The sequence below is a fragment of the Catenulispora sp. MAP12-49 genome, from assembly GCF_041262705.1.
In the GTDB taxonomy this organism is placed as follows: Bacteria; Actinomycetota; Actinomycetes; order Streptomycetales; family Catenulisporaceae; genus Catenulispora.
In genome coordinates this window covers 1-93,309 of the sequence record NZ_JBGCCP010000039.1, presented here as the reverse complement: position 1 = coordinate 93,309, position 93,309 = coordinate 1, and the positions used below count along the sequence as shown (strand labels likewise).

General features: G+C 71.2%; 81 protein-coding genes and 1 pseudogene. 28 read left to right on the top strand and 54 right to left on the bottom strand.

Translation table 11 applies throughout. The features are described from left to right. The first annotated feature begins 355 nt into the window (after positions 1 to 355). Positions 356 to 1,078 carry a tetratricopeptide repeat protein gene (locus tag ABIA35_RS41660; protein WP_370346893.1) on the top strand — a complete coding sequence of 241 codons (723 nt, stop codon included), beginning with the start codon at positions 356 to 358 and terminating at the stop codon, positions 1,076 to 1,078. A 211-nt stretch (positions 1,079 to 1,289) separates the two neighbouring features. On the opposite strand, the gene ABIA35_RS41655 is transcribed toward ABIA35_RS41660, so the two are convergent. Further along, entirely contained in the window at positions 1,290 to 4,304 is a 3,015-nt protein-coding gene (locus ABIA35_RS41655) for a hypothetical protein (RefSeq protein WP_370361610.1), read from the bottom strand. Between the two features lie 94 nt (positions 4,305 to 4,398). Next, entirely contained in the window at positions 4,399 to 5,922 is a 1,524-nt protein-coding gene (locus ABIA35_RS41650) for an FAD-dependent monooxygenase (protein ID WP_370361612.1), read from the bottom strand. A gap of 69 nt (positions 5,923 to 5,991) precedes the next feature. Here ABIA35_RS41650 and ABIA35_RS41645 point away from each other — a divergent pair, with 69 nt between their 5' ends. Both ABIA35_RS41645 and ABIA35_RS41640 read left to right on the top strand, forming a co-directional pair. Continuing rightward, complete coding sequence (locus ABIA35_RS41645) at positions 5,992 to 6,633, top strand: TetR family transcriptional regulator (protein ID WP_370346897.1); 642 nt, start codon at positions 5,992 to 5,994, stop codon at positions 6,631 to 6,633. A 238-nt stretch (positions 6,634 to 6,871) separates the two neighbouring features. Then, positions 6,872 to 7,510: a hypothetical protein gene (locus ABIA35_RS41640; RefSeq protein WP_370361609.1), complete on the top strand. Its 639-nt coding sequence runs from the start codon at positions 6,872 to 6,874 to the stop codon at positions 7,508 to 7,510. A gap of 57 nt (positions 7,511 to 7,567) precedes the next feature. Here the strand turns inward: ABIA35_RS41640 and ABIA35_RS41635 are convergent, their stop codons facing one another. Next, entirely contained in the window at positions 7,568 to 8,326 is a 759-nt protein-coding gene (locus tag ABIA35_RS41635) for a siderophore-interacting protein (protein WP_370346901.1), read from the bottom strand. A 151-nt stretch (positions 8,327 to 8,477) separates the two neighbouring features. On the opposite strand from ABIA35_RS41635, the gene ABIA35_RS41630 reads away from it, so the two are divergent. Beyond that, positions 8,478 to 9,641 carry a glycoside hydrolase family 105 protein gene (locus tag ABIA35_RS41630; RefSeq protein ID WP_370361608.1) on the top strand — a complete coding sequence of 388 codons (1,164 nt, stop codon included), beginning with the start codon at positions 8,478 to 8,480 and terminating at the stop codon, positions 9,639 to 9,641. Further along, positions 9,641 to 11,170, top strand: a complete 1,530-nt coding sequence (locus ABIA35_RS41625) for a glycoside hydrolase family 28 protein (protein WP_370361607.1) — start codon at positions 9,641 to 9,643, stop codon at positions 11,168 to 11,170. The genes ABIA35_RS41630 and ABIA35_RS41625 overlap by 1 nt, the downstream gene beginning before the upstream one ends. Positions 11,171 to 12,382: 1,212 nt before the next feature. Here ABIA35_RS41625 and ABIA35_RS41620 read toward each other — a convergent pair. The 7 genes from ABIA35_RS41620 to ABIA35_RS41590 are packed head-to-tail and all read right to left on the bottom strand — an operon-like array spanning position 12,383 to position 19,339. After that, entirely contained in the window at positions 12,383 to 13,753 is a 1,371-nt protein-coding gene (locus tag ABIA35_RS41620) for an alkaline phosphatase family protein (RefSeq protein WP_370361606.1), read from the bottom strand. Continuing rightward, positions 13,750 to 14,919 carry a metabolite traffic protein EboE gene (gene eboE, locus ABIA35_RS41615; RefSeq protein WP_370361605.1) on the bottom strand — a complete coding sequence of 390 codons (1,170 nt, stop codon included), beginning with the start codon at positions 14,917 to 14,919 and terminating at the stop codon, positions 13,750 to 13,752. The genes ABIA35_RS41620 and eboE overlap by 4 nt, the downstream gene beginning before the upstream one ends. A gap of 2 nt (positions 14,920 to 14,921) precedes the next feature. Then, entirely contained in the window at positions 14,922 to 15,782 is an 861-nt protein-coding gene (locus ABIA35_RS41610; protein ID WP_370361603.1) for a TatD family hydrolase, read from the bottom strand. Further along, the gene (locus ABIA35_RS41605) at positions 15,782 to 16,414 is read right to left on the bottom strand and encodes an EboA domain-containing protein (protein WP_370361602.1); all 633 of its coding nucleotides are present in this window, start codon (positions 16,412 to 16,414) and stop codon (positions 15,782 to 15,784) included. The genes ABIA35_RS41610 and ABIA35_RS41605 overlap by 1 nt, the downstream gene beginning before the upstream one ends. Next, complete coding sequence (locus ABIA35_RS41600; RefSeq protein ID WP_370361601.1) at positions 16,411 to 17,253, bottom strand: sugar phosphate isomerase/epimerase family protein; 843 nt, start codon at positions 17,251 to 17,253, stop codon at positions 16,411 to 16,413. Before ABIA35_RS41600 ends, ABIA35_RS41605 begins: the two co-directional genes overlap by 4 nt. Further along, positions 17,250 to 18,146, bottom strand: coding sequence for an SCO3242 family prenyltransferase (locus ABIA35_RS41595; RefSeq protein WP_370361600.1), 897 nt, complete (start codon positions 18,144 to 18,146; stop codon positions 17,250 to 17,252). Before ABIA35_RS41595 ends, ABIA35_RS41600 begins: the two co-directional genes overlap by 4 nt. Continuing rightward, positions 18,146 to 19,339, bottom strand: coding sequence for an inositol-3-phosphate synthase (locus ABIA35_RS41590; protein WP_370361599.1), 1,194 nt, complete (start codon positions 19,337 to 19,339; stop codon positions 18,146 to 18,148). Before ABIA35_RS41590 ends, ABIA35_RS41595 begins: the two co-directional genes overlap by 1 nt. Positions 19,340 to 19,594: 255 nt before the next feature. On the opposite strand from ABIA35_RS41590, the gene ABIA35_RS41585 reads away from it, so the two are divergent. Beyond that, positions 19,595 to 22,186, top strand: a complete 2,592-nt coding sequence (locus tag ABIA35_RS41585; protein ID WP_370361598.1) for a PQQ-dependent sugar dehydrogenase — start codon at positions 19,595 to 19,597, stop codon at positions 22,184 to 22,186. A gap of 204 nt (positions 22,187 to 22,390) precedes the next feature. Beyond that, positions 22,391 to 22,921: an RICIN domain-containing protein gene (locus ABIA35_RS41580; RefSeq protein ID WP_370361597.1), complete on the top strand. Its 531-nt coding sequence runs from the start codon at positions 22,391 to 22,393 to the stop codon at positions 22,919 to 22,921. 65 nt (positions 22,922 to 22,986) lie between these two features. Here the strand turns inward: ABIA35_RS41580 and ABIA35_RS41575 are convergent, their stop codons facing one another. After that, the gene (locus tag ABIA35_RS41575) at positions 22,987 to 23,802 is read right to left on the bottom strand and encodes an IclR family transcriptional regulator (protein ID WP_370361596.1); all 816 of its coding nucleotides are present in this window, start codon (positions 23,800 to 23,802) and stop codon (positions 22,987 to 22,989) included. Between the two features lie 171 nt (positions 23,803 to 23,973). Here ABIA35_RS41575 and ABIA35_RS41570 point away from each other — a divergent pair, with 171 nt between their 5' ends. Continuing rightward, on the top strand, positions 23,974 to 25,071 hold the full coding sequence (locus tag ABIA35_RS41570; protein WP_370361595.1) for a helix-turn-helix domain-containing protein: 1,098 nt from the start codon (positions 23,974 to 23,976) through the stop codon (positions 25,069 to 25,071). On the opposite strand, the gene coaD is transcribed toward ABIA35_RS41570, so the two are convergent. Next, positions 25,046 to 25,459: a pantetheine-phosphate adenylyltransferase gene (coaD, locus tag ABIA35_RS41565; RefSeq protein WP_370346930.1), complete on the bottom strand. Its 414-nt coding sequence runs from the start codon at positions 25,457 to 25,459 to the stop codon at positions 25,046 to 25,048. The genes ABIA35_RS41570 and coaD overlap by 26 nt on opposite strands. A 154-nt stretch (positions 25,460 to 25,613) precedes the next feature. Between coaD and ABIA35_RS41560 the strand changes: the two genes are divergently transcribed. Next, on the top strand, positions 25,614 to 25,856 hold the full coding sequence (locus tag ABIA35_RS41560) for a hypothetical protein (protein WP_370361594.1): 243 nt from the start codon (positions 25,614 to 25,616) through the stop codon (positions 25,854 to 25,856). On the opposite strand, the gene ABIA35_RS41555 is transcribed toward ABIA35_RS41560, so the two are convergent. The 5 genes from ABIA35_RS41555 to ABIA35_RS41535 form a co-directional block, all read right to left on the bottom strand. Then, positions 25,846 to 25,974: a hypothetical protein gene (locus tag ABIA35_RS41555; RefSeq protein WP_370361593.1), complete on the bottom strand. Its 129-nt coding sequence runs from the start codon at positions 25,972 to 25,974 to the stop codon at positions 25,846 to 25,848. The genes ABIA35_RS41560 and ABIA35_RS41555 overlap by 11 nt on opposite strands. Before the next feature lie 69 nt (positions 25,975 to 26,043). Beyond that, positions 26,044 to 26,466 (bottom strand): peptidoglycan-binding protein, encoded by a 423-nt coding sequence (locus tag ABIA35_RS41550; RefSeq protein ID WP_370346934.1) that lies wholly within the window; start codon positions 26,464 to 26,466, stop codon positions 26,044 to 26,046. A 170-nt stretch (positions 26,467 to 26,636) separates the two neighbouring features. Further along, complete coding sequence (locus tag ABIA35_RS41545) at positions 26,637 to 27,803, bottom strand: hypothetical protein (protein ID WP_370361592.1); 1,167 nt, start codon at positions 27,801 to 27,803, stop codon at positions 26,637 to 26,639. 99 nt (positions 27,804 to 27,902) lie between these two features. Further along, on the bottom strand, positions 27,903 to 28,388 hold the full coding sequence (locus ABIA35_RS41540) for a heme-degrading domain-containing protein (RefSeq protein WP_370361591.1): 486 nt from the start codon (positions 28,386 to 28,388) through the stop codon (positions 27,903 to 27,905). Positions 28,389 to 28,507: 119 nt separating this feature from the next. Further along, positions 28,508 to 29,932, bottom strand: coding sequence for an ATP-binding protein (locus ABIA35_RS41535; protein ID WP_370346941.1), 1,425 nt, complete (start codon positions 29,930 to 29,932; stop codon positions 28,508 to 28,510). Positions 29,933 to 30,148: 216 nt separating this feature from the next. On the opposite strand from ABIA35_RS41535, the gene ABIA35_RS41530 reads away from it, so the two are divergent. Together ABIA35_RS41530 and ABIA35_RS41525 are read left to right on the top strand one after the other, a co-directional pair. Then, positions 30,149 to 31,270, top strand: coding sequence for a glycosyltransferase (locus tag ABIA35_RS41530; protein WP_370361590.1), 1,122 nt, complete (start codon positions 30,149 to 30,151; stop codon positions 31,268 to 31,270). 64 nt (positions 31,271 to 31,334) lie between these two features. Next, entirely contained in the window at positions 31,335 to 32,462 is a 1,128-nt protein-coding gene (locus tag ABIA35_RS41525) for a Vms1/Ankzf1 family peptidyl-tRNA hydrolase (protein ID WP_370361589.1), read from the top strand. Positions 32,463 to 32,563: 101 nt separating this feature from the next. Here ABIA35_RS41525 and ABIA35_RS41520 read toward each other — a convergent pair whose 3' ends face one another. The 3 genes from ABIA35_RS41520 to ABIA35_RS41510 form a co-directional block, all read right to left on the bottom strand. Continuing rightward, positions 32,564 to 34,000: a glycosyl hydrolase family 57 gene (locus tag ABIA35_RS41520; protein ID WP_370361587.1), complete on the bottom strand. Its 1,437-nt coding sequence runs from the start codon at positions 33,998 to 34,000 to the stop codon at positions 32,564 to 32,566. Between the two features lie 34 nt (positions 34,001 to 34,034). Further along, positions 34,035 to 35,507 carry a glycogen synthase gene (locus ABIA35_RS41515; protein WP_370361586.1) on the bottom strand — a complete coding sequence of 491 codons (1,473 nt, stop codon included), beginning with the start codon at positions 35,505 to 35,507 and terminating at the stop codon, positions 34,035 to 34,037. A gap of 148 nt (positions 35,508 to 35,655) precedes the next feature. Further along, on the bottom strand, positions 35,656 to 36,276 hold the full coding sequence (locus tag ABIA35_RS41510; protein WP_370361585.1) for an endonuclease: 621 nt from the start codon (positions 36,274 to 36,276) through the stop codon (positions 35,656 to 35,658). A gap of 152 nt (positions 36,277 to 36,428) precedes the next feature. Between ABIA35_RS41510 and ABIA35_RS41505 the strand changes: the two genes are divergently transcribed. Together ABIA35_RS41505 and ABIA35_RS41500 are read left to right on the top strand one after the other, a co-directional pair. After that, positions 36,429 to 36,839 (top strand): DUF2795 domain-containing protein, encoded by a 411-nt coding sequence (locus tag ABIA35_RS41505; protein WP_370361583.1) that lies wholly within the window; start codon positions 36,429 to 36,431, stop codon positions 36,837 to 36,839. Positions 36,840 to 37,013: 174 nt separating this feature from the next. After that, positions 37,014 to 37,445 carry a DoxX family protein gene (locus ABIA35_RS41500; RefSeq protein ID WP_370361582.1) on the top strand — a complete coding sequence of 144 codons (432 nt, stop codon included), beginning with the start codon at positions 37,014 to 37,016 and terminating at the stop codon, positions 37,443 to 37,445. Here the strand turns inward: ABIA35_RS41500 and ABIA35_RS41495 are convergent. After that, positions 37,406 to 37,735 carry a DUF2867 domain-containing protein gene (locus ABIA35_RS41495; protein WP_370361581.1) on the bottom strand — a complete coding sequence of 110 codons (330 nt, stop codon included), beginning with the start codon at positions 37,733 to 37,735 and terminating at the stop codon, positions 37,406 to 37,408. The genes ABIA35_RS41500 and ABIA35_RS41495 overlap by 40 nt on opposite strands. Before the next feature lie 239 nt (positions 37,736 to 37,974). Here ABIA35_RS41495 and ABIA35_RS41490 point away from each other — a divergent pair, with 239 nt between their 5' ends. Continuing rightward, complete coding sequence (locus tag ABIA35_RS41490) at positions 37,975 to 38,643, top strand: TetR/AcrR family transcriptional regulator (protein ID WP_370361580.1); 669 nt, start codon at positions 37,975 to 37,977, stop codon at positions 38,641 to 38,643. Here ABIA35_RS41490 and ABIA35_RS41485 read toward each other — a convergent pair. From ABIA35_RS41485 to ABIA35_RS41430, 12 genes are all read right to left on the bottom strand, one after another. After that, positions 38,576 to 39,550 carry a GlxA family transcriptional regulator gene (locus ABIA35_RS41485; protein ID WP_370361579.1) on the bottom strand — a complete coding sequence of 325 codons (975 nt, stop codon included), beginning with the start codon at positions 39,548 to 39,550 and terminating at the stop codon, positions 38,576 to 38,578. The genes ABIA35_RS41490 and ABIA35_RS41485 overlap by 68 nt on opposite strands. A gap of 53 nt (positions 39,551 to 39,603) precedes the next feature. Beyond that, complete coding sequence (locus ABIA35_RS41480; RefSeq protein WP_370361577.1) at positions 39,604 to 40,866, bottom strand: MFS transporter; 1,263 nt, start codon at positions 40,864 to 40,866, stop codon at positions 39,604 to 39,606. Between the two features lie 89 nt (positions 40,867 to 40,955). After that, entirely contained in the window at positions 40,956 to 41,477 is a 522-nt protein-coding gene (locus tag ABIA35_RS41475; RefSeq protein ID WP_370361576.1) for a hypothetical protein, read from the bottom strand. Positions 41,478 to 41,572: 95 nt separating this feature from the next. Further along, on the bottom strand, positions 41,573 to 42,406 hold the full coding sequence (locus tag ABIA35_RS41470; protein WP_370361575.1) for an RCC1 domain-containing protein: 834 nt from the start codon (positions 42,404 to 42,406) through the stop codon (positions 41,573 to 41,575). Continuing rightward, positions 42,403 to 42,939 (bottom strand): putative immunity protein, encoded by a 537-nt coding sequence (locus ABIA35_RS41465; RefSeq protein WP_370346968.1) that lies wholly within the window; start codon positions 42,937 to 42,939, stop codon positions 42,403 to 42,405. The genes ABIA35_RS41470 and ABIA35_RS41465 overlap by 4 nt, the downstream gene beginning before the upstream one ends. A gap of 18 nt (positions 42,940 to 42,957) precedes the next feature. Next, positions 42,958 to 44,208: a serine hydrolase domain-containing protein gene (locus tag ABIA35_RS41460; RefSeq protein WP_370361574.1), complete on the bottom strand. Its 1,251-nt coding sequence runs from the start codon at positions 44,206 to 44,208 to the stop codon at positions 42,958 to 42,960. Positions 44,209 to 44,300: 92 nt separating this feature from the next. Continuing rightward, positions 44,301 to 45,113 carry an ABC transporter ATP-binding protein gene (locus tag ABIA35_RS41455; RefSeq protein ID WP_370346973.1) on the bottom strand — a complete coding sequence of 271 codons (813 nt, stop codon included), beginning with the start codon at positions 45,111 to 45,113 and terminating at the stop codon, positions 44,301 to 44,303. Beyond that, the gene (locus ABIA35_RS41450; RefSeq protein WP_370346975.1) at positions 45,110 to 46,096 is read right to left on the bottom strand and encodes an ABC transporter ATP-binding protein; all 987 of its coding nucleotides are present in this window, start codon (positions 46,094 to 46,096) and stop codon (positions 45,110 to 45,112) included. Before ABIA35_RS41450 ends, ABIA35_RS41455 begins: the two co-directional genes overlap by 4 nt. Next, entirely contained in the window at positions 46,083 to 47,024 is a 942-nt protein-coding gene (locus ABIA35_RS41445) for an ABC transporter permease (RefSeq protein ID WP_370346977.1), read from the bottom strand. Before ABIA35_RS41445 ends, ABIA35_RS41450 begins: the two co-directional genes overlap by 14 nt. After that, positions 47,021 to 47,971 (bottom strand): ABC transporter permease, encoded by a 951-nt coding sequence (locus ABIA35_RS41440; RefSeq protein ID WP_370346979.1) that lies wholly within the window; start codon positions 47,969 to 47,971, stop codon positions 47,021 to 47,023. Before ABIA35_RS41440 ends, ABIA35_RS41445 begins: the two co-directional genes overlap by 4 nt. After that, complete coding sequence (locus tag ABIA35_RS41435; RefSeq protein WP_370361572.1) at positions 47,968 to 49,656, bottom strand: ABC transporter substrate-binding protein; 1,689 nt, start codon at positions 49,654 to 49,656, stop codon at positions 47,968 to 47,970. Before ABIA35_RS41435 ends, ABIA35_RS41440 begins: the two co-directional genes overlap by 4 nt. Positions 49,657 to 49,696: 40 nt before the next feature. Further along, a complete protein-coding gene (locus ABIA35_RS41430) occupies positions 49,697 to 51,370 on the bottom strand; it encodes an amidohydrolase (RefSeq protein WP_370361571.1) in 1,674 nt (557 codons plus the stop codon). Positions 51,371 to 51,541: 171 nt separating this feature from the next. Here ABIA35_RS41430 and ABIA35_RS41425 point away from each other — a divergent pair, with 171 nt between their 5' ends. Then, positions 51,542 to 52,282 (top strand): TetR/AcrR family transcriptional regulator, encoded by a 741-nt coding sequence (locus ABIA35_RS41425; protein ID WP_370361570.1) that lies wholly within the window; start codon positions 51,542 to 51,544, stop codon positions 52,280 to 52,282. An 877-nt stretch (positions 52,283 to 53,159) separates the two neighbouring features. On the opposite strand, the gene ABIA35_RS41420 is transcribed toward ABIA35_RS41425, so the two are convergent. Continuing rightward, positions 53,160 to 53,966 carry an SAM-dependent methyltransferase gene (locus tag ABIA35_RS41420; protein ID WP_370361569.1) on the bottom strand — a complete coding sequence of 269 codons (807 nt, stop codon included), beginning with the start codon at positions 53,964 to 53,966 and terminating at the stop codon, positions 53,160 to 53,162. A 307-nt stretch (positions 53,967 to 54,273) separates the two neighbouring features. Between ABIA35_RS41420 and ABIA35_RS41415 the strand changes: the two genes are divergently transcribed. Further along, entirely contained in the window at positions 54,274 to 55,179 is a 906-nt protein-coding gene (locus ABIA35_RS41415) for a PAC2 family protein (RefSeq protein WP_370347295.1), read from the top strand. An 82-nt stretch (positions 55,180 to 55,261) separates the two neighbouring features. Here ABIA35_RS41415 and ABIA35_RS41410 read toward each other — a convergent pair whose 3' ends face one another. After that, positions 55,262 to 56,134: a winged helix-turn-helix transcriptional regulator gene (locus ABIA35_RS41410; protein ID WP_370347293.1), complete on the bottom strand. Its 873-nt coding sequence runs from the start codon at positions 56,132 to 56,134 to the stop codon at positions 55,262 to 55,264. 85 nt (positions 56,135 to 56,219) lie between these two features. On the opposite strand from ABIA35_RS41410, the gene ABIA35_RS41405 reads away from it, so the two are divergent. Continuing rightward, positions 56,220 to 57,578, top strand: coding sequence for an MFS transporter (locus ABIA35_RS41405; protein WP_370361567.1), 1,359 nt, complete (start codon positions 56,220 to 56,222; stop codon positions 57,576 to 57,578). Positions 57,579 to 57,700: 122 nt separating this feature from the next. Here the strand turns inward: ABIA35_RS41405 and mshC are convergent, their stop codons facing one another. The 5 genes from mshC to ABIA35_RS41380 all read right to left on the bottom strand — a co-directional run bounded on the left by mshC (position 57,701) and on the right by ABIA35_RS41380 (position 62,472). Beyond that, complete coding sequence (gene mshC, locus ABIA35_RS41400; protein ID WP_370361565.1) at positions 57,701 to 59,032, bottom strand: cysteine--1-D-myo-inosityl 2-amino-2-deoxy-alpha-D-glucopyranoside ligase; 1,332 nt, start codon at positions 59,030 to 59,032, stop codon at positions 57,701 to 57,703. Positions 59,033 to 59,206: 174 nt separating this feature from the next. Then, complete coding sequence (locus ABIA35_RS41395; RefSeq protein WP_370347289.1) at positions 59,207 to 60,118, bottom strand: GNAT family N-acetyltransferase; 912 nt, start codon at positions 60,116 to 60,118, stop codon at positions 59,207 to 59,209. 151 nt (positions 60,119 to 60,269) lie between these two features. Beyond that, complete coding sequence (locus ABIA35_RS41390; protein WP_370347287.1) at positions 60,270 to 61,133, bottom strand: SCO1664 family protein; 864 nt, start codon at positions 61,131 to 61,133, stop codon at positions 60,270 to 60,272. After that, positions 61,130 to 61,696: a DUF3090 domain-containing protein gene (locus ABIA35_RS41385; RefSeq protein WP_370347285.1), complete on the bottom strand. Its 567-nt coding sequence runs from the start codon at positions 61,694 to 61,696 to the stop codon at positions 61,130 to 61,132. The genes ABIA35_RS41390 and ABIA35_RS41385 overlap by 4 nt, the downstream gene beginning before the upstream one ends. A gap of 65 nt (positions 61,697 to 61,761) precedes the next feature. Then, complete coding sequence (locus ABIA35_RS41380) at positions 61,762 to 62,472, bottom strand: histidine phosphatase family protein (RefSeq protein WP_370347283.1); 711 nt, start codon at positions 62,470 to 62,472, stop codon at positions 61,762 to 61,764. A gap of 115 nt (positions 62,473 to 62,587) precedes the next feature. Between ABIA35_RS41380 and ABIA35_RS41375 the strand changes: the two genes are divergently transcribed. From ABIA35_RS41375 to ABIA35_RS41360, 4 genes are all read left to right on the top strand, one after another. After that, positions 62,588 to 63,568: a magnesium and cobalt transport protein CorA gene (locus ABIA35_RS41375; protein WP_370347281.1), complete on the top strand. Its 981-nt coding sequence runs from the start codon at positions 62,588 to 62,590 to the stop codon at positions 63,566 to 63,568. Beyond that, complete coding sequence (locus ABIA35_RS41370) at positions 63,565 to 64,749, top strand: methyltransferase (RefSeq protein ID WP_370361611.1); 1,185 nt, start codon at positions 63,565 to 63,567, stop codon at positions 64,747 to 64,749. Before ABIA35_RS41375 ends, ABIA35_RS41370 begins: the two co-directional genes overlap by 4 nt. A 75-nt stretch (positions 64,750 to 64,824) precedes the next feature. Next, positions 64,825 to 65,403: a hypothetical protein gene (locus tag ABIA35_RS41365; RefSeq protein WP_370361563.1), complete on the top strand. Its 579-nt coding sequence runs from the start codon at positions 64,825 to 64,827 to the stop codon at positions 65,401 to 65,403. Then, complete coding sequence (locus tag ABIA35_RS41360) at positions 65,387 to 66,247, top strand: alpha/beta fold hydrolase (RefSeq protein WP_370361562.1); 861 nt, start codon at positions 65,387 to 65,389, stop codon at positions 66,245 to 66,247. Before ABIA35_RS41365 ends, ABIA35_RS41360 begins: the two co-directional genes overlap by 17 nt. A gap of 77 nt (positions 66,248 to 66,324) precedes the next feature. Here the strand turns inward: ABIA35_RS41360 and ABIA35_RS41355 are convergent, their stop codons facing one another. The 8 genes from ABIA35_RS41355 to ABIA35_RS41320 all read right to left on the bottom strand — a co-directional run bounded on the left by ABIA35_RS41355 (position 66,325) and on the right by ABIA35_RS41320 (position 75,641). Continuing rightward, on the bottom strand, positions 66,325 to 67,128 hold the full coding sequence (locus tag ABIA35_RS41355) for a metallophosphoesterase (protein ID WP_370347273.1): 804 nt from the start codon (positions 67,126 to 67,128) through the stop codon (positions 66,325 to 66,327). A 47-nt stretch (positions 67,129 to 67,175) separates the two neighbouring features. Next, positions 67,176 to 67,931, bottom strand: a complete 756-nt coding sequence (locus ABIA35_RS41350; RefSeq protein ID WP_370347271.1) for an HAD family hydrolase — start codon at positions 67,929 to 67,931, stop codon at positions 67,176 to 67,178. Positions 67,932 to 68,020: 89 nt separating this feature from the next. Then, entirely contained in the window at positions 68,021 to 68,647 is a 627-nt protein-coding gene (locus tag ABIA35_RS41345; RefSeq protein ID WP_370361561.1) for an NUDIX domain-containing protein, read from the bottom strand. A gap of 186 nt (positions 68,648 to 68,833) precedes the next feature. After that, the gene (locus ABIA35_RS41340; protein WP_370361560.1) at positions 68,834 to 70,543 is read right to left on the bottom strand and encodes a CTP synthase; all 1,710 of its coding nucleotides are present in this window, start codon (positions 70,541 to 70,543) and stop codon (positions 68,834 to 68,836) included. A 183-nt stretch (positions 70,544 to 70,726) separates the two neighbouring features. Then, positions 70,727 to 71,749: a glycosyltransferase family 4 protein gene (locus tag ABIA35_RS41335; RefSeq protein WP_370361559.1), complete on the bottom strand. Its 1,023-nt coding sequence runs from the start codon at positions 71,747 to 71,749 to the stop codon at positions 70,727 to 70,729. After that, the gene (gene murJ / locus ABIA35_RS41330) at positions 71,746 to 73,578 is read right to left on the bottom strand and encodes a murein biosynthesis integral membrane protein MurJ (protein ID WP_370347263.1); all 1,833 of its coding nucleotides are present in this window, start codon (positions 73,576 to 73,578) and stop codon (positions 71,746 to 71,748) included. Before murJ ends, ABIA35_RS41335 begins: the two co-directional genes overlap by 4 nt. Before the next feature lies 1 nt (position 73,579). Next, positions 73,580 to 74,488, bottom strand: a complete 909-nt coding sequence (locus ABIA35_RS41325) for a hypothetical protein (protein ID WP_370361558.1) — start codon at positions 74,486 to 74,488, stop codon at positions 73,580 to 73,582. Positions 74,489 to 74,645: 157 nt separating this feature from the next. Beyond that, positions 74,646 to 75,641: a copper transporter gene (locus ABIA35_RS41320; RefSeq protein ID WP_370347259.1), complete on the bottom strand. Its 996-nt coding sequence runs from the start codon at positions 75,639 to 75,641 to the stop codon at positions 74,646 to 74,648. Positions 75,642 to 75,996: 355 nt separating this feature from the next. Between ABIA35_RS41320 and ABIA35_RS41315 the strand changes: the two genes are divergently transcribed. Continuing rightward, on the top strand, positions 75,997 to 76,518 hold the full coding sequence (locus ABIA35_RS41315; RefSeq protein WP_370347257.1) for an RNA polymerase sigma factor: 522 nt from the start codon (positions 75,997 to 75,999) through the stop codon (positions 76,516 to 76,518). Next, on the top strand, positions 76,511 to 77,611 hold the full coding sequence (locus ABIA35_RS41310; RefSeq protein WP_370361557.1) for a hypothetical protein: 1,101 nt from the start codon (positions 76,511 to 76,513) through the stop codon (positions 77,609 to 77,611). Before ABIA35_RS41315 ends, ABIA35_RS41310 begins: the two co-directional genes overlap by 8 nt. Before the next feature lie 96 nt (positions 77,612 to 77,707). Here the strand turns inward: ABIA35_RS41310 and ABIA35_RS41305 are convergent, their stop codons facing one another. Both ABIA35_RS41305 and ABIA35_RS41300 read right to left on the bottom strand, forming a co-directional pair. Further along, a complete protein-coding gene (locus ABIA35_RS41305; RefSeq protein WP_370361556.1) occupies positions 77,708 to 80,287 on the bottom strand; it encodes a DUF5127 domain-containing protein in 2,580 nt (859 codons plus the stop codon). 280 nt (positions 80,288 to 80,567) lie between these two features. Next, positions 80,568 to 81,596, bottom strand: coding sequence for a LacI family DNA-binding transcriptional regulator (locus ABIA35_RS41300; protein WP_370347251.1), 1,029 nt, complete (start codon positions 81,594 to 81,596; stop codon positions 80,568 to 80,570). Positions 81,597 to 81,776: 180 nt separating this feature from the next. Here ABIA35_RS41300 and ABIA35_RS41295 point away from each other — a divergent pair, with 180 nt between their 5' ends. Next, a complete protein-coding gene (locus ABIA35_RS41295; protein ID WP_370347249.1) occupies positions 81,777 to 81,980 on the top strand; it encodes a hypothetical protein in 204 nt (67 codons plus the stop codon). Between the two features lie 34 nt (positions 81,981 to 82,014). Here ABIA35_RS41295 and ABIA35_RS41290 read toward each other — a convergent pair whose 3' ends face one another. Further along, complete coding sequence (locus ABIA35_RS41290; RefSeq protein WP_370347247.1) at positions 82,015 to 82,779, bottom strand: hypothetical protein; 765 nt, start codon at positions 82,777 to 82,779, stop codon at positions 82,015 to 82,017. A 163-nt stretch (positions 82,780 to 82,942) separates the two neighbouring features. Between ABIA35_RS41290 and ABIA35_RS41285 the strand changes: the two genes are divergently transcribed. After that, positions 82,943 to 83,314, top strand: a complete 372-nt coding sequence (locus tag ABIA35_RS41285) for a hypothetical protein (protein ID WP_370361555.1) — start codon at positions 82,943 to 82,945, stop codon at positions 83,312 to 83,314. Positions 83,315 to 83,358: 44 nt separating this feature from the next. On the opposite strand, the gene ABIA35_RS41280 is transcribed toward ABIA35_RS41285, so the two are convergent. Together ABIA35_RS41280 and ABIA35_RS41275 are read right to left on the bottom strand one after the other, a co-directional pair. Further along, entirely contained in the window at positions 83,359 to 84,588 is a 1,230-nt protein-coding gene (locus ABIA35_RS41280) for a type IV secretory system conjugative DNA transfer family protein (protein ID WP_370361554.1), read from the bottom strand. Positions 84,589 to 84,593: 5 nt separating this feature from the next. Continuing rightward, on the bottom strand, positions 84,594 to 84,881 hold the full coding sequence (locus ABIA35_RS41275; protein WP_370347241.1) for a DUF2610 domain-containing protein: 288 nt from the start codon (positions 84,879 to 84,881) through the stop codon (positions 84,594 to 84,596). Between the two features lie 125 nt (positions 84,882 to 85,006). Here ABIA35_RS41275 and ABIA35_RS41270 point away from each other — a divergent pair, with 125 nt between their 5' ends. Continuing rightward, complete coding sequence (locus tag ABIA35_RS41270; protein WP_370361553.1) at positions 85,007 to 86,203, top strand: type IV secretory system conjugative DNA transfer family protein; 1,197 nt, start codon at positions 85,007 to 85,009, stop codon at positions 86,201 to 86,203. A gap of 10 nt (positions 86,204 to 86,213) precedes the next feature. Here ABIA35_RS41270 and ABIA35_RS41265 read toward each other — a convergent pair whose 3' ends face one another. Next, complete coding sequence (locus tag ABIA35_RS41265; RefSeq protein ID WP_370361552.1) at positions 86,214 to 91,994, bottom strand: hypothetical protein; 5,781 nt, start codon at positions 91,992 to 91,994, stop codon at positions 86,214 to 86,216. 3 nt (positions 91,995 to 91,997) lie between these two features. On the opposite strand from ABIA35_RS41265, the gene ABIA35_RS41260 reads away from it, so the two are divergent. Both ABIA35_RS41260 and ABIA35_RS41255 read left to right on the top strand, forming a co-directional pair. Further along, entirely contained in the window at positions 91,998 to 92,516 is a 519-nt protein-coding gene (locus ABIA35_RS41260; RefSeq protein ID WP_370347236.1) for a hypothetical protein, read from the top strand. Between the two features lie 165 nt (positions 92,517 to 92,681). Beyond that, positions 92,682 to 93,309, top strand: a pseudogene (locus ABIA35_RS41255) (hypothetical protein); the annotation flags it as partial.

Below are 93,309 nucleotides of genomic sequence, written 5' to 3'. Positions count from 1 at the left end.
GACGAAGGCGACCACAAGCAGCGTCCGCCGGCAGCCAGCGCGACCCCCACTCCCCGGAGCGAGGCCGCTCGCCGCGCAGGCGCCGCCGGAGGCGCTCTTGACTGTCGCTCTTGCTCTTGACCGTCGCAGTAGAGCCAACCACCTACCCACACCACCACCGCCCCACGAAACCAGCACCACCACCGACCCGCGCCACCAACGGATCCCGCCAACCATGCGCGAAGCCGTCAAGAAACGCCTGTGCCTGTCAACCCACAAACAAACCGCAACCAGCCACACCCACCCACACATAAACCAGAGGCGCCCCCAAAAACTGTGTCCCCCCTCCAGAACCCGCCTCCGATAGCCTGAGCCGATGGGGACTAGTGGGACAGCAGAAAAACTCCTCGCCGCCGGCACCGAATCGCTGATGGCGGCCTCCTTCGCCCTCGGCGACTTCGACGAGGCTCAGGAGACGCTGGAGCGGGCACGGCAGCAGGCCGTGACCGACGACGACCGGCGGGCCGAAGCGGCGGCGCTGGACAAGCTCGCGATGGTGCTGCACTACCGCGCGTTGGAGAACAACCGCGACACCTCGAACGCCGAAGCCGAGGAGGCCCTGTTCCGCCGGGCACTGGCGATCCAGAGGGAGATCGGCGACCAGGCGGGGGCGGCCGAGTCGCTGTTCGGCATCGGACTGGTCCACCAGGTCCTGCTCCACGACTGGGACACGGCCATGCCCTACTACCGCGAGGCACTGCCGCTCGCGGATCAGCATGCTGACGCCTACGTGCGCTCGGAGTGCTACCGGCACCTGGGCTTCTACCACTTCGCCGAGAAGCACGACGCCGACACCGCCCTGGAGAACCTGCACATCTCGCTGCGCCTCCGCGAGGAGTGGGGCGACCCGCGCTCGGTCGCCGGCGGCACCCTGGCCATCGGCCAGATCGAGATGCTCGCCGGACGCTACGAAGACGCCATCGGCCACCTGCGCACAGCCGTGGAGCAAATGGAACGCGCCGGCGTCGGCGGACGCAACGCCGGACAGGCCGCCGAGTGGCTGCGGCGCGCCGAGGCGGGCGAGCCGGTGCCGGACTGAGGACAAGGCTGGGGCTGGGGCCGAAGCTGAGAAACCTGCCCGCGCGCACCGCCTGCCGGACCTGGCAGATCGGGTGAACCAGCGCGCGCAAAACCGCCGGGACCGCATGCCGCTCGGCACCGGCAAAACCGCCCCGGGTCAGCCACAACCCGGAGCGGTCCGCCACTACCTCAGGGCCCTCAGGACCTCAGCGCGTCAGGACATCAGGGCCCTACAACCCCCGCAGCCCATCGGGCGTCCCCACCCCGGTCGGCCCGTCGTACCCGGGCCCCGCGGTGCACAGGTAGTCGCCGCCGCAGTCCCAGTCGGCGTTCGACCCGCTGGTGACATCGAAGAAGTCCGCGGCATGCGCATAGATGTTCTGCGCGCTCGTCATCGCCGCCGGGTTGCCGGCCAGCGCGATCATCGCGGCGATGATCGGCGAGGAGGCGCTCGTCCCGCCGAAGACGCCCCAGCCGCCCTCGACGTATACCGCAAGGCCGGTCGCCGGGTCCGCGACCGCCGAGACGTCGGCGACCGTGCGGTCGGGGCAGTGCGTGTCGTGCTGCCAGGCCGGCTTCGCGATGTAGGCCGAGCAGCCCGAGCCCGCGCCCTTCCATGCCGTCTCGCTCCAGCCGCGCGGGGCGGTCGCGGACTTGGCGAGGCTGGTTCCGCCGACGGCGATCACCGTGCTCAGGGAGGCCGGCCAGGCGCCCTCGATGAAGCCGGCGTCGCCGCTGGACACCGTCACCGCGACCCCCGGGTGCTGGAACGCGGAGTTCCAGGCCTGCTCCGGGGTGCTCTCGTCGCCGCCCCAGCTGTTGGAGACGGCCACGGCGCCCGAGCCCGTCGCGGTCTGCTCGGCGGTGCCGAGCGAGGAGGAGTCCGTCGTGTCCGACTCCACCAGCAGGATGTGGCACGCCGGGCACACCGCCGAGACCATGTCCAGGTCGAGCGAGACCTCCGGGTTCCAGTCGTCGTCGGCGTCGTGCGCGGGCAGCGGCGAGGTCTTGCCGTGCTCGTTGACCTTCTTGAAGCAGCCGTTCGCCGTGGTGCACGCCGGCAGCCCGTACGTGCTGCGATAGACGGCGAGATCGGACTCGGCCTGCGGGTCGTCGTGCGCGTCCACGATCGCCACCGTCCGACCCGCGCCGCCGGTGGCCGGCAGCTTGTAGGCCGACAGCAGAGCCGCGCGAGCGAACCCGTCGGGCAACGCAGCACCCTGAGCCAACGGCTTCACCGCCGACGCCAGCGCGAAGCACCGCACATGCCCGGACGCGGCGCTCGGGCAGACCGCGTGCACCCCGGCCGCTCCGCCACCCGATCCGCCGGCACCGGACCCGGATCCGGACCCGCTCACCGCGATCCCGCCCGGCGCGTTCACCAGCGCGGCATGGTGCACGGTCTCGTCGAGCGTGCTCCCGGCGGCATCGACGGCGCTGATGCGCAGCGCCAGGTAGCCGGCCTTCGTCCCGGCCGGCACCGCCCACGTCGCCGACACCTGTCGCCCGTCGCCGAGCGCGCTCGTCGTGGGCTGCCAGGTCTTGCCGTCGTCGTAGGACACCGAGACGCTCGCGCTCTTCACCGCACTCGCGGCCACACCGCTCTGATGCCGGAACGCGATGTCGACCGTCCCCGTCCCGACCGGCACCGAGTCGTGCCCGTCGGTGCCGAACCGCGCCTGCGCATAGAGAATCGGCACCGGCGTCGAGGCAGCGGCCTGCGCCGAGTCAAAGCCCCAGGAGATCTGCGTGTGCGTCGACAACGCCGTCGTGCCGCTGTCGTGCGTGGTGTCCAGCGAGTACACGTAGTGGTGCTTCGCGGCGGGCAGAGCCAGCGTGAACAGCTGCCCTTCCGTGCCGCCGCTGTAGATCTGCTTGCCGTCCTGCGTGATCGTCGTCGGCCCGTCGCTCCACTGCCCGACATCCCCGGAGCCGTCGGTGTCCATCTCGTCGACGCCGTTGAGCGTGTTCCCCTCACGGCACAGGAAACAGGGCCCGTCGTACGTCGAGGGCGCCGGCGTGATGACCGTCCCGCGCCATGTCACTGTCAGATGCGCACCGGCAGCGGGGACGAAGTCCCGCTCCAGCTCGCCGTCAAGCGAACCGTCGGCGCTGGCCGGCAGCATGAGGCCTTCGTAGGACGCCCCGGCGACCGCGGATATGTACTGCCGTCCCTGCGACGGCGCGTGCACGGTGAAGGCGGGCAGATCCGGGAAGGCCGGCCCCGACGAGCCAACCCGGTTCCACAAGTCGTTCATGGTCAGGTCCTGCTGCGGCAGATCCGTGGCGTAGGTCGAGTCCACGGTCGCCAGCGCACCGGCGGCGTACGTCTGCGAAGCAGGGACCTGATTATCGTTCGGGAAAGCCAGCAGATAGCTGCCGGACCCGGAGACCTGCCGGCCGAACACCGAGAAGTTCAGCACCCCGTACTTCGCCTTGGCCGCGCCGCCGACGTAGAACTTCGTCCCGGCCAGCGCCCCGACGTCCAGGAAGTCCTGATGCGCAGCCGTGCCCCGATCCCAGCCCGCGACAGCGGCCGAGAACGTGCTCGGCTGCGGCGTGGTGAACGCGACCTGCTGCGCGGTGCGGGCATCGAGGGAGACGGCAGCACCCGCGGACGGCACGGTGAGGTCCGTGACCGACAGCAGGTCCGTCTCTGTGGAGTTGTCGGCGGCATCGGTCTCGAAGGCGGCGACGGCCACGCTGTAGTGACCGGCCGGGACCTCGATGCGCGCGTCCCCGGCGTTCATGATCCCGTCCCAGTTCGCCTTCGCGGGATCGTCGGTGTTCACCGCGATCACCTCGGCGGCCGGGACGGGCTTGCCGGCGTGGTCCACGGCCGTGATGTGCAGCGAGGTCATCGGATAGAACGGCGTGACGGCCGCCGCGTGCGGACTCGCCGGTCCCATCTCGAAGGCGTCCAGCGAGGAGATCCTCCCGATCTGCGCCACCGGGACGACCGCGATCCGTCCGTCGACGTTCGATGTCACGGCGGCCGCGGAATGGCCGGGCGCCGGAAGGAAATCGGCCCGCGCGTCCGGCCCCGAGCCGGTGACCCGGACGTGGTCGCCGGTCGGCAGCGAATAGTCGTGTTCTGCGACCGGGGCCGCCGAGGACTGGGCGGCCAGGCTGCCGGCGCTGGCACTGGCACTGGCGCGGGCAGCGATCGGCGTCACGGCGACCGCGCCGCCGATCAGAGCCGCGGCCGCCAGGAGGCAGACTCGCCGTTGGGTGGGACGTCGCACTTCGGAATCCTCCAGACACCGACCGGAATCAGGCATCGAGGAATCTAGAAGCGAACCCGGGATCGAGTCAAGAAGCTTAACCAGATTTCGTCGCTCAGCCGTGCCGCGCGACGCCTTCGGCCAGCGGCGCCTTCGCCAGGCTGCCGGCGATCGCGGCGCGCAAGGCGTCAGCGACGTCCGCGGTGTCGTCCGTAGCCCAGGACACGTAGCCGTCGGGGCGGATCAGCAGGACGGCGGCACCAAGGTCTTCGGTACTCGCGGCGCGCACCAGCTCGACCCTCGGCGGCAGGGAGAACCCGTCGGGTACGGCGTCGGCCAGATCCAGCACGATGGCGTGTCCCGTGCGCTGAAGTGCTGACAGGTGAAGGGAATCCGCGCCCGTGTTGAGCTCGGCATCGACCATCCGCTCCCCCGTCAGCCGATGCTCCCCGGGCAGTTCGTAGCGCAGCGACAGCCCCGACATCAGGCCCGCGAGATGCCGGTTGGTGTCCGGCAGCCGCAGCAGGTCGATGAAGATGTCGCGCAGCGCGGCCACATCAGGGCTCGGATTCGGCTCGGCCAGGACGCGCTGCGCCGACGTGTGGTGCAGCACCCCGGCGCCGACCGGGTGGCGTTCGGCGTGGTAGCTGTCCAGCAGGCCTTCGGGCGCGCGGTCCTGCACGGTCGCGGCCAGCTTCCAGCCGAGGTTGAAGGCGTCCTGGATGCCGAGGTTCAGGCCCTGACCGCCGAGCGGCGGGTGGATGTGCGCGGCGTCCCCGGCGAACAGGACGCGGCCGAGGCGGTACTGCTCCAGCTGCCGGGTGGCGTCGGTGAACCGCGAGGCGTTCTGCACGGCGTCCAGGACCGTCCCGGGCCCGTACACGGCCTCCAGCGCCGCCTGGATCTCCTCGCGCGCGACCGGGGTGTCGCGCTCGTCCGGGCTCTGGAGCAGCGGCCCGAACGTGAAGCGGTAGCGGTCGCCGCCGACCGGGACCAGCATGGCCCAGTGGTCGTCGGTCTGACGCATCAGAGTACTGATGTGTCCGGCCTGTTTCGGCACCAGCGGCGAGACCGCCGAGAGGCTGATGTCGCTCAGCACCGCCGGACGCGTTCCGGGCCGGCCGGGGAACGGCAGGCCGAGCAGCTTGCGTACCGTACTGTGGCCGCCGTCGCAGGCCACCAGGTAGCGCGACCGCAGCCGCAGCGCGCCGGCCTGGACCGTCACGCCCTCGGAGTCCTGCTCGACCGCGAGGACCTCGCTGTCGCGCAGAACCCGCACACCGGTCTGGCGCGCACGCTCCTCCAGGACATCCTCGATCACCCATTGCGGCACCCCGATCGGGTACGGATGCCGCGTGGTCCAGACGGTCGCGTCCAACGGGACCGGCAGCGTCGCGAAGTGCCCGCCGACGGCCGCACGCGGGATCGCCTCGGGCTGCAAGGGGTCCAGGAGCCCGCGCTGCTCCAGGAGTTCGGCCGTACGCGGCTGGATCGCCCCGCCCTTGACCTGCTCGACCCGCCGGGCCAGCCGTTCGACGACGACGGTGTCCACCCCGGCCAGCGCCAGTTCCCCCGCCAGCGCCAGGCCCGTGGGCCCGGCTCCCACCACGACGACTTCGGTCTGTGTCGGCGACAGCATCTCGTTCATGCCGGAAAACTATACCCAGTGCAAAAGTAGACTGGGAGTACGCATTGCTAGAATGCCTCCATGGACGGCACGCCAGGCCTGCGCGAGCGCAAAAAACAGCGCACCCACGCGGCGATCTCGGACGCCGCGATCGCCCTGTTCCTCGAGCACGGCTTCGACGAGGTCTCGGTCGCGCGGGTCGCCGAGGCCGCCGAGGTCTCCAGGCGGACGTTGTTCGCCTACTTCCCGGCGAAGGAAGACCTGGTGGTGCACCGCCTGGCCGACCACGAGACGGAGGCCGGCCGCGTCGTGCGCGACCGGCCCGAGGGCACCGCCGCGCTGGCGGCGCTGCGCGAGCACTTCCTGCGGGGCCTGCGCGAGCGCGACCCGGTCACCGGCCTCAACGACCATCCCGCGGTGCGCAAGCTGTACCGCCTCATCCTGGACACCCCCTCGCTGGTCGCCAGGATGGAGCGGTTCAAGAACGGCGCCGAGCGCGAACTGGCGGCGGCCTTGCGGGAGAGCGCCGACGTGCCGGAACTGACAGCGCGGCTGGCGGCCGTGCAGATCGTCGCAGTGCAATGGGAACTGGCGAAGGACAACGCCGAGCGCCTGGCCCACGGCCAGGCGGCCGACCCGCGCTACCCCGGCGCGGTGGCCGACGCCGAGCTCGCGTTCACGCTGCTGGAGAACGGGCTTGGCCGGCTGACGGCTCGGGCGTAGGCCGCCGGCTACTCGTGCACGCCGCAGCCGGTGGGTTCCCGCTGCCGGCCGGGCAGGGAGGCCCGGGCGAACGCCTCCGCCGTGGCGGCCGCGAAATCCTCGTCCTTTGGTATGTGGTCCACACCCCTTGTACGCATCAGCGGCGCCTGCGATTGACAGGCCCGAAGGCGCCTTGCTGAAACAGATGTTCCCGTGATCTTCTTTGCGTTCCATCCACGCCGATTCGGGAGACACACGCGTGAACGATCAGATGCCGACGACGCCGACGACGCCGACAACACCGGCAACGCCGACGGCGCCGACGGCGCCGACGACCTACGCCTACGGCTTCTCAAGCCAGGCCGCCCCGCTCCCGCTGAAGCCGGGCCTGGCGCGCTGGCTGGTGGGCCTGGCGGCCGCCGGCATCGCCGCGCGGCTGCTGATCATCGCGGCCTGTGCGAACCGGATCTCGTTCGCCGACAACCTCTTGAACGGCGGCACCGGCACGCTCGACGACGCGAACCAGGCCGACCGGCTCGTGACCATATCCAGCGCGGTCTCGGCGGTGGCCTTCTTCGCGTTCCTGGGCGTGCTCATCGTGGTGAACAAGCGCGGCAAGAACGGCGACATGCTGTGCGCCGCGATCTCGAACAACTCGGCGGTGAAGCTGACCAGCCGCGTCTACCTGATCTCGGTCGTCGCCTCGGTGTTCCTGCGGAGCGCCTTCAAGCAGGACGACTCGGCCTCCCCGGACGACCAGATCCACACCATCATCCACGGGGACTGGGCGTCGATCGCCCTGAACGTGGTGGTGGTCGCGTTCCTGGTCGTCGTCATCACCGTGACGCGGCGCGAACTGGCGAACGCCAAGACGGCCGGCGCGGTGCCGGCCGTCTGAGCCCCTGAGCTTTCTGAACCTTCTGAATCATCCTGATTCGTCCGGGCCGTCCCGGCGCTACCCGACCGTGGTCTCCTCGCGCTCGGCGAGGTCGCGCTTCCACTGCCGGAAGCCCTCCTCGGTACGGCCCCGGCGCCAGTAGCCGGAGATCGAGGCCAGGTCGGCCGGGACGCCGCGCTCCTTGCGGATGTAGGGGCGCAGGTCGTGCATGACGGCTTGCGCCTCGCCGTGGATGAAGACGTGCACCAGCCCGTCGCGCCACGGCTCGGCCCGCACGGCCTCGGCCAGCGCCCGGCCGGGGTCGGCGGCGTCGCCGTGGATCCAGGTGAGCTCCACGCCCTCGGGGCGCGCGAAGTCGAGTTCGTCGGCGGGGCCGGAGACCTCGACGAAGACCCGCCCGACGGCGTCGCCCGGCAGCGCGGCGCAGGCCGCGGAGATGGCCGGGAGCGCCGAGAGGTCGCCGGCCAGCAGGTGCCAGTCGGCGTCGGCGCGCGGGGCGTAGGCCCCGCCCGGGCCCATCAGGCCGACGGCGTCGCCGGGCTTGGCGGCGGCGGCCCAGGGACCGGCCGCGCCCTCCTCGCCGTGGTACACGAAGTCGATCGCGATCGTCTCGGCCGCGGTGTCGACGGCGCGCACGGTGTAGGTGCGGACGGTCTCGCCGTCGGGGCCGCCGGGGATCCGCAGTTTGACGTAGGAATCGGTGAACTGGCTGGGCTCGAACGTCGTGAAGCCCGGGCCGCCCAGATGGACCCGGATCAGGTGGTCGTTCAGGCGTTCCGTGCGGCGCACGACGAACTGGTGAAGGGTGCGGGCCACTAAGGACACCTCCGTTGTTAGGTTTACCTAAGCTCCCACTTTAGAGGGTCGCGGCGGGACAAAACCAGTAAGGAACCTTGACAGGAAATCCCAGGGCCGATACATCGTATATCGTATGGCGATTCCGCCGACCCGACGGAAGGGTCCTGATATGCGAAGATCCACCATTCGAGTCCTGCGACAGTGCCTGCTCCTGCTGCTCGCGGCCGTCCTGGCCGCGGCGGGCAGCGTGCCGGCCCGGGCCGCGACCACCACCGACTGGTCGGTCGCGATGGTCAAGTCCACGATGCAGCGCTTCACCCCGGCCACCATCGGCGGCTGGTCCTACCCCGTGGGCCTGTACCTCTACGGCCAGTACGAGGTCTACCAACGCACCCACGATCCTTCGTATCTGGCATACCTGAAGGCGTGGGTGGACCGGTTCGTGGCCCCGGACGGGACCATCGACCAGAGCTTCGACAGCCTGGACAGCATGCTGGCCGGGCGGCTGCTGATCATCCTGCACCACGAGACCGGCCAGTCCCGGTACGCGACCGCGGCGGCCACCATCCGCAACCGGCTCACCACCTACCCGCGCACCTCCGACGGCGGGTTCTGGCACGCCGACACCGCTTCGCGGGCGCACCAGCTGTGGGACGACGGCCTGTACATGGTCGTGCCCTTCTTGGACGAGTACGGCAAGGAGTTCAACGATCCGAGCGCCCAAGCCGAGGCGGTCAAACAGATCACCGTCTACTCCAGCCACCTGCAACAGCCCGACGGCCTGCTCCAGCACGCCTATGACGAGTCCAAGAAGGCGAGCTGGGCCGATCCGGCCACCGGCCTGTCCCCGGAGCAGTGGTGCCGGGCCGACGGCTGGTACGGCATGGCGCTGGTGACCACCCTGGACGACGTCCCGGCCACCCAGCCGGGCCGCGCCACCCTGCTCAGCGACCTGACCAAGTTCGCCGCGGGCCTGCAGAAGTACCAGGACCCCGCGACCGGCCGCTGGTTCCAGGTCATCGACAAGCCCACCGGCGCCGGCAACTGGACCGAGACCTCGTGCTCGGCCATGAACGCCTACACGCTCTCCCGCGCTTCCCAACAGGGCTACATCGACGCGCACTACAGCGCCGTGGCCCTGAAGGCGTACCACGGCGTGCTCGCGAAGATCTCGCTGAGCAAGGGCCTGACGAACCTGACGACGATCTCGATCGGGACCAACGTCGGCGACTACGCGTACTACATCGGCCGCACCCAGGCCACGAACGACTTCCACGGCCTGGGCTCCTTTCTGATCATGAACGAGCAGCTCCGAGGAATGGGAGGAACCTGATGCGAATACGCATCCTCGCGTGCGCCGCGGCTCTGGCCCTGGGCCTGGCTGCCCCGGCCGCGCCGGCTTCGGCGGCTTCGGCGGCATCACCATCGCGATCGGCATCGACCACGCACTCCGCGCTCCCGGTCTTCAACGTGAAGTCCTACGGCGCGTCCGGCAACGGCACCCACAACGACACTCCCGCGATCAACAAGGCCATCGCGGCCGCCAACGCCGCGAGCGGCGGCGGCATCGTGGAGGTCCCCTCCGGCACGTTCCTGTCGGCGAACTCCATCCACATGCTCAGCAACGTCACGCTCCAGCTCGACTCCAACTCCACGATCCTCGGCTCGTCCGCCAAGACCTACGACGCGCCCGAGCCCAACCCGAACGACAAGTACCAGGACTTCGGCCACAGCCACTTCCACGACGCGATGATCTGGGGCGACCGCCTGACGAACATCGCCTTCACCGGCTCGGGCACCATCGACGGCGGCGGCCACCTGATCCCCGGCAACCCGGCGACCGGCCAGGCCGACAAGATCATCTCCCTGACCCGGTGCGACGGCCTGACCCTCAGCGGCATCACGCTGAGCCGCGGCGGCCACTTCGGGGCCCTGATCAACGGCTGCACCAACGTGGTCTCCGACCACCTCACCATCGCCACCGCCGGCAACCGCGACGGCTGGAACATCATCTCCACGACCAACGTGAAGATCACCAACATCAAGATCTCCTCCAACGACGACGCACTGGTCTTCAAGAGCGACTGGGCCCTGGGCCAGACGCTGCCCAGCGGCCACGTCACCGTGGACGGCGCGACACTGAACGCGCAGTGTTGCAACGCCCTGATGTTCGGCTCGGAGACCTGCGGGCCGTTCACCGACTACACCTTCGACCACATCGCCATCACCGGCGCCGGCAAATCCGGGCTGGGAATGGTGAGCATGGACGGCGCGGACATCTCCGACGTGCACTACTCCAACGTCACCATGTCCGGAGTCAGCTCGCCGATCATGGAGAAGATCGGGAACCGGCTGCGCTGCGGCGGATCGCCGACCCCGGGCCACATCTCCGACATCACCTTCACCAACGTGACCGGCACCGGCGCCAAGTCCCCGCAGTACAGCCCGACGCTGTGGGGCCTGGACGCCTCGCACCGCGTCACCGGCGTCACCTTCGACGCCGTGAACCTGACCGTGCCCGGCGGCAGCGGCCCGGTGAGCACCGCGGTGCCGAGCAACAGCTCGGACTACAACCCGAACAGCATCGGCACCCGCCCCGCCTACGGCTGGTACCTGCACAACGTGGACGGGATCCAGTTCACCGACAGCTCGGTCCGCATCAGCGCCGACGACGCCCGGCCCGCAGTGATCGTCAACTCGGCCGGCACGGTGAGCTTCAACGGATTCACCGCACAGCACGGCAGCAAGAGCCCGTACGATATCGGCTTCCAAACCGTATCCGGGTACTGCGTCGCCAACAGCCAGACCACGGCCGGCGGCAAGGTGAAGGTCTCCAGCACCGGCTCCACCTCGGCCTGCTGAGCCACCAGCACCACGACCACCACCACGAACACGGCCGTGGCCTCCGGCGGGAACCGCACGGGGGTCGCGGCCGTGACGCGCGGCCTTCGGCGCGCTTGCGACTCGTGTGGGTGGGTGCGTTCCTCGTGCGGGTGCGGGTGCGGGTGGGCTTACAGACTTTTTTACGGCTTCGCACATGGTTTGCGGGATCCGCAGCGGGGCGCGGGGCGATCGTGCGGCGTGGGTCGCGCTGGCGGCCCGGCGGTCGGGCGGTGGTCGGCTCTACGGCGGTCTTGCAGGGTGGAAAGTCAAGGTCAAGAGCACAGTCAAGAGCTACAGGCGCCTCCGGCGGCGCCTGTGCGGCGAGCGGCCTCGCTCCGGGGAGTGGGGGCCGCGCTGGCTGCCGGCGGTCGCTGCTTGTGGTCGCCTTCGTCCCGGATTCCCCGCCGCATCAGCGCCCGGAGGGAACCATCCCGGCCTGGGCGGTATCAAGCCGGATCACTGTTGCTGTAGTCCAGTATCAGCGGCTTGACACCGCCCAGTCCGGGATGGTTGTGCAAGCACCGCCGAAGCGACGGGGAATCCGGGACAAACCCACCTGTGGGAACGGTCCCCGCACCGTAGGCGCACCAGTCACGACCGCAGGGTGTACGTCCCGAAGTGGACCACGTCCACACCACAGAGGTTCTGTCCCGGGTTCCCCGTCGCTTCGGCGGGCTCTGCCAAGCAGACCGGGCCGGTGGTGTCCAGCCGCACGAGACCGGACCAAAGCAGCAGCGATCCGGCTGGACACCACCGGACCGGTCTGCTTCCCTCCGGGCGGCGAAGCGACGGGGAACCCGGGACAGAGGCGACCACAAGCAGCGTCCGCCTCCTGACAGCGCGGCCCCCCACTCCCCGGAGCGAGGCCGCTCGCCGCGCAGGCGCCGCCGGAGGCGCCTGTAGCTCTTGACTGTGCTCTTGACCTTGACTTTCGCTCTTGACCTTGACTTTCCACCCTGCAAGACCGCCGTAGAGCCGACCACCGCCCGACCGCCGGGCCGCCAGCGCGACCCACGCCGCACGATCGCCCCGCGCCCCGCTGCGGATCCCGCAAACCATGTGCGAAGCCGTCAGAAAACGCCTGTGGCCTGTCAACCCACGAACAAACCGCACCACACACCACCACACAGCACCGCACCACACCCCCAGCGCCCAGCGCCCACCCCCCAGCGCCCCCTCAAGCATCGCGCTTCACCTCGGCGAAGCCAACCCCAGCATCAGCCCCTTCACATCGGTCGCGGCGACCTTCTCCCGGGCGAACTCCGGCCGCGAGCACAGCAGCACCGGACCGTCGTCCGCGCTGTCCGGCAGGCGGCCGTGGGAGCCGCGCACCGCGGAGGCCTCCAGGCCCACGACGTCCATGCGGTAGCGCAGGCCGGCTTTCTTGCGGGCCAGGGCCTTCGCGGCGCGGATTCGGGCCGCTCTGGGGTCCGTGGGGTCGAAGAAGAGCTCCATGGGGTCGTAGCCGGGCTTGCGGTGGATCTCGACAGTGCGCGCGAAGTCCGGGGCGCGGTCGTCGTGCTGCCAGTAGTAGTAGGTGAACCAGGCGTCGGGCTCGGCGACGGCGACGAGGTCGCCGGCCCGGTCGTGGTCGATGGCCAGTCGCGCCTTGCCCTCGGCGTCGAGTACTTCGTCGACTCCGTCCAGCTCGGCGACGGCGGCGCGGGCCCGCGGTAGGTCGGCGGGATCGGCGACGTAGATGTGGGCGATCTGGTGGTCGGCGACCGCGAAGGCGCGCGAGGCCCACGGGTCCAGGTACTCCATGCCGTCCTGGGTGTGCGCCTCCAGCAGTCCGGCGGCGCGCAGGGCCCGGTTGACGTGCACCGGCTTGGCCGCCCGGGTGATGCCGTATTCGGAGACGCACAGCAGGTCGTCGCCGCGGGCCCGGCAGGCCTCGATCAGGGGTCTGAGAGTCATGTCGAGCTCGCCGGCGGCCGCGGCGGCTCGGGAGTCGTCAGGGCCGTAGCGCTGGAGGTCGTAGTCCAGGTGCGGCACATAGACCAGCAGGACGTCGGGGCGGTGGGCCGCCAGGATCCGGCCGGCCGCCGCGACGATCCAGCGTGTGGACTTGATCGAAGCTGTGGGGCCCCAGTAGTGGAACAGCGGGAAGGCACCCAGGCGCGAGGTCAGCTCGTCGTGCAGCTCCGGCGGCCGGGCGTAGAAATCAGGGTCCTTGCGTCCGTCGGCGCGGTAGACCGGCCGGGGCGTCACCGTCCAGTCGGTCGCGGCGCCCATCGCGTACCACCAGCACACGTTCGCCACCGTCGCCCCGGGCTGCCGGCGGCGCAGCGCGTTCCAGAACAGGTCGCCGCCGACGAGCCGGTTGTGCTGGCGCCACAGCAGCGGCTCGCCGAGGTCGCGGAAGTACCAGCCGTTGCCCACGATGCCGTGCTCGGCCGGATCGGCTCCGGTGAGCATGCCGGCCTGCGCCGTGCACGTGAGGGCCGGGAACGTGGGCGTCAGCTGCGCCTGGAAGCCGGTGTCGGCCACGGATCCGATCGTCGGGGTGTGCCGGAGCAGCCTCGGCGTCAGGCCGACGATGTCGAGGACCACCAGCGTCACGGCGCCACCTCCAGGCCGGCCCGCACGAGTTCGGTGTGGGCCCAGCGCATCTCGGCGGCGATCCCGAGGGCCAGTTCCGAGACGTCGCGCGGGCGTTGGCCTTCGGGGAGCACCTGCCAGGTGTACGTCTCGACCTCCACGTGGTCGGTCACGGCGGCCCCGCCGGCGAACAGCTCTGTCAGGGTCCTGACCAAGGTGGCGTGGGTTCCGGCCAGCGGCGGCGCGACGTCGGCGTGCAGCGGGATGTGGAAGTGCACCCGCCATGGCGCGGCTCCGGACAGGAAACCGCCGTTCAGGGCCTCATTGAGGTCGTCGGTCCCGTACAGGGCGCCGGTCGCCGCTTCGCGGGTCTGGTGCAGGTAGCGCGGCTCGACGAAACGGGACAGCGCACTGCGCGTGGCCGGATCAGAGGGCTGAGGTGCCTCCAGCGCGGCCGATGCCTGAAGCTTGACCACCGGGATCCCGGCATCGGCGAGCATCTTCACCGCCAGCGCGGGTTCCTCGTGGGCCACAGCCAGATGCGCGGTGTCCAGACACACGCCGAAGCGCGCGGGGTCGAGCCCGGCAAGCTCCTCGATCGCCTGCTCCGTCCGCTCGATGACACACCCCGGTTCGGGCTCGAAGCCGACGCGGATCACGGCGCCGGTCCGGGCTTCCAGGTCCGCGAGGTGGTCGCCGACCAGGTCGATGTGCCGCCGGGCCGTGTCCCGCGCCGTGTCCGGCCAGGGATCGCGCCAGCCCAGAGGCAGCGTCGAGATCGAGCCGCGGACGGCGTCGGAGGGCAGCAGACCGGCCAGGACTGTGGCCAGGTCCATCGTGTACTCGGCACGTCGGGGGTCGGACCAGTCGGGGTCGTAGACGCGGTATTTCACCGCCGCGTCGCCGAACCCTGCGTAGGGGAAGCCGTTGAGCGTCACGACTTCCAGGCCGCGTGCCGACAGCTCGGCGGACAGCTGCTCCACCGCACGCGGGTCGGCGGCCAGCGCCGCGGCGACGTCGCGGGCCAGCCACAGGCCCAGGCCCAGCCGATCGGCGCCGAGCTGCTTGCGCACCGGTTCGGCGTAGATCGCGAGCTGGTACAGAACCCCGACGAGGTCCTCGACGGGATGGACGTTCGCGCAGTAGCCGAGGTGCACGACCGTGCCGTCGGCGTGACGAAGACGCATCGCTACTCCCCCGACTCGCCGCGCCGAACAGAACTGCCCTGGAAGCTCTCGGCGAGCGCCGGCGCCTGCTCGTCGAGTTCCAGCCGGCCGCTCTGTCCGTAGAACTCCACCGGGTTCTGCCACAACACCCGGTCCACGTCGGCGGCGTCGAACCCGGCCGCGAGCATCGCCTCGGCGGCGCGCAGCGTCTTGAGCGGGTCGCTGCGTCCCCAGTCGGCGGCGGAGTTCACCAGGATCCGCTCGGTCCCGTACTCGCGCAGGATCGCGACCATCCGGCGCTCGTCCATCTTGGTGTCCGGATAGATCGAGAAGCCGGCCCAGGACCCTGATTCGAGTACCGGCGCCACGGTCAGTTCATTGAGATGGTCCAGGAGCACGCGCCCCGGCGCCAGGCCCGACTCGCGCACGACGTCCAGGCTGCGCAGCGTCCCGGCGCGCTTGTCCCGGTGCGGGGTGTGGACCAGGACGGGCAGTTCATGGTGCCGGGCCTTCTCCAGCTGGATCGCGAACACCACGTCCTCGGCCGGGGTCATCGAGTCGTAGCCGACCTCGCCGACCGCGACCACCCGGTCCTTGGCCAGGTAGCGGTCCAGCACGTCGAGCACGTCCCGGCAGCGCGGATCGTTTGCCTCCTTAGGGTTCAGCGCCAGGGCGCAGTGGTGCCGCACGCCGAAACCCGCCGCGCGAAAGGGCTCCCACCCCAGCAGGCCGTCGAAGTAGTCGACGAAGCTGCCGACCGAGGTCCGCGGCTGGCCGAGCCAGAACGCGGGCTCCACGACGGCGCGGACGCCGGCCTCGGCCATCGCCTGGTAGTCGTCGGTGGTCCGGGAGGTCATGTGGATGTGCGGGTCGAATATGCGCATCAAAGGCTCCAGGGCTGAGGGAATCGGGCAAGGACCGGCCACACCTCGTCCGGGACGGGGCGCCCGGCCGCGACCCGCTCGGCGGCGAGGTCGCCGAGCATCCGGGCCAGCTCGGCGTCCGCCCGGTCCGCCAGCCCGGACACCGAGGCCAGCGGGATACCGCAGAACACGCATTTGAGGACCGCGTGCCGGTAGGCCGGTAGGCTCAGATGGCTTGCGGCGTAAGGGCCGAGGGCGGCGGTGATGAGTCTGGTGTCGTTGGTCCGCAACGCGTCCTCGACGATCGGCAGGGCGCGGTCGTCGAGATCGATACGGTCCAGGGCCAGCAGGACCGCGCGCTTCTCGTCGGCGTCGCCATCGGCGTAGAGGTTGAGAAGCCGATCGGGGTCCGGCCAGGGAAGGGAGGCCAGCAGCAGCACCCGCGCGGCGTCGTCGGTACGCCAGCCGTCATGCAGCGGCCTGCGGCCGCAGGCTCTGGCGGCCATGGGGAACAGCGTCCGCAGCTCGTCCTTGTCCCGGGCGGCCTTCTCGCGCGCGTTCGCGAGCCATGCGCAGGCGTGGTCCGGCGCGCCGGCCAGGAAGGCGGCTTCGAGATCGCGGCTCGCGAGCAGGTCTGTATCGGTGTAGGTCATGGCGAATCCGCGGCTTTCTTGAGGAACGTCAACGATTCGGAGGCCCCCCGGACGGCCGCGTGCGAGTGGCGCGGCAGCTCGACGGAGACCAGGCCCCGGTATCCGGACGCTGACAGCGCCTCCAACACCGGCGGGAAGTCGATCTCGCCCTGCCCGAACTCCAGGTGCTCGTGCACGCCTCGGCGCATGTCGTCGATCTGCACGTTCACCAGGTGGTCGGCGACGCGTGCGACGCACTCGGCGACGGGAAGCGGCTCCAGGCATCGGCAATGGCCGATGTCCAGCGTCACCCCGAACCCGTCCGGCCGGCCGAGGACGTCGCGCAGCTCCTCGAACCGGTCGAGGGTGTCCACGGCCATGCCCGGCTCGGGTTCGAAGCCGAGGACGACACCGGCGTCCTGGGCCGCAGCGAGCACAATGTGGCAACCCTGCGCCAGCCGGTCCAGAGCGACCGCGCGATCGCAGCCCTCTGCGGCGGTGCCGCTCCAGAACGACACGGCCTGCGCGTCGAGCTCGGCGGCGATGCGCACGGCGCGCGTCAGCAGATCGACGCGCAGCGCACGGCCCTCCGGCTCGGCGGACACCAGCGTCGGCTGGTGTTTGCGCCACGGATCGAGCAGGTAGCGCGCGCCGGTCTCGATGACGACGTCCAGTCCGAGGCGGTCCAGGATCCGGGCCAGCGCGTCGAGCCGCCGGGGCAGGTTGGCGGCATAGGGATCGAGGTGCTGGTGGTCCAACGTCAGGGCGACGCCGTCATAGCCGAGGTCGGCCAGGATCGCGAGCGCGTCTTCCAGGCGGTGGTCGGCGAAGCCGTTGGTGCCGTAGCCGAAGCGCGTCATGTCGGGGACACCTTGCGGGCCAGGCGGCGGGCGAGCGGTCCGGCCGCGGCGACCGGGAGCGCGGCGAGGGGTTCGCCGCGTCCGGCGATCAGCGAGGCCTGCAACGGCATCAGGCTGATGATCCCGGCGCCGACGGCTTCGCGGACCGTCTCGGCGCGGCCGTCCCGGGCGACGGCGGCCTGCGCCGTGCCGAAGCGCCAGGTGTACACGCCGGCGAGCGCGGCGGCCAGGGCGCGCTGGGGACACGCTACCGGTCGGGCTGCGGGGTGCCGGCCGCGACGCAGCACGGCCAGTGCGCCGCCGGCTGCACCGCTGCTCAGGGCCGCCGTGGTCGCGGCGACGCGGCGGGAGGCCCCGCTGACCTCGCTGCGGCTGAGCACGGTGACGGCCAGGGTGTGGACGCCGACGACGGCCGCCGCCGGGGTTGCCGACCGCATCGCGCCGACGCCGCCTCCGGTGCCCAGCAGGACGTCCAGGCCTCGGGCGGCGGCCATCGCGAGCGGACCGGCCGGACCGTCCTTCCAGGCCAGGTCGTATCCCCACACGACACCGGCCAGGGGAACGGCGACGATCAGGGTTCGTACTCCCCCGGACAGCGCCGCGATGCCGAGCCCGGCCGCCGTGAGGCCGCCGGCGAGCGCCAGGGCGGTCCCGGGGCGCACGCGGCCGGAGGGCAGCGGCCGCTCGGGGCGTTCGAAGACGTCGACGAACCGGTCGGCGTGGTCGTTGAGCGCCATGCCGGCCCAGTACAGGCACACCGAGGCGGCGGCCGTTCCGCAGGTGCGCGCGTCGATCCGGCGTCCGGCCGCGGCGGCTCCGGCCAGGACGTCGCCGGGCACGCTGAAGGCCGCGGGGGCGCGGATGAGTTCGATGAGGGCTCTGATGTCGGGCATCAGGGGCCTGTCACCGAGGCAGCCCAAGCGAGCAGCGTCTGGTACTGGCTCGCGAGGCGGTATTCGGGCTCGCCTTGCCCATCGGCCGCCACCGGGTCCTTGAAGAAGAACGCGGCGGGGGCGAACGCGCCCGCGCTGCCGGTCTCGTGAGCCCCGGCCAGCAGTCGCGCCAGGTCCAGGACCAGCGGCGCGGCCAGCGCCGAATCGCAGCCCTGCCACGTGACCTGCATGGTCATCCGGACCCCGAGGAAGCCCTCGAAGCCGACGTGGTCCCACGCGGTCTTCCAGCCGCCCTGCGCCGGGACGTTGTCGATGTGGGTGCGGCCCTCAACCGGGGCGCCGAGCATCCGGTCCAGTCCACGACGCTTCGAGATGGTCTTGCTCGCCGCGGCGCCGGCGTCGGCCAGGGTCGCGCCGTCGCCGCCGCCGAGAAGGTTGGTTCCGGACCAGGAACGGACCCGCAGGGCCCGCGAGGTGAGCATCGGGGCCAGCGCGGAGACGAGCAGGGTCTCGCCGGTCTTGGCATCGCTGCCGGCATAGGGGACGCCGACGGAGCGGGCCAGCTCGTCCAGTGCGGGAAGGCGCGCGCCGGTGGACGGGGTGAAGTCCACGTAGGGGCAGCCGGCGCGCAGGGCGGCGTAGGCGTATTCCGAGCTCGGGGGAAGACCTGCTTCGTCCCGGTCCAGAGCGGTCTCCAGATCGGCCAGCCGCCGATGGGCCGGGTGGTCCGGGTCCGGGATCGGCGGCTCGGTCGAGGCCACGTTGACGACCACGACCCGGCGCAGCCGCCGTTCGGCGCGGAACGCCTCGATGTCGGCGATCAGGCTGCTGATGCGCTGCCGCGCCGGTCGCGGGTCTCCGGCGCGCGGCAGCGCGGGCCGGATCGCGGCATCGGCGGCGCGCAGCTCGTCGGCCACGGCGCTCGGCAGCGCGGCGGGGATGACGCCGTCGGCGGCGAGTTCGGCGGCCTGTTTCAGGATGCTGACATCGCTGACGTCATGGCCGCCGAACACCAGGTCCGCGTAGTCGGGCAGCCGCGCGCCGGCGAACTCCGGCCCGGCCGTCACGCAGCCGACCGGCTCGACCAGCCCGGCGCATAAGGCGGCCGCTCCCACGATCGCGGTCACCGCGACCGATCCCCGGGCTCCCACCAGCCACACGCCGGTGGCCGGGACCTCGTCCGCACTCGTCATCGTCGTATGCCCTCCCGTCGATAGTTAGGTAAGTTTCCTAACTCGGTGGCACCGTAGCGCCGGCACCAGGAGGCGTCAACGCCCTGCGAACGCCACCGCGGAGCCATGGGACGGGATCGAATCAGACTCTTGACGCGTCGGACCGTATCTCATATATTTCCCACCGTTTCTAGTTAGTAATCTTTCCTAACTTGATCGAGGACCGGATCCGCCGGACACACCGAGTGAGGAGATCGGATCTTGAACAGAGCACGGATGAGAGGGCTCTTCCTGAGATCGGCGCTGGCCGCCGCCCTGGCGCTGCTCGGGGTGTACGCGGTCGGCGGGAACGCGTCCGCGACGCCGCCGAGCGGTTTCTCCGACACCGTCGTCGCCACCGTCACGCTGCCGGTCGGCCTGGGCTTCACCCCCGACGGCCGCATGCTGGTCACCACCAAGCCGGGGCAGCTGTACGCCTACAGCAAGACCGGCACCCAGACCCTGGCGCTGGACGGCTCCGGGTTCGTCTGCGCCAAGCAGCCCGGCCAGGACGAGCGCGGGATGCTCGGCATCGCCGTCGACCCGGCGTTCGCCGCGAACGACTACATCTACGTGTACTACTCCCACAGCACCAACGGCAGCTGCTTCAACCGGGTCTCGCGCTTCACCCTGGACGCCACGAACCACGTGGTGTCCGGCAGCGAGAAGGTGCTGATCGACGGCATCCAGGGCGACGGCTTCCACAACGGCGGCGACCTGGTCTTCGGCAAGGACGGCGACCTGTACGTCTCGGTCGGCGACGGGCACTGCCTGGAGGGCTGCGACCCCTCGAACCAGGCCGCCCAGGACCTGACCAAGCTCAACGGCAAGATCCTGCGGATCAAGCCCGACGGCTCGATCCCGGCCGGCAACCCGTTCAGCGGCACCGGCACGGCCCGGTGCGACGGCGGGCCGATCAGCTCCGGCAAGTGCCAGGAGATCTACGCCTACGGCTTCCGCAACCCCTTCCGGATCGCCGTGGACCCCAACGCCTCCGGGACCCGGATCTTCGTGAACGACGTCGGCGAGAACACCACCGAGGAGGTGGACCTGCTGAAGGCCGGCGGGAACTACGGCTGGCCGAACTGTGAGGGGCCCTGCAACCCGACGAACAAGGCCTACGTCGACCCGTACTACTCCTACGCCGACAACATGGGCGGCGGCCGCGGGTCGATCACCGGCGGCGCGTTCGTCCCGAACGGCGCGTGGAACCCGTCCTACAACGGCGACTACCTGTTCAGCGACTACGTGAAGAAGAACCAGTACCTGATCAACGCCACCGGCTCCAGCGGCACGGGCCTGAAGACCTTCTCGGCCGGGGCGACCGCGATCTCCATGGAGTTCGCACCGCAGAACCTCGGCGGCACCGGCACCCAGCAGGCGCTGTACTACACCGACCTGATCGGCGGCACCGTGCACAAGGTGACCTCCGGGACGACCACCCCCAACGCCTCCTTCACCACCGACGCGGCCACGGGCCTGGGCGCCTACTGCTCCACCCACGCCACGACCGCCGGCAAGCCGCCGTTCACCGTGTCCTTCGACGGCACGGCCAGCAGCGACCCCGACGGCCGCACGCTCACCTACGCCTGGGACTTCGGCGACGGCAGCAAGACGACCACCACCACGCCGACGACCACCCACACCTACACCACCGTCGGGAACTTCACCCCGAAGCTGACGGTCACCAACAGCGCCGGCGGCACCTCCGCGGCGGCGACCGGCACCGTCCGCACCGACGACGCGCTCCCGACCCTGACCATCGCCTCACCGACCCCGACCAGCACCTTCACCGTCGGCCAGACCTACACCCCGTCCGGATCGGCCCTCGACAGCACCGGCGCCGCCCTGCCGGCCTCGGACCTGACCTGGCAGGTCTGGCTGTTCCACATCAACCACGTGCACCCGGTGCTGGACCCGGTGGCCGGCAACGGGGCGACGTCGTTCGTGGCACCGCCGGCGGAACAGTTCTCCGCGATCAAGGGCAACAGCCGGCTGCTGGTGTGCCTGTCGGGCACCGACAGCCACGGCGTGACCCAGACGATCGAGCAGGACTTCAACCCGCAGCTGGTCCACATCAGCCTCGCCTCACAGGCCGCCGGCCTCAAGATCGGCATCGCGGAGGACGACGTCGACCCCAACGGCCAGGTCACCACCCCGGCGACCGTCACCTCCTGGGCGGGCTACCAACTGCACCTGGACGCCCCGAACCAGACTGACAGCTCGGGCACCACACAGACCTTCGCCTCCTGGTCCGACGGCGGCGCCCAGCAACACGCCGTGACCCCGACCGCGGACACGACCTACACCGCGACGTTCACCCCCAGCACCAGCACCTGCACCTCGGCGCAGCTGCTGGCGAACCCGGGCTTCGAATCCGGCGCGACCGGCTGGACGCAGAGCTCGACCCTGGGCTTCAGCCCCATCACCAAGGCCACCTCGGCGGAGCCGGCGCACGCGGGTTCGTACGTGGCCTGGTTCGACGGCAACGGGAGCAAGGACACTGACAGCATCACCCAGGCCGTCGCCATCCCGGCCGGCTGCACCGCCACGCTGGCCTACTACCTGCACGTGGACACCACCGAGAACACCACCACGGCCAAGCCGGACACCTTCACGGTCCAGGCCCTGAACAGCGCGGGCACGGTGCTCGGAACCGTCGGCACCTTCTCCAACCTGAACAAGGCCTCGGGCTACGCCCGGCACACGGCCGACCTGTCCGCCTACGCCGGCCAGAGCATCAAGCTGAAGTTCACCGGCAGCGAGACCGACGCCAACGGAGGCACGACCAACTTCGTCCTCGACGACACCTCGCTCACCACAGGCTGACGAACGCTTGACGACTGCCTGACGACCGCCTGACCACCGCCTGACCCTTGGCCTGCCCGCCGCGAGAACGGGCAGGCCAAGCCCGTTCGGCGCCGACCGCGTTCCGCTGACCGGAACGCGAGGCGACATCCCCCCGCCGCCGCGGCCAAGCTGGTCCTCGAAAGCAGCGCTTTCAACCCACTCACTGTCAATCAGGGGGAAAGAATGCGAAAGCTCAGCAAGCGGGCGGCCCTGTTCGCGTCCTCGGCGGTCCTGGCGATGCCCGGCGTGGCCATGGCCGGCACGGCGCACGCCGACGCCACCTCCACCGTGATCCGCATCTGGGGCTCCAGCCACTGCATGGACAACGCCACCGAGAACTTCGCGAAGGTCCAGATGTGGGACTGCACGAAACACGCCGAGCAGAACTGGTTCCCGGTGTTCAACGGCGACAACGGGAACCTGGCGGACTTCAGCTTCCGGAACAAGAACACCAACCTGTACCTCACCGCGCCCACCGGCGGAGGCGGGGGGACGGTCGTGATGTCCGGCTACACCGGGGACGCCACCCAGCAGTGGCTGCGCATCTACGACAACGACCCGTCCGACCAGACCGACGGCAGCTACCAGGTCTGGGAGAGCGCCGCCTCCCCCGGCTGGTGCCTGAACACCAACAGCGTGGGCAACGGCACCGCGCTGCGGCTGTGGCCCTGCGACATCACCGACCACTACCAGAAGTGGCACTTCGATAACTGACCAACCACCTGGGGGGAACACAGGCTCTGGCCCTCGGCGCACACGCCGGGGGCCAGAGCCCTTTCTCACACCCCGACCCGCCCGGCTCTCAGCGCCGCACTCGCGGCCTGTCCGGCATGGCTCAGGGCATCGGCCAAGCGGTCCAGGTTGTGCGCCGGGTCCGTGATCACGCATAGCGCGGCCGTCGGCGCCCACGGCCTTCCCGACGCACCCGCCGTACCCGCCGCAGCTGGCGCACCCGGCCCGCCGTGCAGCGGCACCGCCGCACAGCAGATCCCCGCCACGACCTCCTCCCGGTCGAAGGCGATGCCGCGCTCCCGGATCGCCGCAGCCTCCCGGCGCCAGGAGGGCGGGAGCGGTGCCTTCCCCGACGGATCCGCAGCGCGGCCTGCGAGATCGCCGCCGGACCCGCCCCGTCCCGGTTCCACCCCGGCGACCAGCGTCTTGCCCGAGGCCGTCAGCCAGGGCCACATCCCGCCGCTGTCCAGCGGGACCGCCAGGCCGTCGCGTCCCGGGACGCAGTCGACGATCATGTCGGCGCCGTCGCGCAGGACGTTGACCGTCACGGTCACCCCGGTCGCGACGGCGAGCCTGCGCATCGGCTCGCGCACCGCCGATCGCAGGGCCCGATAGGGCTGCCAGGAGTGCCCCAGCTGGAACACCCGCGCCCCGATCGAATAGCCGCCTCGGCTCCGCTCCACCGCGCCGAGGCTGCTCAGCTGTTCGAGCAGGCGGTGCGCCGTCGTCTTCGGGAGCCCGCACTCCGCGGCCAGGCGGGTCACGCCCGCCGCCCCGGTCTGCTCCAGCGCGCCGAGCAAGGCGAACGCGCTCTCCAACACGCCGCGTCCGCCTTGCTGGGGCGGGGACACGGGTTCGGTCATCGTAGAGGACATTTATCAAAGGTCTGCGATAGCGTCCGATCGGATGTTGCCGGGACTGCATACCGGAGTGGCCCGTACTGCACGGGTGAACCGTTCGCCGCGGCGGTCCGTTCTCACCAATCGGGGGGCCGCCGAACCGCGGCGGCCGGGGGACCAAGACGGGATGAGCGCATGCCACAGCGCTGGTCGACGATGGACGTGCCCAAAGCCGCGCAGTTCGCGCGCTGGCGGGAGCTGATCTGCGAGGCCTTCCTCGCCCTGACACCGGAATCGGACCTGCGCGACGGGTTCGCCGGGACGGTGGCCCAGCGCCAACTGTCCGAACTGAGCATCGCCCGCATCACCTCCCAGCGGCAGCAGGTGCGGCGCACGTCCCGGGACATCGACCGCTCGGCGTATCAGGGTTATTACATAAACCTGCAAGTGCGCGGCAGCAGCCTGATGACCCAGGACGGCCGCTCGACGGTGCTGCGTCCCGGCGACATCGCGATCGTCGACACCACGCAGCCCTTCGCCTTCGACTTCCGGGACGACTTCCAGCAGCTCTCCCTGTTCGCGCCGAAAGAGCTGCTGACACTCGGATCCGGCATGGCGGCCACCGGCACCGGCACCGACGCCGCCCCCGTCACCACCGCCACCCGCGTCGGCACCGCCGCCGGCCCTGGCGCCGCAGTCCGCCATGCTCTGCTCAGCCTCACCCACGGCGACCTCGCCGAGGACACCGCGGCCCGCCTGGCCGCCCACGCCTGCGGCATCCTGGCCATCGCCCTGGACCAGCGCACCGAACCGCACCCGTGGTCCACCCCGCTGCGCCAGGACCGCCTGCACGCCGCCGCCCTGGCCGACATCGACGAGCACCTCACCGACGCCGACCTGTCCGCGGCCGCCGTCGCCACCCGCCTGGGCGTCTCGGTCCGGCTGCTCTACGCGGTGTTCGCCGGCCGCCGGCACAGCTTCGCCGCCGAGGTGCGGCGCCGGCGCCTGGACCTCGCCTGGCGCGACCTCCAGGACCCGGTCCACGCGCACCTGTGCGTCATCGACGTGGCCGTGGCGGCCGGCTTCGCGGACGTCACCAGCTTCCACCGGGCCTTCCGCCGGGAGTACGGACGCACCCCGGCCCAGGTGCGCAAGGACGCGCTGGGCCTGGAGCAGCTCGGCCGCCCTGACCAGCCTGGCCGGATCGACCAGCCCAGCAGCCCTGACCAGCCCGGCCGGCTCGACCAGCTCAGCCAACTCGACCAGCTCAGCCGCCTTGACGCACCGCGGTGACCAGAGTCGAGGAGATGTGCGCCCGCTCCGGATCAGAGCCGATGAAGAGCGTCTCGACCCCGGCCAACTCGTGGTTCATGAGCGCCATCGGCACCTCGTGCTCCAGATCCCGGCCGTCGCGCACACCCCGGACCACGACGTCGATCCCGGCGCTGCGGCAGTAGTCGACCAGCAGGCCCCCGGCGTGGGCGTCGACGGTCACGTTCTCCAGGCCGACAGTGGCCGCGCGCAGACGCTCCAAACGCTCGGCCACGGGAAAGCGGCCGGCCTTGCCCGGGTTGACCATCGCGCAGACGACGACCTCGTCGAACAGGAGCGCGGCGCGGCGGATCACGTCCTGGTGCCCCTCGGTCACCGGGTCGAAGGATCCTGGGAGGAGAGCTCGCATGCTCGGCAGCGTAGACGGTCCTCAACGCGCGGCGCGTGACCTACGCCAGGCGAGTGAGGGGGTCCATGGCAACGGGGCGTCATCTGACTGATGCATCCACCGCGGCCCCTGCCGGAAAGTGGAACCGCACCGATGGATCCACGAAAGGCCCGCCATGACCACTCCCCCGCTGACGCCGGACTCCCGCACCGATCTGGCGCTGATCCTCGAGGCCGCGCCGTGGGCGCTGGCCGCGATGATCGGCACCGTGCGCGCCGAACGGCGGTGCTGGAGGCCGCCGGGCTGGTGCGGCGCGTCGGGGACTCGCTCGTCGTGGACCCGGTGCTGGACGTCGCCGACCCCGCGACCGCGCACAGTGCCGCCGCGGCACGTCTCAGCTCCCTGCGTCAGGCGGTGACCGCCGCGGCCGCCGAGCACACCACCGACGCCACAGACGGCACCGGCGGCTGGCTGGTCGCCGGCACCAACCCGGGCTCGGGCCGGTGCTGCTCGGCGCGCGGCGCGGTGCGGGGCATGGCGGCTGATACGGCGGCTGATGAATCGGCGTCGAGCCAGGTCCCGATCAGGTGCGTCCGGCTCAGTGCTCAGTTCTGGAATTCCAGGCACATCCAGGTCCGCGGCCCCACGACGCTGTCCGCCGGACCGCACGCGGGCTGGTACAGCTTGCTCTTCTGGAACGAGGTCACAGCGGACTGCGTCTGCGGCCCGAACTGGCCGTCGACGCCGATGTTGTAAGCGCTGTAGACCAGCAGCTTCTGCGCGAAGGCCACGCAGTCGCCGGTCGACCCGTACTGCACCTGCTCGGTCGGGATGACGATGGTGCCGCCGCCGGGGGTGGGCCAGGTCCGCTGGCCGTGCGACTCGCACAGTTGCTGCAGCTGGGGAAGGGACATGTTGCCGTAGCTGTTGGCGCTGGCCTGCTCGGCCGTGGCGAGGCCGGCGCCGGCGGCGAGCAGCGTGGCCGCCGCGGCGGTGCCGAGACGGGCCATGCGGGTGGAGCTCTTCATGGTCGTGCCTTTCATTCGCGGTTACTGGCGCGACTATGGCGGCGCGGGATAACACGGAGCTCATACCGGCCTAACAAGGCGGGCTGACGTCGGGCGTCTTCGCGCACACGAAAACGCGGCCCGCCACCGAGGTGGCGGCGAGCCGCGATCTGCTTGTCAGTGCTCGGGTTTTACCCGTTGGTGCTGAGGAAGGCCTGCGTATTGCCCAGCGCGAACAGCGTGCTCGACGGTGCTGCGGCGAGCTCGTTCAGCACCCCGCTCACGCCCGTCACGGCGACGTCGCTCCACGCGGTCCCGTCCCAGTGCTGGAAGGCCGGGACGGCGGTGCCGGGCTGGAACCCCAGGGCCCAGGCGTCCGTCGGCGACAGTGCCGCGACGCTGGACAGGCCTTGCGGCGTGGTGGTGCCGGCCGGCGCCGGGACCAGGCTCCAGGCGGTGCCGTCCCAGTGCTCGACGAGCTGGTTGTGCGGCGCGTGCCGGCCGAAGCCGGTGGTGCCGCCGACGGCCCAGACGTCGTGGGCCGAGGTGGCCGCCAGCGAGTCGACGGCGACGGTGTTGACGTCCTGGCCGTTGAGCACGGCCAGCGGCGGGGTCGGGACCACGCTCCAGGCCGAGCCGTCCCAGTGCTCGATGACGGCGGTCTGGACACCGGAGTTGGACGCGGCCCACACGTCGGAGGCGGAGTTGGCGACGACGGCGTTGTAGGAGGGGATGCTGTGCTGGATCCCCTGGGAGGTGTAGGTGTCGGGGTTGGGCACGATGCTCCACGCCGTGCCGTTGAAGTGCTCGATCAGGCCCACGAAGCCGCCGGCGCTGGAGTCGAAGTGCTCGCCGACCGCCCAGACGTTGGTGGCGGACACGGCGACGACCGCGTTCAGGGTCTCGGCGCTGCTGGTGGCCGAGGTGCCGCCGGGCACCCGGGTCCACTTGGTCCCGTTCCACTGCTCGATCAGCGCCGTGGTGGTCCCGGTGCTGGTCTGGCTGTAGCCGACGGCCCAGGCGGCGGACGGCGAGACGTCCGCGACGCCGTTCAGGACGTCGGCGTTGCCGGTCGGGCTGGGCGTCGGCGTGACCTGCCACGTGCTGCCGTTCCAGTGCTCGGCCAGCGTGGCGATGACCGTGTTCGCGTTCAGGTAGTTCACGCCGACGGCCCAGGCGTCAGAGGCCGATCTGGCCGACACCGCCATCAGGTTCACGGTGCCGGTGTTCACCGGCGGTATCGCGGTGAACGTCGTGCCGGCGCCCGCCGCCTGCGCCGTCGCGGGGCTGAAAACCAGCACCGCGGCGATGCCGAACCCCGCGACGGACGCTGCTAGGGCACCAAGCCTTCTCATCATGGGCGATCCTCCGATCGATCAGATGCTCCTGCGCCATCCCACGCGGACGGCGCCCTGGCGCATCCGACACGCTGCGGCGGCGGACCCGGTTCGGCGCGATCAGGCCGGCGGACGGCTTTGGCGGGAAAGCATGGTTCGCAGTGCTTCCACGACGAGCTTGTGGTCCTCGACCTGCGGCAGCCCGGAGACGGTGACGGTCCCGATGACGCCGGCGCCGGCCACGGCGATGGGGAACGCACCGCCATGCGCGGCGTAGGTCTCGCGCGGCAGGCCGGAGGACTCCTCGAAGGTGGTCCCGCGGTCGCGGTGGCGCTGGCCGATCAGCAGCGAGCTGTGGCCGAAACGCCGCACGACGTTGTTCTTGCGCTCGACCCAGGAGTCGTTGTCCGGACTGGTGCCGGGCCGCGCGTGGTGGAACAGCTGCTGGTCGCCCCGGCGGATGTCGACGGCGACCGGCAGGTCGCGCTCGCGGGCCAGCTCGACCAGCAGCGAGCCCAGGGTCCAGGCGTCGTCGTGGGTGAAGGCGCCGAAGACCAGTTCCTGTTCTTGGGCGAGCAGTTCCTCGCTCGTGATGGGTTCGCTCACGGGGCGAGTTAATCAACACTGTTGAGAAACAGTCAACCGGACCGGACCCGCAAACCGGCGCGATCCGGCGATCCGGCGATCCGGCGATCCGGCGATCCGGCGATCCAGCCCGCGGTCTTCTACGCCGTGGCGGCCGACGGCTCCAAGCGCGCCGGACTACCGGGCAGCCAGACGCTCAGCAGCGCGCCGCCGCCGGGCGCGCGGGCCGCGGAGACCTGGCCGCCGTGGTTGGTGGCGATGTGCTGCACGATGGCCAGGCCCAGGCCCGAGCCCGGCGTGGAGCGGGCCTCCGGCGAGCGGTAGAAGCGCTCGAAGACGTGCGAGAGGTCCTCCTCGGCGATGCCCGGGCCCTGGTCTGCCACCTGGAGCAGGCCGTCGGCCAGGGTCACCGTGACGGTGCCGGCCTCCGGAGAGAACTTCGTGGCGTTGTCGAGCAGGTTGGTCACCAGGCGCTCCAGGCCGGCGGCCTCGCCTTGCAGGTACCAGGGGTCCAGGCGCAGGTCGTAGGTCAGGCGGGGCGCGCGGCGCTGCACCCGTTCCGCGGCGCGTTCGACGACGTTGCGCAGGTCCAGCTGCTCGACCGTCTGCGAGGGGCGCCCGTCGCGGGAGAGCTCGACCAGGTCCGAGATGAGCATCGAGAGTTCGTCCATCTGCGCGCGCACGTCGTCGAGCAGGGCGACGCGCTCCTCGGCGGGCAGGCGGCTGTCGTCCGGCGCGGCCGAGACCTGGGCGAGCAGGTCGAGGTTGGTGCGGATGGAGGTGAGCGGGGTGCGCAGTTCGTGGCCGGCGTCGGCGACCAGGCGCTTCTGGTGCTCTTGCGAGCGCGCCAGCGCCTCGAGCATGGCGTTGAAGGCGCGGGTCAGCTGCGCGATCTCGTCGTCGCCGGTGACCGGCAGGTGCGTGAGGTCGCCGGTGCGCGCTATGTACTCGGTGGCCTGCGACAGTCTTGCGATCGGCCGCAGCGCGGCGCGTCCGATCGCCAGGCCCGCGAGGGCGGCCAGGGCGATGCCGAGCAGGCCGACCACGATCGAGATCGTGGCGATCGTGCTCAGGGCCGACTCGGTCTGGGCCAGCGAGATGGAGAACACGAGCGCCGAGGACTGGGTGCTGCCCGAGGGGTCGTCGACGTAGATGTTGGGCACGGCGTAGACGCGGTAGTCCACACCGTTGTAGTTCAGGGTGCGCAGCGACGGCCCGCTCTGCCGGTCGGCCACGGCGATCTCGGGCGCGCCGAAGGGGGCCCACACCTGGTAGGCGGCCAGGACCTGCCCCGGCTGGCCCTGCGCCCCCATGCGCTGGAGTTCGAGGTTCTGCGGCTCGTGCGCGGTGCCGTCGGCGTAGACCAGGGTCTCCTGGTAGCCGGAAGTAGCCAGCAGTGTCCTGGAGGCGTCCAGGTAGGCCGGGGTGAACATCTCCAGCGGCGCGGCGGTGAAGACGGTCGCGCGCTGCTTGAGCTGGCGGTCCATCCGGTTCATGATCGTCTTGCTGATCGCCAGATAGCTGACCAGCGCCCCCAGGGCCACCGACAGCCCGACCGCGGCCACGACCAGAAGGGTGATCCTGGATCTGAACGACCGCCGTGCGAGCCAACCGCCATCCCTGCGCATGCGCAGAGCCTGAGGGATCGCGCTGAGAGAGGGCTGAGATCCAGCCGTGAGGAGGATGAGGAGGGTGAGGAGGGTGAGGGGAGCACTGGGGCAAGGGGAGCAAGGGGTCGCTCATCCGTTTACATCACGGTCCGCTGGACATCCGCTTGTTCCGTGATCACTTTCGGAGTCCTGAGCACGGTCCCTCCCGCCCGGTGCGGCATCGCGACGTTCAGCGAAGCGCTGGTGCGGCACCTGAACGACGACCGTTCCCGATCGTCGGCCGAGCTGGTGCCGATCGCGAGCCACGCGCCGGCCGCCGCGCTGAACCGCTGCGACGTGGCCGTGGTCCAGCACGAGTACGGGATCTACGACGGGCCCGACGGCGAGGCGGTGCTGGACGTGCTCCAGCGGATACGCGTACCGATCGTGGTCGTCCTGCACACCGTGCTCACCACGCCGACCATCTGGCAGCGAACCCTGCTGAGCCGCATGTGCCACCTGGCCGACGCCGTCGTGGTGCTCTCCCAGACCGCGGCGACCCGGCTGATCGACGGCTACGGCGTCGACGGCCACCGGGTCACGGTGATCCCGCACGGGGCGGAGGCCGGCAACGCCAGCAGGCGGGTCGACAACCCCTCGCACCCGCTGCTGCTCACCTGGGGCCTGCTCGGGCCGGGCAAGGGCATCGAGTGGGTGATCGACGCGCTCGCCGAGGTCGGGGATCTGCCGAACGTGCCGCGCTATCTGGTCGCCGGACAGACGCATCCCCGGGTTCTGGCACGGCAGGGCGAGGCCTACCGCGACAGCTTGCGGGAACGTGCGGCGGCGCGCGGGGTCGCACACCTGCTGGAGTTCGACGCGGCCTACCGCAGCCGCCGGGACTTGGCCGCGCTGGTCGCCTCGGCCGACACCGTCGTCCTGCCCTACGACTCCTCCGAGCAGGTCGCCTCCGGCGTGCTGACCGAGGCGGTGGCGGCCCGGCGGCCGATCATCGCCACCCGCTTCCCGCACGCGGCGGAACTGCTGGCCGACGGTGCCGGACTCCTGGTGCCGCACGCCGATTCCCGGGCCGTCGGCGTGGCGATCCGCAGGGTCCTGACAGAGCCGGGGCTGGCCGAGTCGATGCGCTGGCGGGCCGCGCAGATCGCGCCGACGCTGGACTGGGCCGCGGTCGCCGACCGCTACCGGCTCCTGGGAACCCGGCTGACGTCCGCCCGCGCCCGGCGCCTGGAGCAGCCCGGACCGGCGGGGCACGGACGGCCGCGCATCGGACGGCGTACGACGGTCGGCTAGCCGGAGCGTGCAAGAGGCACAAGAGGCGGGTTTGACTTCTCATCCGGCGGCTAAAGGGCCCGCCATGACGACGATCACCGACAATCCTCTCGTCCACGACCTCTACCAGCTTCCGGCCCCGGTCCTGACGGCCTATCTGAACGCGCCGTCCCCCGGCCCCGGCGTCGACGACATGGATCTGCGGCTGCGCTCGCTCTTGGACGACCTGCGCGCCTCGGGCGCGTCGCCGGACGCGTTGGAGGCGCTGGCCAGCGTGTTGGGGACGCTGGAGCCCGGTCGGCCGCCGGCCGCGGCCTTCGTCGGCACCGACGGGCAGACGCGCATGTTCTCGCTGCCCGGCGCCGAGATCGGGGACCAGGCGCACTGCGCGGCGGTGCCGCGGGTGCTGCCGTTGTTGCACTGGCGGCAGCTGCATCCGGCGTTCGCGAGCGTCATGCTCGACCGGGCCGGGGCCGAGCTGGTGGTGCAGCCGGCCGGGGCCGCTCACGCGCTGCGGGCCGAGGTCGCAGGGCCCGACGACGTGATCGAGCGCAACGCCCCGGGCGGGACGTCGCAGTCCCGGTACCAGAACCGGGCCGAGGACTCCTGGCAGCACAACGCCGGGCGGGCCGCCGAGGTCGTCGCCGACGCCCTGGCCGCCGCCGAGGCCGACCTGCTGATCGTCGGCGGCGACGTGCGGGCCGAGCAGTACTTCCTGGACCAGCTGCCGGCGCGGGTGCGCTCCGGGGTCACGATCAAGACCATCCCCGGCGGCCGCAGCCGCGACGGCTCCCAGCACCGCCGCGAGGAAGAGGTCGAGGCGGTGGTGCACGAGTACGTGGACGAGGAGGCCGTGCGCACGCTGGCCCGGGTCCAGGACCGCTCGGGCCCCGGCGGGCTGGGCGTCCAGGGCCCGGCCGCGACGATCCACGCGCTGTCCCGGGCCCAGGTCGAGGTGCTGCTGCTGGCGCAGCCCGAACCCGGAGCCCGGCCCGAGCCCGGCACGGCCTGGTTCGGACCGCGGCCGACCGACATCTCCGAACACCGCGGCGGCGTGCTCGTCCCGGGCGGCAAGCCCAGCCACGCGCGCCTGGACGAGGTGCTGGCACGCGCGGCCGTGCTCTCCGACGCCGATATCCGCATCCTGCCCGCGGGGCTGCCGGACACGCCGCCGCACGGGGTCGGGGCGCTGTGCCGCTTCGCAGTGTCCTGAGGACCGGCCCGGGGCCAGGGCTCACTTCCCGGGGCGCGGGCTCAGTTCCCGGGGCCAGGGCTCACTTCCCGGGGCGCGGGCTCAGTTCCCGGGGCGCGGGCTCACCCGGCGTTGGCGGCCTCGAACGCCCGCCGTGCCAGTTCGGCGCCGAAGTCGGTCCACTCCCCCTGGCCCCAGTACCGGTAGCAGCTGGTCTCGCTGGCCAGCAGGTGGAACAGCGCGCGCCGGTAGCGGAGGTCGTCGGTGGGCACGTGCTCGGCGAGCATCCGGGTGTTGAACTCGGCGCTGGCGCGCTCCATGGGGATCAGGACGTTGTCGTAGCCGCGGACCCAGGACACGTCGGCGGTCCAGCTGCCGCCGTCCCGGCCGGCTTCGTCGTCCTGCTCGCGCCGCAGGGGCCGGATCGGCGGCAGCGTGTCGAGGTCGATTCCGAGGCCGCGCAAGGCTTGCAGGTACTCGGAGGCGGTGACGGCCGGCACGGCGCTGCCCGAGCTCTCGCGCATGACCTCCAGGAACTTGTCCGGGAACTCGTTCATCATCACGCCGCCGTTCTCCCCGTCGGCGATCTGCGTCACCAGCGGCGGGACCGACTGCCCCGCGAGGTCGCGCCGGGGCAGGGACTTGGCCTCGTAGTAGGGCTGCATCTGGGCGACGAGTTTGGTGTCACTGCCCTGGGTCTTGACGATCGCGGTGATGGAGGCGCTCTGGCCCCGGGAGTTCGTGCACACCAGCCGGCGGGGCACGTACGGATCCGCCAGCGTGCTCCCGTCGAGCTCCTCGACCGTGTGTTCCTGGACGAGCACCCATTCGTAGCCGCAGTCGAGCAGGGTCCGGACGAACTCGTACGCGACGTCGGGGTGGTTCGGGAGCGCCATCTCGGCCGGGGAGAAGCCGCGGACCCGGGTCAGCGCCTCGAGGCCGAACAGTCCGGCGAAGTGGTGCTGCCAGGCCTGCACGTGCAGCCGGAAGTCCTGCACCGGCGTGGACGGCGCGACCGCGTGGCCCCAGGTGCTGCCGAGCCATTCGACGGCTTCGCGGGCCCGCGGGTCGGTGGCCAGGTAGCGCAGGTCGTCGAGCACGCCGTCCAGGTGCATCTGGCGCAGGCCGTGCAGCAGGGTGCCGGAGTAGTCGAGCATCACCCGCGGCCGGCGGCCCTCGTCGAGCAGCTGCCTGACGAAGTCGGCCGTCCGGCGGTAGCACCAGGCGAAGACCGGGGCGTTGTGGTTGTCGCCGATGCTTTGGTGCTCCGTCATCCACGCCAGGTTGCCGATGAGCGGGGCCTCGGTGAGTGGGCCGTCGGCGGGGCGCAGCGGCTGGTGCATGTGCAGGGCGACGGCGAAGGCGGCGTCGATGCGCTCCAGGTCCGGCGGGTCGGCGAAGACCGGCCGGGACCGCGCCTCGGCGCGGATCCGGCGGATCAGGTCCTCGCTGCCGCTGAGGTTCGGGAGTCCGTCGACGTACTCAGGTATCTCGTTCTCAGCGATCTCGTTCTTGGGGCTCACGTTCTCAGCGATCTCGTTCTCGGCGATCTCGTTCATGCAGGGCCCTCCCGCGGCCTACTTGTGCCGCGTACTACTTGTGCCGGATGTGTTCATAGATGTCGAGGTAGCGGCTGCCGGGATGGTGCCAGGAGTGGTCGGCACGCATGCCGTTGAGCATCAGGGCCCGGAATTCCTGCGGGTAGTGGCTCCAGAGCCCGAAAGCCCTTTGCAGAGCACTGTCGATCGCCCGGTTGTCGGTGTGCTGGAACACGTATCCGTTGCGCCGCTCGGCGGGGTGCTCGGAGTGGTCCCGGTCGAAGACGGTGTCGCGCATCCCGCCGGTGGCGCGCACCACCGGCACGGTCCCGTAGCGCATCGCCATCAGCGGCACCAGGCCGCAGGGCTCGAACAAGCTCGGCACCACCAGCAGATCGGCCCCGGCCAGGACCAGGTGCGCCAGCTCCTCCTGGTAGGACAGCTCCAGGTGGCAGTCCTGGTTGTTGTTCAGGTGGTCCTTCAGGTGCTGGAAGTGGCCGTTGATGCCGTTGTGCTTCTGCTCCTGGCCCATGAGCACGAACTGGCCGCCGGCCGCCAGCGTCCGGAACAGCGCGTGGTGGACCAGGTGCATGCCCTTCTGCTCGTCGACCCGGCCGACGTAGGCGACCAGCGGGCTCCAGGACTTGCGCAGCATGAAGCGCTCCCGCAGCGCCTCCTTGTTCGCGTATTTGCGCTCGATGGTCGCGGCCGAGTACGGCGCCGGGATGTAGGGGTCGGTCTCGGGGTTCCACACGTCGTAGTCGACGCCGTTGAGGACGCCGCCGAACTTGTCCTGGTGCTCGTAGAGCGTGTGGCCCAGGCCGCCGGCGCTGTCGCCGTAGCGGGCCTCGGCGGCGTGGTTGTCCGAGACGGTGGTGACGAAGTTCGCGTACACCACGCCGCCCTTCATCGGGTTCACGGCGCCGTGGTGGATGTCGTCGCCGAGCCGGTCCCTGCCCAGGAAGTGCTCCACCCGGCCCAGCTGGGTGGCCCACAGCACCTCCGGGCCGGTCAGGCCCTGGTGGCAGAAGTTGTGGATCGTGTAGCACACGCGCTGGTCGCGCAGCACATGTGCGTACTGCTCGTACAGCAGGACCGGGAGCAGGCCGGTGTGCCAGTCGTGGCAGTGCACCACGTCGGGGCGCTTGCCCGAGGCCGCCAGGAACTCCAGTGCCGCCTTGCTGAAGAAGGCGTACCGCAGCGCGTCGTCGTCATATCCGTACATGCGTTCGCGGCCGAAGAAGTTGTCCGCCGAGTGCGGCTCGATGAAGAAGCACTTGCGGCCGTGGACGTGGCCGAACCACACGGTGCAGTGCACCCTCCCGCCGTACCAGGGCACCCACAGGTCGTGGTGGCTCGGCTGCAGATCCCAGACATCCTCGTGGCGCATCCCGGCGTACTTCGGCAGGACGATCTCCACGGCGTGGCCGCGGATCTCCAGTTCGTGGCTCAGACCGAACACCACGTCGCCCAGCCCGCCGGCCTTGGCCACTGGGGCGCACTCGGGTGCGACCATCACGACGTACACGCAAACCACCGTCCTGCATCACTGGGGATCCGCTCAATTTCTAAGCGGTCCTCGCGCGTCGCGCAGGATAAGCCCACCCAAAGGAGTGAGCACGAGCTCAGGGTAAGCAGGAACTCAGGGTAGGCAGGGACTCAGGGTAAGCAGCGACTCAGGCCGCGCGCACCAACGCCGCCGCCAGCCGCGGCAGGTCCTTCGGCGCCACCAACTCCGCCAGCTTCTCCGGGTCCTTCGGCAGGTCGTACTTCCCGGCGCCGTCCAGCGCCCGCCGGTCGAAGGAGGGCCGCAGCTCCGGCCAGATCCCCTGCGCCTCGCGGCAGAAGATCTCCGCGCCGACCGGACCGATGCCGGCGAACTCCTGGAGCAGCTCCCGGATCCGGTCCGGGTCGCCACCGGCTTCGCCGCGCAGGCGGCGCAGGTCGCCGCGCCAGCGGTCGTTGAGCAGGTCGGCGCTCTTGCCGAGCGCGGTGGCGGTGCTCTCGTCGTAGCGCTTGTAGTGGGCACGGCCGAGGGCTTCGACGATCTGGCCCCAGGACGCCTCCGCCATCGCCTTGGGGGTGCGCCAGCCGGCCCCGCGGAGCTCGCGGGCCGCGGCGACGGCGATCCCGGCGGTAATGCGCGCGGAGAGCAGGGTGGTGAGGACCAGGAGCTGGTACAGGGGGCTCGGCTTGTCCTTCAGCTCGATGCCCGCCTCGTGGGCGTACGTCTGGCCGCGCTCGTCGAGCAACTGCTCGGTCCGGTCCCGGAGGTGCTTCGAGGTCTTCTCGCTCATGGCCTGGTCAGGTGCCCCATTACTCCCTACATAAACGGTTATGCCTACCCCACATGGCAGCAGTCCGGACGCCATCGCGCCAAAGGGGCACATAGCGTGTCTCCTTGGTTACCGACGGCACCAAGCCGTCGGCCCGAGTCAGGGAGACATCCATGACCAAGTCGAAGAAGCAATTCGCCGGGGCCAAGCAGCAGCAGCAGGGCCCGAACGAGGAATTCGGCCGCACCATCGAGCTGGCCTTCGTCGACCACCCGTGGCCGGCCAGCCGCGCGGACGTGCTGGAGCACGCAAGCCGGCAGCGAACCTTCGCCAAGTCCGACTTCGCGCGGTTGAAACAGATCCCCCACCGCGACTACCACAGCGTCGCGGACCTGATGGACGCCACGCGCCAGACCAAGGCCTCGGTCGCCCAGGGCTCCGGCCCGGTGGCGACGGCCGAGCACAACCGGCGCGCCATGGGCGAGACCCGGGTGGACGCCTCCATGCACGAGCCGTCCATGCACGAGCCGTCCATGTCCGAGCCGTCCATGCGCTCGGAGCAGTACGACCAGCGGACCCACTAAGGCCGTTGAGCCCGCTGAACCCGTTGGATCACTGATCAACTGATCAACTGATCCGGTAGTGATTCGCCGGGCGGTCGGCGGTCCGGTCCGTTCAGGGCCGGACCGACCGGCCGCCCGGCTCTCCCGCATCAGGGTCTCCCGCATCAGGGTCTCTCGCGTCGAAGGGTGGTCATCATGATCAGACACGCGGCCCACCCGATGCTCGCCGCGATGTTCGTCGCGGCCGGCTACGGCACGCTCATGGATCCCGAGCGGGTCGCGGCGAAGGCCGAACCCGTGGTCGACGCAGTCTCGCGGCGAGTGCCGGGAGTGCCGCGGGACGCCGTTACGGCGGTGCGGCTGAACAGCGCCGTGCAGATCGTCGCGGGCACGCTGCTGAGCCTGGGCCTCATGCCGCGCATGAGCTCCGCGGCGCTGGCCGGCACGCTGGTGCCCACGACCGCCGCCGGGCACCCTTTCTGGAAGATCGAAGATCCCCAGGACCGCGCCCGGCAGCGCATCCAGTTCCTGAAGAACCTCGCGATGTTCGGCGGGCTGCTGTTGGCGGCGACCGAACCGCGGCGGCATCACCGCGGCGGAGTGCGTGCCGCTCTGGCGAGGAGATAAGGCAGCACGCGATGGTGGATCACCGCGGAGACCGCCCACAGCGGACGCGCGATCCGGCGGCGGTAGCGCACGACGGTCACCCAGACGATCCGGCCCTGTTCGACGGACACGATGTTGTTCGCCAGCATCAGCGGTGAGCGCTGCTCCAGGACGAGCCGCGTCGGGCCGGTCGAGGTGATGCGGGCGCCGAGCACCTGGCCGGGCCCCGGCTTCGCGGCGTCGAACAGGAGCGGGAAGCGCCAGCCGGCTTGGACCAGCACGCGAAGCGGGCGCGGCGCGTCTTCGAACACTGATCGCGCCCACTGCTCCGGCGATCGGGACGAGGCTTGCGGGGCGGGGATTTCGAAGGCTGAAGCGTAGTCGCATTCATGGGATGGCAGTTCGCTCGCCGCGCCCTCGTGCGGGACCTCGATGCGCCGGGCTTTCACGTCCGCGCCCTCCCTGCCCGTTGTTAGTTGACAGACGTCTACTAGCGGTCGATCCCGACGATAGACGCGCTATTCGACACACGTCAACTACGATGCCGTCCATGACCAGGCGGCGGCTCAGACCCGAGGAACGGCGCGAGGAGCTGCTGGATGTCGGCGCGGAGTTCTTCGCCGGGCAGCGCTACGACGACGTGCTCATGGAGGAGGTCGCGGCGCGCGCCGGGGTGTCTCGGGCGCTGCTGTACAAGTACTTCCCCGGCAAGCGCGAGCTGTTCGCCGCGATCTACCGGCGCGCGGCCGACCGCCTGCTCGAGGCCGCCCGGCTCGACCCGGACCTGCCGATGGCCGACGCCGTCTCGGCCGGCCTGGACGCGCACATCGACTACTTCGCCGCGCATCGGCTGACCGTGCTGACCGCGAACCGGACGCTGGCCGGCGATCCGCTGATCCAGGCGATCATCGACGACGAGCTCGCCGTGCTGCGGGGCCGGATGCTCGACGCCGCCGGGTTCGGCGGGCACGCCCGCGATGTGGCGTCGGCGGCGTTGCGCGCCTGGCTGGTGTTCGTGCGGGAGATGTGTGTCGAGTGGCTGGAGGGTCAGGCGATCGACCGGGACGAGGTGCGGGCGGTGTGTCTGCGGACGCTGGCCGCGGCCTTGGAATCCGTCCCTGTCGGCTCCGGGCCTGTCGGCCCCGGACCCGTCAGCCCGGCACAGCCGTCGCGAACCGCTGCCGGTAGCCGTACGGGCTCACATGCAGATGCCGGCTGAACGACCGGCGCAGCGTCTCGACCGTCCCGAAGCCGCACTGCCGCGCGATCTCCTCGATGCGCTCCTGGCTGCTCTCCAGCAGCATCCGGGCGCGTTCCAGCCGGATCGCCTCCACGTACACCGCCGGGGTGGAGCCGGTCTCGGCGGCGAAGACGCGGGCGAAGTTGCGCGGGCTCATCAAGGCCCGGGCGGCCAGGGCGGTGACCGACAGGTCGTGGTCGAGGTGGTCGGCGATGAAGTCCTGCAGCTGCCGGATGCCCGGCCGGGACGCGGCCTGCGCGGCCAGGCCGCGGCTGAACTGCGTCTGGCCGCCCGGGCGCCTGACGAACAGGACCAGTTCTCGGGCGACGTCCAGCGCGGCCTGCGCCCCCAGGTCCTCCTCGACCAGCGCGAGCGCCAGATCGATGCCGGCCGAGACGCCGGCGGAGGTGTAGACGTCGCCGTCGCGGACGTAGATCGGGTCGGGCAGCACGGTGACGTCCGGATACTCGCGGGCCAGGTCGTCGCACGCGGCCCAGTGCGTCGTCGCCTCGCGGCCGTCCAGGATGCCGGCGCGCGCCAGCAGGAACGCGCCGGTGCAGACCGAGGCGGTGCGGCTGGCCCGCTTGCTGGCGCTGCGCAGCCAGTCGATCAGTGCCTCGTCCACCGCGTCGCGCCGAGCTCCGGTGGCTCCGGCGACGATGAGGGTGTCGATGCGCCCGCGGAAGCGGTCGATGGTGGCGTGCGGCACGATCTGCACGCCGCTGGACGTCCTCACCACCGGCGCCGGCGCGACCACCTCGATCTCGTAGGCGCCGGAGCCGCGCCCGCGGCCGGCGAAGTCGAAGACGTCCGAGGGCCCGGTGACGTCCAGCGCCTGGACGCCGTCGAAGGCCACGATGACGACGCGGTGCGGCACGGTACCCATGGCTCCATGATGAACCGGCACGCCATCTGGCAGCAATCGCCCGTCCTCCATACTTACTGCCGCTCGCCGCGCGGCCTGGTCCGCCAGGCCTCCCCGGCCACCACGAGCGCCAGCGCGGCGATCGCCGCCCCGAAGATCTCGAACGTCGAGTCCAGCCCCAGCGGGCCGCTCAGGAGCCCGGCGGCGATCGCGGGCAGCGACAGGGCCCCGTAGGCGACGACGTAGAACGCCGACATCACCGCGGCCCGGTGCTCCGGCGGCACGGCCGCCGACAGCGAGCGCAGCCCGCCGAGGAAGGCGACGCCGAACCCGAACCCGGCGATCACACTGGCCACGACGAACAAGGCGGCCGAGCCGCTCGCCACGGCGGCCACGAGCAGCCCCATCCCGGCGGCCAGCGCCAGCGAGCCGTAGCTCGCGCCGGCCCACGGGGCGCCGCGTCCGAACAGCAGCTGGGAGACCGCGGCGGCGGCCGGCAGGCTGGAGACGACGAGCCCGGACAGCACCACCGAGTCGCTGTGCAGCAGACTGGCGCTCAGCTCGGGGCCGAGCGAGAGGTAGAGCCCGTTGAGCGACCAGGACGAGAGCACCGCCAGGGACGCCAGCAGGAACGCGCGCCGGCCCGCCGGCGGCACGCTCGGGCGCTGCGGGGTGAGCCGCAGGCGCGCGCCGGGACGCGGCGTCACCGGATCGTCCAGGCGCAGCGTGGCGATCGTGGCGACGACGATCAGGACGGCGAGCAGGACGTACGGCAGCACCCGCGGCGCCGGCAGGTACTGCACGAGCACCGAGGACGCGAAGATCCCGAGCCCGATCCCGCCCGCCGAGGTCACCCCGTTGGCCAGCCCCACCGCGATCGGGTCCCGCCGCGGATGCAGATCCAGCAGCGCCGCGCTGGCCGCGCTCAGGGCCAGCCCGGTGGCCAGGCCCTGCAGTCCGCGGGCGGCGAACAGCCACCCGACCGAGGAGGCCGGCATGTACACGATCGTGGAGACCAGGATCCCGCCCAGCGCGGCCAGCAGCACCGGGCGCCGCCCGATCTCGTCCGACACCCGCCCGGCCACCAGCAGCGCCGCGAGCACCCCGAAGGCGTAGGTCGCGTAGACGATCGTCAGCGTCACCGCGGAGAAGCCCCACAGCTTGCTGTAGGTGCCGTACAGCGGCGAGGGGATGCCGGAGGCGAACATCGCCAGGCCGACGATCCCGGCCGCCGTCAGGTAGGCCGGGCGCGGCGCGAGCGGACGGCGCAGGTAGCCGGGACGGTGGCCGAGGTCGAGGCGGTCGGGGCGTTCGGCCGCCAACTCGATGGAAGTCATGCGTTCATGGTCGGCCGCGGACGCCGATGGCAGCAATGACAGATGGCGGACGATTTCTGCCAACTATGGCGGCGGCGAGAAGACCCCGCTCAGATCCATCTGGAGACCGCCCGGAAAGCGATACCGGTCCCGGCCCCGTAGGCGAGGTGCGCGCCCAGATCCCAGCCCAGCACCTTGGCGCTGTACTGCCAGATCGGCTTGTAGAGCCCGGCGATCGGCAGCGCGATGTAGTCGTTGGCGAACAGCGCGATGCCCAGCGCCACGCCATAGCGGGCCCGCGGAACCGCCGCGGACCCGGCGAGAAGACCGTAGGCCGCTCCGGCCGCCGTGCCGTAGCCCCAGTGCGCGAGCGTGCTCAGCGGCCAGGCCGCGCGGTCGGGGAGGTCGCGCTGGGTGAAGCCCTCGATCACGCGCTTGGCCACCTGGCCCGGATCCGGGGCCTGCTCCCAGTTCTCGATCGGCGCGAACTCCCAGGCCGCCGGCGCGTCCTCGCCGCCGGCGCGGCGGTACTTCAGGTACTGGACGGCGTCCAGGCACACGGTTCCCACGGCTCCGGCCAGCAGGCCGGACAGCACAGCCGCCAGGGGGGTCCCGGCCGTTTTCGTTCGCATGCCGTCAAGCATCGCTCCGGGACGGCGGCGGCACCCGGGGGACGGCGGCCGGCCAGGGTGCCGGCTGCTCCATTCGGAGGAACGAGGGCAAGCGCTCACAAACGCCATTGCGTGACGTCGCACTGGCCGTAGTCGTTGCCGCCGGCAGCCAGGACGACCCCGTCCGCTCGCACCCCGAGGGTGTGCACAGAACCGGCGGCGACGGCTACGACATCGCGCCAGGACCCGACATCGCACTGCCCGCGGCTGTTGTCGCCGGCGGCGAAGACACGGCCCTGTGTGTCCACGGCGACCGTGTGGTAGCTCCCGGCGGACACGGCGACCACATCGCGCCACCCGGACACTTCCCCGGTCCCGGACGACGCGGCGCCAATGGCGAGCACCCGTCCGTCCTCGGTGAGGGCCGCGGTGTGCAGGTAGCCCGCCGAGACGGAGCGCAGGCCGCGCCATTCGGCGACGGCGCACTGTCCCCTGCGGTTGTTCCCGGCCGCGATGGCCGTGCCGTCCGCGCGCACGCCGACCGAATGCCAGTCCCCGGCGCCGGCGGCGACGATCTCGCTCCAGGCGCCGACGTCGCAGGCGCCTTCCTTGGTGCGGCCCGCCGCACGGACCGTGCCGTCCGCGAGGACTGCCAACGTGCGCCGCCAGCCGGCCGCGATGCCGACGACACCGGTCCAGTCGGCGACGTCGCACTGGCCGTCCCAGTTCCAGCCGACGGCGACGACGGTGCCGTCCGCGTGCAGCCCGACGGTGTGCGAGCGACCGGTGTTCGTGGCCGTGTGCACATTGCCCGCGGCCACGGCGACGATGTCGCGCCACGCTTCGACGCGGCACTCAGGGGCCTGCGGAACACCCGCCGCCAGGACCGACCCGTCACCGCACACACCGACGGAGTGGCGAGGCCCGGCGGCGAGCGCCGGTCGAGTCATCGGACCGGGTCCTCTCGCAGCCCCGCATCCAGTTCGGCCATGACCGAGACGACTTCCTGTCGGCCCGCCTGAACACGGGGGTAGCGTCGCAGCACTCGGACGACCTCGGGGCTGACGTGCTGGAGCACGACGGCCACAGCGTCCGGATGCGTCAGGGGCTCCACCGGGCGGTGGCGCAGCGCGAGAACGCAGTACGCCGGCCCGCGCAGGATGTGGCCAACCTGCGCGGCGTCCGCCAGCGGATGCAGGTAGGCCGAGGCCGCCGCGTCCCCGGCGGCCATGGCCGCGTGGGCCGCGGGCGGCTCGACCTCCTTGGCCGCCCGATGCGCAGCGAGCGCCGTGACCCGCTGCGCATTGGACCGGCCACCCCCGTGCACGAAGGCCGTCGCGGCGTCCAACGCATCACGGGGCCGGGTGTCCTCGGGCCGGGCCTGCTCGAAGAGCTCGATGACTTGCTCGGCGCAGGCCACGGTGAAGGCCGTGACCGCTCTGAGGTCGTCCAGTGTCAGCTCGAAATCCGGGACGCGCGTCACCCCACCTTGTTACCGCATCTAGAAGGGGCCGAACGTCAGCGGGTGGCTCGGCACCAGCGCCTGGGAGATCGCCTGCGCGACGTCCTTGCCCGGGTTCAGGATGTCCGGCGAGGTCTCGGGCGACTCGGTCGTGGACACGGCGATCGCCAGGTGCTCGGAGGGCAGGTACGCCATCAGCGCGGCGTAACCGGTGAAGGAGGGGTTCTGGAAGATCCAGCCGTTGACGACGATCACCCCCATCCCGTAGTGCGCGGCCTGCGTCTGCGGGATGCAGATCGTGACCGGGCAGTCGCCGCCCTGCGTGTACGGCTGGGGCGTGCCGAGTCCGACCGTGCCGCCGTTCAGGAGCGTCTGGTGTCCCTGGCGGCTGAGGGTCTTGCCGGAGCCGATGGCGGCAGCGGAGCCGGCCAGGTCGCAGATGTCCATGGTGATGACGGCGCCGGGGGCGGTGGTCCACGACGGGTTCCAGAAGGTCGACTCCTCATACGGGCCGCGGGCCGAGGTGAAGGCGTGCAGCACCGGGGCGGGGATGTCGGGGGTGTATCCGTTCGATGTCGCGCGCAGTCCGTAGGGACGGGAGATGCGCTGCTCCAGCAGCTGGTCGAGCCGGGTGTGGGTGATCCGCTCCAGCGCGGCGCCGAGGAGCACGTAGTTGGCGTGCGAGTAGCTGAAGTTCTTGCCCGGCGGGTAGAGCTGGACGGCCGGGTCCGCGATGGCGAGCAGCTCCTGCGGCGTCCAGTGCTTGAACGGGTGCGCCAGCAGCTCGGTGACGAACGAGCTCTCCTTGACGTAGTCCTTGATGCCGCTCGTGGAGTCGCCGAGCATCCGGAGCGTGATCTGGTCGGCGTGCGGCACCTCGGGCAGCCAGCGCGAGATCGGGTCGTCCAGGCTGATCCGGTGCTCGTCGGCCAGCTGCAGCAGGACCACGTTCATGAAGGCGATGCCGATCGAGCCGGCGCGGAAGCGCATGTCGGGACGGGCCGGCACGCCGGTCATGGACGGTCCGAGCGCGCCGGTCCACACGTCGCGGCCGTTCTGCGTCACCCGCACCTGGACCGCCCGCAGCTTCAGCTGGGTACGGACGCGGGTGACGGCGTCCCGGACGGCACGCGCCCGGCTGTCGGAGGAAGACGGGGACGTGACGCACTCGGAGCGCCCCCGGTGCGGGCCGGAGGCGGCGTGGGCGTCGGTCGCCGCCAGGAACGGCGTCGAGAGCAGCAAAGCGGTGCAGAGCAGCGCGGTTCTGCTACGGGGTTTTCTACAGGGCATGGCTCAGTATCCGGTGCCGCCTACCGCCTTCCCGGGCCGGAACTGCCGTGCTGACCTCGATGTTCACCGCGATGGCGTAACGCGGTCGCCGATCACGCCCCATCGCCCGGCTTCCAACCCGCCACCGGCACCGAGGCCCGCAGGGCCCTGGTGTACTCCTGCTCCGGGTGGTCCAGGACGGCCGCGCACTCGCCCCGCTCGATCACCTGTCCCTTGCGCATGACGACGACGGTGTCGCACAGCTGCCGCACCACCGCCAGGTCGTGGCTGATGAGGATGTACGCGATGCCGGTGGCGGCCCGGATGTCCGCCAGCAGGTTGAGGATCTGGGCCTGGATGGACACGTCCAGGGCCGAGACCGCCTCGTCCAGGATCAGCGCCTCGGGCTCGGCGGCCAGGGCCCGGGCGATGGCGGCGCGCTGGCGCTGGCCGCCGGACAGCTCGCGCGGTCTGGCGTCGGCCTGGCGGGTGTCCAGGCCGACCTGGTCGATCAGCTCCGCCAGCCGGGCCGCGCGGGCCGCGCCGGCCAGGCCGCTGTGCGCGTGCAGGACCTCCTCGACGGCCGAGCGGATGGTCTGGCTGGGGTCCAGGGAGGTGTACGGGTCCTGGAACACGATCTGCAGCTGGCGGGCCCGGCGCCGGCGCTCGGTGGCCTTGCGGGCCGGGCGCGAGCGGTCGTGGCCCAGCACGGTCATCGCGCCGGAGGTGGCGTGCTCCAGACCGACCAGCATCCGGGCCACGGTGGTCTTGCCGGAGCCGGATTCCCCGACGATGCCGAGCGCGCCGCCGGCCTCGACGGCGAAGGACACGTCCGACACGGCGGTGAACTCCGTGCGCCGTCCTGCGGCATCGGCGACCCGGAAGACCTTGGTCAGGGCATCGACGGACACGGCCGGGCTGCTCATGGGTGGTTCCTTTCCGCGGCGGGGCCGCCCAACTCGCCGATCCGGTGGCACCGCACCAGTCCCCCGCTGAACGGCTCGAGGTCCGGGCGCCGCTCCAGGCACCCGGGCCGCACGTGCGCGCAGCGGGTGGCGAAGGCGCAGCCGTCGGCCGGCGCCTCGAACGCCGAGACCGGCCGGCCGGGGATCGCGACCAGGCGTTCGGCCCGGGTGTCGATCGAGGGCCGGGAGCCCAGCAGGCCGGTCGTGTAGGGGTGGCGCGCGCTCTGGTGCAGGTTCGCGGCCGGCCGGATCTCGACCACCGATCCGGCGTACATCACCGCGACCCGGTCGCAGACGGCCAGCGCCAGGTCCAGGTCGTGGGTGATGAACAGCATGCCGATGCCGTTCTCGCGCCGGAGCCGGTCCAGGATCGCGACCACCTCGGCCTGGATGGTGACGTCCAGGGCGGTGGTCGGCTCGTCGGCCAGGATCAGCCGGGGCTCGGCGGCCAGGACCGAGGCGATCATCACCCGCTGGAGCATGCCGCCGGAGACCTCGTGCGGGTACTGCCGGAGTCTGCGCTCGGCGTCGTCGATGCCGACGGCGTCCAGCAGCTCCGCCGCGCGCTTCCAGGCCGCCGCGCGGGACATGCCGCGGTTGACCGTCAGCGCCTCGGTGAGGAACGAGCCGATCCGGTGGGTGGGGTTGATGTGCGCGCGGGGGTCCTGGAAGACCATGCCGACCTCGCGGTCCCGGTAGGCGCGCAGCGCCGCGGCGTCCATGGCGTTCACGTCGCGGCCGTCGAAGCGGATCCGCCCCGACACCCGCGCGCCGGCCGGCAGCAGCCGGGTGACCGCGCGGGTCGTCATCGACTTGCCCGAGCCGGACTCGCCGACCAGGCCCACCGCCTCGCCGGCGCCGACCGACAGCGACAGCTTGCTGAGCACCTGCCGCATCCGGCCCTGGACCCGCAGCGCGACGTCGACGTCCTCAAGCTCCAGCATGCCTGCCCCTCCTGTTCCATATCGGGTGCCGCTCCGGCCGCTCCCCGGAGATGCGCGCGCCGAGCACCGTCAGCGCCATGACGCAGGCCACGACGAGCACCCCGGGCATGATCACCGGCAGCATGAACCCGCGCAGCATCGAGTCCTGGTCGCTGACCATGACGCCCCAGTCGGCGGTCGGCGCCTGGACGGCCAGCCCGAGGTAGGACAGACCGGCCAGGTCCAGCAGCGCGTAGCCGAAGGCGATCGCCGACTGGCCCAGGACCAGCGGCGCGATGTTGCGCAGGATGTGGCGCAGGCAGATCCGCAGCGCGCCGAAGCCCTGCACGCTCAGGGCGTCCACGTACGGGCTCACCCGCTGCTGCCGGGCCGCCGCGCGCACCACGCGGGACAGGAACGGCACGTAGGAGATCGACAGCGCGATCACCGCCGGGGTCAGGCCCGGTCCGAACAGCGCCGCGGTGATGACCGCCAACAGCAGGCCGGGCAGTGCGTAGACCAGGTCCAGGATCCGGGCCGTGCCGGCGTCGGCGAGCCCGCCGTACCAGGCGCCCAGCAGGGCCAGCGGGACGCCGACCGCCGTCGAGCAGGCGACGACCAGCGCCGGGCCCAGCAACGAGGTCCGGGAGCCGTAGATCAGACGGGACAGGACGTCGCGGCCGATGGCATCGGTGCCGAGCAGGTGCGTTGAGGAAGGGCCCTGATACGCGTCCAGCAGGCTGGCGTTGTTCGGGTCGTCGGGGGCGAGCAGCCCGGCGCCGAGCGCCATGAGGAGCATCAGGACCAGAAGCGCGGCGGCGATCGTCCCGGACAGCCCGAGGAATCCGTAGGCCGAGGCAATACGGTGCCGCCATCCGCCGGTGCGGCCGGAAGCGGGCCGGCTCGCCGGCGCCATGTCGGGGGCGGGGGTGGTGAGCACGTCGGTCACACGGTCCTCCCGGTGGAGCGCAGCCGCGGGTCGACCGCGGCCTGGAGCAGGTCGGTGGCCGCGTTGGCCACCACGAACGCCGCGACCAGCAGCAGTGCCACGGCCTGCACGACCGGGAAGTCCTTCTGGGACACCGACTGGATGGTGAGCCTGCCGATGCCGGGGATCCCGAAGGCGGTCTCGACGATCAGGGTCGCCGCGAACAGGCCGGCGATCTGCAGGCCGATCACGGTGATGATCGGCGGCAGGGCGTTGCGCAGCGCGTGCCGCCGGATGACGACGCGGCGCGGCAGCCCGCGCGCGATCGCGGTCTGCACGTGTTCCTTCGCCAGCTGCTCGCGCATCGCGTTGCGGGTGACCCGGGCCAGGAAGCCGCAGGAGATGAGCGCGAGGGAGAAGCCCGGCAGAATCAGGCCCTTGATGTGGCCGCCGGGCCCGTCGGGCAGTCCGGTGGCCGGGAACCAGCCCAGCTTGATCGAGAAGATCGAGACCAGGATGGAGGCCGCGACGAACGGCGGCACGGCGACCGAGACCGAGGTGAACACGTTCACCGCGGCGTCCACCAGACCGGGCCGCAGGGCCGCGGCGATCCCCAGGGCCAGGCCCAGCACCGAGATCAGCACCGCCGCGATGCCCACCAGCTCCAAGGTGGTGGCCAGGCCCGCGCCCACCCGCGAGGAGACGGCCTGGTCGGTGACCATCGAGCGGCCGAAGTCGCCGTGCAGCACGCCGGTCAGCCAGTCCCAGTAGCGGACCGGCAGCGGCCGGTCCAGGTGCAGCTGGTGCCGGACGGCGGCGCGCGCGGCCGGCGTCGGGTTGCGGTTCCCGAAGATCACGTTCTCCGGGCTGCCGGGCGCCAGGTACAGGCTGGAGAAGATCAGCATGCTGGACAGCAGCAGCGTCGTCACCAGCCCGCCCAGGCGCAGCAGGAGGTACCGGGCGCTCACGGCGCGCCGACCCCCGCGGCCCACGCCGAGGACATGAAGGAGAACGTCAGCGGGGCCCCGGTCACCCCCTTGTTCTGGAACATCAGGGTGCGCGGCGCGACGATCGGGATCCACGGCAGGTCCTGGGAGATCTGGTCCTGCGCGGTGACCACGTCCGCGGCGCGCGCCGCGGGGTCGGCCTCGCCCTGGGCCTTGAGCAGCGCGGCCTCGACGGCGGGATTGGTGTAGCCGCTGAAGTCCTGCAGGCCGTCCTTGGCCGCGTAGCTGGCGAACATCGCCTGCGGCTCGGGGAACTCCAGGTAGTTCAGGGTCAGGAAGCCGTCGTAGTCGGCGCGCGCCTTGGGGTCGGTGAACAGGTTGCCGTACTGCTGCGGCGGCAGGCCGACGATCTGCAGGTCCAGGCCGATGGCCTTGCCGGCCTGCTGGATCACCTGGGCCATCTGGCTGAAGGTGCTGCCGTCGGCGGTGTAGGCGATCTTGACGGTCTTGCCCTTGGCCCCGGCGGCGTTCACCAGGCCGGCGGCCTTGGTCAGGTCGGGAGTCGCCTTCAGCTTGTCGTAGGCGCTCTGGTAGACGCTCTTCACGGCATCCGGCGCGGTCTGCCAGTAGCCGGGGCCGACCACGGAGTACAGCGGGTCGGCGGCGCCGGAGTAGATGGTCTTGGCGATGCCGGCGCGGTCGATCGCCAGGGACAGGGCCTGGCGGGTGCGGGCGTCGGCCAGTCCGCCGGTCAGGCTGGAGATCAGCAGGTCGACGTTCATCGTCGTCGAGCCCTCGCCGCCGATCCACAGTTTGCCGCCGGCGGAGTGCTGCAGGGTGGGGATCGTCGAGGGCGGCAGGTCGAAGCCGCCGGACAGGTCGCCGGTGTCCAGGGCGGTGGCCAGGGCCTTGGGGTCCTGGTACCACTTGAAGGTGATCTTCGCGGTCTTCGCGGCGTGCGCGGGGTCCCAGTAGTTAGGGTCCTTCTTCAGGACCAGGGTGTTGGTGCCGTCGAAGGAGTCGACGGTGTACGGCCCGGAGCACACGACCGGCGATCCGGGGGCCCCGAAGTTCTGGCCCTGCTTCAGGGTGGCGGCCTTCTCCACGATCGCGGCGCCGAGGTCGCCCATCTCGTTGAGGAATATGTAGTTGGGCTGGTTGAAGGTGATGGTGATCTCGGAGGCGCCGGTCGCGGAGATGTCGGAGACGTACTTGTAGCCGTCGGCGTAGTTCGAGGCCTGACTCGGGTCCAGGTTGCGCTTGAGGCTGAAGACCACGTCGTCGGCGGTGACCGGCTTGCCGTCGCTGAAGTGGGCGCGCGGGTCGAGTTCGAAGACCAGGTGGGTGCCGTCGGTCTGCTTGTAGGAGGCGGCGATTCCCGGGTTCAGCTTGTAGTCCGGGCCGGTGCGCAGCAGGGGCTCGCAGACGTTGCTGAGGATGGTCTCCTCGGGGAAGTCGGCGGTCTTCAGCGGGTCCAGCGAGTACGGCGGGCGGTAGTCGCCGGACCAGGTGATCGAGTCCAGCGGGCCCTTGGCCGGGTCGGTGGTGAACTGCGCGGCCTGGATGTTGGCGCTGGGGTGGGAGATGTTCGCCGAGCCGGAGCCGGAGCCGGAGTTCGAGCCCGAACAGCCGGCCAGCAGCAGGCTCGCGGCGACCGCCGGGGCGCCCGCGCGGAATATGCGGTTCATCGATGCGGTGCGGTTCATGGGTGAAGCAGTCCTTTCTCCTAGAGGGAACCTCGCTTGCTCACTCGGCCGTGTGGACCAGGGCGCCTTCCACGAAGGTGTGCAGGACGGCGGCGTCGCCGATCTCGTGGGCCGGGCCGTCGAAGGGGTCGCGGTCCAGGACCACCAGGTCGGCGTACTTGCCGACCTCGATGGAGCCGGCGACGGCGTCCAGGTGGTTCACGTAGGCGGTGCCGGCGGTGTAGGCGGCGATCGCCTGGCCGAGCTCGAGCCGTTCGGAGGGGTAGAAGACCTTCGCGGCGGCGGACTGCTCGGCGGACAGGCCCGGCTCGACGCGGTTCACGGCGACGTGGATGCCGAGCATCGGGTTCGGGGAGGACACCGACCAGTCCGAGCCCGCGGCGATGGTCGCGCCGGCGCGGCTGAGCGAACCGAACGGGTACTGCCAGGCAGAACGCTGCTCGCCCAGGAACGGGATGGTGAGCTCGTCCATCTGCGGTTCGTGCGCGGCCCACAGCGGCTGGATGTTCGCGGTGGCGCGGAGCTGCCGGAAGCGCTTGATGTCCTCGGGGTGGACGACCTGCAGGTGCGCCAGGTGGTGGCGGCCGCCGGGGCCGTTGGCGCGGCGGGCCTGCTCGATGGCGTCCAGTCCCAGGCGGACGGCGCGGTCCCCGAGGGCGTGGAAGTGGACCTGGAAGCCGGCGGCGTCCAGCTCGGTGACGTAGAGCCCGAGCTTGTCGGGGTCGACGAAGGTCAGGCCGCGGTTGTCGGTCGCGCAGCCGCAGCCGTCCAGGTAGGGGTCGAGCAGGGCGGCGGTGTGGTTCTCGGCGACACCGTCCAGCATGATCTTGATGCTCGCGGCGCGGAGCCGGCCGCCGACCGCTTCGGCCTCGGCGCGGCGCTGCCGGAACAGCTCCAGCTGCTCCAGACCGGCTTCGCGCTCCCACCACAGCGCCGCCGAGACCCGCGCGGTCAGGGCGCCGGAGGCGGCGGCGTCGAGGTAGGTCGCGAAGTTGTCGCCGCCGCCGAGCATGGAGCCGACCCACGCGTCCTGCCACGCCGTGATGCCGAACGAGTGCAGATACGCCTGCCCGGCCAGGAGCCCGTCGGCCAGTTCCGCCGCGCTGGGCGCCGGGATCACCGCGTGCACCAGGCCGGCGGCGCCCTCCTGGAGCATGCCGGTGGGCTCGCCGTGCTCGTCGCGCTCGATGCGGCCGTCGAACGGGTCCGGGGTGTCGCGGGTGATCCCGGCTTCGAGCAGCGCCCGGCTGTTGACCCACATGCCGTGGCCGTCGCGGTTCGGCAGGGCGACCGGGCGGTCCGGGACGACGGCGTCCAGCAGGTCTCTGGTCGGGGCGCCGCCGGGGAAGGCCTCCATGCTCCAGCCGCCGCCGGTGATCCATCGGGGCTCGGGGTGGCTGCGGGCGTGCTCGGCGACGGCCGCGACGTACTCCGGGGCGGATTCCAGGGCGTGCAGGTCGCACTGGCGCATGGTGGTGCCGCCGAACACCGGGTGGACGTGCGCGTCCTGGAACCCGGGCAGCAGCAGCTTCCCGGCCAGGTCGACGACCTCGGTCCGGGCCCCGATCAGGGCCTTGACGTCCCGGTCGCGGCCCACCGCGACGATTCGGCCGCCCCGCACCGCGACCGCCGTGGCCCAGGACCGGGCCGCGTCGACGGTGAAGACCGGGCCGCCGAGGAAGACGAGATCGGCGGGCGATTCGGAGGAGGACACGTGAACTCCTTGCGAAGAGCGGGTGGAGCAGCGGCGCCCGGGAAGAGCGGACACCGCCGGTGTGTGGAGCAGAAAACCCCATGACAACGCTCCTGTCAATGGCATTGACAGCGCCGGTGCGGATACGATGTCATCGTCGCGCCACCTGCCGCCGCACCACCGGAGGACTCCTTGAAGGCCCGCCCCGCCCCGCCCGAAGCCGTTGCCCCGGGCCCCGGTGGCACCCGCCGGCGCCGCGCCGCCCTGACCCGCGAGGCGATCATCGAAGCCGCCCTGAACATCGGCTCCACCGAAGGCGGCTCCGCACTGACCTTCAGCCGCCTGGGCAAGGAACTCGGCGCCGACCCCACCGCCGTCTACCGCCACTTCCGCGACAAGGACGAACTGGTCCTGGCCCTGACCGACCGCATGGTCGAGGAATCGGTCCGCCGCATCCAGGACACCGACCCGGAAACAGTCGACTGGCGCGCCTGGCTACGCCTGGTCGCCCTCTCGGTCCGCACGGTCTACCTGGAACGCCCGGCCATCGCCGTCCTGGCCGCGACCCGCACCGCCGCCACCCCGGCGGAGACCACCAGCGTCGAGCGCATCATCACGGTCCTGCACAAGGCGGGACTCCCCGTCATCGCCGCCGCCGAGGTCTACCGCGGCCTCCTCGACATGACCCTGTCGATGACGCAGTGCACCGCGGCCTGGAACCTACTGCCGACCGAAGTCCAGGAGCAGGACACGCGGGCATGGGCGGTGACCTACGCGATGCTGCCGGAGGAGGAGTTCCCACTCCTGCGGCAGAGCGTCCCACGGCTGGCCGAGCTCAACCGCGACGACGGCGCGGTGTTCGAGTCCGTCCTCGACATCTTCCTGGACGGGGTGCAGGCGCGGATCGAGCAGGGCGCGGCGGGCCCTCGCTGAGCCGGGGCGGCGTTTTTAGGAGCTTTTTACGGCTTCGCGCATGGTTTACGGGATCCGTTGGTGGCGCGGGTTGGCGGTGCTGGTGTCGTGGGGCGGCGGTGGTGTGGGCAGGTGGTCGGGTCTAAGACCACAGTCACGGTCACAGGCGACAGTCAAGAGCGCCTCCGGCGGCGCCTGCGCGGCGTGCGGCCTCGGCTCTGAGGGATCAACAGACCCCGCGTGGGTGGCGGTCTGTGGTGTGGACGGGGCCCACTCGGCGAGGCACAGCGGCGGCCGGGCGGTGCGTGCGTGAGGTGCGGGAACCCTTCCCACAGGCGGGGGTTGTCCCGGATTCCCCGTCGCTTCGGCGGTGCTTGCACAACCAGCCTGTCCTGGCGGTGTCCAGCCGGACGAAACCGGTGGCCAGCAGCGTGTGATCCGGCTTGATACCGCCAGGACAGGATGGTTACCTCCGGTCGACGAAGCGGCGGGGAATCCGGGACAGAGGCGACCACAAGCAACAACCGCCGCCGGGCAGCGCGACCCCCCATCCCCGGAGAGAGCGCCGCTCGCCGCGTAGGCGCCGCCGGAGGCGCTCTTGACCTTGACCTGGCTTATCGCTCTTGCCCTTGACTTTCGCAGTTGCCCTTGACTGTCGCAGTTGCCCTTGACTGTCGCAGTTGCCCTTGACTGTCGCAGTAGAGCCGGCCACCTGCCCACACCACCGCCGCCCCGCGACACGACCCACCACCCCGACCCGCGCCACCAACGGATCCCGCAAACTATGCGCGAAGCCGTAAAAAGCCCCTAAAACCCACCAGCCGACCGCACCAACCCGCCCACGCCACCCCACACCGACCCACACACAAGTCAGTGGCGCTTGAATTCGCGCATCACCTCAAGCCTTGCGGGCGACACCGCCAGCACAGGCGACCTCGGCGGGCATGCCCCAGGGGTTCGGTTCGGGGCGCCACTGCGATACCGATACGACGCCGGGCTCGATGAGCTGCAGGCCCTCGAAGAAGGAAGCGATCTGCTGTGGGCTGCGGGGGGTGTAGGGAACGGCGCCGCTGGCCTTGTTGAAGCCTTGGATGGCCTCGACGTAGGCCGGGTCGGTGTCGCTGCCGTCGTACAGTGCCAGATAGCTGCCCGAGGGCAGGGCCGCCACCAGCTGTCGCACGACGGATCGCGGGTCCTGCTCGTCGCGGACCAGGCCCATGATGCCCATCAGCATGAGGGCTATGGGCTGGGTGAAGTCCAGGGTTTCGGCGGCCTGGCGCAGGATGGCATCGGGATCGCGCACGTCGGCTTCGATGTAGGTGGTGGCGCCCTCGGGAGTGCCCACCAGGAGGGCCTCGGCGTGGACCAGGACCAGCGGGTCGTTGTCCACGTAGACGATGCGGGAGGTGGGCGCCAGGCGCTGTGCGACCTCGTGGGTGTTGTCGACCGTGGGCAGCCCGGTCCCGATGTCCAGGAACTGGCGGATGCCCCCTTCGCCGGCGAGGTGCCGGACGACGCGGGTGAGCATGTGCCGGGACTGGCGGGCGATGTCGGCCATGCCCGGGAAGACCTCGAGGATCTTCTCGGCCGCCTGGCGGTCGACGGGGTAGTTGTCCTTGCCGCCGAGCAGCTGGTTCCAGATCCGGGCCGAGTGCGGCACGGTGGTGTCGATCTTGGCGCGCGGACCGGTGCCCAGGTCGCTCATCGGGGTTGCCTCCTGGCTGAAGAACGTCAGGCTACTGTTTATACAGGGCGGCGACGGTGGCGGCGACGGCCCGTCCAGACCTGTTCTCCCCACCCTCCCCTTGCCGCAGTCGGCCTCGTAAACTCCAGGCCCAGTAGGCTTGAGACGTGCACTGCCTACTGGAAGACCACCTGCGGCCCAACCGCGAAGCGGTGCGACGACGGCTCGAGGGGGCGACCATGCTGACCACAGAAATCCTCAACCCGGACACGACGCGGAGCCCGGACGGCTCGAAGGACACGTTCGCACGAGGCGAAAGGCCAGGTCGATGATCGAGCTGGACGGGATCCCGGAACTGGCCGACCCGGTGATGGTGGCGGCCTTCGAGGGGTGGAACGACGCCGGGGAGGCGGCCTCCAACGCGGTGAAGCACCTGGCCGAGGCGTATGCCGGGGGCGGGCGGGTGTTCGCGGCGCTGGACGGCGAGGACTACTACGACTACCAGGTCCACCGGCCGATGGTGGCCTCGGTGGAGGACCGGCGGCAGGTCATCTGGCCGACCACGCGGTTCTCGATCGTGCGCGCGCCGGCGCGGCTGCTGCCCGGGGACGCGCACGAGGAGCCGCGGGATCTGGTGCTGGTGCACGGTGTGGAGCCGAACATGCGCTGGCGCTCGTTCTGCGAGGAGATCCTGGGGCTGGCGCGGGACCTGGGCGTCGGGCAGATCATCACGCTGGGCGCCTACCTGGCCGACGTGCCGCACACCCGCGCCACACCGGTCACCGGCACCAGTTCCGACGAGGCCTACCAGGCGCTGTTCGACGTGGAGCCGCCGACGTACGAGGGCCCGGTGGGCATCACCGGGGTGTTCCAGGAGGCCTGCCATCACGCGGGCATCCCGCTGATGTCGTTCTGGGCCGCGGTGCCGCACTACGTGGCGCACCCGCCGGTGCCGAAGGCGACGCTGGCCCTGCTGCGGCGCCTGGAGGACGTGCTGGACCTGTCGGTCCCGACCAAGCGCCTGGCCGAGGAGGCGCAGTCCTGGGAGGCCGGCGTGGACGAGCTGGCCGAGAACGACGCCGAGGTCGGCGAATACGTGCGCACGCTGGAGGAACAGCGCGACAACGAGGACGCCGCCGACCTGCCCGAGGCCAGCGGCGAGGCGATCGCCCGCGAATTCGAGCGGTACCTGCGGCGCCAGGAGCGGCGGCGGGGGTCCTCGGAGGAGGGCTAGAGGTCGAACCAAGACGAAAAACGCTGTGGCCGGCTCGCTTTCGCGGGCCGGCCGCGGCGTTTCCGTTGCGCGGCGACAGCCATCAGAGCCCTGAAACGATGCGCAGCGCCTCGTCGACCGAAGCCGCCGGATCCGGCACCGGATAGAGCACGCCCCGGATGGTGCGCGCGGAGTCCACGATCAGCGTCGCCCGCTTGAGCCGGTCGGCGCCGGCGGCCCGGAACGAGGGCATCCGCAGCGCGGCGGTGAGCTGCAGCGCCTGGTCGGACAACAGCGGGAACGGCAGGTTCTCCAGGGCGGCGAAGTCGGCCAGCTGCTCCGGGCGCTGCGTGCAGACGCCGACCACGGCGGCGTCGACCGCGGCGAACTCGGGCAGCCGGTCGCGGAAGGTGCGCGCCTCCAGGGTGCAGCCGGGGCCGCCGGGCACCTCGGACCAGCCGGGGGCCAGGCCGGGCTCGACGGCCGGGGAGCCCGGGAAGGTGTACAGGACGGTCCATTTGGCGTCGGCGGACACCGGGTCGGCCGCGCGGCCGTCGGCGCCGGGCAGCCGCAGGGCCGGGACGCCGGTGCCGACCAGGGCGTGCACCCGGCGGGCCTCGGCCGAGGCGGGCTCGGAGGTGGCGGTGAGGGTGCCGTCGCCCATGACGTGCTGGGCGCCCCAGTTCTGCAGCGCGACCAGGACCGGCAGCAGGCCGCGCCCGGCCTCGGTGAGGTGGTACTCCGAGCGCGGCGGACGATCAGAGTACTGACGCCGCTCCAGCACCCCGCGCTCGACCAGCATCGCCAGCCGTTCGGTCAGCACCTTGCGGCTGACGCCCAGCTCGGCGGCCAGATCCGAGAAGCGGGTGATTCCGCCGGCCACGTCGCGCACGACGAGCAGGGTCCACCAGTCGCCGACGACGTCGAGCGCCTGCGCGATGGAGCAGTCGGTGTCCGCGATGCGGGTGTACTTCACCGCGCCAGTATAGTCGGTTCACAATGGGAACTGACTCGGTCCATGATGGGAACCGACGGGGAACCGACACCGGGAGGGGACACTCTTGAGCACCGCCACGACACCCGAACGCGAGGCGCGGCCACCGACAGAACAGGCAACACCGGCAACACCAGCTACACCGGCAACATCGGCGACACCGACGGCATCGGCGACATCGGCGACACAGTCAGCGCAGTCAGCGCAGACGGCCGCGCCCGCCTCATGGTTCTGGCGCTACTTCGCCGGATCCACCGTCAGCCGCGTCGGCACCGCCGTGACCACCGTCGCCCTCCCCCTCACCGCGCTGGCGGCGGCGCACGCCACGAGCTTCGAGGTCGGCGCGGTCACGGCCGCGGGCTACGCGGCGTGGGCGATCGTGGGGCTGCCGGCGGGGGTGGTCGTCGGGCGGCTGCCGTTGCGGGAGACGCAGATCGCGATGGATCTGCTGCGCGCCGCGGCGTTGGCGTCGGTGCCGCTGGCGTGGTGGTTCGCGACCGTGACGGTGGCGCAGTTGGTGGTGGTCGCGCTGGTGGTCGGGGTGGCGTCGGTGGTGTTCGACGTCGGGAACTCCACGATGCTGCCGTTCCTGGTCGGCCGACAGGAGCTGACCGCGCGCAACAGCCTCACGTCGGGGGCCGAGGCGGTGACCAACCTGGCCGGGCCCTCGCTCGGCGGGGCGCTGGTGCAGGCGGTCGGGGCGGCGGCGGCCATCGTGGTCGACGTCATCAGCTATCTGATATCAGCGTTCTTGCTCCGGAACGTGCCGAGGCCGCCGCGGGCCGCCGCGCCGGGCGCGAGAACCAGTATCCGGGCCTCGATCCGCGAGGGCTGGCACTACCTGATCCACGAGCCGGTGCAGCGGGCGAACCTGTGGATCGCGACGTCGATGAACTTCGTCTGCGGCGCGCAGATGGCGCTCACGCCGCTGTTCCTGGTGCGCACCCTGGGACTCGGCGCCGCGTGGGTGGGCGCGATGATGGCGGCCGAGGGCCTGGGAAGCCTGGTCGGCGCCTCGCTCACGCCGCGGCTGACGCGCCGGATCGGTACCGGTCGCGCGATGCTGGTCGCCTCGCTCGCGCTGCCCTTCGGCTTCGCGCTGATGCCGCTGGCCGGGCACGGGCCGCTCGCCGGGGTGTTCGCGCTGGGCAACGCCGCCTTCGCGGCGACCGTGGTGGTGGCGAGCATCGTGGCGCGCACCTACCGGCAGACCGCGACCCCGACCGCGTTGCTGCCCCGGGTGATGGCCACGGTCCGGGTGGTCTCCTGGGGCGTGATCCCGGTCGGGGCTCTGGCCGCCGGCGCGGTCGCGACCTGGTACGGGCCGCGCGCGGCGCTGTGGTGGGCCGCGGCGGCCACGCTCGCGGTGCCGATCGTGGTGCTCGGCAGCCCAATCCGGAGCCGGCGCGACATCGCGCAGGCCTGAAGTCCGATGCGCGAGGCCTGCTGAGGCCCTGCTGAGGCCTGATATAGGTTTTCCCGCCGGATCGCGTGATCCGGCGGGAAACAAAGAGCGCTTTCGGCTGCGGGCTCAGCGGGGCGAAACCCTTACAGCGCCACACCCAGCAGCGAATCGGTGATCCGGCTGATCTGCCCCGGCGCCGCCGTGTTCCGCCCGGCCGAGGCGTCGGTGTCGGCGTCGGCGTCGGTGTCGGCGTCGGCGTCGGTGTCGGCGTCGGCGTCGGCGTCGGCGTCCGCAGCCTCCTGCCGCGCCACCCAGGCGTCGATGACCGCCAGCGCGCCGGGCGCGTCGAGGTCGTCGGCGATCCGCTCGCGCACCGCGGCGAGCACGTCGTCGGCCGGGACACCGTCGGGCCGGGACACCGCCGCGCGCCAGCGGGCCAGGCGGGTCTCGGCGCCGGCCAGGTCGGCGTCGGTCCACTCCCAGTCGGTGCGGTAGTGGTGCGCCAGCAGGGCCAGGCGGATCGCCATCGGGTCCACGCCGGCGTGCCGGAGCTTGGAGACCAGGACCAGGTTGCCCTTGGACTTGGACATCTTCTCGCCGTCCAGGCCGACCATGCCGGAGTGGACGTAGCTGTGCGCGTACGGCCGCTCGCCGGTCACCACCTGCGCCTCGGAGGCGCCCATCTCGTGGTGCGGGAAGGCCAGGTCGCTGCCGCCGCCCTGCAGGTCGATGCCCATGCCCAGGTGCTCCAGGGCGATCGCGGCGCACTCGATGTGCCAGCCGGGGCGGCCCGGCTTCAGGCCCGCGGCGCGCGCCGCCTCGCCGGGCTCCCAGGAGGGCTCGCCCTCGCGTTCGGCCTGCCACAGCAGGCAGTCCAGGGGGTCCTTCTTGCCGGGGCGGCCCGGGTCGCCGCCGCGCTCGCCGAAGGTGGTGAGCATCTCCGGGGCGTCCAGGTGCGCCACCGAGCCGAAGGCGGGGTCGGCGTGGACCGAGAAGTAGATGTCCCCGTCCACGTCGTAGGCCGCGCCGCGCTCCAGCAGCTTCACCACCAGGTCCACCACCAGCGGGATGGACTCCACGGCGCCGACGTAGTGCTGCGGGGGCAGGATGCGCAGGGCGGTCATGTCCTCGCGGAACAGAGCGGTCTCGGACTCGGCCAGCGCCTCCCAGTCCCGGCCGGTGGCCGCCGCGCGCTCCAGCAGCGGGTCGTCGACGTCGGTGACGTTCTGCACGTAGGACACCGGGTGCCCGGCGTCCAGCCACGCGCGCTGGATCAGGTCGAACGTCAGGTAGGTGTTGGCGTGCCCCATGTGGGTCGCGTCATAGGGCGTGATGCCGCACACGTAGATGCGGGCCGCTTCTCCGGGGGCCGCCTCCGGCGTGGGGACCAGGCCTCGCGCCGCAGTGTCGTGGAGACGCACGGCAGAGCCGTGACCGGGCAGTTCGGGAACCTCGGGAGCGGGCCATGCGTGCATGCGGATGATCCTATCGGGATCGGCCCGGACGGTGCCGGTGGTGGGTGCGGAAGGCGGCGCGCAGCCGCTGCCTGGGGCATCAGGGGCAACGGAGTGGAGGGCGGGGTTTGTTCCGGCGGTGGCGGCGGCCCGGCCCGCGGACACCGCACGTCTCAGCCGACGGTCCGGAACGTCTCAGCCGACGGTCCCGCGCGTCCAAGCAGTGAGCAGCGGCCGGTATCCGCAGCGGCTCCAGAACGGCCCCGACAACGGGTTCACGGCCGTGTAGTGCAGCAGCATCGCGCCCAGACCCGCGGCGTCGAGTTCGGCGTGGACGCGGTCCATGAGCGCGCGGCCGACGCCACTGCCGCGCTCCCTGGCCGTGACGGCTCCGCAGTTCAGGTAGGCCGCGGGCGCGACGCGGATCTGGCCTGCGGCCCATCCCGCGTATCGCGGCGGCTGCGCCACGACCAGCCCGACCGCCACGCCGTTGCGTTCAGCGAGCCACGCGCACTTCTTCACCCCGCCCACGGCCTCGGCGACCTCGCCGGCCAGGCCGGCCCGGGTGGAGGGACGGATCGCGGCGTAGCCGAACTGCGCGTCCCAGCGCAGTTGCTCCATCCACAGACGCCCGACCGCCTCGGCGTCCGAAGCCGAGGGCGAGGCCCGGCGTATCACCAGGCCCGGGTCGGTGCGCACCGCGCTGGATCGGCCGGCCAGGCGCACGGCGAATATCGACTGCTGCACGAATCCCCGCTCGACCAGCGCCCGCACCACCTCGGCGTCGCGCGAGGGCCAGGTGACCGTGGCGATGCTGTCCGAGCCCGGCCGGAACTCCGGCTGCGCGGCCCACAGATCCAGCAGGGCGGCGAACGCCTTGGGCCCGTCGACCTTCGGCACGAGCTTGCTCTCGTGGGCGGCGAAGAAGGTGTAGCCCCAGGAATCCGGATCGGCGGGCATGTTCCGCACCAGCGCCGCGCCGCCGGGGCAGCTCAGTTCGGTGTCCGCGGGCCGGGGACCGGGCAGCGGCTGCGAGACGGCCAGCAACGGATCGACGGCCGCGCGGCGCGCCTGATGCGCCGCCAGCAATTCCGGACTCTGTTCCACCGGAACCTCCCCTTTGCGCATGCGATCAAGTAACCGAGCATGCTAGTCCCCGCCGGCGAAAAGCGGCTCGGGTGAAAAGCGGCTCGGGCGAAGACCTCGGCAAGACCTCGGCAAGATCTCGGCAAGATCAGGCAAGGCCTCGGCAACGGCCTCAGAACGGCGGCCAGGGCACCGGCCGCCGCCGGCCCTCGGGCCCGGGTATCCGGTCGGTGTCCAGCAGCTCCCTGATCCGCTCCCGGGTCGCGGCGACCTCCTCGGGGTCCAGCAGGGCGGCCAGCCGGCCGCCGAGCTCGCCGGAGGAGATGTCGTGGTCCAGGCGCTCCAGCACCTCGCGGACCTCCGGTCCCAGCGGCTCGGTGCTGAAGCCCCACAGCAGGGTGCGCAGTTTGTCGTCGACGTTGAAGGTCAGGCCGTGGTCGATGCCGTAGACGTGGTCCGGCTCGGAGGTGCCGACCAGCAGGTGCCCGCCCTTGCGGTCGGCGTTGTTGACCACCGCGTCGAAGGCGGCGATACGGCGCAGCCGCTCGTCGGCCTTGTGCGCCAGCACGGCGGGGCGGCCGTCGCCCAATTCCACCGACAGCACCGGGCGCCACTGGGCCGCGGCCTGGTCGGCCGGGTCCTCGTCGAAGTCCTCCGGCAGCAGGGCCAGCAGGTCGTGCTCGTCCCCGTCGGGGGTGTCGATCCACAGCTGGCACATGCCCGGGCCCCAGGGCCCCTCGCGCATCACCGTCGGCGGGACGATGCGCCAGCCGGTGGCCTGCGACAGCTCGTAGGCGGCGACCTCGCGGGCGGCCAGGGTGCCGTTGGGGAAGTCCCAGAGCGGGCGCTCGCCGGCCACCGGCTTGTGGACGCAGTTCAGCGTCACGCCGTCCAGGGCGACCGTGCCGTACAGCGTGGCGTTGGAGGCGTTGGTGAGCCGGCCGGTGATGGTCAGCTCGCCCGCGGTGAGAACCTGCCGGATCCCGGCCGGATCCAGGGCCGGCTCGGTCGCGGCGTCCGCTTCGGGGGTGCTCAAGCGGCGCGCCGCCGGTAGCCGTTGGCGCGCGGGCAGACGTGGCCCTCGGGGTCCAGCGGCAGCGAGCAGAACGGGCACGGCGGGCGCCCGGCCGACACCACGGCCTTGGCCCGGGAGGTGAAGGCCCGGGCCTGGGCGCCGGTCAGGCGCACGACCAGGGTCGGCGGGCCGTCGGCCTCCATGTCGCCCAGCGGCGGCTCGCCCTCGCCCTCCATCGGCGCCATGGCCTCGATGACCACCCGCTGGGTCTCCCCGTCCCAGGCCAGGGCCAGGGCCGCGACCCGGAACTCCTCGAAGACCGGCTGCTCCAGGGGCTTGTCGTCGGCCAGTTCCAGCGGGGCGATCGCCGGGACCGGCGCGGCCCCGCCGGAGCGGCGCACGACCTCGTCGAGCAGGTCGTCCAGGCGCTCGGCCAGCGCCTCGACCTGTTCCTTCTCCAGCGCCACCGAGGTGATCCGGCCGCCTGCGGCCGCCTGCAGGTAGAAGGTCCGGTGCCCGGGGAGTCCGACGGTGCCGGCGACGAACCGCTCCGGAGGGTCGTAGACGAAGAGTTCCCGTGACACCGTTTTCCTCCTACAAGCTTCGCGCTCAGGCCCTCTCCCGGGCCCCCGCAATCAAGCCTATGCGTTCAGGCGTTGTCGGCGCCCGCGCCGCCGCCCACTGCGGCGTCCGCGTCCGCTGATGGCGAACGCTCCGGGGCCGGCTTGTACGGAGCCGGGTCGCCGCCGACGTCGTTCAGGCGCACGACGAACGGCCGCATCTCGGTGTAGCGCACGGCCGTCACCGAGCACGGGTCGCAGGTGATGCGCTGGAAGGAGTCCAGGTGCAGGCCCAGGGCGTCGGCGGCGAGGGCCTTGATGACGTCCCCGTGCGAGAACAGCGCCCACACCGCCTCCGGTCCGTGTTCCGCGGCTATCAGGGTGTTCCATTCCCGCACCGCGGCCACCGCACGCGCGGACATCTCGGCCATCGACTCGCCCTCGGGCCCGGGGAAGCGCGCGGCGGAGGGATGCCCCTGCACCACCTTCCACAGCGGTTCCTTGGCCAGCTCGGCCAGCGGCCGGCCGGTCCAGTCGCCGTAGCGGCACTCCCCGATCCGCTCGTCCAGGCTCACCGGCACGCCCTCGCGGCCGGCCAGCACGATGTCGGCGGTCTGCCGGCAGCGCTCCAACGGGGAGCTCACCACGGCCGCCAGCGGCACCTCGGCCAGCCGTTTGGCCAGCTCACCGGCCTGCTGTTCGCCGCGCTCGTCCAGGCGCACACCCTTGGTCCAGCCGGCGAGCACACCGGAGCTGTTGGCGGTGGTGCGGCCGTGCCGGATCAGAAGTACCAGGGTCACACGGCTCACCCTACGACCACCGCGGTCCGGGCGGAGGATCGGGATGGGGCCGAGGCCGGGCAGGGATCAAATCGGGATTGGGCCGCGCCGTGCGGCCTGCGGGATAATCGCCGGCATGATCGTCGACTCAGCGACCTATCAGAACGGCCGCCGCGTGAGCGCGCCCGAGGACTTCTCGGACGCGCTCCAGCAGGCCCGCACCTGCGGCGACCCCGCGGCGTTCCTGTGGCTGGGACTGTTCGAGCCCGAGCCCGACGAGCTGGACCTGGTGGCGCGCGAGTTCGGATTGCACCCGCTGGCCGTGGAGGACGCTGTCAGCGCCCACCAGCGCCCCAAGCTGGAGCACTACAAGGGCTCGACCTTCCTGGTGTTCAAGACCCTGCTGGAGGCCGACCCGCACCATCCGCTGCAGCTCGGCGAGATCTCGGTGTTCCTCGGCGAGAACTTCGTCGTCACCGTCCGGCACGGCGCGGCCAACCCGCTGTCCGGGGTGCGGCACCGGGTCGAGGACCAGCCCGAACTGCTCCAGCACGGTCCCAGCGCGGTCCTGTACGCGGTCGCGGACTCGATCGTGGACTCCTACACCGGCTACGCGCAGCTGATGCAGGACTCGATCGACGAGCTGGAGACCGAGGTCTTCTCCCCCGGCCGCGGCGACTACGGCGGGCCGATCTACGCCCTGAAGCGCAACGCGATCGTGTTCGCGCGCGCCGTGGTGCCGCTGGTGATGCCGACCAAGGCGCTGGTCGCCGGGGACGAGGAGCGGATCGCGAAGGAGACCCAGCCCTACTTCCGGGACGTGGCCGACCACGTGCTGCGCGCCACCGACGGCGCCCGGGAGTGGAACGAACTTCTGGACCACATGCTGGACGCGGACCGCTCGCGGGTGTCGGTGCAGCAGAACGACGACATGCGGCGGATCTCGGCGTGGGCGGCGATCCTGGCGGTGCCCACGGCGATCGCCGGGATCTACGGGATGAACTTCGACGACATGCCGGAGCTGCACTACCACTACTCGTACTACGTCGTGCTGGGGGTCATGGCGACGTCGTGCGTGATCCTGTACGCGCTGCTGAAGCGGGCGAAGTGGCTGTGACGCCGAGCGGAGCGCCGACGCCGGCGCCGGTACCGGTGCTGCCCGGCGAGTTGAAGCTGGCCCGGTTCCCGCAGGACCCGCGAGACCAACTGCGAGCCTGGGACGCGGCCGACGAGTACCTGCTGCGGCATCTCGGCGGGGGACCGCGGCTGTCGGGCTTGTCCGGGCACGTCGTGGTCTTCGGCGACCGGTGGGGTGCGATCAGCACGTCGCTGGCGCTGTCCGGAACGCGCGTCAGGCAGATCTCTGATTCGTACCTCGGGCAGCGGGCCACAAGCGAAAACCTTGCCAGGAACGGGAAAGAACGCTCGTGTGTAGCTCTGGCGGCACCTGCCGACGAAGTGCTGGAGCCGATCGACGTGCTGCTGGTGCGGGTGCCGAAGTCGTTGGCGCTGTTGGAGGACCAGCTCTGGCGGTTGCGGCCGTTCATCAAGCCGGAGACCACCGTCATCGGGACCGGCATGGTCACCGAGATCCACACCTCGACGCTCCAGGCCTTCGAGCGGGTCCTCGGGCCGACGCGGACGTCGCTGGCGGCGCGCAAGGCGCGGTTGATCTTCTGCGAGCCGGACCCGGAGCTGCCGCGCCCGGAGAACCCGTGGCCGCTGACGCATCAGCTTCCTGATGGTATCGGCGCCGCGAGCGGACACACCGTGGTCAACCACGCCGGCACCTTCTCCGCCGACCATCTGGACATCGGCACCCGCTTCTTCCTCCCGCAGCTGCCAGCCGGCACCGGCGCGGCGCGCGTCGTCGATCTGGGCTGCGGCAACGGGATCGTGGGGCTGGCCGCGGCGCTGGCCAACCCCGGCGCCGCGGTGACGTTCGTCGACGAGTCCTACCAGGCGCTGGCCTCGGCGCGCGCCACCTTCGCCGCGGCGTTCCCGCCCGGTACGCGGGAGGCGGAGTTCCTTGCCGCAGACGGTATGGAGGGCTTCGAGCCGGGCAGTATCGATCTGGTGCTGAACAACCCGCCGTTCCACAGCCATCAGGCCACGACCGACGCGACCGCGTGGCGGATGTTCACCGGGGCGCGGGCGGCGTTGCGGCGCGGCGGGGAGATGTGGGTGGTCGGGAACCGGCATCTGGGTTATCACGCGAAACTGAAGAGGTTGTTCGGCAATTGCGATGTGATGGCCAGCAATCCGAAGTTCGTTGTGCTGCGGGCGGTCCGGCGATAGACGCCATTCGATAGGTTTCCTTTCCGGGTCCCGGAACCGGCGCCGCAGGCCCAGGCCCGGAACCTCGAACGGGAGGTGCGTGAAGGCCTGCGCTTCGTCTACCGCGACCCGGTGATGCGCGCCTACGCGCTGACGCTGCACGCGCGCTTCTTCTTCGCGAGCATCATCGGGACCGTCTTCACCCTGTTCGTGCTGCGCGATCTGGGCGCCGGGTCCCCGCGGGCGGCGTTCGGCCTGGGCCTGGTGCTGGCCGCCGGCGGGGTCGGCGCGGTGCTCGGCAACGGGATGTCCCAGCGGCTGGGACGCGGCGGCGTGGGGCGCGCCGATCGGCGGGCTGCTGGCCCAGCATCTGGGATACCGGCCGGCGTTGTGGGCCGGCGTCGCGGGGATGGCCTGCTCCGGGGTCGTCGCCGCGCTGTCGCCACTGCGCAGGGCGCGGGTGACCGAAGGTCCGCAGGTAGCCGAAGGTTCGCAGGTGACCGAAGCACCGCAGGGCCCGGACACTTCGGAAACACCGGAAGCGAACGGCGAATCCGCCGCCGCGGGCGTCGGCGCATAGCGCGCCTGGCGGCTTTCCCCGTCCCAACCTTCCCGGTTTCTCTTGACCCCGTAATGCATGACCAAAATGATGAGCGGCATGGTCGGCATATCTGAGAACGAAGTCACCGGAGCGGGAACCGTGGCTTTCCGCGGCGGACATACCTGGTACCGCGTTTTCGGCGATCTGTCCGTGGCCGGTCCGTTGCCCCTGGTGATCCTGCACGGCGGCCCCGGTGCGGTGCACGACGGGCTGCTGCCGCTGGCGGACCTGTTCTCGCCCGAGCGGCCGGTCGTGCTCTACGACCAGGTCGGCTGCGGCAACTCCACCCGCCGGCCGGACTGGGCGCCGCGGGAGTGGACCGTGGAGCTGCACCTGGAGGAGCTGGAGACGCTGGTCTGCCATCTGGGGCTGGACGAGTTCCACCTGCTGGGCCATTCCTGGGGCGGATTCCTGGCCGCCGAGTACGCGCTCAAGCATCCGGCGCACGTCGCCTCGCTGACCCTGTTCAGCACGGCGGCCTCCAGCGAGCTGATGACGGCCTCGGTCATGGGGCGGATCACGGCGCTGGCCGAGCAGGGGCTGCCGCCGGCGGAGTTCGTCACGCGCCACCTGTGCCGGGTGCCGATGCCCGAACCGCTGGTACGCACCTTCGCGCAGCTGGCCGAGTTCCCCGAGGTGAACGCCGCGATGGCGGGCAGCGGCGAGGACGGCGAGCTGGTCGGGACGCTGGCCGGGTGGAGCGTGGTCGACCGGCTGCCCGGGATGGACCCGCCGACTCTGGTTCTGGGCGGCGAGTTCGACGAGCTGGACGCGGCCGCGCGGCAGCCGTTCCTGGACCGGATCCCGGACGCGCGCGGGCACGAGTTCGCCGGGGCGAGCCATGTGGCCTACATCGAGACGCCCGAGGCCGTGCGGGTCGTGCTCGGAGTGTTCCTGGCCGAGCACGACCTGGTGTGAGGGGGCCGTCCGCAACCCGGCCGGCTAGCCGGGCGGGCGGGCAGCGGGCGGCGGACAGCGGGCTGGCAGTCGGTCAGTCAGTCGACCAGCACCAGCTGCTCGGCCTCGGCGATGATCTCCTCCGGCGTCGGCGGCGTCAGCAGCAGCTCGGCGATCCGGGCGTGCCCGGGGTCGCCGGCCGCCACGCTGGCGGCCACCGATTCGCTCACGTCGTAGCGAGTAGTACGCAGCTGCACGTCCGGCCCGAGCAGGGCCCAGTGCGCCACCCCGGGCTCGTCGCGGTGGTACGGCAGGCCGACGCTGCCGGGGTTGACGCTGCGCCGGGTGCCCACGAAGCGGTCGAACTGCAGGTGGGTGTGGCCGGTCACCAGGACGTCCTCCTCGATGCCGGCGGTCATCTCGGCGAAGCGCTGCTCGGAGGTGCCGGGCGTGACCGCCTCGTGGTCGCTGCGCGGGGAGCCGTGGCAGAAGCGGACCGGACCCAGGCCCCGTACATCCACCACGATGCTGAACGGGAACGAGCCGACGAAGGCCAGCGCGCCGGTGCCGTGCCGGGCCGGGACCCACTCCTGGCGCGGGGTGGCCGGGGTGGAGGCGCCGGTGGTGATCTGCCGGACGTGGCGCTCGCTGTTGCCGCGTATGCACACCGCGCGCAGACCCAGGGCCTTGACGATGGCGACCGCCCCGTCGGGGTCGACACCCCAGGTGAGATCACCGTTGAAGACCACCAGCGAGGCGGCGGCGACGTCGGGCTCGGCGAGCACGGCCCGCAGCGCCGGCACGTTGGCGTGCACGTCGGACAGCACCGCGACCCGGTCCACCGGCCCGTAACGTTTGGCCCGGCCTTCCCACGACGCAGGACCGAAGAACTCAGAGGACATCGGGGGCCTCCCCGGGACGGCGGATCGGATGTTTCCGCCGTTTCACACTAATCGCGGTCCTGATGGTGGGCGAGAAGTGACCGAGCACTGAGACCGCCGTCGTCGATCACGCTGATCAGCTCGGTGAAGGAGGCGATCTCCGGGCCGGTCCAGTCGTCCTCGCGGTCGTGCGCGCTGTTGCTGTGCCAGTCCTCGGCGCGCAGCATGAGCGGCGTCATGCCGACCGCGGCCGCGCCGCTGAGTTCGCGCGAGCCGCCGTCGCCGACATACAGGCACTCGGCCGGCGCCACCCCGAGGCGGTCGGCGACGAGGCGGAAGAAGGCGGGGTTCGGCTTCTTCAGGCCCTCGGAGCAGGAGAACACCGCGGTGTCGAAGGATTCGGCGACGGCGAAACCGGGCCAGGCGACGGGAAGTTCGGGGGTGCAGTCGCTGAGCAGGCCCAGGCGGTAGCCGCGGTTTCTGAGCGCCCGCAACGCGCTCAGGGCGTCTTCGCGGAAGACGAACAGCGCGTTCTGCGCTTCGACCCGCGCCTGGCATGCCGCGGCCAGCGCCGCCTCGCTCGGGTCGACGCCGCAGCGGCGGGCCAGGGCGCGGAAGGTCTCCGACAGGTCGCCCAGAGCGCCGGTGGCGCGTTCGGAGAAGCTCGCGTTCAGCGTCTCCCGCCACTGGGCCGCCGGCAGGCCCAGGGGCGCCGCGCTGGCCGCCGCGGCCTGGGTCCAGACCTCGTTGGGGGTGCTCTTGGTGAGCGTGCCGAAGAAGTCGATGACGACCGCGGTGTGGGCGGGGGGCGAAGTGGGCTCCATCGCCGCAGTGTAGGCACGGCCGGCGGAAGCGGGCACATGATGCGGCCCGCCGCCGCCCGACAGTTCTCGCCGATGACCTACGGCGTGCCCTACGGCAGGAAGGGCCGCTGCCGCCACTGGGCGTCCGCCGGCCGCAGGTCCTCCAGCGCGTTCGTGGTGATCGCGGTGGTCAGCGCCAGCACGCCGGCCACGGCCAGCGGATTGTGCAGCTCCCCGGCCAGGATCAGCTTGGTCACCTCGGAGCGGTCGGCCCACACCGTGGACATGTCCGCCTCCTCGTGCTCCCGGGCGAACTGCTCGCCGTCGGCCTCCCGGACGCCGCGCGCCAGGTAGACCCGGATCGCCTCGTCCGAGCCGCCGGGGGTGGTGAACAGGTCGACCAGGACCCGCCAGTCGTCGGCCTGCTGGTGCGCCTCCTCGTAGAGCTCGCGCTTGGCGGCCTCCAGCGGGTTCTCCCCGGGATGGTCCAGCAGGCCCGCCGGCAGCTCCCACAGGCGCCAGCCGACCGGGTGCCGGTACTGGCGGACCAGCAGGACGCGGTCGGCCTCGTCGAGCGCCACCACGCCGACCGCGCCGGGGTGCACGACGTAGTCGCGCTCGGCGACCTGGCCGTCCACCATCTTGACGGTGTCGGTGCGGACGGAGATCACATGCCCGCGGAACTTCTCCTCCGAGGCCAGCACCGGCCACTTCTCGGGTTCGTCGCGGATCTCCATCACGCTCCCTGTGCTCGCGGTTGCGGCCCGGCGGACTCGGCCGGGCCGATGATCGAAGCCTATCGCGGCGGATGCGTCAGGGCGCCGGGGACGGCGGACGCTGGACGGCAGGCGACGCGGACGGCAGACGCGAACGGCGCCCCGGCACGAAGCCGGGACGCCGTCCCCGATCGAGCCCGAGCCGGATCAGGCCCCGGCAGCCGTCTCGGCCAGCGCCTCACCGGCGGCGGTCGCGGCGGCGGTCGCGGCCGCACCGGCCGCCACGCCCTTCGAACGCTGCACCGCGGCGGCGATCAGGCCGGCGAACAGCGGGTGCGGGCGGGTCGGGCGCGAGCGCAGCTCGGGGTGCGCCTGGGTGCCCACCAGGAAGGGGTGCGCCTCGCGCGGGAGCTCGACGAACTCCACCAGGCGACCGTCCGGGGAGGTGCCGGAGAAGACCAGGCCGGCCTCCTCCAGGCGCGGGCGGTAGGCGTTGTTCACCTCGTAGCGGTGGCGGTGGCGCTCCTCGATGTACGGGGCGCCGTCGTACAGCTCGCGCACGATGCTGCCCTCGGCCAGCTTGGCCGGGTACAGGCCCAGGCGCATGGTGCCCCCCAGGTCGCCCTGGCCGGCCACGATGTCGCGCTGGTCGGCCATGGTGGAGATCACCGGGTCCGGGGTGGCCTCGTCGAACTCCGCGGAGTTGGCGGCGGCGATGCCGGCCAGGTGGCGCGCGCCCTCGATCACGATGCACTGCAGGCCCAGGCACAGGCCCAGCAGCGGGATCATGTTCTCCCGGGCGTACTTGACCGTGTTCACCTTGCCCTCGATGCCGCGCACGCCGAAGCCGCCGGGCACGCAGATCGCGTCCACGCCGGTCAGGTGCTTGGCCGCGCCCTCGTCGGTCGCGCACTCGTCGGAGGGGACCCAGCGGATGTTCACCCGCGCGGAGTTGGCGAAGCCGCCGGCGCGCAGCGCCTCGGTCACCGACAGGTAGGCGTCCGGCAGATCGATGTACTTGCCGACCAGGGCGACGGTGAGGTCGTGGTCCGGCTCGTGCACCCGGCGCAGCAGGTCGTCCCACTGCGTCCAGTCCACGTCGCGGAAGGGCAGGTTCAGCCGGCGCACCACGTAGGCGTCCAGGCCCTCGGTGTGCAGGACCTTGGGGATGTCGTAGATGGACGGCGCGTCCACGGCCGCGGCCACGGCCTCCTCGTCCACGTCGCACATCAGCGAGATCTTGCGCTTGATGACCTGGCTGATCGGCCGGTCGGCGCGGCACACGATGGCGTCGGGCTGGATGCCGATGCTGCGCAGCGAGGCCACCGAGTGCTGGGTCGGCTTGGTCTTCATCTCCCCCGAGGGGCCGATGTAGGGCACCAGGGAGACGTGCAGGAAGAACACGTTGTCCCGGCCGACCTCGTGCCGCAGCTGGCGCGCGGCCTCCAGGAACGGCAGCGACTCGATGTCCCCGACGGTCCCGCCGACCTCGGTGATCACGATGTCCACGTCCTCGCCGCCCATGCGCCGGATCCGGGACTTGATCTCGTTGGTGATGTGCGGGATCACCTGGACCGTGTCGCCCAGATACTCCCCGCGCCGCTCCTTGGCGATCACCGCGGAGTACACCTGGCCGGTGGTGACGTTGGCCGAGCCGCGCAGCTCGGTGTCCAGGAAGCGTTCGTAGTGGCCGACGTCCAGGTCGGTCTCGGCGCCGTCGTCGGTGACGAACACCTCACCGTGCTGGAACGGGTTCATCGTCCCGGGGTCGACGTTCAGGTAGGGGTCGAGCTTCTGCATGGTGACCCGCAGACCCCGGGCCTTGAGCAAGGCGCCCAGCGAGGAGGCGGTGAGGCCCTTGCCGAGGGAGGACGCGACGCCCCCGGTTACGAACAGGTGTTTCGTCTGATGTGCCAAGGGGGGCTCCCGCGGATCGCTGCTGAATCTGCTGATTGGTACAGGCGGTCCTGCTCACCTGTCATCCACGGGAGACCAGGATATCAGCAGTTGCGGGGCACGGAGCTCACGGGTCGATCATGGGTGGACAGGTGTCGGCAAGGTCGCGTTCATGCCGAATACGCCGCGAGCACCGCGGCCGGCTCATGCCGAGTACGCCGCGAGCACCGCGGCCAGCTCCTCGGCCGGACCGGGCCACAGCGCGTCCCAGTCCGGCGCCCCGCCGGCCGGCACGGACCCGTCGCAGGACTCGGCGAGCGCCCGGGCCAGCGCCTCGGGATCGCCCGGCGGGATCAGCGGCAGGTAGCCCGCGGTGACCTCGGCCACGCCGCCGACGTCGGTGGCGATCACCCGCGGCACGCCGGCCCGCAGCGCCTCCTGCAGCGCCAGCGGCCGGGCCTCCCAGGTGCTGCACATCACGAACACGTCGGCGGCGCGCAGCAGGTCGGCGATGTCGGCGCGGTGGCCGAGCAGCGCCACCGGGAGGCCGTGCTCGTCGACGGCGGCCTGGAGGGCGGAGCGCTCGCGGCCCTCCCCGGCGATGGCGACCGGCGGGACGCGGCCGGGGCCGAGCCGGCCCTTCAGGATGATCAACGCCTTGATAAGGGTGGCGTAGTCCTTCTGCGGGGCCAGGCGGCCGACCGCCAGCACCAGCCGGCGGTCGTCGTCGGCGGCCAGGCCGAGCTCGCTCCGCAGCGCGGTGCGCACCTGCGGCACCGGAAGCGTCGGCGCGGGCAGCGCGGGGGCCACGACCGGGCCGAAGCGCGCGTCCTTCGCCCCGTTCCCGGCCACCGCCTCGACCAGGTCGTGGGAGGCGGCCAGGACCGCGTCGGCGCGTTGGGCGATCAGCCGCATCAGCAGTTCGCCCGCCCGGTTCGCCGGCGCGTTGTGCAGGGTCACCACGGTGCGCTTGCGCGTGGCCAGGCACGCCGCGGCGCCGGCGCGCAGGCCGTGGGCGTGCACGACGTCCACCCGGGCCTGGCGCGCGGCGTGGCGGATCGCCGGTATGGCCCCGGTCCCGGTGGCGACCAGGGTGCGGACGTCGTGGCCGGCCTCGCGCAGGGCCCTGGTGAGGCTGTCGACGTGCACGCCGATGCCGCCGGTGCTCTCCGGGCGGACCAGCAGGATCCTCATCGGCGTCTTGGTCATCATCGGGGTCCTGGTCATCGCACGGGCCTCCGTCGCCGGTTCCGGTTCTCGATCGGGGCGCGCAGCCAGGCGCCGTATTCGGTGTCCGGCAGCAGGCGCTTGGCGGCGACGACCACGGTGAGCACGAACAGCCCGATGGTCAGCAGCGCGGTCGCGGCACCGATGAGCATCGCACGCACCGGTCCGGTGGCGCCCGGCAGTCCGGCGAAGACCATCCCGGCCGGCGCGGCCACGGCCGCGGCCAGCGCCGCCACCGCCCCGGCGCGGCCGACGCCGGCCAGCGCGTCGCGGCCGACGGCCCGGCGGACCGCGGTGAGCAGCGCGGCGCCGGCCACCGCCATGCCCAGCGTGTTGCCCAGGCCCAGGGCGATGACCGCGTCCTGGCCGGGCAGCAGCCAGACCAGGGTCAGGTCGGCGGCCAGGACGGTGAACCAGCCCGCGCACACCGCCGTCGCCGCGGCGCGGCCCCGGCCGGCGGCGTACAGGGCCCGGCTCAGGTGCGCCAGCAGGCCGTAGCCGATCAGGCCGGGGGCGAAGGCGGTCAGACCCTGGCCCATCATCTCCACGGTGACGCTGCCGCCGGTACCGTGGCGCGCGGTCAGGAACAGCCGGGCGGTCGGCCACGCGGCGGCGGCCAGGACCGAGGCGCCGGCCGCGGAGAAGATCACCACGGCCTGGGTGGTGGCCGCCACGCCCTGCGTGTAGCCGCGCCGGTCCCCGGCGGCCCACTTGGCGGACAGGTCGGTGAAGGCGCTGGTCGCGACCGGGACGGCGAGCACGGCGTACGGCAGCGAGTAGACGGCCCAGACCAGGTTGAAGACGGTGAGGGTGCCGGTCGAGGCGTGCCCGGCGTTGGACAGCAGCACGATGGTCAGCACCGCGAGCTGCTGGGCGATCAGGGTCGCGACCCCGGCCACGCCCAGCGAGCGGGCCCTGCGCGCGACGCCTTCGGGGAAGCGGAAGGTGGGGCGCAGCGCGAGCTTGGCGCGCCGGACGGCCGGCAGCAGTGACAGAACCAGGATCAGGACGCCCGCGGATGTGCCCAGCGCCAGTACCAGCTCGGGGGCTTCGTGCAGATCGCGCAGGTGCGCGCCGCGACCGCGATCCATGAAGGCGAAGACGGTGTAAGAGGCGATGACGACCAGGCTGGACAGCAGCGGCGCGAGCGCCGGGGCCAGGAAACGGCGGTCGGCTTGCAGGGTCGCGCCCAGGACGACGGCGGCGCCGTAGAGCGGGATCTGCGGCAGGAAGAACATCAGGAACCGGCTGATTTGGGCGGTGTAGTCCGGGCCGTGCCCGCTGCCCAGGATGTGGCCCATCGGCTCGGCCAGCGCGACGCCGCTGGCCGACAGCGGGATGAGGATGGCGAGCGTCCAGGTCAGCAGCGCCGAGACGATGCGCGAGGCCCGCGCCCGGTCGGCCGGGCCGTCGCCGCCGCCGGTGAGCGGCCCGGCCAGGAGCGGGACGGCGACGCCGGCCAGCGCGCCGCCGGCGGTGATCTCGAAGACGATGTTCGGGAGCTGGTTCGCGGAGTTGTAGGCGTCGGCCAGGGAGCCGGCGCCGACGGTGTGGGAGAAGACGAGCCAGCGGCCGAAGCCGACGACGCGGGAGGCGACGGTCGCTATGGCGATGAGGACGGCGGCGCCGAGGAGGGTGGAGGCGCGGTTGGGGCGACGGGTGCGGGGGGCGGCGGCGGCTGCGCCGGCTTGCTGGGCTTGCTGGGCTTGCTGGGCTTGCTGGGGCACCAGGGCCTGAGCTGCGGCCTTCGACCCGACCTCCGCCGCCTCTGCCGCTTCCGCTGCTTCTGCCGCCTCCGCCGATCCGTGCTCGATCCGGACTTCGGCCATCTCAGTCGTCGCCTTGCTTCGGGACGCGGCCCCACTCGTCGAGCGCACGCAACGGCGGCGTGGCGGCGATGACCTTGGTGAAGCTGACCTTCTCGCTCGCGGCGGTCAGCGCGGCCAGGACGGCGGCCAGGCCGACGAGCCCGGGGCGCGAGGCCCGCGCGGCAGCCGCGACACCGAGCGCCGCCCCGAGGGCATTGGCACCGCAGTCGCCGAGCATCGCCTGCTCGCCGAGGTCCTCGGGCAGTAGTGCGGCGGCGGCACCGAGTGCCGCCGCCGTGAGGAGTCCGCCTGGGGATTCCCGCAGCACACCGCCGGCGGCGCCGAGCACCGCGGCCTTGGTGGCCCGTCCGGGACGCAGGTCGAACAGGTTCACGACATTCGCGGCCCCGGCGACGACGAGACCGGCCAGAACCCGGTCGAGCGGATCGCGGCGCACGAGCGCACCGGCGGCCAGACCGGTCGCGCCGATACCGAGGATCTTGACGGCCCCGGTGGTGACCTCGCCGCGCGCCAGGGCGGACAGGTGGCCCCGGAAGCCCTTGGCGGCGCCGCGCTCGTTCAGGTCGTCGTAGAGGCCGATGGCGCCGGCGCCCAGGGCCGCGCCGCACCCGGCCAGGCGCAGCCGGGCGGGCAGGCCCGGAGCCAGCAGGGACGCCGCGGCGATGCCGAGCGTGACGGCGGGACCTTCGAGAAGGGTGACCTCGCGGCCGCGATTGTTCTTACGAACCCAACGCTCCCGGCCGCCGGGAGGCCGCGCGTTCAGCAGACGATACGCACCGACGGCCGCTCCCCCGCCGAGGGCGGCGGCCGTCACGACTCCGCCCACACCGACCACCCGCTCGACGCTACCCGCTCCCAGCGTGCGGGAGGCCGAACGACGCGCGCCGGCGCGGTTCGCACTGATGAACACGCTCGGCAACCTACCCGCCGGGGCGGCTGACCGGCCAGCACCGGCCACCGATCCGGCCGATTCGACTGATCCGACCAACCCGGCCACCGCATCAGCCCGGCCGGCACCGGCGATCGATCCGCCTGACAACCCTCTCCCCATCCCGGCGGCCCGCCGCTCAGTGCAGGTCCGGCAGCGGCCCGTCGGCCGTCCCGGTGAGTCCGTAGTGCCCGGTCTTGCCCCCGGCGGCCTCGGCGAGGGCGAACACCGTGATGATGCGCCCGGAGGCCTGGTCGGCGGTGTCGGCCGTCGACACGTTCTTCGACACCCAGCTGTCCTTCAGCGCTGCGGCCAGCAGGCCCGGCGAAGCGGCCGAGGACGCCGGTCCGGCCAGGACCGCGCCCAGGGAGCGGCCGCCGCCGGTCAGGTCCTTGAGGAAGCCCAGGTAGAGCCCGTCGGCGGCGTCGTTGGCCGCGGAGCCGGAGGACGGGGCCGACGGGGCCAGGACCACCACCAGGTCCGCGGAGGTGGCGCCGGCCGCCTTCACGTCCAGGAAGCCGGCGTTGCTGTAGGCGGTGAGCACGTCCTGGGACGCCTGGTCGGTGATCGTCTGCTCACCGGCGCCGGTCGAGGCGGCCGGTATCCGGTGCACCACCGCGCCGGCGATGTCGGCCAGGGCGATGACCGGCGAGGGGGTCGCGCCGCTCGCGGAGGAGGATGGCGCCGGCAGCTGCTCTCCCCCGCGCTCGGAGGACGGGAGCTTCGAGGCCGCCGCGGCCAGCTTGCCGGCCTGGCCGGGGTCCAACAGCGCCGACTTCAGCGTCACCTCCCCGGTGACCTGGGCGCCGGCCTTGCCCAGCAGGTCGGCCATCGCGTCGCCGCTGGAGCTGTCGGCGCCGGGCAGCATCACCACGGCCACCGAGTGGCCGACGAGCTTGCCGGACACGGCGTCCGGCCCGAGCGCGGCGATGAGGCTGTCCCGGTCGCGGACCTGGGCGCCGAGCTCGTTCTGGGTGCCGTGCAGGGTCTGGTTCTGGCCGCGCAGCGAGGACAGCTGGTTGTTCAGCTCGTCATAGGCGACCTTGCTCAGGTACGAGGAGCCGATGACCAGCCCGACGGTGAGGGCCAGGAAGACGGCGACGATGGAGACGACGTGGTACCGGAAGTCGATCACGTGAACAGTCCCCGCAGCCGGAACAAGCGGCTTTGTCCCCGGCCGGGAGCAGCACCGAAGCCTGCCGGGCGCGCGGAGGCCGCCATCGGCAGTGGATCATTCCATGAGCGCCCCACGGGCCGTCCTTGCCGCACGTGTCTCCCAGCTCACAGACGAATCGGTCTCGACCCGACAACAGGTCAAGTCCTGTGAAGCCTACGCGCTCGTCCGGCAGTGGCCGGCAGTCGGCTGTTCGAAGTCAGAAGGGACAACTGAAGGGACGACAGAAGGGACGCAACCAGCCGCCTGCTCAGGCGTGACTAGCTCTCGGGAAGCAAACTGCTCTCCGCCGAAAGTCGATCCGATGGGGAGCGGTATGCGGGATCCGAGCGAGTTCGATGCCTTCTATGCGGGCAGCGTCCGGAGGGTGACCAGTCACCTCTATGCGATGACCGGCAGCCGGGCCGAGGCCGAGGACCTCGTGCAGGAGGCCTACACGCGGGCGTGGCAGAACTGGGGGAAGGTCTCCGGCTATGCCGATCCGGAGGGCTGGGTTCGCGCTGTCGCCTTCCGGATCAGGGTCAGCGCGTGGCGGAAGGCGGTCAACAGGGCGACCGCGCACCGGCGGCACGGGCCACCGGAGCCGGATCCCGGGGCCAATCCGGACTATGTCGCGATCATCGCGGCACTGCGGCAGATCAACCCGCACCAGCGTCAGGCGGTGGTGCTCCACCACCTGGTCGGGCTGTCGGTGGAGCAGATAGCGCTGGAGACCGAAGTGCCGGTCGGGACGGTGAAGGCCCGGCTGTCCCGGGGGCGGCAGGCATTGGCGCCGCACCTGTCCGACGCCGTCCCCACCTTCCCGTCGTTCGCCAAGGAGGCATCCGGCCATGCCTGAGGACTTCGACTCCATTCTCCAGACCGGCTCCGCGCGCTTCGCGGAGGCAACCAGGCCGCCGGCGGCAGCCACGCTCCGCGGGCGGGCCCAGCGACGGCACCGGCAGCGCGTGGCGGGCGCGACCGCTCTGGTCGGCGTGACCGCAGCGCTCGCAGCGATGCTGGGCGGCGGTTCCGGGCTCCGGGCCACGCCGGCCCCACCGGCCACAACCCCGACCACGACCACGACCCCGAACGGGCCGCCACCGGTGTTCGCAGCCGGGTGGGATCCCGTCGAACAGCACGCCGCCTTCGGCTGGCTGCCGACCTGGGTCACCGGCGTCAGCTATCAGTCCGGCGCCGGCGACACCGAGGCCGCCGTGGCCACCGGCCAGGCCGGCAGCGGCACTCCCGGCCCCATGTGGCTGACCGTCTCCAAGCAGGAACCCGCATCGACGATCCACAGCGGCGGCGGCAAGGCGCAGAAGGTCAGCGCGCCGGCCGTCAACGGGAACCCCGCCTTCTGGATCTGGACCCCCATCCGAAGTGGCACGGCCCCGAGCGCCGACACCGTCCCCGGCCGGGCCGCCCTGGAATGGCAGGTCGGCGGCGCCTGGGTGGACCTCAGCGGCGACACCCAGGGCACCGGAACACTGACGGCGCAGCAGAAGGACGAGCAGATCCGCATCGCCGCCGGAGTGACCATCGGCGACAAGCCCCTACCGCTGCCGCTCCACATCCAGGACCTCCCGAGTGGCTTCCCGATCGCCGGCGGCAACATGCTCCACGGCTCCTGGGCCCACTCCGGCGCCGCATGGAGCCTGGACCTGATGTTCATATCCGCCCCCGACCCCCAGAAGCAGACCACGAACCTCAACATCCACATCGGGCCGAAGGACACTAAGGGCGCTAAGGACGCCCAGAACAATCGGGACACTGTCGCCCCGGACCTGCGATCAGCGTGCAAGACCGACCGCGGACTCCAGGTCTGCATCGATTTCACCGGCCCCGAACCGCCCGCCCTGGCCGCTTCCGGCGGCGTGCAGGGCCTGCTCGACCGCATCACCCTGCTCGGGCCCGACCCCCAGTACTGGACGGTCCACGTCATCGGGTGACAGCTGGAGTGGCTGGCGAGACGACGGTCACCGCCAGCCACACCGTGGACTCCCTTCTCAGATGAAACCCACATCCTCAAATGAAACGCCGCATCTTTAGATGAAGCGCCACAGATGATCGGAGGTCCCGTTGTCCGACCACTGCGTCACCTGGGCCCCGTCGGCGGTCGAGGCACCGGACACCGCCATCACCTTCCCGCTGTGCACGTTCTGGATCTTGAACCATCCGCCGCCGGCGTCGACGAGCTGCCACAGGTGGTCCGGCGTGCCGTTGTCCTGGTACTGCTGGACGAAGGCGCCGTCGTCCAGGCTCTGGTTGTTCACCGCCAGCACCCGGCCGCTGTTGCGGTTCTGGATCCGGACGGTGCCGTCGGGATTGTGGATCACGGTCCACACGTGGTCCACGGTGCCGTTGTCGGACCACTGCGTGACGTTCGCCGAGTCGGCCAGGGACATGGTGGAGACGGCCAGCAGCTTGCCGCTGTTGCTGTTCTGGATCCGCTGCCAGGACGTGGTGCTGGGCGCTCGTGGTACGACCAGTGAGAACATGCCGCCCACGACCGGCCGGTTCTGGAAGCCCTGCTGCGCCCCGCTGGCCACGACGTACCAGTCCGAGAAGGGCACCCGCTGCGGCGAGCTGTTCACGAAGCCGTAGACGCCCGCGATCAGCGTGTCCCGGATGGCACCCTGGTCGCGGAGCCACGCCGCGGTCCACAGCTCCCAGTCGGCCTTGGTGTAGTCGTTGCGGGGGTCCAGCAGCACGCCGTAGGTCCCGGCGTGCTGCTGGTACCAGCCGGCCTCCTGGGCGGCGATGCCCAGCGGCACCAGGTCCAGGCCGAGCACCTGGTCCGGGAAGCCGTTGTACTTCAGACTCCAGGTGTTCGAGGAACCGTAGGCCAGGTCCAGGTTGGTGTACGCCGGGTCCTCGCCCTTGCTCACCCACTGGCTGATGTAGGACCGGGCGGTGGAGGTGTAGGAAGCCTGATCGGAAGCGTTTCCGGCCAAGCCCGCGACGACCCCCATCGCCCCGATGCCGATGATGCCCTTGAGCGCGAGGTTCGCGCTGTGCGCGATGAACCCGGTGAAGTCGTCGGTCTGGTTCTGGTTCGCCGGGTCCAGGGCGTTGCCGACCAGGTAGTCGGCCCACTGCTTCAAGATCCCGTAGTGCGCCTGCGCGAAGGACGCCGCGCCGGCCGCGGGCAGCCGCTGGAGCAGCGCCGCCGTCATGATCAGCATGTTGGCGGACTCCTCGACCGGCATGTCCTCCTCGTTGCCGTCGTTGTGCCCGGCGGCGTTCGGATAGCTGGAGCCCAGGTCGTGCACGGCGAAGGTCTTCGGCCAGCCGCCGTGTTCGCAGTACTCGAGGATCGGTTCCAGGAGCAGCTGGAAGTAGGACGGCGACAGGTAGGCGAACACCGGGAACGCCGGATAGGTGACGTCGATCGTGGAGACGTTGCCGTCGGAGGAGATCTCCTTCAGGAACGCCCACGGCGCGCCGTTGCGGTTCACCAGCTCCGTCCCGCCGACCGCCTGCCGCAGGGCCAGCGCGCACAGCGCCGCGTAGTCGGTGCCGACGCTTCCGCCGCCGACCGCCGCGGTGGCGTCGTTCTGGATCTGCGTCTCCAGCGCGGTGGCCGCCGTCAGCGCCGGGTCGTGGTCGGCCAGGAACCAGTCGACCATGTCGGTCCACGGCCCCCAGTACGTCGTCCACCACGGCGGCAGGTTCGTCCCCAGATAGCTCAGGCCGGGGTTGCGCACATGGCCGACGGCGAGGTGGAAGGGCGCCGAAGGGGACGCCGAGACCGTGCCGAGGTCCTTGGTCAGGCCGAGCACCGGCCAGTTGTTGTCGATCGCCCGCGGCTGGTTGGAATCCGAGGTGCCGGTCAGCGACCCCTGCGACACGGCCTGCGCGCGCACCACAGTGTCCGCACCGATCTGCCAGCTCACCCCGGTGCCGCCGGAGGTGGCCAGCACCGAGGTGCCCCAGGACGCCTGGTCCCCGTATTCGGCCAGGACCGACGGGCTCGCCGGGGCGAAGCCCAGGGCCAGGTTGCCCGCGCGGGTGGTCTGCTGCGACCAGGTCACCTGCTGTGTCACGTCCCCGTGCGTCCACTCGGCGGAGATGTCCAGGTGCAGCTGGACGCTGTGGGTCCGGCCGTCGTTCGAGACGGCCTGCATGCTCACGTAGCTGAACGGCACACACTGGCGTTGCAGGTTGTTCAGGTCCACCGGCGAGAAGAAGGTCACCGTCAGGGTGACCCCGCCGCCGGTGAACGTGTAGATCGAACGCGTCGCGGTGACCTGGAGCGCGGTCTGGGTCATGGTGTTCGGCACGATCGAGGAGCTCGGCGCGCCGCAGAACAGCCATCCGGCGCCGTCGATCCGGGCGATGCCGCAGAAGGCGTTGACGTGGCCGTTCCAGAACGTCGACCAGGTGCCGGCCAGCGTGTCCGCGGCCTGCCAGGTGCTCAGGTACGGAGAGCGCACCGCGAGTGGCACGGCGGGCGGTCGCAGCGGGGTGAAGGTTGAGGCGGCGGGGGCGGCGAGAGCGGCGGCCGCCTGGGCGTTGCCGGCCGGAGCGAGGGCTGCGAACACACCGGAGCCGGAGACGGCCGCGGCGGCACCGATCCAGCGGAACACGTCTCGGCGGGAGGCATACGGTTCTCTTTCGAACACTGCGACGTTCCCTTCGGGCGGGGACAAGGAAGGTGGGGCCGTCGTACGGGCATGAGCCGGCCGTCATAAATACAACGTTGTAAAAATCAGCCGAACCAGCGCCTGGGAACGGCAACCGACGCACCGGCGGTGGGGTCGGCCGACGGTCGGTGTGCAAAGGTCTGCGACCTCAACGAATCAGCATCATGACAGCACTCTGAGGCCTACCTGTAAACCCCCTCCGCGAAGGAACTCCGGGCGGAATCGGCAGTGCCGCACGGGGATTTTTACAACGTTGGCATCACGGACGCGGCCCTGATATCGGCCCGCGCGGCCGGGTACTCCCCCGCACTTCCAGCCGGAACGGGGCGACGACGTCTCGCGGTTCCGGGCCGTCCCCGCCGCCGGTGCGCTTGCTGAGCAACTCCACCGCGGTCTCGGCGATGGCCTGCTTGTCCGGGGCGACGGTGGTCAGCCGAGGGTGGGCGTACGCCGCCTCCTCGATGTTGTCGAACCCCGCGACGGCCACGTCGTCGGGCACCCACAGGCCGCGGTCGGCGGCCGTGCGCAGCGCGCCCATCGCGAGCAGGTCGTTGAAGCAGAACACCGCGTCCGGCGGCTGCGGCAGGTCGAGCAGCTCGGCCATCGCCTGCGCGCCGTCGCGCCGGTGGTACTTCGCCGCCGGCACCACCAGTTCCTCGCGGTACTCCAGCCCGGCCTCGGCCAGCGCCTCCCGGTATCCGCGCAACCGCAGCGCCGCGGTGCCGCGGGCCGGGTTGGTGCCGATCGCGGCGATCCGCCGCCGTCCGAGCCCGGCCAGATGGCTCACCGCAGCCCTGGCCGCGGCGACGTTGTCGATCGCGACGCGGTCGGCCGAGGCCGGCAGCCAGTGCTCGCCGAGGATGACGAAGGGCACGCCCGGATCGCCGGCCGTCAGATCGTCGGCGGTGAGCGCCTCCGGACTCAGGATCGCCCCGTCGACGATGTGCGGCCCCAGCGCGGACAGCGCTTCCCGTTCCCGCTCGCGCACGCCCTGGGTCTGCTCGATCAGCACGTTCCAGTCCCGATCGGCCGCGGCGGTGATGACCAGGCTCACCAACTCGCCGAAATAGGGCACGCCGAGCTCGGGCACGATCATGGCGATGCAGCCGGTGCGGCCGCGCCGCAGGTTGCGGGCCCCGACGTTGGGCCGGTATCCCGTGGCCTTCAGGGCCTCCTCGACCCGGCGCCGGTTCTCGGCCTTGACGAAGCCGTACCCGTTCACCACGTTCGACACGGTCTTGATCGAGACGCCGGCGAGCGCGGCCACGTCCTTCAAGGTGGGAGCCATACATGCCTTCTACAACATGCGGGGAAGGGCCGGACGGGGGCCGTCGGCTCGCGGGACGCGCCCGTGAACGCCGGCAAGGCTCCCCGCCAGGGGCAAGACCCCGAACAGAGATTCACTCTAATTAGTGATTCGATGCCGCGGAACCCGGGATGCGATGCCGCCGTGCGCCAAGATCCAGGCATGGCACGCATCGAAAGCGCGGTGACTTCAGGCGGCGGCGTCGTGTACGACGGCCGCGCTGCGAAGATCGCCGGCAAAGAACCCGACAGTCCGGCGCCGACGACTCCCTGGGAGCCCGCGGGCCAGCGGGCCCATAAGGTCCGGGGCATGCTCAACAGCTACACGAGGGGACGCAGGGCCGCGCTGGAGGAACTGGGACGATAGCCGCTGATAGCGCCCCCCGGCGTGCCGATCGCGGTCAGTTGAGGATGTTGACGGCGCGCGCCGCCACGAGCGCGATGGTCACCAGCGACACGCCCGACTGGAGCATCATCGTCATCTTCGCCCACGAGGACATCGGCAGGGTGTCCGTCGGCGAGAACGCCGTGGAGTTGGTGAACGAGAGGTAGGCGTAGTCGACGAAGGTCGCCTCCCAGTCCGGGGACGCCTTGGACGGATCCGTCATCTGCGCGAAGAGGAAGTCAGGGTACGGATTGCGAGCCGCAGCGCGCGAGAACGGCCCGCCGCGGTCGAACTCCCAGTAGATCAGCGCGAAGACCACGACGTTGGTGACCCATATCGCCAGGCCCGAGCCGAGCAGCGTGACGGCGTCGACGCTCGGAGATCCCGCCTTGTGATGCAGGATCTCGTTGATCAGCCTGGCTATCGAGGTGAGGTTCGCGACCGCGATGGACAGCGTCATGCACAGCGACATCCACCGCACGATCGGGTGCTCGCGCTGGAACCGGACCGGATTGGCGGCCACGAGCCCGACCAGCAGCAGGACTTCGAGCACGGGCAGCAGCAGCTTGGGCTGCAGGGCGTACCGGTCGGGAAGCACCACCTGCATCACGATGGCCAGCACGACCCCGATGGTCACCGGCCACCGCCGCTCCCCGGCGGTCTCGCGCAGCCAGCCCGGCAACTTGCCGAGCTCCCAGTGCAGGCCCGGCACGTGCTGGTTGAGGTGCGGCAAATGTGCCCCGGCGGCACGCTGAGCCCCGGGATCCCGGCGATCGTTCATCCGCCGAGAGTACTTGGGGTCGCGGTGGCGCGGCCAGTGCCGCGATCGGTGCGCGCTGTGGGCGGTTTCGGCGATATTCTGGCTACGTCGGGTAACCGTGGCGCAGGGGGGGGTTCGGATGGGCGGGGAAATCGCGCTGGCGACGGAGACTGCACCGATCGCGGTGGCCGCGATCGGCATATACGGCAGAGCCGTTCTGGCCAAGGCCTGGGAAGACGTCGCCGACGTGACCATCAAGGCCGGTCTGCAGGTCCTGCAACGGATCTTCGGACGCAGGAAGGAAGGCGAGGCGCTGCCCGCCGTGATCGAGGACGTCGTGGCGCATCCCGACGATGACGACATGGTCGTTCAGTTCCGGGTGGCCATTCGCAAAGCCCTGACACAGGACCCCGAGCTCGCCGAGGAAGTGGCGGCGATCGTGGCCGGCGCCGCCCCGCGCGGTGGGCACGGCCAGCACATCGTGGCCGGGCGCGACGCCCTGGTCGCCGGCCGGGACATCACCATCACCGGCGAAAGCGCGACGCCGACCGATTGACGCGGCCGCGGACGATTCCGTGCCGACCGCGGCCAGGCGCGCCGCTACCGAGGTGGCGCGCCGCCGGCCATGCTGAGCCGCCGCAGGCGGCGCGGCGCACCGTCGAGCCGGACGATCTGGTCCTGCGCACCGAGCGACCGGATCTCATCCGGAGGCAGGCCGAGGACGGTGGCTGCCTCGGCGGCGGCTTCCGGATCGCCGGTGCCGAACACCTGGACGGCCCCGCTGCCGGCGATCATGGCGGGCCAGCCGCGGGGGTACCCGGCGCGAAGCTGGCTCACGTCGTTCCAGAACGACCAGATCCGCACTTTACGATGCGACATCGTCGCGTACGCGGCCTCCAGTTGCGGGAACGGCAGAAGTTCCGCGCAGTGGTCGAGGAGGAAAAGGGACGGCACAGCCGGGTCCGGCGCACGCAGGGCGTTGGCCAGCAGGCCGCCGATCCAGACGCGCAGGAGCGTGGCATACATCGTGACGCGCTCTGCCGGGACGATGACATAGACGGTCACGGGCCGGTCGGATGGGAACATGAAATCCGACCCGGCCATGGCCGCCTCCACCTCCAGACTGCTGAGAACCTTGAACCGTGCGGCAGCTCTGGCCAGGATGCGAGTACGTGCCTTGTCTTCCTTGTTCAAGAAGCTGGCAATTTCCGAATAGGTACTCACGGAGAGTTTTTTCCCGATGGTGTCCAGGACTACAGCCAGGGAGTAGACGACGTCATCGGTCAGCAAGATGTCGTAGAGATCGTTGACCTTCTTTTCCGGGACCACGTAAAGGTAGCCGATGATCGCGCTGAGCAGCCCGATGGTGTCGCTCTCCGTGAGGTCGCCGAATGACGGGCCGCGGGAGAACAGCTCCGCGACGTTCCGGCATTCCTCGGAGAAGATCTCTTGGCTCGGCGCCTGGATCCAGTCGACGGGCGTGTAGGTGTGGCCGGCCGGTGCGATCAGACCGAACGGGTCCAGTCTCATCACCTGCTGTCCCAGCGCACGGCGTGCATCGGCGGTGGCCGCGTACGCCCTGCCGTCGATGTCCAGGACGACGGCCTGACCGGTGTAGTTCAGCAAGTTCGGGACCACGCAGGAGCGGTCCCGCCCCGATCGGTGCGGCGCGAACGTCATGATGTGCGGCGCCTTGCCGCCGGGGCAGAGCACCGCCTCGTCGGCGCCCGGCAGCGCATCCGCCGATGACCTGGTCCACCTGCGGCGTCCCTGTCGCTCGGCCCGGCCCAGGAAGAGCGCTTCGTGACTGAGCTTGCTGAACTTGCCCACCGAGATCAGGCCTGCGCCGGCTCGACCGTCGAATCGTCCGGGCCGTCACCGTCCTTCTTCTCGCCACGCGCGTAGACGCAGAGCTCTTCGAAGCTGACTCCGTTCTCAGCGGAGATGTCGAGCAGCTTCTGGAACTCGTCCATCACCTCCGGCGGTATCGTGCCTCCCCGTTCACGCGACAGCCAGCTCGACTGATGCTGAAGGGGATGCTTACCTGCACGCGGCTCCCCGACATAGATGTTGAACGGAGCCTTCACACTCGCGAAGTCGCATGGAATGGTGAACTTTTTCACCAGGAACCCCCATTGCCGGATACACCCGTCCCTTACAATAGCGAAAAGCCCGGTGGCACAACCAGTACGGCACGGCATCTTGTCAATCCCGCCGATCTCAGTGATGCGAGGCGTGCATGGGCGATATGGGTCGACACGAAGCGGAACTCGTCCTCGGCCGTTCGGTGAACGATCCCGACTCTCCGGCCGCCGAGGACCGCCCGATCTCCTCCGCCGGGACCATGCACCTGATGACCGTCGCCCCACAGCAGTCCGGCCAGGACCGGTCCTGCCTGATTCCGAACCTGCTGACGTACCCCGGCCCGATGGTGGTCCTCGACGTCGACGGCGTGACCCACGCCGCCACGGCGGAGGCACGACAGGCCATGGGACAGACCGTGGTGCGGCTGGACCCGTTCGGGGTGACTGGTCCGGAAACAGACGCACTGGAGCCCCTTGACCTGCTGAACGGTCAGGAGGAGCCGGCCATCACGTCCCGGTGTCTGGACATCGCCGGTCTGCTTCCCCTGCGACGCGACGGTCTGGACGCAGCCGACGACGAGGCGTTCAGCCTGATCAGTGCCCTGATCGGATACGTCTACGCGGCGCCCGGCAAGGGAACGTTCAACGCGCTCTACGACACGCTGTTCGATCCGGACTTCACGCACAGCATGGCCGTGGCGTTGGACACCGTGGGCAAGCATCTGTCGAAGGTCTCGTACGCGGAGCTTGCGCTGCACCTGGGGCGAGATGAGTTTCTCCGTACTCGTACCCTGGCCGTGGTCCGGTCGTGTTTCGAGGCTCTGGGGACTCCCGAGGTGCGGCGCACGCTGAGCACATCCACCCTCGCCATTTCTCGGGCACACCGTGAAGAGCCGACCACCGTCTACCTCGTGCTGCCGGCCAACCGGGTCACCAGCCACTCGGCGCTGCTGCGGCTCTGGCTCGGGACCCTGCTGCTCGGCAGGGAGGATCATCAGGTCCGCGCAGGCCACCCGACGGTGTTCCTTCTGGACCGGTGTGCCGATCTCGGTCCTTTTCCGCTCCTGGAATCGCTGCTCGCCATGCGGTCGGAGGGACCGGAGGGATCGGAGGCAGGAGTACGGATCTGGACCTTCTGGCATGACGTGAACCAGCTTCGGGCAACGTGTCCAGACCGGTGGCGGGAGATCGTCTCCGGCTGCGACGCCGTCCAGTTCTTCGCCACGAAGGACGCCGGAGCCGCGGCCGGCGCCGACGCCCTCCTGGGCCTGTCCCCCGGCTCGATCTGGTCGCTCGGCCCGGCGGACCAGATGCTCGTGCTGGACGGCACGCCCCGCCGTACCCGAAGACCGGCGCTTTGACGCGTCCGCCCTACGAGTCGGTCACCTCAAAGATCGCCAGGTAGAGAATGCGATCGAGCCGGTCGACGTATTCGATGATGTCGCCGCCGCTACCGTCTTCGTCGTAGCGCATCAGGTATACCGGAACCGCGGAGGACGGACCCGCCACCGCGTCCTGCAGACCGCGCAGGATGAGGCGGCGATGGGGCGCGCCCTCGCCTCGGGCCAGGCCCAGCAGCAGGCGGGTCGCGGACGCGACGACGCCGGCGCTGGGATCGGCCAACAGCTCCAGCAGTCTCGGGATCACATCGTCCTTCATCATGCGGAACTCGCTCACGGCGGCATAGGCCGCACGCTGGACGAAGACGTTGTCCTTCATCGCGATCCGCAGCGCGTCGGCGACGAGGTCGGTGACCAGGCGCAGCATGCCCAGGAGCCGGACCGCGGCCACCCGGCCGACCCAGTAGTCGGACGTGGCGACCCACTCGATGAGCATCGTCTCCCAATCGTTCGGATCGGCCAGCGCCGCGAAGGCCTTCGGAGAGATCCGGGCCACCGCTTCCAGCGCGGCCATGACGGCCACCATCTGGCGGCTCGGATCGCCCGACCGGCTGACCGATTCGGCCCACTGGAGCAACAGCCGCAGCGCGTCCTCGTTCTCTGCCAGAGACGCGGCCGCCTCCCTGGCCTCGGCGAAGTACCCGGTCCGGCCGACCTGGACGTAGTACCGATATCCGATCGACTTCAGCGTTGCCAGGCAGACCGCGCCGTCGGAGATCCGCTGTTCGTCGAGCCAGAGCATCGCCTGCTCGATGCTCGAGCGGGCGATGTCGAGGCGGTCGGCCGGATCATGGGTTGTCGCCGCTTGCACAGCCTCCAGGATGGACACGGGCCCCTTCGGGATGACGCGTACTTCCCGCCGGATCTCCAGCGGAACGGCCGCGACGGCTTCGCGAAGAGCGTCCGGCACACCGTCCAGAACCTTGGTCGTGTGGCCGACCCGGGTCAGTCCTTGCAGGAGCGGCCGCCGCACGTCGGGCGGCGCCGAGCGAAGGGCCGCGAGCAGCGGCTCAACCAGCTCCTCGTCGATGGATTCGAGGTTCTCCAGAAGCCAGACCGAAGCGGCGTCCCCGCCCGCGGCGGCGGCCGACAGCCAGCGGCTCAGTGCCTCGGCGTCGTCGTGATGGATGTCGCACGACGTCCAGCTCAGGACGCTGAGCACGGACGGCGGCAGGTCGGTCCGTGCCGCTTGGCCGGCGAGCGCGTTGATCGCCTCCGTCCCGACCCTGGTGACGGACCAACGCCGGTTCCGGTTGTTGCCGAAGGGATGCGTGCCGTGCAGCGCCAAGGCGGCACGCAGTCGCAGGCGGTCCTGCGAACTGCTCAGAAGCTCGACCACCGGGCCGACGTTCTCCGGAGTCAGGCGCCCGCCTTCCATCTGGATGAGCGCACGCCACCGCTGTACCGCGTCCTCGCCAGTCGGCCATCGCGCGATGATCGCTGTGGCGCCTGCGTCCGGGGCCTCCAGGTAGGACCACAGCGGCTGGAGCCTGGCCGCGCGTCCGGAGCATATGAGCCGGTTGATGAAGGTCGCTTCGACCGCCGTCACACGCAGCCCGCCGTCGGCCGCGGACTCGATGAGGGCTGCGACGCCGGCGTCGGCTCGCGTGTCGGAATCCGAGCGCAGCATCTCCCAGCCGGCCCGGTCGCCGGTGTGCGCGGCGTCGAGCGCCCCGACTTCGGCGGCGACCGCGTTGAGGTACAGGGCGCCCCAGGCAAGCCGGCCCGTGGGGTGGCGCAGCCGGTGGCTGTCGGCTCCCAGCGCCGGCGCTTCCGGCGGGAGCCGCCAGGCCAGGGCGCCGGCCCCGTATCGGGTCCGGTACTGCGCCACCAGGCGGGAGTCGCGCCCGTGGGCCTTGTCGCGCAACCACTGCTCGGGCAGCGCGCCGGCGGCGGCATCCAGATCGTCGGCGACGCCTGCCAGGCCGCCGACCGCCGAGCGCAGATCGAGGATCGCTTCGGCCCTGCGCCGTGGATCGGCGATGTCGGCCAGGGACGCGACGGCCGCGCCGAGCAGGTCCTCGGGCTGCTCGGGGACGATGAACGCGAGCCTGGCCTGGGCCCGCGCCCGGTTCTCGGGGTCGGTGATCCGGCCGGACAACCGGGCCATCGTGTCGACCATCAGCCCGCTGATGTGGAAGCCGAGTTTCTTGTCGGGGACGGACGTGAGGAGCCATTCGATGGCACGGGCCTGGTGCTGCGGGTCGGTGATCTCCGCGATCAGGGAGTCGATGTCGAGCCCGAACGGGACGGTCCGCGAGTACCACACGCTCTTCCACAGCGCCCGGAACCGCAAGTAGGGATCGTCGATCGTGTCCGCCCCGGCCACCAGGACGTAGCCGGAACGGCGGATGGCATCGTCCTCGGCTTCGGTGCCGTCAGCGGTTCCCCAGCCGAGGATCACTTCGAGGATCCTGCGGGTGCTCTCCTCGCCGACCAGATCGGCCGCCAGTGCGCCGGCCGCGGACGGCATCAGCCGCTGCCCGGTCGCGCCCGTGACGTAGCCCCGCATGAACTGCCTGCCGCGCGAACAGCACACGGCCAGCGTCTCCCAGATCAGCGCCGGATGCTCCAGCAGCAGTGGTTTGCACCTGCCCAGCAGAAGCCCCGCGTGGTGGTCGTACGCACGCGGCGCCATCTGGATCTCGTCGAGCATCGTGAGGTAGTGCTCGACGAGCGTGCCGGGTCGGGGCGCGAGTTCTTCCCGCGGCCAGGGCAGGCGCGGCCCGGCCCGGAGATTGTGCGCGCGGTTGATCGCCGACCAGCCGCGGACCAGACGTTCGGCGTCGGTCCCGGACTCCGGCAGCAGGGCCCCGTCAAGGATGTCCCCGCCCTCGGCTGCCAACCCGGAGAACAAGTACGCCCAGTACTCGCCGTCCACCTCGGACCGGATCTCCGGCGAGGTCGCGGCGACGTGGCGGTGGGCCGGGATCGTGTCGCTGACCGCGAGCGGCCCCGCACCGCCGACGGCCCTGGCCCTGATCACGACGCGCAGGAGATCGAGCTGGTGCTCCTGCGGCGCCGCCTCGGGGATGGTCCGGGCGGCCGTTTCGCTCGCGCGCAGGATCGGCTCCCGCAGGAGGGCGGCCAGCCACCGGAACCGGGTGAGCACCGCCCGCGCGGCGGGTCCTCGGTCGCGGTCGGCCAGGGCCGCACCGACCACCGGGACCACGTCCTCGCCGAGGGCGGCCAGTCCGACCAAGGCCTCGGCGCTGCCGGCCAGCCATGCGCGCCGGAAGACGTCCGCCAACACGGCGGACGGCGCGCCCTCGCCCAGATGCTGTTGAATCGCGCTGCTCAGAGTTCGGTCTTCCAGGTCCTGGACTATGTCGCAGGGCGAGAACTCGACCGGCGGGACGACCGGCGGGGCGCCGACCGCCTCGCCGTTGGTGCTCTGCGAGGCCCGCAGACGCTTGTTCTGGTCGGCCCGCAGACGCTCGTGGGTCTGCGTGCGGCCGAGTCCGCCGTACAGGGCCATCAGCACCCAGAGCCAGTCGGCGTCGTCCTGGACCCTCGCCAACAGCTCCGGCTGGGATTCCAGCAGCCGGCGCATCGGCAGATGCCGGCTGACCAGGCCGGCCCTGTCCAGCTCCGGCGCGGCCGGCGACCACGACGGGTCGCCGGCGGGCTGCCCGAGAGCGGCCAGGATCGCCCAGCGGACCGGCCAGCCGAGGCGGTCCTGGTCTGTGTGCGCGACGTGCAGCAACGCCTCGACGATCTCCGTCGTGAACCAGTTCAGCCGCAAGAGGATCTGCGCTGCGGCGCCCGCATGGTCGGCATGGTCGGCCTCGGTGGATGGTTGCCGGATGGCATCGGCGATGACCTCGGCGGCCAGTCCGGCCGCCGCTCCGGCGTGGATGCTGGCGAACGCCCCGTGGATGCTGTCGCGCAGCCCCTCGGTCCGCGCCTGGCCCTGAGTGAAGGCGTAGCTGTGCAGCAGCTGGCCGATGAGCCGGGCCAGGACGGGGCGGGGGACGTTCGTCAGGCCGGGCAGCGCGTTCATCACGAGCAGGGCGGCGCGCGGGATCGGGGTGCCGCGCTCGTCGCCGGCCAGGACGTCCTCCAGCAGCTGAACGCGGTACTCCGGCTGTCCCGCCGGCGACGGATGCTCCGGGTCCTCGTCCCATTCCTCGCTGCCCATGACCAGGCCCAGGCTCAGAAGCAGCGGCTCGCGCCATTGCAGGTCGTCCAAGCGCTCGATGATGTCGGCGGCCGCGCGCTCGCGGTCGGCGAGGAGGTGGCGCGCGGCCAGGAACTCCTGGAAGGTGCGGTGGAAGAAGGCGAAATTGCCCGCGCTCTGCTCGGCGAGCAGGCCGACCTGCTTCTGGATCGTGGTGAGGAGCGCTTCGAGGACCGGGCGGAACGCGGCGTCGTCCGGGGTCGTGTCGCGCGACTCGGCCAGCGGCACCTCGATCAGTGCCCTGATGCGATCCAGGTTGATCAGGCTGTTGCTCGCGCTGTTCCCCTGCATGTCGGCCGCGAGCGGCTGCAGAGCCGCCAGCAGCTCCTCCCGCACCAGGAGCTGCTGCTGGCACTCCGGCCGGTTGAGCCAGACCTGGAGCAGGTTCTCCACGACGCGGTCGTAGACGCCGGCCCGCTGTTCGGGCAGCCTGCCGCCGCTGAGGTAGACGATCGCCAGAATGCTGATGAGCAGCGGGTTGGTGGCCAACTCGCGGATGCGGGGGCGGGCGTCGTCGTAGATCTCGGCGATCAGATCCTCGGCGGAGAACTGACGGCGGCCCCGCGTGGCCAGCTCCCCGTTGACCGCCGCCACCCACGAGCGGACGAAGTGCTCGACCGCCTGCCGGCCCATGGGCTGGATGCCGAAGTGCGCACAGCCGCTTTGGAGCGACATGTTGCGGTAGCCGACGTAACGGCTGGTCACAACGACCTGATTGCCGCCGGCCCGCAGCGGCGTCCCGGACTCGTCGGCGTCCTCGGCGAGGTTCTCCCGTGTGTGGGCGTTGATGAACTCGTCGATGTCGGCCAGGACTGTACGGCGGTTCGCCTCGGAGAGTTCGTCGAGGCCGTCGAAGACGACGACGGCTTGCCCGTCCTGCAGGAACTCGCAGAGCAGAGCATTGCGACGCTCCGGGGTGAGGCCGTCGGGCAGTCCGCACGAGTCCGGATCGCGACCCAGGAACTGCTCCAGCGTGCGGGCGGGTAGTCCCTTGTCCTTCCGCTCGGCCAGGTCGCGGGCATAGTGAGCCACCCGGAGGAAGATCGGCACGCGAACGGGGCCGAGGTCGGTGCGGGCCCCGGTCTCCGCGCGGCTGGACAGATCCGGATCCACCTGCCCGGCGGGCACCTCGACATGCCGGCCGACATCGATGACGACGGTCCCGCTGAACTTCGTGGGCGTCAGGCCGCCGGCCACGTAGCGCAGGTGCGCGTAGCGGCTGCCGCACTCGCCGGGCGCCGGGGTGAACGTCAGAAGCCCGACCTGTCCGATCTTGACGACCTGGCCCCGGGCGATCGGAACGCCCTTGAACATCAGCTTCCCCCGGGCCGGCAGCTCCTGGATGCCGATCGCCGTGATCGCAGTGGTCTGATCGGGAGCGGTGAAGTGTGCCCTGGTGAACGCGGCCGAGTAGCCGGCGCGGACGTGCAGGCGGGCCGCGCCTGACAGGTCGGCCACGTCTTCGGAGCGAACCTCGGCGGGAAGTTGGCCGAGCGCACCGCGCGCCATTTGCAGAACGAGCCAGTGTCCGAGTGTGGTCTTGCCGCTGCCGGGGTTGCCCAGCAGGACCATGCGATGGTGGCGGCAGAAGGCGTCAGCGATGTTCTGGACGTCAGCGACGCCCGCCAAGCGGCTCTCTTCGCGCCGGGGACGGTAAGTGCGGCGGATGTTGTCGGCGTCGAGTTCGTCCAGGCGCTCCGAGTCGATCTGGTCCAGCGCGAGCCCGCCCGCCGCTTCCCGGACTTCGATGGTGTGGAGCGCGGCCTCGTGGTGGAGATCATAGGCCGTTTCGGGCTGGGCCTTCAGCGCTATGTAGACCTTTTCAAGGTCAATCTTCATGCTGTCGGTATCGGGGATACCCAGCAGTTCCAGGCTCTTGTAGCTTTCGACGACTTGTTCGAGATGGCCGCGGAGTTCTTCGGCGGGCGTCGGCGGGGGTGGGCTCGGCGGTGGAGCTTGGTAGGTGATGTTGACGTCCCTACCCGCGACCTGGACGTCCCGACCCGCCCGGAGCTCGGTATACCTGTGGCCGTCATTGACGTCCCGGTCTTCGGCCACTGTCCCCACGCCCTTCGGCTCAGTGCCTTGTTTTGAGATCTCACTTTAGCGGCTGTCTTGACCGAAGCGTGGATGGCGGCGAATTCCGGCGACGCATAAGGGGCTCATCGAGTTTGACTGTGACATCAAGTCGTTGAAGTCTTTCGGGACTGGACTCCCTACGAGAACCAACTCCGCACCCAGCGGAAGAAGGCATCACCGATGCAGCACGGCAACAAGCAGGAGCCCACGAGGCGGACGATGCTCCGCGCCGGAGCGGTAGCCGGTACGGCCACGGGCCTGAGCGCCGCCGGTATCCTCGGGGCCCGGGCGGCGAACGCCACGGCGACCTCGGCCCCCGGCGAATCACGCAAACCGCCGCCCTATCCGCCCGATGTCACGGACACCTCGCGCTGCACCCCGGAGGTCGCAGCACTCTTCCACCGCATCTTCACCGCCAAGAGCGAACACGACACCGCCGCGTTCATGGCCCACTTCTCAAGATCGAACACCTCTTACAGCGACGCCTGCCTGGGCGTGGTCATGTCCGGCTGGCAAACGATCAACACCGAGTTCACCTCGATCTTCACGAACGCACCGGCCGACGCGATCGCCTACCCGCTGACCATCGTCGGCGACACAAACAGCGCGACGGTCGAGTTCGTGGACTCCCCCGGGTTCTTCGGCCAGGAGATCCGCGCCCTGTCCTCGGTCACCTTCGACCGCGACCGGAAGATCACCCGCTGGGTCGACTACTGGGACCGTCGCAGCTCCCTGTTCCCCAGCCCCGACGCCGGCGCCTACCCGGCCGACTTCCACGATTCCGAGCAGAACGCCGACCCCGCCATCG

Coding starts and splice junctions, on each gene's coding strand:
- ABIA35_RS41300 (WP_370347251.1), bottom strand. CDS start 81,596: ATGGCTCCCACCTTGAAGGACGTGGCCGCGCTCGCCGGCGTCTCGATC.
- ABIA35_RS41600 (WP_370361601.1), bottom strand. CDS start 17,253: ATGACGCGCTTCGGCTACGGCACCAACGGCTTCGCCGACCACCGCCTG.
- ABIA35_RS41580 (WP_370361597.1), top strand. CDS start 22,391: ATGCGAAAGCTCAGCAAGCGGGCGGCCCTGTTCGCGTCCTCGGCGGTC.
- ABIA35_RS41260 (WP_370347236.1), top strand. CDS start 91,998: ATGGTGGCGGCAGAAGGCGTCAGCGATGTTCTGGACGTCAGCGACGCC.
- ABIA35_RS41270 (WP_370361553.1), top strand. CDS start 85,007: ATGGGTCGACACGAAGCGGAACTCGTCCTCGGCCGTTCGGTGAACGAT.
- ABIA35_RS41560 (WP_370361594.1), top strand. CDS start 25,614: ATGACCACTCCCCCGCTGACGCCGGACTCCCGCACCGATCTGGCGCTG.
- ABIA35_RS41475 (WP_370361576.1), bottom strand. CDS start 41,477: ATGCGAACGAAAACGGCCGGGACCCCCCTGGCGGCTGTGCTGTCCGGC.
- murJ (WP_370347263.1), bottom strand. CDS start 73,578: ATGGCCGAAGTCCGGATCGAGCACGGATCGGCGGAGGCGGCAGAAGCA.
- ABIA35_RS41450 (WP_370346975.1), bottom strand. CDS start 46,096: ATGCTGGAGCTTGAGGACGTCGACGTCGCGCTGCGGGTCCAGGGCCGG.
- ABIA35_RS41470 (WP_370361575.1), bottom strand. CDS start 42,406: ATGACTCGACCGGCGCTCGCCGCCGGGCCTCGCCACTCCGTCGGTGTG.
- ABIA35_RS41545 (WP_370361592.1), bottom strand. CDS start 27,803: ATGATGAGAAGGCTTGGTGCCCTAGCAGCGTCCGTCGCGGGGTTCGGC.
- ABIA35_RS41625 (WP_370361607.1), top strand. CDS start 9,641: ATGCGAATACGCATCCTCGCGTGCGCCGCGGCTCTGGCCCTGGGCCTG.
- ABIA35_RS41590 (WP_370361599.1), bottom strand. CDS start 19,339: ATGACGAGTGCGGACGAGGTCCCGGCCACCGGCGTGTGGCTGGTGGGA.
- ABIA35_RS41630 (WP_370361608.1), top strand. CDS start 8,478: ATGCGAAGATCCACCATTCGAGTCCTGCGACAGTGCCTGCTCCTGCTG.
- ABIA35_RS41505 (WP_370361583.1), top strand. CDS start 36,429: ATGACCAAGTCGAAGAAGCAATTCGCCGGGGCCAAGCAGCAGCAGCAG.
- ABIA35_RS41485 (WP_370361579.1), bottom strand. CDS start 39,550: ATGGGTACCGTGCCGCACCGCGTCGTCATCGTGGCCTTCGACGGCGTC.
- eboE (WP_370361605.1), bottom strand. CDS start 14,919: ATGCGTCTTCGTCACGCCGACGGCACGGTCGTGCACCTCGGCTACTGC.
- ABIA35_RS41500 (WP_370361582.1), top strand. CDS start 37,014: ATGATCAGACACGCGGCCCACCCGATGCTCGCCGCGATGTTCGTCGCG.
- ABIA35_RS41295 (WP_370347249.1), top strand. CDS start 81,777: ATGGCACGCATCGAAAGCGCGGTGACTTCAGGCGGCGGCGTCGTGTAC.
- ABIA35_RS41315 (WP_370347257.1), top strand. CDS start 75,997: ATGCGGGATCCGAGCGAGTTCGATGCCTTCTATGCGGGCAGCGTCCGG.
- ABIA35_RS41355 (WP_370347273.1), bottom strand. CDS start 67,128: ATGTCCTCTGAGTTCTTCGGTCCTGCGTCGTGGGAAGGCCGGGCCAAA.
- ABIA35_RS41435 (WP_370361572.1), bottom strand. CDS start 49,656: ATGAACCGCACCGCATCGATGAACCGCATATTCCGCGCGGGCGCCCCG.
- ABIA35_RS41265 (WP_370361552.1), bottom strand. CDS start 91,994: ATGGTCCTGCTGGGCAACCCCGGCAGCGGCAAGACCACACTCGGACAC.
- ABIA35_RS41455 (WP_370346973.1), bottom strand. CDS start 45,113: ATGAGCAGCCCGGCCGTGTCCGTCGATGCCCTGACCAAGGTCTTCCGG.
- ABIA35_RS41605 (WP_370361602.1), bottom strand. CDS start 16,414: ATGACCTACACCGATACAGACCTGCTCGCGAGCCGCGATCTCGAAGCC.
- coaD (WP_370346930.1), bottom strand. CDS start 25,459: ATGCGAGCTCTCCTCCCAGGATCCTTCGACCCGGTGACCGAGGGGCAC.
- ABIA35_RS41490 (WP_370361580.1), top strand. CDS start 37,975: ATGACCAGGCGGCGGCTCAGACCCGAGGAACGGCGCGAGGAGCTGCTG.
- mshC (WP_370361565.1), bottom strand. CDS start 59,032: ATGCACGCATGGCCCGCTCCCGAGGTTCCCGAACTGCCCGGTCACGGC.
- ABIA35_RS41610 (WP_370361603.1), bottom strand. CDS start 15,782: ATGCGCATATTCGACCCGCACATCCACATGACCTCCCGGACCACCGAC.
- ABIA35_RS41595 (WP_370361600.1), bottom strand. CDS start 18,146: ATGCCCGACATCAGAGCCCTCATCGAACTCATCCGCGCCCCCGCGGCC.
- ABIA35_RS41555 (WP_370361593.1), bottom strand. CDS start 25,974: ATGCCCCGCACCGCGCCGCGCGCCGAGCAGCACCGGCCCGAGCCCGGG.
- ABIA35_RS41460 (WP_370361574.1), bottom strand. CDS start 44,208: ATGCCCTGTAGAAAACCCCGTAGCAGAACCGCGCTGCTCTGCACCGCT.
- ABIA35_RS41480 (WP_370361577.1), bottom strand. CDS start 40,866: ATGACTTCCATCGAGTTGGCGGCCGAACGCCCCGACCGCCTCGACCTC.
- ABIA35_RS41310 (WP_370361557.1), top strand. CDS start 76,511: ATGCCTGAGGACTTCGACTCCATTCTCCAGACCGGCTCCGCGCGCTTC.
- ABIA35_RS41345 (WP_370361561.1), bottom strand. CDS start 68,647: ATGGAGATCCGCGACGAACCCGAGAAGTGGCCGGTGCTGGCCTCGGAG.
- ABIA35_RS41550 (WP_370346934.1), bottom strand. CDS start 26,466: ATGAAGAGCTCCACCCGCATGGCCCGTCTCGGCACCGCCGCGGCGGCC.
- ABIA35_RS41510 (WP_370361585.1), bottom strand. CDS start 36,276: ATGAGCGAGAAGACCTCGAAGCACCTCCGGGACCGGACCGAGCAGTTG.
- ABIA35_RS41520 (WP_370361587.1), bottom strand. CDS start 34,000: ATGAACGAGATCGCCGAGAACGAGATCGCTGAGAACGTGAGCCCCAAG.
- ABIA35_RS41585 (WP_370361598.1), top strand. CDS start 19,595: ATGAGAGGGCTCTTCCTGAGATCGGCGCTGGCCGCCGCCCTGGCGCTG.
- ABIA35_RS41350 (WP_370347271.1), bottom strand. CDS start 67,931: ATGGAGCCCACTTCGCCCCCCGCCCACACCGCGGTCGTCATCGACTTC.
- ABIA35_RS41335 (WP_370361559.1), bottom strand. CDS start 71,749: ATGACCAGGACCCCGATGATGACCAAGACGCCGATGAGGATCCTGCTG.
- ABIA35_RS41570 (WP_370361595.1), top strand. CDS start 23,974: ATGCCACAGCGCTGGTCGACGATGGACGTGCCCAAAGCCGCGCAGTTC.
- ABIA35_RS41420 (WP_370361569.1), bottom strand. CDS start 53,966: ATGAGCGACCTGGGCACCGGTCCGCGCGCCAAGATCGACACCACCGTG.
- ABIA35_RS41525 (WP_370361589.1), top strand. CDS start 31,335: ATGACGACGATCACCGACAATCCTCTCGTCCACGACCTCTACCAGCTT.
- ABIA35_RS41415 (WP_370347295.1), top strand. CDS start 54,274: ATGATCGAGCTGGACGGGATCCCGGAACTGGCCGACCCGGTGATGGTG.
- ABIA35_RS41290 (WP_370347247.1), bottom strand. CDS start 82,779: ATGAACGATCGCCGGGATCCCGGGGCTCAGCGTGCCGCCGGGGCACAT.
- ABIA35_RS41375 (WP_370347281.1), top strand. CDS start 62,588: ATGATCGTCGACTCAGCGACCTATCAGAACGGCCGCCGCGTGAGCGCG.
- ABIA35_RS41575 (WP_370361596.1), bottom strand. CDS start 23,802: ATGACCGAACCCGTGTCCCCGCCCCAGCAAGGCGGACGCGGCGTGTTG.
- ABIA35_RS41660 (WP_370346893.1), top strand. CDS start 356: ATGGGGACTAGTGGGACAGCAGAAAAACTCCTCGCCGCCGGCACCGAA.
- ABIA35_RS41650 (WP_370361612.1), bottom strand. CDS start 5,922: ATGCTGTCGCCGACACAGACCGAAGTCGTCGTGGTGGGAGCCGGGCCC.
- ABIA35_RS41360 (WP_370361562.1), top strand. CDS start 65,387: ATGGTCGGCATATCTGAGAACGAAGTCACCGGAGCGGGAACCGTGGCT.
- ABIA35_RS41645 (WP_370346897.1), top strand. CDS start 5,992: ATGGACGGCACGCCAGGCCTGCGCGAGCGCAAAAAACAGCGCACCCAC.